Origin of the sequence: Pseudomonas sp. N2-3-1-14 (assembly GCF_041228395.1) — a bacterium.
Classification (GTDB): Bacteria; Pseudomonadota; Gammaproteobacteria; order Pseudomonadales; family Pseudomonadaceae; genus Aquipseudomonas.
Window position 1 is genome coordinate 4278212 of sequence record NZ_CP166199.1, and the last position, 112430, is coordinate 4390641.

At 61.0% G+C, this 112430-nt stretch carries 106 protein-coding genes, 1 tRNA gene and 2 pseudogenes (1 of these 109 cut by a window edge); 41 read left to right on the top strand and 68 right to left on the bottom strand.

The window, feature by feature from the left end; genetic code table 11:
• Positions 1 to 187: 187 nt before the first annotated feature.
• The 8 genes from AB5I78_RS19750 to AB5I78_RS19785 all read right to left on the bottom strand — a co-directional run bounded on the left by AB5I78_RS19750 (position 188) and on the right by AB5I78_RS19785 (position 9396).
• Positions 188 to 814: a glutathione S-transferase family protein gene (locus AB5I78_RS19750; RefSeq protein WP_369301134.1), complete on the bottom strand. Its 627-nt coding sequence runs from the start codon at positions 812 to 814 to the stop codon at positions 188 to 190.
• A gap of 68 nt (positions 815 to 882) precedes the next feature.
• Positions 883 to 2622: an OPT family oligopeptide transporter gene (locus tag AB5I78_RS19755; RefSeq protein WP_369301136.1), complete on the bottom strand. Its 1740-nt coding sequence runs from the start codon at positions 2620 to 2622 to the stop codon at positions 883 to 885.
• 388 nt (positions 2623 to 3010) lie between these two features.
• Positions 3011 to 5128, bottom strand: coding sequence for a methyl-accepting chemotaxis protein (locus tag AB5I78_RS19760; protein ID WP_370003351.1), 2118 nt, complete (start codon positions 5126 to 5128; stop codon positions 3011 to 3013).
• Between the two features lie 290 nt (positions 5129 to 5418).
• A complete protein-coding gene (locus AB5I78_RS19765; RefSeq protein ID WP_119742530.1) occupies positions 5419 to 5709 on the bottom strand; it encodes a DUF3144 domain-containing protein in 291 nt (96 codons plus the stop codon).
• 93 nt (positions 5710 to 5802) lie between these two features.
• The gene (locus AB5I78_RS19770; RefSeq protein WP_145158599.1) at positions 5803 to 6375 is read right to left on the bottom strand and encodes an ATP phosphoribosyltransferase regulatory subunit; all 573 of its coding nucleotides are present in this window, start codon (positions 6373 to 6375) and stop codon (positions 5803 to 5805) included.
• A gap of 265 nt (positions 6376 to 6640) precedes the next feature.
• A complete protein-coding gene (locus tag AB5I78_RS19775; protein WP_369301139.1) occupies positions 6641 to 7864 on the bottom strand; it encodes a DUF1444 family protein in 1224 nt (407 codons plus the stop codon).
• Between the two features lie 101 nt (positions 7865 to 7965).
• Complete coding sequence (locus tag AB5I78_RS19780; RefSeq protein ID WP_145158603.1) at positions 7966 to 8661, bottom strand: tRNA (adenine(22)-N(1))-methyltransferase TrmK; 696 nt, start codon at positions 8659 to 8661, stop codon at positions 7966 to 7968.
• 24 nt (positions 8662 to 8685) lie between these two features.
• Positions 8686 to 9396 (bottom strand): FadR/GntR family transcriptional regulator, encoded by a 711-nt coding sequence (locus tag AB5I78_RS19785; protein WP_145158605.1) that lies wholly within the window; start codon positions 9394 to 9396, stop codon positions 8686 to 8688.
• Positions 9397 to 9744: 348 nt separating this feature from the next.
• On the opposite strand from AB5I78_RS19785, the gene AB5I78_RS19790 reads away from it, so the two are divergent.
• On the top strand, positions 9745 to 11106 hold the full coding sequence (locus tag AB5I78_RS19790) for an MFS transporter (RefSeq protein ID WP_242195309.1): 1362 nt from the start codon (positions 9745 to 9747) through the stop codon (positions 11104 to 11106).
• Between the two features lie 19 nt (positions 11107 to 11125).
• Complete coding sequence (gene gudD, locus AB5I78_RS19795) at positions 11126 to 12451, top strand: glucarate dehydratase (protein ID WP_369301141.1); 1326 nt, start codon at positions 11126 to 11128, stop codon at positions 12449 to 12451.
• A gap of 41 nt (positions 12452 to 12492) precedes the next feature.
• On the opposite strand, the gene AB5I78_RS19800 is transcribed toward gudD, so the two are convergent.
• The 3 genes from AB5I78_RS19800 to AB5I78_RS19810 all read right to left on the bottom strand — a co-directional run bounded on the left by AB5I78_RS19800 (position 12493) and on the right by AB5I78_RS19810 (position 14239).
• Positions 12493 to 12873, bottom strand: a complete 381-nt coding sequence (locus tag AB5I78_RS19800; RefSeq protein ID WP_242195316.1) for an addiction module antidote protein — start codon at positions 12871 to 12873, stop codon at positions 12493 to 12495.
• A 1-nt stretch (position 12874) separates the two neighbouring features.
• Positions 12875 to 13177 carry a type II toxin-antitoxin system RelE/ParE family toxin gene (locus AB5I78_RS19805; protein ID WP_242195319.1) on the bottom strand — a complete coding sequence of 101 codons (303 nt, stop codon included), beginning with the start codon at positions 13175 to 13177 and terminating at the stop codon, positions 12875 to 12877.
• Between the two features lie 138 nt (positions 13178 to 13315).
• Positions 13316 to 14239, bottom strand: a complete 924-nt coding sequence (locus tag AB5I78_RS19810; protein ID WP_262207828.1) for an ABC transporter substrate-binding protein — start codon at positions 14237 to 14239, stop codon at positions 13316 to 13318.
• 273 nt (positions 14240 to 14512) lie between these two features.
• Between AB5I78_RS19810 and AB5I78_RS19815 the strand changes: the two genes are divergently transcribed.
• Entirely contained in the window at positions 14513 to 15751 is a 1239-nt protein-coding gene (locus AB5I78_RS19815; RefSeq protein WP_369301144.1) for an acyl-CoA dehydrogenase family protein, read from the top strand.
• Positions 15752 to 15889: 138 nt separating this feature from the next.
• On the opposite strand, the gene argE is transcribed toward AB5I78_RS19815, so the two are convergent.
• The 7 genes from argE to AB5I78_RS19850 all read right to left on the bottom strand — a co-directional run bounded on the left by argE (position 15890) and on the right by AB5I78_RS19850 (position 23093).
• Positions 15890 to 17041: an acetylornithine deacetylase gene (gene argE, locus AB5I78_RS19820; protein WP_262207831.1), complete on the bottom strand. Its 1152-nt coding sequence runs from the start codon at positions 17039 to 17041 to the stop codon at positions 15890 to 15892.
• Positions 17038 to 17715 (bottom strand): DUF1028 domain-containing protein, encoded by a 678-nt coding sequence (locus AB5I78_RS19825; RefSeq protein WP_369301146.1) that lies wholly within the window; start codon positions 17713 to 17715, stop codon positions 17038 to 17040. Before AB5I78_RS19825 ends, argE begins: the two co-directional genes overlap by 4 nt.
• 9 nt (positions 17716 to 17724) lie before the next feature.
• Positions 17725 to 18456, bottom strand: a complete 732-nt coding sequence (locus AB5I78_RS19830) for a class II aldolase and adducin N-terminal domain-containing protein (RefSeq protein WP_145158619.1) — start codon at positions 18454 to 18456, stop codon at positions 17725 to 17727.
• Positions 18457 to 18506: 50 nt separating this feature from the next.
• Positions 18507 to 19337 carry an ABC transporter substrate-binding protein gene (locus tag AB5I78_RS19835; RefSeq protein WP_242195335.1) on the bottom strand — a complete coding sequence of 277 codons (831 nt, stop codon included), beginning with the start codon at positions 19335 to 19337 and terminating at the stop codon, positions 18507 to 18509.
• A 28-nt stretch (positions 19338 to 19365) separates the two neighbouring features.
• Complete coding sequence (locus AB5I78_RS19840; RefSeq protein WP_369301147.1) at positions 19366 to 20238, bottom strand: phytanoyl-CoA dioxygenase family protein; 873 nt, start codon at positions 20236 to 20238, stop codon at positions 19366 to 19368.
• A 28-nt stretch (positions 20239 to 20266) separates the two neighbouring features.
• Positions 20267 to 21784, bottom strand: coding sequence for an amino acid ABC transporter permease/ATP-binding protein (locus tag AB5I78_RS19845; protein ID WP_145158625.1), 1518 nt, complete (start codon positions 21782 to 21784; stop codon positions 20267 to 20269).
• A 334-nt stretch (positions 21785 to 22118) separates the two neighbouring features.
• Positions 22119 to 23093 (bottom strand): LysR family transcriptional regulator, encoded by a 975-nt coding sequence (locus AB5I78_RS19850; protein WP_145158627.1) that lies wholly within the window; start codon positions 23091 to 23093, stop codon positions 22119 to 22121.
• A gap of 183 nt (positions 23094 to 23276) precedes the next feature.
• Between AB5I78_RS19850 and AB5I78_RS19855 the strand changes: the two genes are divergently transcribed.
• The 5 genes from AB5I78_RS19855 to AB5I78_RS19875 all read left to right on the top strand — a co-directional run bounded on the left by AB5I78_RS19855 (position 23277) and on the right by AB5I78_RS19875 (position 27374).
• A complete protein-coding gene (locus AB5I78_RS19855) occupies positions 23277 to 23699 on the top strand; it encodes a RidA family protein (RefSeq protein WP_253397581.1) in 423 nt (140 codons plus the stop codon).
• A complete protein-coding gene (locus AB5I78_RS19860; protein ID WP_369301148.1) occupies positions 23696 to 24676 on the top strand; it encodes an NAD(P)H-quinone oxidoreductase in 981 nt (326 codons plus the stop codon). The genes AB5I78_RS19855 and AB5I78_RS19860 overlap by 4 nt, the downstream gene beginning before the upstream one ends.
• A 15-nt stretch (positions 24677 to 24691) precedes the next feature.
• The gene (locus AB5I78_RS19865) at positions 24692 to 25135 is read left to right on the top strand and encodes a type II 3-dehydroquinate dehydratase (protein ID WP_369301149.1); all 444 of its coding nucleotides are present in this window, start codon (positions 24692 to 24694) and stop codon (positions 25133 to 25135) included.
• A gap of 336 nt (positions 25136 to 25471) precedes the next feature.
• Positions 25472 to 26722 (top strand): flavin-containing monooxygenase, encoded by a 1251-nt coding sequence (locus AB5I78_RS19870; protein ID WP_369301150.1) that lies wholly within the window; start codon positions 25472 to 25474, stop codon positions 26720 to 26722.
• Positions 26723 to 27044: 322 nt separating this feature from the next.
• A complete protein-coding gene (locus tag AB5I78_RS19875) occupies positions 27045 to 27374 on the top strand; it encodes a DUF6124 family protein (protein ID WP_369301151.1) in 330 nt (109 codons plus the stop codon).
• A 186-nt stretch (positions 27375 to 27560) separates the two neighbouring features.
• Here AB5I78_RS19875 and AB5I78_RS19880 read toward each other — a convergent pair whose 3' ends face one another.
• From AB5I78_RS19880 to msrA, 3 genes are all read right to left on the bottom strand, one after another.
• On the bottom strand, positions 27561 to 28085 hold the full coding sequence (locus AB5I78_RS19880) for an N-acetyltransferase family protein (RefSeq protein ID WP_369301152.1): 525 nt from the start codon (positions 28083 to 28085) through the stop codon (positions 27561 to 27563).
• Between the two features lie 93 nt (positions 28086 to 28178).
• Positions 28179 to 28664: a GNAT family N-acetyltransferase gene (locus tag AB5I78_RS19885; protein ID WP_369301153.1), complete on the bottom strand. Its 486-nt coding sequence runs from the start codon at positions 28662 to 28664 to the stop codon at positions 28179 to 28181.
• 93 nt (positions 28665 to 28757) lie between these two features.
• Positions 28758 to 29264, bottom strand: coding sequence for a peptide-methionine (S)-S-oxide reductase MsrA (gene msrA, locus AB5I78_RS19890; RefSeq protein ID WP_145158649.1), 507 nt, complete (start codon positions 29262 to 29264; stop codon positions 28758 to 28760).
• A 319-nt stretch (positions 29265 to 29583) separates the two neighbouring features.
• On the opposite strand from msrA, the gene selD reads away from it, so the two are divergent.
• From selD to AB5I78_RS19925, 7 genes are all read left to right on the top strand, one after another.
• A complete protein-coding gene (gene selD / locus AB5I78_RS19895; RefSeq protein WP_369301155.1) occupies positions 29584 to 30633 on the top strand; it encodes a selenide, water dikinase SelD in 1050 nt (349 codons plus the stop codon).
• A gap of 10 nt (positions 30634 to 30643) precedes the next feature.
• Positions 30644 to 31405, top strand: coding sequence for a sulfite exporter TauE/SafE family protein (locus tag AB5I78_RS19900; RefSeq protein WP_369301156.1), 762 nt, complete (start codon positions 30644 to 30646; stop codon positions 31403 to 31405).
• 72 nt (positions 31406 to 31477) lie between these two features.
• Positions 31478 to 32674, top strand: coding sequence for a cysteine desulfurase family protein (locus AB5I78_RS19905; protein WP_369301157.1), 1197 nt, complete (start codon positions 31478 to 31480; stop codon positions 32672 to 32674).
• A complete protein-coding gene (locus AB5I78_RS19910) occupies positions 32671 to 33588 on the top strand; it encodes a bifunctional oligoribonuclease/PAP phosphatase NrnA (protein ID WP_369301158.1) in 918 nt (305 codons plus the stop codon). Before AB5I78_RS19905 ends, AB5I78_RS19910 begins: the two co-directional genes overlap by 4 nt.
• 399 nt (positions 33589 to 33987) lie before the next feature.
• On the top strand, positions 33988 to 34422 hold the full coding sequence (locus AB5I78_RS19915; protein ID WP_369301160.1) for a YeeE/YedE family protein: 435 nt from the start codon (positions 33988 to 33990) through the stop codon (positions 34420 to 34422).
• 5 nt (positions 34423 to 34427) lie between these two features.
• A complete protein-coding gene (locus AB5I78_RS19920; RefSeq protein WP_369301162.1) occupies positions 34428 to 34847 on the top strand; it encodes a DUF6691 family protein in 420 nt (139 codons plus the stop codon).
• A gap of 121 nt (positions 34848 to 34968) precedes the next feature.
• A complete protein-coding gene (locus AB5I78_RS19925; RefSeq protein ID WP_369301163.1) occupies positions 34969 to 35535 on the top strand; it encodes a hypothetical protein in 567 nt (188 codons plus the stop codon).
• A 333-nt stretch (positions 35536 to 35868) separates the two neighbouring features.
• Here the strand turns inward: AB5I78_RS19925 and AB5I78_RS19930 are convergent, their stop codons facing one another.
• The gene (locus AB5I78_RS19930) at positions 35869 to 36750 is read right to left on the bottom strand and encodes a LysR substrate-binding domain-containing protein (protein ID WP_145158665.1); all 882 of its coding nucleotides are present in this window, start codon (positions 36748 to 36750) and stop codon (positions 35869 to 35871) included.
• Between the two features lie 123 nt (positions 36751 to 36873).
• Between AB5I78_RS19930 and AB5I78_RS19935 the strand changes: the two genes are divergently transcribed.
• Complete coding sequence (locus AB5I78_RS19935; protein ID WP_145158667.1) at positions 36874 to 37383, top strand: sugar ABC transporter; 510 nt, start codon at positions 36874 to 36876, stop codon at positions 37381 to 37383.
• Positions 37380 to 38234: an MBL fold metallo-hydrolase gene (locus tag AB5I78_RS19940; protein WP_016704671.1), complete on the top strand. Its 855-nt coding sequence runs from the start codon at positions 37380 to 37382 to the stop codon at positions 38232 to 38234. Before AB5I78_RS19935 ends, AB5I78_RS19940 begins: the two co-directional genes overlap by 4 nt.
• A gap of 149 nt (positions 38235 to 38383) precedes the next feature.
• Here AB5I78_RS19940 and AB5I78_RS19945 read toward each other — a convergent pair whose 3' ends face one another.
• Positions 38384 to 38698, bottom strand: coding sequence for a hypothetical protein (locus AB5I78_RS19945; RefSeq protein ID WP_145158671.1), 315 nt, complete (start codon positions 38696 to 38698; stop codon positions 38384 to 38386).
• Between the two features lie 126 nt (positions 38699 to 38824).
• Complete coding sequence (locus AB5I78_RS19950) at positions 38825 to 39220, bottom strand: hypothetical protein (RefSeq protein ID WP_145158673.1); 396 nt, start codon at positions 39218 to 39220, stop codon at positions 38825 to 38827.
• Positions 39221 to 39487: 267 nt separating this feature from the next.
• On the opposite strand from AB5I78_RS19950, the gene AB5I78_RS19955 reads away from it, so the two are divergent.
• The 3 genes from AB5I78_RS19955 to AB5I78_RS19965 all read left to right on the top strand — a co-directional run bounded on the left by AB5I78_RS19955 (position 39488) and on the right by AB5I78_RS19965 (position 41389).
• Positions 39488 to 39895 (top strand): hypothetical protein, encoded by a 408-nt coding sequence (locus AB5I78_RS19955; RefSeq protein WP_262207871.1) that lies wholly within the window; start codon positions 39488 to 39490, stop codon positions 39893 to 39895.
• Between the two features lie 97 nt (positions 39896 to 39992).
• A complete protein-coding gene (locus AB5I78_RS19960) occupies positions 39993 to 41033 on the top strand; it encodes an alpha/beta hydrolase family protein (protein WP_369301165.1) in 1041 nt (346 codons plus the stop codon).
• A 20-nt stretch (positions 41034 to 41053) separates the two neighbouring features.
• Positions 41054 to 41389, top strand: a complete 336-nt coding sequence (locus AB5I78_RS19965; RefSeq protein ID WP_262207875.1) for a low molecular weight protein tyrosine phosphatase family protein — start codon at positions 41054 to 41056, stop codon at positions 41387 to 41389.
• Positions 41390 to 41464: 75 nt separating this feature from the next.
• Here AB5I78_RS19965 and cynS read toward each other — a convergent pair whose 3' ends face one another.
• Positions 41465 to 41935 carry a cyanase gene (gene cynS / locus AB5I78_RS19970; RefSeq protein WP_369301166.1) on the bottom strand — a complete coding sequence of 157 codons (471 nt, stop codon included), beginning with the start codon at positions 41933 to 41935 and terminating at the stop codon, positions 41465 to 41467.
• A 120-nt stretch (positions 41936 to 42055) separates the two neighbouring features.
• Positions 42056 to 42679, bottom strand: a complete 624-nt coding sequence (locus AB5I78_RS19975; protein ID WP_145158683.1) for a carbonic anhydrase — start codon at positions 42677 to 42679, stop codon at positions 42056 to 42058.
• A gap of 111 nt (positions 42680 to 42790) precedes the next feature.
• On the opposite strand from AB5I78_RS19975, the gene cynR reads away from it, so the two are divergent.
• Positions 42791 to 43675: a transcriptional regulator CynR gene (cynR, locus tag AB5I78_RS19980; RefSeq protein WP_369301167.1), complete on the top strand. Its 885-nt coding sequence runs from the start codon at positions 42791 to 42793 to the stop codon at positions 43673 to 43675.
• Positions 43676 to 43689: 14 nt separating this feature from the next.
• Here cynR and AB5I78_RS19985 read toward each other — a convergent pair whose 3' ends face one another.
• Positions 43690 to 43878 (bottom strand): DUF1737 domain-containing protein, encoded by a 189-nt coding sequence (locus AB5I78_RS19985; RefSeq protein ID WP_242195389.1) that lies wholly within the window; start codon positions 43876 to 43878, stop codon positions 43690 to 43692.
• A gap of 279 nt (positions 43879 to 44157) precedes the next feature.
• On the opposite strand from AB5I78_RS19985, the gene AB5I78_RS19990 reads away from it, so the two are divergent.
• On the top strand, positions 44158 to 45546 hold the full coding sequence (locus AB5I78_RS19990) for a PLP-dependent aminotransferase family protein (protein WP_369301169.1): 1389 nt from the start codon (positions 44158 to 44160) through the stop codon (positions 45544 to 45546).
• Here AB5I78_RS19990 and panB read toward each other — a convergent pair.
• Both panB and AB5I78_RS20000 read right to left on the bottom strand, forming a co-directional pair.
• Positions 45534 to 46349, bottom strand: coding sequence for a 3-methyl-2-oxobutanoate hydroxymethyltransferase (gene panB, locus AB5I78_RS19995; RefSeq protein ID WP_369301171.1), 816 nt, complete (start codon positions 46347 to 46349; stop codon positions 45534 to 45536). The two genes, AB5I78_RS19990 and panB, sit on opposite strands and share 13 nt — an antisense overlap.
• A 164-nt stretch (positions 46350 to 46513) precedes the next feature.
• The gene (locus AB5I78_RS20000; RefSeq protein ID WP_369301172.1) at positions 46514 to 47470 is read right to left on the bottom strand and encodes a glycoside hydrolase family 6 protein; all 957 of its coding nucleotides are present in this window, start codon (positions 47468 to 47470) and stop codon (positions 46514 to 46516) included.
• Between the two features lie 81 nt (positions 47471 to 47551).
• Here AB5I78_RS20000 and AB5I78_RS20005 point away from each other — a divergent pair, with 81 nt between their 5' ends.
• Positions 47552 to 47719 carry a DUF2986 domain-containing protein gene (locus AB5I78_RS20005; RefSeq protein ID WP_145158695.1) on the top strand — a complete coding sequence of 56 codons (168 nt, stop codon included), beginning with the start codon at positions 47552 to 47554 and terminating at the stop codon, positions 47717 to 47719.
• Here the strand turns inward: AB5I78_RS20005 and AB5I78_RS20010 are convergent.
• The 8 genes from AB5I78_RS20010 to AB5I78_RS20045 all read right to left on the bottom strand — a co-directional run bounded on the left by AB5I78_RS20010 (position 47690) and on the right by AB5I78_RS20045 (position 55278).
• The gene (locus AB5I78_RS20010; RefSeq protein ID WP_369301173.1) at positions 47690 to 48673 is read right to left on the bottom strand and encodes a GlxA family transcriptional regulator; all 984 of its coding nucleotides are present in this window, start codon (positions 48671 to 48673) and stop codon (positions 47690 to 47692) included. The genes AB5I78_RS20005 and AB5I78_RS20010 overlap by 30 nt on opposite strands.
• 4 nt (positions 48674 to 48677) lie before the next feature.
• The gene (locus AB5I78_RS20015) at positions 48678 to 49220 is read right to left on the bottom strand and encodes a cysteine hydrolase family protein (RefSeq protein ID WP_369301174.1); all 543 of its coding nucleotides are present in this window, start codon (positions 49218 to 49220) and stop codon (positions 48678 to 48680) included.
• Positions 49221 to 49334: 114 nt separating this feature from the next.
• Positions 49335 to 50675, bottom strand: coding sequence for an MFS transporter (locus AB5I78_RS20020; protein WP_369301175.1), 1341 nt, complete (start codon positions 50673 to 50675; stop codon positions 49335 to 49337).
• A gap of 171 nt (positions 50676 to 50846) precedes the next feature.
• Complete coding sequence (locus AB5I78_RS20025; RefSeq protein ID WP_369301176.1) at positions 50847 to 51785, bottom strand: biotin-dependent carboxyltransferase family protein; 939 nt, start codon at positions 51783 to 51785, stop codon at positions 50847 to 50849.
• Positions 51782 to 52546 carry an allophanate hydrolase subunit 1 gene (locus tag AB5I78_RS20030; RefSeq protein WP_369301178.1) on the bottom strand — a complete coding sequence of 255 codons (765 nt, stop codon included), beginning with the start codon at positions 52544 to 52546 and terminating at the stop codon, positions 51782 to 51784. Before AB5I78_RS20030 ends, AB5I78_RS20025 begins: the two co-directional genes overlap by 4 nt.
• An 86-nt stretch (positions 52547 to 52632) precedes the next feature.
• A complete protein-coding gene (locus AB5I78_RS20035; RefSeq protein ID WP_242195406.1) occupies positions 52633 to 53058 on the bottom strand; it encodes a VOC family protein in 426 nt (141 codons plus the stop codon).
• 110 nt (positions 53059 to 53168) lie between these two features.
• The gene (locus AB5I78_RS20040; RefSeq protein WP_369301179.1) at positions 53169 to 54044 is read right to left on the bottom strand and encodes a LysR family transcriptional regulator; all 876 of its coding nucleotides are present in this window, start codon (positions 54042 to 54044) and stop codon (positions 53169 to 53171) included.
• 22 nt (positions 54045 to 54066) lie between these two features.
• Positions 54067 to 55278, bottom strand: a complete 1212-nt coding sequence (locus tag AB5I78_RS20045) for a YeeE/YedE family protein (protein WP_369301180.1) — start codon at positions 55276 to 55278, stop codon at positions 54067 to 54069.
• A gap of 348 nt (positions 55279 to 55626) precedes the next feature.
• Here AB5I78_RS20045 and AB5I78_RS20050 point away from each other — a divergent pair, with 348 nt between their 5' ends.
• The 3 genes from AB5I78_RS20050 to AB5I78_RS20060 are packed head-to-tail and all read left to right on the top strand — an operon-like array spanning position 55627 to position 57902.
• Complete coding sequence (locus AB5I78_RS20050; RefSeq protein WP_369301181.1) at positions 55627 to 56064, top strand: MarR family winged helix-turn-helix transcriptional regulator; 438 nt, start codon at positions 55627 to 55629, stop codon at positions 56062 to 56064.
• Positions 56065 to 56086: 22 nt separating this feature from the next.
• Positions 56087 to 56650, top strand: a complete 564-nt coding sequence (locus AB5I78_RS20055; protein ID WP_369301183.1) for an isochorismatase family protein — start codon at positions 56087 to 56089, stop codon at positions 56648 to 56650.
• 7 nt (positions 56651 to 56657) lie between these two features.
• Positions 56658 to 57902 (top strand): MFS transporter, encoded by a 1245-nt coding sequence (locus AB5I78_RS20060; RefSeq protein WP_369301184.1) that lies wholly within the window; start codon positions 56658 to 56660, stop codon positions 57900 to 57902.
• On the opposite strand, the gene AB5I78_RS20065 is transcribed toward AB5I78_RS20060, so the two are convergent.
• From AB5I78_RS20065 to AB5I78_RS20075, 3 genes and pseudogenes are all read right to left on the bottom strand, one after another.
• Entirely contained in the window at positions 57877 to 58743 is an 867-nt protein-coding gene (locus AB5I78_RS20065) for a DNA/RNA non-specific endonuclease (RefSeq protein ID WP_369301186.1), read from the bottom strand. The two genes, AB5I78_RS20060 and AB5I78_RS20065, sit on opposite strands and share 26 nt — an antisense overlap.
• A 106-nt stretch (positions 58744 to 58849) precedes the next feature.
• Positions 58850 to 59122 (bottom strand): annotated as a pseudogene (locus tag AB5I78_RS20070) (MFS transporter); the annotation flags it as partial.
• A 48-nt stretch (positions 59123 to 59170) separates the two neighbouring features.
• A complete protein-coding gene (locus AB5I78_RS20075; RefSeq protein WP_369301188.1) occupies positions 59171 to 59824 on the bottom strand; it encodes a hypothetical protein in 654 nt (217 codons plus the stop codon).
• A 258-nt stretch (positions 59825 to 60082) separates the two neighbouring features.
• Between AB5I78_RS20075 and AB5I78_RS20080 the strand changes: the two genes are divergently transcribed.
• On the top strand, positions 60083 to 61945 hold the full coding sequence (locus tag AB5I78_RS20080) for a DUF3857 domain-containing transglutaminase family protein (protein ID WP_369301189.1): 1863 nt from the start codon (positions 60083 to 60085) through the stop codon (positions 61943 to 61945).
• Positions 61946 to 62011: 66 nt separating this feature from the next.
• On the opposite strand, the gene AB5I78_RS20085 is transcribed toward AB5I78_RS20080, so the two are convergent.
• The 5 genes from AB5I78_RS20085 to AB5I78_RS20105 all read right to left on the bottom strand — a co-directional run bounded on the left by AB5I78_RS20085 (position 62012) and on the right by AB5I78_RS20105 (position 67592).
• A complete protein-coding gene (locus AB5I78_RS20085) occupies positions 62012 to 64846 on the bottom strand; it encodes a TonB-dependent receptor domain-containing protein (RefSeq protein WP_369301191.1) in 2835 nt (944 codons plus the stop codon).
• Between the two features lie 96 nt (positions 64847 to 64942).
• A complete protein-coding gene (locus AB5I78_RS20090) occupies positions 64943 to 65908 on the bottom strand; it encodes a FecR domain-containing protein (protein WP_369301193.1) in 966 nt (321 codons plus the stop codon).
• Positions 65905 to 66411 carry a sigma-70 family RNA polymerase sigma factor gene (locus AB5I78_RS20095; RefSeq protein ID WP_242195440.1) on the bottom strand — a complete coding sequence of 169 codons (507 nt, stop codon included), beginning with the start codon at positions 66409 to 66411 and terminating at the stop codon, positions 65905 to 65907. Before AB5I78_RS20095 ends, AB5I78_RS20090 begins: the two co-directional genes overlap by 4 nt.
• Before the next feature lie 134 nt (positions 66412 to 66545).
• Positions 66546 to 66621, bottom strand: a tRNA-Asn gene (locus AB5I78_RS20100).
• Between the two features lie 86 nt (positions 66622 to 66707).
• Positions 66708 to 67592, bottom strand: a complete 885-nt coding sequence (locus tag AB5I78_RS20105; RefSeq protein WP_145158721.1) for a LysR family transcriptional regulator — start codon at positions 67590 to 67592, stop codon at positions 66708 to 66710.
• A 101-nt stretch (positions 67593 to 67693) separates the two neighbouring features.
• Here AB5I78_RS20105 and lldD point away from each other — a divergent pair, with 101 nt between their 5' ends.
• On the top strand, positions 67694 to 68836 hold the full coding sequence (gene lldD, locus AB5I78_RS20110; RefSeq protein ID WP_369301194.1) for an FMN-dependent L-lactate dehydrogenase LldD: 1143 nt from the start codon (positions 67694 to 67696) through the stop codon (positions 68834 to 68836).
• 281 nt (positions 68837 to 69117) lie between these two features.
• Positions 69118 to 70047, top strand: coding sequence for a GGDEF domain-containing protein (locus AB5I78_RS20115; protein ID WP_369301195.1), 930 nt, complete (start codon positions 69118 to 69120; stop codon positions 70045 to 70047).
• 22 nt (positions 70048 to 70069) lie between these two features.
• On the opposite strand, the pseudogene AB5I78_RS20120 reads toward AB5I78_RS20115, so the two are convergent.
• From AB5I78_RS20120 to AB5I78_RS20150, 7 genes and pseudogenes are all read right to left on the bottom strand, one after another.
• Positions 70070 to 70842, bottom strand: a pseudogene (locus AB5I78_RS20120) (TenA family transcriptional regulator).
• Between the two features lie 77 nt (positions 70843 to 70919).
• Positions 70920 to 73394 (bottom strand): EAL domain-containing protein, encoded by a 2475-nt coding sequence (locus AB5I78_RS20125; RefSeq protein ID WP_262207917.1) that lies wholly within the window; start codon positions 73392 to 73394, stop codon positions 70920 to 70922.
• Positions 73395 to 73589: 195 nt separating this feature from the next.
• A complete protein-coding gene (locus AB5I78_RS20130) occupies positions 73590 to 75392 on the bottom strand; it encodes an ABC transporter ATP-binding protein (protein ID WP_369301197.1) in 1803 nt (600 codons plus the stop codon).
• A complete protein-coding gene (locus AB5I78_RS20135; RefSeq protein ID WP_177410076.1) occupies positions 75385 to 75987 on the bottom strand; it encodes a DsbA family protein in 603 nt (200 codons plus the stop codon). Before AB5I78_RS20135 ends, AB5I78_RS20130 begins: the two co-directional genes overlap by 8 nt.
• Before the next feature lie 36 nt (positions 75988 to 76023).
• Positions 76024 to 76965, bottom strand: coding sequence for a rhodanese-related sulfurtransferase (locus AB5I78_RS20140; protein WP_369301199.1), 942 nt, complete (start codon positions 76963 to 76965; stop codon positions 76024 to 76026).
• A gap of 188 nt (positions 76966 to 77153) precedes the next feature.
• On the bottom strand, positions 77154 to 77447 hold the full coding sequence (locus AB5I78_RS20145) for a BolA family transcriptional regulator (RefSeq protein ID WP_262207922.1): 294 nt from the start codon (positions 77445 to 77447) through the stop codon (positions 77154 to 77156).
• A 6-nt stretch (positions 77448 to 77453) separates the two neighbouring features.
• Positions 77454 to 77972: a DUF2059 domain-containing protein gene (locus AB5I78_RS20150; protein WP_003175221.1), complete on the bottom strand. Its 519-nt coding sequence runs from the start codon at positions 77970 to 77972 to the stop codon at positions 77454 to 77456.
• Positions 77973 to 78165: 193 nt separating this feature from the next.
• On the opposite strand from AB5I78_RS20150, the gene AB5I78_RS20155 reads away from it, so the two are divergent.
• The gene (locus AB5I78_RS20155) at positions 78166 to 79554 is read left to right on the top strand and encodes a class II fumarate hydratase (protein WP_369301200.1); all 1389 of its coding nucleotides are present in this window, start codon (positions 78166 to 78168) and stop codon (positions 79552 to 79554) included.
• A gap of 386 nt (positions 79555 to 79940) precedes the next feature.
• Here AB5I78_RS20155 and AB5I78_RS20160 read toward each other — a convergent pair whose 3' ends face one another.
• The 3 genes from AB5I78_RS20160 to pap all read right to left on the bottom strand — a co-directional run bounded on the left by AB5I78_RS20160 (position 79941) and on the right by pap (position 84133).
• On the bottom strand, positions 79941 to 80897 hold the full coding sequence (locus AB5I78_RS20160; protein ID WP_242195467.1) for a DMT family transporter: 957 nt from the start codon (positions 80895 to 80897) through the stop codon (positions 79941 to 79943).
• Positions 80898 to 81092: 195 nt separating this feature from the next.
• Positions 81093 to 82277, bottom strand: a complete 1185-nt coding sequence (locus tag AB5I78_RS20165) for an acetyl-CoA C-acyltransferase (protein WP_369301202.1) — start codon at positions 82275 to 82277, stop codon at positions 81093 to 81095.
• A 338-nt stretch (positions 82278 to 82615) separates the two neighbouring features.
• Positions 82616 to 84133 (bottom strand): polyphosphate:AMP phosphotransferase, encoded by a 1518-nt coding sequence (gene pap / locus AB5I78_RS20170; protein ID WP_145158741.1) that lies wholly within the window; start codon positions 84131 to 84133, stop codon positions 82616 to 82618.
• Between the two features lie 155 nt (positions 84134 to 84288).
• Between pap and mnmC the strand changes: the two genes are divergently transcribed.
• Complete coding sequence (gene mnmC, locus AB5I78_RS20175; protein ID WP_369301203.1) at positions 84289 to 86277, top strand: bifunctional tRNA (5-methylaminomethyl-2-thiouridine)(34)-methyltransferase MnmD/FAD-dependent 5-carboxymethylaminomethyl-2-thiouridine(34) oxidoreductase MnmC; 1989 nt, start codon at positions 84289 to 84291, stop codon at positions 86275 to 86277.
• Positions 86278 to 86288: 11 nt separating this feature from the next.
• On the opposite strand, the gene AB5I78_RS20180 is transcribed toward mnmC, so the two are convergent.
• Entirely contained in the window at positions 86289 to 91118 is a 4830-nt protein-coding gene (locus AB5I78_RS20180) for an NEL-type E3 ubiquitin ligase domain-containing protein (RefSeq protein ID WP_369301205.1), read from the bottom strand.
• Between the two features lie 310 nt (positions 91119 to 91428).
• Between AB5I78_RS20180 and AB5I78_RS20185 the strand changes: the two genes are divergently transcribed.
• The 4 genes from AB5I78_RS20185 to AB5I78_RS20200 all read left to right on the top strand — a co-directional run bounded on the left by AB5I78_RS20185 (position 91429) and on the right by AB5I78_RS20200 (position 96698).
• Positions 91429 to 93201, top strand: a complete 1773-nt coding sequence (locus AB5I78_RS20185) for an N-acetylglutaminylglutamine amidotransferase (protein WP_369301207.1) — start codon at positions 91429 to 91431, stop codon at positions 93199 to 93201.
• 3 nt (positions 93202 to 93204) lie between these two features.
• A complete protein-coding gene (gene ngg, locus AB5I78_RS20190) occupies positions 93205 to 94953 on the top strand; it encodes an N-acetylglutaminylglutamine synthetase (protein ID WP_242195481.1) in 1749 nt (582 codons plus the stop codon).
• Positions 94954 to 95212: 259 nt separating this feature from the next.
• Entirely contained in the window at positions 95213 to 96397 is a 1185-nt protein-coding gene (locus AB5I78_RS20195; protein WP_262207931.1) for an osmoprotectant NAGGN system M42 family peptidase, read from the top strand.
• A gap of 73 nt (positions 96398 to 96470) precedes the next feature.
• Positions 96471 to 96698 (top strand): YheU family protein, encoded by a 228-nt coding sequence (locus AB5I78_RS20200; protein WP_064453367.1) that lies wholly within the window; start codon positions 96471 to 96473, stop codon positions 96696 to 96698.
• A 7-nt stretch (positions 96699 to 96705) separates the two neighbouring features.
• Here AB5I78_RS20200 and csrA read toward each other — a convergent pair whose 3' ends face one another.
• Complete coding sequence (gene csrA, locus AB5I78_RS20205) at positions 96706 to 96897, bottom strand: carbon storage regulator CsrA (protein ID WP_369301208.1); 192 nt, start codon at positions 96895 to 96897, stop codon at positions 96706 to 96708.
• Between the two features lie 228 nt (positions 96898 to 97125).
• A complete protein-coding gene (locus tag AB5I78_RS20210) occupies positions 97126 to 97941 on the bottom strand; it encodes an SDR family oxidoreductase (RefSeq protein ID WP_262207934.1) in 816 nt (271 codons plus the stop codon).
• 330 nt (positions 97942 to 98271) lie between these two features.
• Between AB5I78_RS20210 and AB5I78_RS20215 the strand changes: the two genes are divergently transcribed.
• Positions 98272 to 98424, top strand: a complete 153-nt coding sequence (locus AB5I78_RS20215; protein WP_003236711.1) for a DUF3309 family protein — start codon at positions 98272 to 98274, stop codon at positions 98422 to 98424.
• 55 nt (positions 98425 to 98479) lie between these two features.
• On the opposite strand, the gene AB5I78_RS20220 is transcribed toward AB5I78_RS20215, so the two are convergent.
• From AB5I78_RS20220 to AB5I78_RS20240, 5 genes are all read right to left on the bottom strand, one after another.
• Positions 98480 to 100567, bottom strand: a complete 2088-nt coding sequence (locus tag AB5I78_RS20220) for an LTA synthase family protein (RefSeq protein WP_262207937.1) — start codon at positions 100565 to 100567, stop codon at positions 98480 to 98482.
• Positions 100568 to 100984: 417 nt separating this feature from the next.
• A complete protein-coding gene (locus AB5I78_RS20225; protein ID WP_003172956.1) occupies positions 100985 to 101176 on the bottom strand; it encodes a PLDc N-terminal domain-containing protein in 192 nt (63 codons plus the stop codon).
• Between the two features lie 67 nt (positions 101177 to 101243).
• Complete coding sequence (locus AB5I78_RS20230) at positions 101244 to 101774, bottom strand: hypothetical protein (RefSeq protein WP_262207939.1); 531 nt, start codon at positions 101772 to 101774, stop codon at positions 101244 to 101246.
• Positions 101775 to 101815: 41 nt separating this feature from the next.
• Entirely contained in the window at positions 101816 to 102331 is a 516-nt protein-coding gene (locus AB5I78_RS20235) for an ankyrin repeat domain-containing protein (protein WP_124418126.1), read from the bottom strand.
• A 111-nt stretch (positions 102332 to 102442) separates the two neighbouring features.
• Positions 102443 to 104269 (bottom strand): long-chain-acyl-CoA synthetase, encoded by a 1827-nt coding sequence (locus AB5I78_RS20240; RefSeq protein ID WP_369301210.1) that lies wholly within the window; start codon positions 104267 to 104269, stop codon positions 102443 to 102445.
• Positions 104270 to 104662: 393 nt separating this feature from the next.
• On the opposite strand from AB5I78_RS20240, the gene AB5I78_RS20245 reads away from it, so the two are divergent.
• Entirely contained in the window at positions 104663 to 104941 is a 279-nt protein-coding gene (locus AB5I78_RS20245) for a DUF3509 domain-containing protein (protein WP_016970113.1), read from the top strand.
• A gap of 58 nt (positions 104942 to 104999) precedes the next feature.
• Here AB5I78_RS20245 and AB5I78_RS20250 read toward each other — a convergent pair whose 3' ends face one another.
• The 4 genes from AB5I78_RS20250 to aroC all read right to left on the bottom strand — a co-directional run bounded on the left by AB5I78_RS20250 (position 105000) and on the right by aroC (position 108310).
• The gene (locus tag AB5I78_RS20250) at positions 105000 to 105266 is read right to left on the bottom strand and encodes a response regulator transcription factor (RefSeq protein WP_145158761.1); all 267 of its coding nucleotides are present in this window, start codon (positions 105264 to 105266) and stop codon (positions 105000 to 105002) included.
• A gap of 206 nt (positions 105267 to 105472) precedes the next feature.
• The gene (locus tag AB5I78_RS20255; RefSeq protein WP_369301211.1) at positions 105473 to 106003 is read right to left on the bottom strand and encodes an acireductone dioxygenase; all 531 of its coding nucleotides are present in this window, start codon (positions 106001 to 106003) and stop codon (positions 105473 to 105475) included.
• Positions 106000 to 107166: an MFS transporter gene (locus AB5I78_RS20260; protein ID WP_277933567.1), complete on the bottom strand. Its 1167-nt coding sequence runs from the start codon at positions 107164 to 107166 to the stop codon at positions 106000 to 106002. Before AB5I78_RS20260 ends, AB5I78_RS20255 begins: the two co-directional genes overlap by 4 nt.
• A gap of 52 nt (positions 107167 to 107218) precedes the next feature.
• Complete coding sequence (gene aroC, locus AB5I78_RS20265; RefSeq protein ID WP_369301212.1) at positions 107219 to 108310, bottom strand: chorismate synthase; 1092 nt, start codon at positions 108308 to 108310, stop codon at positions 107219 to 107221.
• 143 nt (positions 108311 to 108453) lie between these two features.
• Between aroC and AB5I78_RS20270 the strand changes: the two genes are divergently transcribed.
• Entirely contained in the window at positions 108454 to 109416 is a 963-nt protein-coding gene (locus AB5I78_RS20270; protein WP_242195507.1) for an alpha/beta hydrolase, read from the top strand.
• A gap of 99 nt (positions 109417 to 109515) precedes the next feature.
• Positions 109516 to 110322 carry a hypothetical protein gene (locus AB5I78_RS20275; protein WP_242195510.1) on the top strand — a complete coding sequence of 269 codons (807 nt, stop codon included), beginning with the start codon at positions 109516 to 109518 and terminating at the stop codon, positions 110320 to 110322.
• Positions 110323 to 110462: 140 nt separating this feature from the next.
• On the opposite strand, the gene prmB is transcribed toward AB5I78_RS20275, so the two are convergent.
• Entirely contained in the window at positions 110463 to 111371 is a 909-nt protein-coding gene (prmB, locus tag AB5I78_RS20280) for a 50S ribosomal protein L3 N(5)-glutamine methyltransferase (RefSeq protein ID WP_369301215.1), read from the bottom strand.
• A gap of 239 nt (positions 111372 to 111610) precedes the next feature.
• Between prmB and AB5I78_RS20285 the strand changes: the two genes are divergently transcribed.
• Together AB5I78_RS20285 and AB5I78_RS20290 are read left to right on the top strand one after the other, a co-directional pair.
• Positions 111611 to 112201: a cysteine hydrolase family protein gene (locus AB5I78_RS20285; RefSeq protein ID WP_106576532.1), complete on the top strand. Its 591-nt coding sequence runs from the start codon at positions 111611 to 111613 to the stop codon at positions 112199 to 112201.
• A 141-nt stretch (positions 112202 to 112342) separates the two neighbouring features.
• On the top strand, positions 112343 to 112430 hold the beginning of the coding sequence (locus tag AB5I78_RS20290) for a hypothetical protein (protein WP_053257227.1). The gene runs 233 nt beyond the window's last position; 88 of the gene's 321 nt are visible here — the first part of the coding sequence; the start codon lies at positions 112343 to 112345; the stop codon falls past the right edge of the window.

Genomic DNA, 112430 nt, shown 5'->3' on the forward strand with positions numbered 1-112430 from the left:
GCTGCGCAGCAGCCCCAATGAGGCAAAATGCAATGTGCCAGACGGTACTCCGGCGCCTGGTTTAGGGCTGCTTCGCAGCCCAGCGCGGGGCAAGCCCGCTCGCCACATCAGGCCCGCTCGCCACATCAGGCCCGTTTGCCACACCGAGCCCGCTCGCCACGAGGGTTACGCGCGCCTGCTGAGCCTTTTATTTGGCGAAGGCGTACTCGCCGCCCTGCTCCACTGCCTTGCGGTAGGCCGGGCGCGCCTGGAAGCGTTGCACCCACGCGGCCAGGTTCGGGTAGGCCTGCAACTTGCCTTGGGCCTTGGCGATTTCGCCGATGAAGCTCATCTGGATATCCGCGCCGCTCAGCTCGTCACCCACCAGGAATGGCGTATCCGCCAGCACGTCGTTCAGGTAGCCCAGGTAGTTGGCCAACTCCGATTCGATGCGCGGATGCAACGGTGCGCCCGCTTCACCCAGGCGGCCGACGTAGAGGTTGAGCATCAGCGGCAGCATCGCCGAGCCTTCGGCGAAGTGCAGCCATTGCACGTATTTGTCGTAGGTGGCGGTGGCCGGATCAGGCTGCAGGCGGCCTTGGCCATGACGGCGGATCAGGTAGTCGATGATCGCGGCGGACTCGATCAGCACAAGGTCGCCGTCTTCGATCACCGGGGATTTGCCCAGAGGGTTGATGGCCTTGAGTTCGGGCGGGGCAAGGTTGGTTTTCGGGTCGCGCTGGTAGCGCTTGATCTGGTAAGGCAGGCCGAGTTCTTCGAGCAGCCACAGAATGCGTTGCGAACGCGAGTTGTTGAGGTGGTGGACAGTGATCATAAGGGCTCCGCTGAACGAGAGTGGGTATCCAGGTAAGAGACTACGCTGTCGCGGTGGAGTGCCATGGATTAATTCGCAACCATCGCCCACAACGACGCGCCGACCCCGGTGATGCTCTCCCCGGCGATCAATCCGGCCGCCGCGGTAATCGCAAAACGTTCGGTGAGACTCGGCCAGCGGCAGCTCGCCAACCACGTCAGCACCGCGCCGAGGGCCATCATCAGCGATACCGAAGCCGGCAGCACGAAGGCCAGGCCCAAGGCCGCGGCGCTGGGCAGATACCGGGCGCGTCGGGCGGACAAGGTGCTGTCGAGAATGCCCAGCAACACGCCGACCGCGCCTGCCAGGCCAATCGCCCAACGAATGCTCACCGACAATGAATCCAGGCCATGGGTCAGGGTTTGCGCCACGGCTTTCCAGGTGGCGACCGCGGGTGCCGGCCACTCTTCGGTGAGCAGCATGCTTTGCGGGTCGGGGATCAACGCCAGGTAGGCAAACACACCGACGATGCTGCCGACGAAAATCCCCAGAATCTGCGCGATTACTTGCTTGCGCGGCGTGGCGCCAATCGCCTTGCCAACCTTGAAATCGTTCATCAAGTCCGTGCATTGCCCGGCCGAGCCGCCGGCGGTGTTGGCACTCATCAAGTTGATCGGCACTTGCCCCGGCGCAACGATGCCGAAGCTCAGCTGGGACAATTGCCCGATGGCGCCAATCGGCGGAATGCCGGTGGCGCCGACCACGCGCGCCGCCACGGCGGCCAGGCAAATCGCCAGGGGAATGGTCAGCAAGGCCATCCACAGGTTGATGCCGAACAACAGCGCTTGCAGGCTCACCACCAGCACAATCGCCAGTGCAAAACCGGCGGCAGGCCCAGCCTTGGGGATCGCCCAGGGCGTGCCGCCGCCGGCTTTGGTGGACGTGTGCAAGGCCCACAGGCGGATCGCCAGCGAGGCCAGCGTTGAACACACCATCAGGCTCACGCCGGGCCACAACAACCACTCCACCAGCGCGGCAAATTGCGGGCCGCTGCTGTCTGCCGGCAGGCTGACCAGGCCTTGCGCCAACAGCCACGGCCCCAGCCCGCCCCAGGCGAGCAAGGCGCCAAGCAGCAGGGTCAGGCCCACGCGAATACCGATGATGCCGCCAAAGCCCAGCAACAGCAGCGAAGGGTCGGCGGTAAACGTCAGGCGCTCCAACGCCGCGCTGGGCGACCAGCGCGGCAAGGCCCACATAAACGTATCCACCCACTTGACCAGCCCGGACAGCAACGCGGCGCCGAGCAGCACCTTCAAGCGCGTGGCGGCTTCGCGGCCGTGGTTGTAGATGTGCAGCAGGGTTTCCAGGGTGGCCATGCCTTCGGGGAATTTCAGCGCCTTGTCATTGAGCAGCGAGGGCCGCAGGTACCAGGCGATCCAGATCCCGAGGAAGCTCACCGAGAACACCCAGGCGATCATCGGCAAGGCGTCCAGCGTGTGGCCGGTCAACAAGGTGTAGGCCGGGATCGGCGCCACCAGCCCGCCGGAGATAATCGAGGCGGCGGCCGAGGCAACGGTCTGGTTGATGTTGCTTTCGTGCAGTGTCCACGGCAGTTGCCCGGGGCTGCGCCTGGCCAGGCCCTGCCAGATGGCATAGCCGACCAGCAAGGCGATGATCGACATGTTGAACGACCAGCCAATCTTGAGCCCCGCGTACACATTCGAAGGCGTGAGCAGGATGCCCAGCACGACCCCGGTAATCACCGCGCGCAGGCTGAGTTCGCGTTCCACGGGGGCGGTCAGGTCGGGTGATGGCGGGGTCGAAGGCATGCGGATTCCTTTCGGCAACGAAACAGGGCGACTTGATAAGTGAGCCCTGTTGGCGCTGAAGGTTCATCTAACGCGTGGTGCTTTTACTCAGAGTGCACCGTGTTGGGGGGCGCAGCAGGATCAATTGGAGCGATGGGGGTTTTCTGATAGACCTCGTTGTCTGGTTTTGGGGCCGCTTCGCGGCCCAACGCGGGGCAAGCCCGCTCGCCACAGGGGGGCATCATCAGCACAGGCGAAAGCGCGTGGTGCTTTTACTCAGGGCGCACTGTGTTGGGGGGCGCAGCAGGATCGATTGGAGCGATGGGGGTTTTCTGATAGACCTCGTTGTCTGGTTTTGGGGCCGCTTCGCGGCCCAACGCGGGGCAAGCCCGCTCGCCACAGGGGGGCATCATCGGTCCAGGCGAAAGCGCGCGGTGTTTTCACTGAGGGCGCGGCTGCCTTTGCTTAAGGTGTCGGCCGCCTGGTTGACCGCGCGCGCGCCGTCGAGCAAGCGTCCTGCGGCCTGATCGACTTGCTGGATGTTGCCGCTGACTTCATCCGCCGTCGTCGCCTGTTCTTCCACCGCCGCCGCGATCTGCGCCAGGGTGTCGGTGACGTTTTGCACCGCGCCGGCAATCTCGCCCAGGCGTGTGCCCAGGCCGGTGACGGACTCGGCGTCAGTCAGCGCCTGGTCACACGCGGCGCCCATCAGCGTGACCGCCTGGCTCACCGTCGCGCGCAAGCTGTCCACCGTGCCGGCGATCTGCGCCGTAGAAGCCTGGGTGCGTTGCGACAGGCTGCGCACCTCGTCCGCCACCACGGCAAACCCGCGGCCTTGCTCGCCTGCGCGGGCCGCTTCGATGGCGGCGTTCAGTGCGAGCAGGTTGGTCTGTTCGGCAATGCCGCGAATGGTGTCGACCACTGACTGAATCTGCTGGCCCTGCTGGCTGACTTGTTCCAGCGCATTGGCCGTGTCGGTCAGGCGCTGGTTGAGTTGCTGGATGCTCGCCGTGGTGCGCTGGCTGTCGCGGCTGCTGTCTTCGGCGATACGCCGGGTTTGCTGGGCGCTGCCCGAAGCCTGTTCGCAGCTTTTGGCGACGCCCATCGAGGTGGCCGCCAGTTGCGTGGCAGCGGCGGCGATCTGGCTGATCTGGTGTTGCTGGTCTTCGACGTCGGTCAGGGTGCTGCCCGATTGCGCGTTGAGGGTGAGCACCGCCGAGCCCAGTTGCTGGGTCTCGTGGTTGACGCCCAGCAGGCTGGTGCGCAGTTGCACCACGGCGACGTTGAGCGCGGTGCTGATCGCCGCCAGTTCGTCGCGACCTTCCACCGCCACTTCGACGCATAGGTTGCCGTCACGCAGGGACTCGGCGAGCGTGGTGATGCCACTGGCACTGCGACGAATCGAAGCCTGCAGGCAAATGAACAAGTACAACGCGGCCAAGACCAGCAGGCTGAACGTGGCCACCACCGGAATAAACTCCCTGAGCGAGCGGTCACGGTAATAACTCAAACGCTCATCCAGCGAGTGCAGCGACTGGCTGCGCAGTGCGCCCAACGCGCCGAGGATGCTGTCGACACTGCGATCAAAGCCTGCGGTGTCGACTTTAATGGTGCCGCCAAACACGCCATCGTCCAGGCCTTTGAGTTCGTTATCAAGCAACTGCAGGCTGGTGTCGTATTGCGCCGTCCACGGTTCCATCCCGGCGTATTGCTTGGCTTTGAGCGACGCGGCGGCCTTGACCAACTGGTCACGTGCATCGCCGATTCGGCCGCGCAGGTCGCGCATCTGCAAGCGGCTTTGCAAGGTGAATTGCCCGGAGGCAATCGAGGACTGCCCGACACTAGCGGTGCGGCCAATACGCTCGATCAGGTCCGGCGTGTGCTGGGTGGAAATCTGCATCAGCAAGTAGGTCTCCAGCCAGGGGTCGAGGATCAGGCCGGATTCCAGGGTGATCTGCTCGCGCAAGGTTTGCATCGCGGTCAAAGCGGCGGTGAAGCGGTCATAACCGTCCGGCCACCAGCCCACGGTGCGCAGCGATTGGGTGTCCATGCCCTTGACCGTCGCCTGCAAGGCCTCAAAACGGGCCAAGGTGTCGGCGCTGGCGTTGTGGGTCTTGAGCGCATCGCCCAAGGCTTGCAGGCTTTGCACAATGGCGGGGTTGCCGGCATCGACGTTGTCCATCGCGGCCTGCGCGGCGGGGGTTGGGGTGTGCAGAATATCCAGCGCTTTCCAGCGGGCAGCCAGATTGCGTTGTGCGGTCAACTGGCCATCCAGGGTGTCCAGGGCCAGCAGTTGGCGCACGCCGGACTGCTCGCTGGAAATCACCGCTAATTTGTCGCGATAGTCCTGGCCGATCAGCCACAGGCTGCCGGCCAGGGGCAGCATGAACAGAAAAAACAGAATCTGAAACTTGCGCGCAAAACCGAAACGGCCAAGCAGGCGGATACCCGGTGATAAAAGACTGTGCATGGCCGACCCACTCCCCCAAACAACCTGGATATGACTAGAAGCAAAATGCCATGTCATTGATTGGGAAGGTACTAGCAAGATACGGGCCGTTGGTGGCGGGTCGCGAAATAGGCGGCTTGGCGAGGTGACAGCGCGGTGGCATGCGCGAAAATGGGGCAAAAGCACTCAGTGTGCAGAGTGGAACGGTAACCCGGCTTTCCAGAGAGGCTGGCGTGCCCTGGAATGCCCTCGGCACTGACCTGCCCGACCTAGCGTGCAAGGACATCTGAAGCCGCCATGGACATCCAACGGCTACTGAAGAAAAGACAACTCAACGTACAAGAGCAAGTTGAATCGGTGCCGGCGAGCTATTTGACCAACATGTACTGACTGAAATTATTGATGTGATCATCCAGATTGTCCTCAAGCATCATCCGGTACTGGTCACAAAAATACTTCAGCATCGCTTCCCGCGCCTCGGCCATTTCGGCGCCGGACTTGAAGTTGCGTGCACTGGCCCAGGCGTTGAAGCGCGTGGTGCCGAACATCATCGAGGCGCTGACCTCGCCGAGGTTTTCACAGGTTTTGAGTTGCTCGTTCGACAGTTCGATGTGTGCGTCGGCACGGTCGTAGAAGGCTTGGTCGGTGGTGTCGGCCATGGCGGTGTCCCCGGGTGAGCAAATGATGGCGGCTATTGGAGCATATCCAGCGGCCGGATAGGAGACGCCTCCGGGTGGAGGCGTCCTTGCACGTCACGCCAACGCAAGCACCAGACGCTCAAGCCCGATGCCGAACCCGGCACCTTCGCGGTATGCACCGCCGCCCACCACTTGTTGCTGAGCCCCCAACGCGGGGCAACGCACCTCGAAGCCATTGCCTTGCAGGTAGTAACTCAACCCGCGTTTGACGGCCAGGTTAAGCTCATAGTCAAGGCCCAGCGTGTCGAGAAAACCGGTGCACAGCGCTTGGCTGCGCTGCAACGCCAGCGCGGGCTCAGGGCTGAGAATTTCCAGCCCCAACTGAGTGAACTCCCGGTAGCGCCCAGCTTGCGGCCGCTCATACCGGTAACACCGCGCCACGTAGAAAAACATCGCCTCCTCGCGCGTGCCAAGCAATTGCGTGTTGCGTTCCTGGAACAGCGCGGTGGCTTCCGGGATCAGGCAACACTGACGTCCGGCCTTGTCATCGAAGGCCCACATCTGCCCGATGATTTCACTGCCGCCGGCTTTTTCGATAAACGTGTCCTGGCCCCACAGGGCCGGCACGATGGCTTCTTCAGCGCCCGCGTCGATGAAGATAGCTCCGAAAACGCGCCTCGATCTCACGCATCGTCGCGGCTTCTTTACCAGTCACTATTCGGGTACCACGTAGCATTGTCATCCTTTGAATCTCCCTTTTTACAAGCAATAAAAAAGGCGCCGTGGGCGCCTTGGGTGGTGGTTCATTGAGTGATCAGAGGTTCTGGTCAGTCAGTGAGCGCAAGCAACCGCGGCACCTTGGGCAAGGTCCGTGGGGGTGATGGCGGTTGCTTAGCGAAAATTCAGTCATGGGCGATCCTTGCACAGGTGGGTGAGGCGTGACAAGCCGGCGTTAAACCAGCGGCGTCAGCTGACTCAATTGCGCAGGCGTCGGAAAACCCAGCGTGCGATAGCGCGCCGGGTACAAGCTCGCCGGCGCCAGCAGGTCACCCACCTTGGCCTCAAGCTCAGCCCATTCGACCACCTGGGTCTGGGCGGTGCCATCGGGCTGGATCTGCACCAGCGCCACGCGGTCGGTCTTGGGCAGCAGGGTGTCGACGGTTTCTGTCCAGCTACAGATCGAGAAGGTCTTGCCGTGACTGTCCTTCAACTCGAACAACGTGTAGGTCGCGACAAACACGTCGATCTTCTGCTCATCGTGCAGGGTGTCGAGCTGCTCTTTCTGCGCGTGGTAGTTGCCCTGCAGCAGCATGTGTTCGAGGCTCGCCATGCGCGCCTTGAGCGCTTCATCCTGACTGATGAAAGGCACGATCCGTTGATCGTCATAGGTGTAGACCTGGCTGGACACCGCACGTCCGCTTTCCATGGCCTTGAAGCTGACCTCGACCATGTGCCGAATGCCCTCTTCATCCTTGTCACCGGTCACCATCAGGATGTCGCGGGTCGGGATCATGAACACGGGGCGGCCCTTGATGGCCGCACGCTGCAGGACATCCGGCAGCAGCACGCGGCTGGTGTCATAGCCGTCATTCCAGCGGCCGAGGTAGAGGCCGGGCACAATTTCGTCGAACGCGTCCTGGGTCGCTTCACGCAGATTGCTCACCGCCACCGCCAACGCCTCGTCCAGGCTCACGCCCCACTGTGGATCAGGCCCCTCGGTCAGGGTGGAGGTGGTCTCGGGGTAGTCCACCGCCAGCAGGGTCACGCAGTCGGTGCCCAGCGCTTTGTGAACGGCGGTGTAAGGCGCATCCCAGCCCTTGCTGCGTACGTGATAAAGGCGCACTTCTTCGAGCATCGCCAGGTTACGAATCACCGGCCGCAACAGCGGCCTGACGCCTTCAAAGGTGGGCGGGGCTGGCTTTTTGTAGCCGAGCAATGTCGATACATACCCTTTCAATACGTCAGATTTGTGCGCTTTTTCGGCGTTCTGATAGTCATTGAACGCGTTATGCAGGTTGAAGTAGCTACCGTCGCCATGTTTGAGGCGGAACTCTTTGGGCACGTACTCAAGAGGCTCGCTGAAACCCGCTTCGCGAGCCGCCTTGATGACTTTCTCGGCGAATGCGTCTTGGGTCAGCGGGCGATTGAACAGTTTGTCGAGCAGGGAACCGAACATGCGCAGCGTCCTCCATGGGTGCGAGCCGTCCATCATGGGCGGCGCAAGAGACCGGGTAAAGCGCCGGTCTGGGATGTGTGACCCTGTTCACTGTTGCCAGTTCAAGCCAGCAGTTGGGTGATCCAGCGCGCCTGCTGTTCAATCTCCTGCACCTTGTGCTGGGGCACCGTCTGCCGGGCCTGCTCGAAGCTGGCCAGGGTCTTGTGCTTCTGACGCAACATGCGCTGCCACTTGCCCAGGAACTCCGGGCTGCGCGCTTGCATTTGCAGCGGGCCGAAGTACAGCTGTTGCGCGGTGTAGATCAGCGGCTCAGCGCGTTCGGCGACGATGATTTCGTAGTAAAACCGGTTCTCCTGCAACAGCTCCTCGCGCACGATCTGGTAGCCGTTATCCATCAGCCATTGGCGCAAGGGTTGTTCGCCGCCATTGGGTTGCAGGATCAGGCGCTCCTGGCCGTTCAGGTGCGCCCTGCCGCTGTCGAGGATGTCGCGGATGGTTTCGCCACCCATGCCGCACAGGGTGATCGCGGTGATTGCGTCCGCCGGTTCAATGGCCGCCAAACCATCAGCCAGCCGCACGCTGATGTGCTGCTGCAAAGCGTTGTCGCGTACCGTACGTTCGGCCGCGTGAAAGGGCGTGGCCGCCACTTCCCCCGCCACCGCCGCCGCGATCACGCCGCGACGCATCAAGGCTACCGGCAGGTAGCCATGGTCCGAGCCGATATCGGCCAGGCGCGCACCGGCCGGCACGTTTGCCGCCACGCGCTCCAGGCGCATGGACAATGTGTGTTCGTTCAACGGTTGTTCCTTATCAGCACAACATTACACACCCGAAAACCGATCCCGGCTGTTGGTCAGGTGCAGCACCATGGCCGCGCGCGCGGCGTCCGGGTCCTGGCGCTTGATGGCATTGAAGATCGCTTCGTGCTCCAGGTTCGCCAACTGACCGAGCTTGGCAAAATCGGCGCCGCCGCGCTCGGCGCCCTTGACCTGCGTGCGCGGGATCATCGCATTGCCCAGGTGCAGCATGATTTCAGTGAAGAAGGTATTGCCGGTGGCCTCGGCGATCAGTTGGTGAAAGCGCTTGTCCTCCTCCACGCAACTGTCGTTGTTGGCCAGCGAAGCCTGGTAGTCATCCAGCGCTTCGCGCATGCGCACGAGTTGCTCGTCACTTCTGCGCACAGCGGCCAGCGCCACCGCTTGCACCTCCAGGCCCAGGCGCAGCTCGAGCATATTGCGCACGCTGGCGACGGTGTCCACATGCAGGCGCAAGCCCTGTTGCGCATGCTGCTCCAGTACAAAGGTGCCGATGCCGTGGCGGGTTTCTACCAGGCCTGAGGCCTGCAACTTGGAAATGGCTTCGCGCACCACCGTGCGACTCACCCCATGCTCAAGCACGATGGTGGATTCGGACGGCAGTTTTTCACCGGGCTTGAGCTGGCCGAGCAGGATGCGCTGGGTCAGCGCATCAACCACGCCTTGGGCCAGGTTATTGGAACGTCTTCGGACCAGGGTTCCGTTTTCAATGGGCATCGCTAGGGTCCACGGGGTTGGGCTGGACGGAGCTTAACACCCCGCCTGGCGGCGACGCTGAGTTGATTCAAAAAATGCCGCACTTGTATGACAACCAAACTTGATAGCGCTTAACCCAAAGGGCGTCAGTGTCGCTTAGCGGGTCACGCTTACACCTTCCCGACACACGCGAAACGGTATAAAAACCCAGTAAAGCTGGGCAAATAACCAAAATACCTATTCCAACGCTGCGCTTATAAGAACAAATACACCCCACGCCGCATTGCGAAAAAAAGAAATGCACTTGTATGATGTCTATCAACAAGACACACAAACCCGCATAAAAATAAATCAGGGGAGTTTTGAATTGTGACCAATTCAAACCATGTATCTGCCGCTTCACCCAGCGACTCAGTACTCACGCGCGCCGTGAGCAAAGTGAAGGGCCATGTGCTCCCACTGTTCGTGATCATGTTCATCCTCAACTACATCGACCGGGTCAATATCGGCTTCGTGCGCACGCACATGGAGCATGACCTGGGCATCGGCGCGGCCGCCTATGGCCTGGGCGCCGGGCTGTTCTTTATTGGTTATGCGCTGTTTGAAGTGCCCTCCAACATGCTGCTGCAAAAGGTCGGTGCGCGGATCTGGCTGACGCGCATCATGTTCACCTGGGGCATCGTTGCCACGCTGATGGCGTTCATCCAGAACGAAACACAGTTCTACATCCTGCGCTTTCTGCTGGGCGTGGCCGAAGCCGGGTTTTTCCCTGGGGTGATCTACTACTTCACTCGTTGGTTGCCGGGCGTGGAGCGTGGTAAGGCCATCGCGATCTTCCTCAGCGGTTCGGCGGTCGCCTCGCTGATTTCCGGTCCCTTGTCGGGCGCACTGTTGCAAATCGAAGGCTTCGGCTTTCACGGCTGGCAATGGATGTTCGCCATCGAAGGCCTGGCGTCCGTGGCGCTGGGGTTCTTCGTGTGGTTCTGGCTGGACTCCAAACCCCACGACGCCAAATGGCTGACCCGCGAAGAGCAGGACACGCTGGTCGGCGCCATCGACCAGGAACAACGTGAGCGGGAAGCGCTGACCACGGTCAAACCGACCATTGGCAAACTGCTCAAGGACCGCCAGATTCTGCTGTTCTGCGCCCTGTACTTCTGTATCCAGCTGACGATCTACGCGGCGACCTTCTGGCTGCCGAGCATCATTAAAAAAATGGGTGACCTGAGCGACATACAGGTGGGGTTCTTCAACTCGATCCCGTGGCTGATCTCGATCATCGCCATGTACGCCTTCGCCTCGCTGTCTGGCAAGTTCAAGTTCCAGCAAGCCTGGGTGGCCGCCGCGCTGTTGATTGCCGCTGCGGGCATGTTCATGTCCACCACCGGCGGGCCAATCTTTGCCTTCGTGGCAATCTGCTTCGCGGCGATCGGGTTCAAGTCCGCCTCGTCGCTGTTCTGGCCGATTCCCCAAGGCTATCTGGATGTGCGCATCGCCGCGGCCGTGATCGCGTTGATCAACTCCATCGGCAACCTGGGCGGTTTCGTGGCCCCGACCACGTTTGGTTTTCTGGAACAAACCACCGGCTCGATCCAGGGCGGCCTCTACGGCCTGGCCGGCACCTCAGTGCTTGCCGCGATCCTGGTGTTTTTCGCCAAGACGTCGCCCTCGCCCGTATTGACCTCTGCCAGCGCTGCGCCAACCGGCGCCGCCATCAGCAAACCTCTTTGAGCTTACTTAGGACATTGCCATGAACACTCCCGTAGTCACCCATTTGCAAGTCATCCCGGTGGCAGGCCACGACAGCATGCTGCTCAATCTGAGCGGCGCCCACGGGCCATTCTTTACCCGCAATATCGTGATTCTCAAGGACAGCGCCGGCAACACGGGCGTCGGCGAGGTGCCCGGTGGCGAGCGCATCCGTGAAACCCTTGAAGATGCGCGCAGCCTGGTGGTCGGCCAGCCAATTGGCCAATACCAACGCATCCTTAACCAGATGCGCAGCACCTTTGCCGCTCGCGACGCCGCCGGCCGCGGCCTGCAGACCTTTGACCTGCGCATCACCATTCACGCCGTCACCGCCATGGAAGCGGCGCTGCTCGACCTGTTGGGCCAGTTCCTGGAAGTGCCGGTGGCGGCGCTGCTGGGTGAAGGGCAGCAACGTGATGCGGTAAAAATGCTCGGCTACCTGTTTTATGTCGGCGACCGTACGACCACCTCTCTGGCCTACCGCAACGAGGCGGACGCCGATGATGATTGGTTCCGCCTGCGTCATGAACAAGCCATGACCGCCGAGTCGGTGGTGCGCCTGGCCGAAGCCGCCAAGGCCAAATACGGTTTCAACGACTTCAAGCTCAAAGGCGGCGTCCTGAGTGGCGATGAAGAAATCGAAGCCGTCACCGCCCTGGCCGAACGCTTTCCCGATGCGCGCATCACCCTTGACCCCAACGGCGCGTGGTCACTCAAAGAAGCCATCCGCCTGTGCCGCGACCAACACCACGTGCTCGCCTACGCCGAAGACCCCTGCGGCGCAGAAAACGGCTACTCGGGTCGCGAAGTCATGGCTGAATTCCGCCGTGCCACCGGGCTTAAAACCGCGACCAACATGATCGCCACCGACTGGCGCGAAATGGGCCACGCGATCCAGTTGCAATCGGTCGACATTCCGCTGGCCGACCCGCACTTCTGGACGATGCAGGGCTCGGTGCGTGTAGCGCAGATGTGCAATGAATGGGGCCTGACCTGGGGTTCGCATTCCAACAACCACTTCGATATTTCCCTGGCGATGTTTACCCAAGTGGCCGCCGCCGCACCGGGAGACATCACCGCCATCGACACCCACTGGATCTGGCAGGACGGCCAGCACCTGACCAAGGCGCCACTGAAAATCGAAGGCGGCTACGTCAAAGTGCCCACCCAGCCTGGCTTGGGCGTGGAGATCGACATGGATGCAGTGGCCAAGGCCCACGAGCTGTACAAAGGCATGGGCCTTGGGGCGCGAGATGACAGCGTGGCGATGCAGTTCTTGATTCCGGGCTGGCGCTTCAACAACAAGCAGCCGTGCCTGGTGCGCTGAGCCTCAGCGCAAAGTCGGTCAATGTGGGCGCCGTTAAGCCATCATGGTTTACCGGCGACCACTGGCTTAGCGCTTGTCGCCTGATTGAGCGCAATCGGCTGCACAGTCAGCTCAACGCCTAACGCCAGCATCAGCTTGTGGATCGTTTCATAGCGGGTCTTCGAGCCGCCCTTCAGGGTTTTATACAAACTCTCGCGGTTGACCCCGGCCGCCTCAGCCACCTTGTTCACGCCCTGGGCTTTGGCAACCTCGGCAAGCGCCTTCATAAACACCTGCGGGTCTTGCGACTTCATGCTTTGCGCCAGATAAGCACTGATAACTTGCGGGCTGTCGAGAAAGCGCGACGCCTCATAAACCTGTGTGCCGGAGGTATCAAGATCGAGGATCGGCATGTCCTCGGGTTTGAATTTCGATTCACTCATTTCATTGACCTCTCAGGGCATCGAGTATCTCTTTTGCCCGTTTGATTCCCCGCTTCTGATCGGTTTTATCGCTGCCCCATAACATCAGGTAAGCGGTGATCCCCGTCCGTACAAAATAAATCCTGTAACCAGGCCCGACGAAAACACGCATTTCACTCAGGCCTTCGCCGACTGGCTCGCAGTCGCCAAAATTGTTGTCTTCGGCGCGGTCCAAGCGCGTCAGAACAGCCGTTTTCCCCCAGATATCCTTCATACCGTCGAGCCATGTATCGAACTCCGGCGTCCTGCCGATCAAGTTAGTCACAGATTCACATGTAGCCTACTGGCTACTCCTTGCCGATGCTAGTTAATTTTTTGTTCCGGCGCGATCCGGAACAAAAAACCTAGCTCAGCCCACGCATAATCAGACTGTCGATACTGTTAGCGCTTATGTCCTTTACGTTTAAAGTGCCCGATCGAACAGCGGCGTCACGTCATAGCGCTGCTTCAGCATCTGCGCATCCACCAGGAAATCCGCCGTGGCCTGCGCCTCGCTGACTATCGTCGGCGAAATCGGCAGCACCTTGATTGCGTCACGCTTGAACCACACCTTGGCGATCTGCGGCGCAGACTGGTTGGCTTTCGACCAGGCCTCGGCGTACTCGTCGACATGGCTGTTGCTCCACACACGAGCGCGGGTAAGGCGTGCGACAAAGTCTTTGATGATTGCGCCTTTCTGCGCCAGCGCCGGCTCATACGCGACGATGTAGGTCGGCGCACTCATCAAGCCCTTGGCGTTGCGAATCAGGCTGCTGCCCTCTTTCTCCTGCAGCGACACGTAGGGTTCCCAGGTGCCGAACGCGTCGATGTCGCCTTGGGTCAACGCCAGACTGGCCTCGGCCGGCAGCAGGTATTTGAAGTTCACGCTGTTGCGCGGCACGCCGGCTTCGTCGAGGGCTTTGTAGGCCAGTTGCTGGCTCCACGAACCGTTCCAGATTGCGATGGTTTTTCCTTTCAGATCGGCCACCGACTGGATGCCTTTGCGCGCCACGATGCCGACGCCGTCAAGGCTGGTCTGGGTGCTGGCGACCACTTTCACCGGCGCGCCATTGGCCGCCAGGCTGATCACCGGCGTGTCACCGACAATCCCCACATCCAGCGCGCCGCTGGCAACCGCCGAGGCCACAGGGGAGCCGGTATTGAAGCGCTTGAAGTCGATCTTGTAGGGCAAGTCCTTCAACTCGCCTGACAGCTCCAGAACAATGCGGTTGGAGAAAAACTGATCGCCCACGGTGAGCGTCAGGGGCTCTGCCGCCTCGACAGAAGGACCGTGCAGCGTAAGAACGGCCAGGCCGAGCAGGGCAAGCAAGTGTCGACGATTGATCATGAACGCACTCCACACACGTGAGGGCTGACTCAACCATCTGTGGGCGTGCAGTCTGGTGATGAGAAAAGGGATTGGAAGGTCGCCAAGTACGGCGCCAGTAGAAGCTAACGCAATAAAATCACGGGGTTTAATACTGTTGCGCACTATCGATAGAACCGCCGCACAGCTTGATAGCTATTTTTCGTATTAAAAACTTTGCGAACCGTGGGTTAGGGTGACGGCACCAGACCACTGGACCCCAGCACCTGAGCCACTTTCTGCAAGGTCCATTGCATGTCGATTTCTGCGTTGAATATTTGGGGCGCTGCGCCCTCCTCCCGTTACGAACAACTGGCTGCACCGTTTCGCCCACTTTTTGCGCAGATCCTTGCGCAAGCCGCAGAGGCCGATCAGACACGCGCCAGCCTGGCGATTGTTATCCGCCAACTCAACGAACTGGGGCTGCCCCGCTGGCGCTTGCCCGTGAGCCACGGTGGCCAGGGCGCGACCTTTGCCGAACTGCTTGCGTTGCTCACCGAACTGTCCGCCGCCGACTCCAACATCACCCAGGCCCTGCGCGGGCATTTTGGTTTCTGCGAAGACGTCCTCTGTGCCAAAGACCTCGACTGGCGCGCCAAATGGCTGGACCGGCTCGGCCAGGGCGCGCTGCTCTCTCCCGGCAGCACCGAAGTCGGCAACCAGACCCGAGGCGACTTCGAAACCCGTCTGCACCGCGATGCCGACGGCACCCTGCGCATCAGCGGCAGAAAGTTCTACACCACCGGCGCGCTCTACAGCGACCTGATCAATACCGTCGCCACGGGTGAGGACGGCACGGTGTATTCCGTCGTCGTCGACCTCAAGGCCCCCGGCGTGCACATCGTCGATGACTGGAATGGTTTCGGCCAACGCCTCACCGCCAGCGGCACCTGTATCTTCGACAATGCCCCGGTGGAGGACGACCTGCGCCCTACCCACCAACGCTTCGGCTACGGCCAGTCGTTCTACCAGATCTACCACCTCAGCACCCTCGCCGGCATTGCTCGCCGTGCGGCGCTGAGCGGTGCACAAGAACTCAGCCAGCGCGCCAGGACCTTCACCACTGGCAACGCCGACACCGCAGCGCAAGACGTGCAGTTGCTGCAAGTCATCGGCGAAGTCGCCAGCCAGGCCTACGCCGCGCACGCCATCACCCAGCAAGCGGCGCAGCGCCTGGAGCAGACGGCGCAGTCTGTGATCGCCCACAAGCAAGCGCTGCACGACGATGACCCACACGTGGCATTGGCGGAGCTGGAAGTGTGCCTGGCAGTCAACCCGGTAGTGGACGCGACACTTGCGGCGACCACCGCACTGTTTGACGCGCTGGGCGCCAGCGCCACGGCCAGCAACAAAGCGCTGGACCGGCTGTGGCGCAATGCGCGCACGCTGGCGAACCATAACCCGCGCGTGTACAAGTCGCGGATTGTGGGCAATTACCTGGTGAATGGCTTGCTGCCGCCGGCGCAGTGGCGCGTGGGGGTGGCCAAAGCCTGATCAAACAACACAGAGCAAATGTGGGAGCTGGCTTGTGTGGGAGCTGGCTTGCCTGCGATGGCATCACCTCGGTTTAACGGCAAGACCGGGGCGCCTGCATCGCGGGCAAGCCTGCTCCCCCATTGGATAGGGGTGGGCTTACTGGCTCACAAACGCCACCACCCGCGCCAGCATCCGGTCACACGCCGCCAATTGTTCCAGGCTGATGAACTCGTCGGGCTTGTGGCCCTGCTCCATGCTCCCCGGTCCGCAGACCACGGTGGGAATCCCTGCCTGGTCAAACAGCCCGCCCTCAGTCCCGAAAGCCACAGTGCCGTAGTCGCGCGAGCCGCAGAATTGCGCAACCCACTCAGCCGCCTGGCTCTGCAGCGACGTCGCCAGGCCCGGGTAGCTGGATAACTCGCTGAAGCTGATCGCACACTGCGCGCTCACTGCCTGCATTGCCGGCAGCAGCGTGTGTTCGGCGTAGCCGCGTAACTGGTCAGCAACCTGCCAGGGGTTCTGGGTCGGCAACGAGCGCACTTCAAAGTCAAAACTGCAATCCTGCGGCACGATGTTCAACGCCTTCCCGCCGCTTATCACACCGGTTTGCACGGTGGAAAATGGCGGGTCAAATCGCGCATCAAGGTGCTGCTCAGCCTTGAGCGTTTCACCGAGTCGCACCAGCTCACTGATCAACCGCGCAGCGTATTCGATGGCGTTTACGCCGGACGGCGCATAGGCCGAATGGCACGCCGCGCCATGGATCTGGCAGCGCATGCCCAGCTTGCCCTTGTGGCCCAGCACCGGCTTGAGCTCGGTGGGCTCGCCAATCACGCACAGCAGCGGCTTGACCGGTTGCGCGTGAAACCTTTCGATCAGCGAGCGCACACCCAGGCAGCCGACCTCTTCGTCATAGGACAGCGCGATATGCACCGGCATGCGCAGCGGCGCCTGCACCAGTGCCGGCACGCAGGCCAACACACAGGCGATGTAGCCCTTCATGTCCGCCGTGCCACGCCCGTACAACTTGCCGTCTTTTTCCGTCAGGTCGAACGGCGCCACCGTCCAGCGCTGACCGTCCACCGGCACCACATCGGTGTGCCCGGACAACACAATCCCCGGCACGCCGGCCGGGCCAAGGGTCGCCAGCAGATTGGCCTTGCTCTTTTGCGCGTTGAACACCAACTCGCAGGCCACGCCGTGGCCTTGCAAATACGTGCGCACAAAGTCGATCAAGGCCAGGTTGGATTCACGGCTGGTGGTGTCGAAACGCACCAGTTGCGCCAGCAGGTCGCGGCTGTTGCTCATCGGTCATCTCCCGGTACCGCATAGCCCGGTGCCTGGTGTGGGTTGATGGCGCGGTCAATGTAGTCCTGCAGTTGGCTGCGATAGGCCTGCCACAATTGGTCTAGGGCGCCGATCGGATCGTCATCGGCCCAGTCCACGCGCAAATTGACGATGGGCCACAGCAGGTCATCGACCACCACAAGGGCGGCCGAATGCACCGGGCCGGCTTCACCGCCTTTAGCCTGGCCCGCCTGCATCGCGGCAAGCAATCGGTCGGCCAGGTGCCCGGAGGCGTTTTCGAACGCCCGCACCATGGCCTCGATCACGCCGGGATCGGCGAGCATATTCCCCGCGGCCACGCATTGCTCACCACTCAACGCCGCATGAATGCCAAGGGTCTGCGCGCCGCTGAAATGCGCCGTGCGGCCTTGGTTATCGATCACCATTACCTGGCGATACTGGCTGTGATCCTGGCCGGCCAGCACCGTTTCCAGCGCCTCACTCGGCGCCAGGCCCTGCCCTAGCCTATCCAGGATATGCGGGCCCAAACTCGGCAAGGTGATGTTCTGCGACGCCACCGCGCCCACGCCGGGTCGCAGCCACGGGCAACGGGCGCCAACGGCAATGCTTGAAGAGCTGATCGCAATGCCCAACTGGCCGGTTTCGGCACAGCGAGCGACAACGGAAAACGTCATAAAAAGCCCTCAGTCGAGCACCGAAGGGTCGGCGTCGATCATCAACTGCTTCATTTCTTCAAAGTGCTGCCGCGAAAAGTCCGCGATACCTTCCCAGCCGCGTGCGGTTTTCTCCGCCACGTCATCCGACAACACCCGCAACGGCTGCCCAGTGGACCACGCCGTCACCAGGATCTGGCAGGCACGCTCCAGGGTCCAGATATCGTCAAAGGCCTCACCAATGGACGCGGCCGTGACCATCACCCCATGGTTGCCCATCAGCAGGCGGCTCTTGCCGTCGAGCAGCGCGGCCAGGCGCGCGCCTTCGGCTTCAGTGTCAGCCATGCCGCCGTACAGCTCGTCCACAGCCACGCGGTTGAAATAGCGCGCGGTGTTCTGGTCAATCGCCGGAATGTGCGGTTTGGCCAGGCACGCCACCGCCGTGGTGTAGACCGGGTGCAAGTGCAGCACGGCGCGGGTTTGCGGCAGCAGTCGGTGGATCTGCCCGTGGATCGACCAGGCGGTGGCGTCCACATGCGGGTGGTCGGCGCAGGCCGGGTCGTCGGCGTTCAACAGCAACAGGTCGCTGGCGCGAATGCGCGAAAAATGCTTCCACTTCGGGTTAAGCAAAAACTGTTTGCCGTCGGCCGATACCGCCGCGCTGAAATGGTTGGCCACCGCCTCGTGCATGCCCAGGTGGGCAATGATGCGAAAGGTTGCCGCCAGGTCGATGCGCGCCTGTTCTTCAAGGGATAACGCCATGAATCTGTCTCCGCAAGGCGCGACCGCAAGGCTGCGGCCGCGCAATAGGCTTACTTGGGCATCAACGCTGCGATGTCGGCATCGGTCGGCGCTTCAAAGTTGTACTTCTTGAGCAAGGCCGCGTATTGCGGGGTCGCGCGGTACTTTTGCAGCCCGTCGAGCAGGGCTTTTTTCACCTCGTCGTTGCCCTTTTTCACGCCGAAGCCGTTGAGGACCGGGTAGATCAGCGTGTCGGACGAAATCACCACGCGGCTGCCGAGCTTGTCGACCACACCCCGCGCCACGGCGGCATCGGTGATCTGCGCTTCAACGGCGTGGGCCAGCAAGGCCTGGGTGGTTTGCGGGTCGGTGCTGTATTCACTGATCGCAATCGGTTTCAAGCCCTTGGCCACGCAGTACTCATCCGACAGTTTGTGCATCTGCGCCAGCCAGGACGTGGCGCCCATGGAGCCGATCTTGTGGCCGCAGAACTCTTCCGGTTTCTTGGGTTGGAACGCACTGTCCTTGAGGGTCAGGATCGACTCGCCGCTTTTCAGGTAAGGGATCATGTCGATGACTTTGACCCGCTCCGCCGTGATGTACATCGACGAGTTGGTCACATCGAACCGCCCGGCCTGCAGGCCGGTGATCAGGTTGGGGAAGCGCGTGTCGAGGGTTTCGACCTTGCGCCCCATGACCTTGCCCAGGCCGTCCATGAACTCGATATCAAAGCCTGCCGGCGTGTTGTTATCCATGTACTCATACGGGAAGAAGGTCACGTCGGAACCGGCGATGATCTTGCCTTCCTGCTGGAACGCCGAAGCCGCCAACGAGGTCAGTGCAACCGCGGCGCCCAACAGGCACACGGCAAGAGGGCGAAGACTTTTTTGAGACGCTGTCATGGTCATTACCTGCAAGGGTTTTAGGGGGTTAGGCAGTCGCGCAGTCTTGGCCGGCCTGTTGCACAAAGAACGATGCGCCACGGGGTTTCTGCGGCAAGCGCAGGTGGTTGTCGGTGGAACGCACCAAGCCACTTTCTTCACCGGCCACCAGCAGGCCGGCGTGTGCACTGGGCAGCGGGTTTTCGCCGAATGGCAGCGCGTCTTCAGCGGCGTAGACGCTGATGAACAGGGTGCGCGGCAGTTCGGTCTCGTTAGGGCTGGAAGCATGTAAAAGGCGCGTGTGCATAAAGCACACGGAGCCGGCCGGGCCGTAGCAGGCGACCGGTTGCTGGCAATGTTCTTGAACCACGGCATCGTCCACCGAACCGGTAAAACGCTGGTTCTGCCAGTGCGACCACAGCGGGCCTTTGTGGCTGCCGGGGATCACATTCAGTGGGCCGTTTTGCGGGGTCACTTCGCTGACCATCAGCAAGGCAGTGACGATGTCGTCGTTGCTGTGCGGCGTGAACAGAAAGTCCTGGTGCCACTTCACCTGCGTCGCGGTGTGCGGCAGTTTGGAGTTGATCTTGCTGTGGTGAAAACGCGCGCCGCCAGCGCCCACCAACTGCGCGGAAATCGCCGCCATCCGCGAGTGCAGTGCCACGCGCTCATACGCCGGGGAAATCTCGGTGGGCGAACTCACGCGGCGCAACGACGGGTGATCGGCGCGATGATCGCCTTCCAGGTCGAAGCGCGCGCGGCCATCCACGGTGGCGCCCCAGCCCTGGTCGTGGCTGCGGCTCTCTTCCACCCACTGGTCGAAGTCATGTTGCAACGCGGCCACTTCGTCCAGCGACAACACGCCCTCCACCACCAGGAAGCCGTCGCGCTGGAATTGTTCGATTTGAGCTTGCTCGATCATTTTGTGTGAGTCCTGAACATTAACGAGATCACGCCAGCGAGACGTCCTTGAGGAACGCCTCCACGCGTGGGTTGTGGCCGCTGCGCAGGGCCTGGGGCGTGTCGTCGCAGACCACGCGACCCTTTTCCATGAACACGATGCGGTCGGAGACCTTGAAGGCGAAGTTCATCTCGTGGGTGACGATCACCATGGTGATGCCCTCCCCGGCCAGGGCTTCGATGACCTGCAGCACTTCGTTGACTTTCTCGGGGTCGAGCGCCGAGGTGGGCTCGTCGAACAACATGATCTGCGGGCGCATCATCAAGGCGCGGGCAATGGCCACGCGTTGCTGCTGGCCGCCGGACAGCTGGTGCGGGTACTTCCAGGCGTGGTCGAGCATGCCCACCTTGTGCAGCAGCGCGTAGGCCTGTTGCTTGAGTTCATCGGTGCGCCCCAGGCGATGGTATTTCGGCGCCATCAGCAGGTTGTCGAGCACGCTCAAGTGCGGAAACAGGTTGAAGCTCTGGAACACCATGCCGATGTTCAGGCGGTGCTCGGCGTGCTCAATAAATTGAGGTTTCTGCGCGCCGACTTTGTGCAAGTGAATGAACGGCAGGCCGTTGATATGAATCTCGCCGTTGTCCAGTTGCTCCAGGCCGTTGAGCAGGCGGATCAGCGTGGTTTTACCCGACCCGGACGGCCCGATCACCGACACCACTTCACCCGGCTGCACCTGCAGGTTGACCGAGCCCAGCACTTCAATGTCGTTGTAAGCCTTATGCAACCTTGCGGCTTGCAGCGCGGCGACGCCGGTGTTGGCCGGGCGCTCCGGCGCCGTGCGTTGTTGCGTGGCCAATGCCAGCACCGCCGCATCCGGCACGCGCGACACATTGCGCTGGTTGACGTCGAGAAAGCGCTCCAGGCGTTTGAGCAGGAAGTCGAACACGGTGACGATAAACACGTAGAAAAACGCCACCGCCGCCATGGTTTCGATCACCAGGAAGTTCTGCGAATACAGGCGCTGGCCGACCATCAAAATCTCGGTCAGCGAGATCACCGACACCAGCGAGGTGAGCTTGACGATGGAGATGTACTCGTTGGCCAGCGACGGCAGGGCCACGCGCAACGCCTGGGGAATCACCACGCGCCACTGGGTGCCAAAGAACTTCAAGCCCAACGCCCGCGCCGCTTCGCCCTGCCCTTTGGGAATCGAGAGCAAACCACCACGGTGGATTTCGGCCACGTACGCCGTCTCGCAGATCACCAACGCCAGCAGGCCGGACCAGAACGGGTCGGCCAGCACGGCCGAGGTGCCGGGCAGCGCCTGGGGCAGGTTGTAGATAAAGATCAGCAGCACCAGCAGCGGCAGGCTGCGGAACAACCAGATATAGCCTCGGGCCGGGACGCTGAGCAGCCCATGTTTGGATTGTTTGGCCAGCGCCAGCAGAAAGCCCAGGGCAATACTCAGGACCCAGGTCAGGGTGCTGAGCTTGATTACCGTCCACGTCGCCCGCCAGAACTCGGGATCGGCGAGCAAACCAAACATGTAGTGCCAGTCGAATGTCATCGTCGCGGTGCCTTGCTGAAAAGAAATTGATCTGCATCGATGGGATGAGAGTCGTGGGGACGGGGGTGCAGGGTCAATTCGTAAAACCCGGCCCACTGGGTAGGCAGAACCTATGCAGTGATAACCGGCTAGGAGAAACAATGAAGATCAAATGTGGGAGCGGGCTTGCTCGCGAATGCGGTGTGTCAGTCAACCCATGTGTAGCTGACATACCGCCTTCGCGAGCAAGCCCGCTCCCACATGGGTCCTCTAATGTTTCCGGGATTGTTTGCTCCGGCCAAAAGAGTGCACCGCCGAGCAAGTGGCGCAGCCCGCGCCACCTTTTGGTGCAATCTCAGCTCACACCACTCAAGACCCGCACCGCATGCGGGTCAAAAAAGCTCGGCGGCGCCATACCGGGGATGTACTGGTCGGACACAAACATCCGGCAGCGCTCGGCGAACGCCGACACCACACGCGACAGCTGGGTGTTGCTCGCCGTGGCGTAGCCCAGCCGCATCGGCCGGTGCGAGCCGGCCAGGCGCAGGCGAATCACGCGTTTGCCATCCTGGGACACATTGGATTTGGGCCGCGCATTCGCGAAGGAATAGCCAATGCCATTGCCGACCATCGCGCGCACCGTTTCAAGGTTGGTGGAGCGCATGATGATGTTGGGCGTGGTGCCCGCCTGCATGAACAGGCTGAGGAAATAGTCGCGGCTCCAGGGCGTGTCGAGCAGCACCACCGGATACGCTTCAAGGTCTTGCATGCTCACCGCCGGCAAGCTCGCCAGCGGGTGATACTCGCCGACCATCACGTACGGCGGCAGGTGCGCCAGGGCTTGGAAGTCGATGTCGGGGCTGGTCACCAGGTCGTAGGTCAGGGCGATATCCAGCTCGCCGCTGCGCAGTTTTTCCAGCAATTCCTCGTGGTTGCCTTCGGCCTGGGTCAGCCGCACGCCGGGGAAGGCGCGGCCAAAACCAAACACCAGTTCGGGGGTGATCATCGGCGCCAGCGACTCCAGGCAACCCACCCGCAAAGGCCCGCGCACAGTGTTCAACGACTCCGAGGCGATGGTGTAGAGGTTGGTCATCTGCTCCAGAATCAGCTTGGCTTCCTGCATCACCTGGCGCCCCACCGCCGTGAGCGAAATGCCTTGGGCGTGATGGCGGATAAACAGCTGGATGCCCAGCTCGGCTTCCATATGGGTGATGGCGGCCGAGATCGACGGCGACGACACATGAATGCGCTCAGCCGCAGCACTGATGCTGCCCGCCTCTCCTGACGCCACGAAATACTCCAGTTGACGCTGAGTAATACGACTGAGCATTACGCCTGCCCCTCAACAATGACTGTACGCGGGGTGTTGCAGGGTTCGTGCCGGGTCAGGCGCGAACCGATGACCTGCACGGGCTTCGGTTTTTCCTAAGCACTACCGCGCGCAAATGCTGGTTTCGCGAGTTCGAGGGCGATGTGAAGCTTGTTGTATCCCGCTTCCGATGAGTTGCCCTCCATGCCGACCCACACCCGCATCCGCATGTTCAACACCAAACAGACCTACCCCAACCAGGCGCTGGACAACGACTTGTGCCAGGCCGTTCGCGCCGGCAACACCATCTATGTGCGCGGCCAGATCGGCACCGATTTTGACGGCAACCTGGTCGGCCTTGGCGACCCGCGCGCGCAAGCCGAGCAGGCGATGAAAAACGTCAAGCAACTGCTTGAAGAGGCCGGCTCCGACCTGTCGCACATCGTCAAGACCACCACGTACTTGATCGACCCGCGTTACCGCGAGCCGGTGTATCAAGAGGTGGGCAAGTGGCTCAAAGGCGTGTTCCCGATCTCCACCGGGCTGGTGATTTCCGGCCTGGGCCAGCCGGAATGGCTGATGGAAATCGACGTGATCGCCGTTGTGCCGGATGACTGGGCCGTATGAAGGCGGTGATTGCCCGTGAGCCGGGCGGGCCGGAGGTGCTGCACGGCGTGGAGCGCCCGGTGCCAACGCCCGAAGCCGGCGAGGTGTTGATTCGCGTGGCCGCCGCAGGCGTCAATCGCCCGGACCTGATGCAACGCAGCGGCGCACCGATTCCGCCTGGCGTCACCGACGTGCTCGGCCTGGAAGCGGCGGGCATTGTGGTCGCGACAGGCCCTGGCGTAGACGAGTTTGCCCCTGGCGACCGCGTGATGGCGCTGCTCAACGGCGGCGGCTACGCCGAGTACTGCGTGGCACAGGCGGCGCACTGCTTGCCGGTGCCGGCGGGGTTGTCACTTCAGGATGCCGCTGGCGTGCCGGAAGCGGCGTTCACCGTGTGGCACAACCTGTTTGAACTGGGCCGCCTGCGCAGCGGCGACAGCGTGCTGATCCACGGCGCCGCCAGTGGCGTCGGCAGCTTTGCCGTGCAGTGCGCGCACGCCGCCGGAGCGCGGGTGATTGCCACCGCCGGCGGCGCGCAGAAAGTCGCGATGCTGCAAGCGCTTGGCGTGTGGCGCGCGGTGGATCGCCATGTTGAAGATTTCGTCGAGGTAGTGAACGACTGCACCGAAGGGCGCGGCGTGGACGTGGTGCTGGATAACGTCGGCGGCCCTTATGTCGCGCGCAACCTCGCCGCCATGGCGATGGGCGGGCGGCATGTGAGTCTGTCATTCCTGCAAGGCGCGAAAATCGAGTTGGATTTACAGGCCTTGATGCGCAAAAACCTCAGCCTCACCTCTTCCACTCTGCGCCCTAAAAGCCACGCCGAAAAAGCCCGTTTGGCGGTGTGCATCCGCTCGCGTTTTTTACCCTGGCTCGCCTCCGGCCTGGTGCGCCCGCAGATCCACACGCAGCTGCCACTGCTGCACGCCGCCGAGGCCCATCGCCTGCTGGAGGCCAACGCCAACGTCGGCAAAGTCGTGCTGACCGTCGCGCAATAACCTGGAGCGCAAGCCATGCACCACCGCGTGTTTTTTCTCAATGGCCCTAACGCCAACCTGTACGGGCTGGACAAAAACGGCACCTACGGCAGCGAAAGCTTCGCCAGTATCGAAGCACGCTGCCAACGCCACGCCGCTGAGCTGGGCCTGACCCTGGACTTTCGTCAGAGCAACCATGAAGGCGTGCTGGTGGACTGGATACAGGAAGCGCGACTGAACGCCGACGCCATCGTGATCAACGCCGCCGGGCTCACCTACAGCTCGGTACCGATCCTCGACGCGCTGCTGGCCTTCGACGGCCCGATCATCGAAGCGCACATGAGCAACATCTGGAAGCGCGAGAGTTTTCGGCATCACTCTTACGTGTCCAAGGCGGCTACCGGCGTTATCGCAGGGCTTGGGGCGTTGGGTTATGAGCTGGCGCTTACGGCGGTGGCCACGTTGCTGAAAACCCAATGAACCGCCTCACCGCAGATCAACTGTGGGCGCTGTCGAGCTTTAGCGCGGCGGCGAAGGGGTCACCGCAGTGCATCTGATTACCCGTGCACCTGCATCGCAAACTGGCTGACGCAGCTACCCGTCGAAAAAATCAGGCTGAAAAAGCGTGTATTCAGGGTGCATCAGTGATGCATCGAGAATGACGCTGCTGGTGATTGCCCCATGGGGTTTGGATTTTCCTAACCTCTGCCTTCAAAAAGCATAATTTCGCTCCTTTCACTGCGTGATCACACTGAGGCTGTCGATGCTTGCGCGTCGCCCAAACCGACCGAGGTCGTTCACTTTTAGGAAACGCACATGTCAGTGGAAACAATCAACACCCTGGTAGTGGGCGCAGGCCAGGCCGGCGTCGCCATGAGCGAGCACCTTTCCCTGATGGGTGTGCCGCACCTCGTGCTGGAGCGCAGCCGCATCGCCGAACGCTGGCGCTCGGAGCGCTGGGACTCGCTGGTCGCCAACGGCCCGGCCTGGCACGACCGCTTTCCCGGGCTGAAATTCGAGGGCATTTCCCCCGAAGCCTTCCCGCCGAAAGAGCGCATGGCCGACTACTTCGAAGCCTACGTCGAGAAGTTACAGGCCCCCGTGCGCACCGGCGTGGAAGTCCAGCGCGTGGAACGCCATGTGGGCCGCCCCGGCTTCAAAGTCACCACCTCCGCGGGCATCATCGAAGCCGCCAATGTGGTGGCTGCCACCGGCCCGTTCCAGCGCCCATCGATCCCCACCATCGTCCCGACCACCGCGCCCGTGCACCAACTGCACTCCTCCACCTACAAAAACCCTGCGCAATTGCCCGAAGGCGCCGTGCTGGTGGTCGGCGCCGGCGCCTCCGGCTCACAAATCGCCGAAGAGCTGCAAAAGGCCGGCAAAACCGTGTACCTCTCGGTGGGCGAACACTACCGCCCGCCCCGCGCGTACCGCGGCCGCGACTACTGCTGGTGGCTCGGCGCGCTGGGCCTGTGGGACGAAGTCAAAATTCAGCCGAAGAAAAAGCACGTGGCCTTTGCCGTCAGCGGCTACGAGGGCGGTAAGACCGTGGACTTCCGCCGCCTGGCCCACCAGGGCATCCACCTGGTCGGCGTCACGCGCGAGTGGAACGAGGGCGTCATGACTTTCGAACCGGGCCTGGCCGACAACGTGGCCGAAGGTGACCGCGCCTACTTTGATGTACTGCGCGACGCCGACGCCTACATCGAGGCCAACGGGTTGCCGTTCCCATTGGAGCCCGACGCCTGGAAATTGCTGCCCGACCCGCAGTGCCTGGTTAACCCGATCCTCAGCCTGGACCTGGCCGAGGCCGGCGTGACCACTATCCTTTGGGCAACTGGTTTTAAATTCGATTTCAGCTGGTTGAAGGTCGATGCGTTTGACGAAAAAGGCGAGCCGTTTCACAAGCGCGGGATCTCGGCGCAGAGCGGGATTTACTTCCTCGGCCTGCCGAATCTGGTGAACCGCGCGTCGTCGTTTATCTACGGGGTTTGGCACGACGCGAAGTACGTGGCCGACCATATTGTTTTGCAGAATGAGTACATGTCCTACACCAAGCCCTGAAACAGCAAAGTCCGAGGCGACAGCGCCTTGCTCCGTTGCCTACGCTTGCGTCAGAATCCGCCGGCTTGTGCGCTTGGGTGGGCGTCTCTAAGGTTGCTCGGTCGCTGAACACTCAGTGATCGGGTTTAGTAGCCCGAGCGATAACATAAAGTGCATGAGCCTCATCTGTCAGATGTTCTTGTCTGTGCTTGATGGTGGCTGTGTGCAGGGCGCCCTCGGGCGCGCCGGCTTTGTGTGTTTCCCCGGTCTACTAACCTGCGCACAGCTGCCACCCCATCGTTTAGTAGCGAAGAGGTGTTGGCCCTAATCAGGTACAACACACATGTTCAAAGTCACACCCAACCCTCCGAACGAGCCGGACCTGAAGCTGAACCAGGCGGCGCATCGCGAGATTGATCGCTATCTCAATCCAGAAACTGACTCACCATCGCCGCCAGGCTTGTTCTGCGTTGCCGCCGACGCCAGCAACGAAACCCTGATCACCAACAGCTACGAAACCTTCTCCTCAGTGACCGCCTTGCTGCTTGACCTGTCGGAGGACCTGACCGGGAAACAGCGCGACGTGGCGCTGGCGATTCACCAGTTGAGTGAGTTGGGGGTTTTGTTGATGGACAGGCTGATGGAGCGGGAGGCTGCTGTAGCGGGTAGCTAAGCTTTCAACTGTATGGCCCGAATAAACAACCGGGCTTACTCGCGAACATGTCGGGCTGGCAAACATTGCAGTCGACTGACCCACCGCTTTCGCGGGCAAGCCCGCTCCCACAGGGGGATCGGCGCTTAACTGATGGGTAGTGGGGAACAGGCCACCTTTAAAGGCGTGGCCTGCCGCCTGTTCTGTCTAACGCAACCGAATACACGGCAACCGATACCTCACCTCGACCAGCTGCACACCGCCCCTTTCAAGCGTGCGCTCACTGCCCGCCTCCTCAACACAGCCTGCCCGGCGATAAAACCGGACAGCCCTTTCATTACGGGCCAACACCCACAGCGTTACCTGTTCAAACCCCTGCTCAGCCAAATACTGTAAGCCCGCGTTCCACAACGCCAGCCCGACGCCCGTGTGCCAGTGCTCCGCGACCACGTAGATGGCCATCACTTCACCTACGTTCTGCGCAGCAGCATCCTCATCACGGCTGGCGCCGACGGATACCCAGCCGACTACCTGCTTGTTCACCTGCGCCACCCAGACTTTTGATTCGCCCGACTCAATCGAGGCCATCCAAAATGACTCGCGCCTGGCCAACGTCGAGCTCAACGCACCCAAGTAGTCGGCGGGCATCAGCTCGCGATAGGCGTCCTGCCAACTGCTGATGTGCACCTGGGCAATCGCCCTGGCGTCTGCGGGTGAGGCGTGACGAATCATCGAAGCGTTCCTTGTTCGGATATCAAGGGGTTAGCGTAAGCCGGCCTCGATGACGATTTTGCGATGCACAGCCCCTCGTGCCATCCATACACACTATGGGCCAGTTACGCCGCGCGCCGTAAGGTGCTGACGGACGTAATAATTGTCGAATTCACTGCTTTCGACGAATTGGAAACCATGGCGGGTATAAAACCGGTTCGAGGCGCTTTCTTTGAGAGCACCCACTTTGATCGGCAGTGCAGCCGCGTCCGCTTCTTTGAAAATCAGAGTAAGCACCGCAGCACCTACCCCTGCCCCTTGCGCACTCGGCCTCACGTACAGGTGGTCGAGCACGAGTTGATCGGGGTCGTGCTTGACCACGACAAAGCCGACCCGGTCTCCAGCGACCTCGATGTAACGGGTGTTGTGGGGTTCGAAGCCGCTGACAAAGCGCTCACGCGCCCGCACCGGATCAAACCGCCCGACACGCTCCAGACTGTCGCGCATCGCCTCGATTCGAATGGCAACCAAATCGTCCAGGTCGCTGGGTTGAGCGAGGACTAACTTCACTGGGGCGTTTTGATCGCGTGTGATGGGCATGACGTTGCACTCTATATAGGCGCAGGAGTAAGACCACGTTTATACGGTTTCCCGAAGCGTGGTCTACCTTGTTTTTTTAAGCGCACCTCAGGCTCAGGCGCGCTTGGGCAACTTCCAGTTCGGCCGGATGAAGTGGCAGGTATAGCCATTGGGTATGCGCTCCAGATAATCCTGATGCTCTGGCTCCGCTTCCCAAAACGGCCCTGCGGGTTCTATCTCAGTCACCACACGGCCTGGCCACAACTTGGAGGCATCCACGTCGGCAGCAGTGTCTTCGGCGATGTCGCGTTGCTGTTCGCTCAGGTAATAAATCGCTGAACGATAGCTTGGCCCAAGGTCATTGCCCTGGCGGTTAGGCGTGCTGGGGTCGTGGATCTGGAAAAAGAACTCGAGAATCTGCCGGTACGTGATCACCGCAGGATCAAACACGATCTCAATCGCTTCAGCATGATTGCCGTGGTTGCGATAAGTGGCATTCGGCACATCGCCGCCGGTGTAGCCGACTCGCGTGCTGAGTACGCCGGGGTAGCGCCGCAACAGGTCCTGCATGCCCCAGAAGCAGCCGCCGGCGAGGATCGCGGTTTCGGTTTGGTTGGTCATGGTCTGCCCTTGTGCTGAATGAGTACCGGGATAGTTATGGGGCTGCGCTGGGCAATAGCAAGGGTGAACGTCGGGTCGCGCTCGCCTCACTCATAAAACTCCCGGCCAGCAAAATGGCCGCACAGCGCTGCGCAGCCGTGAGGCAATGGTTCATACGCCACTGCGCGCTGACATCCGCATGACTTCAAATTGCCGCCATGGCGTCATATTTCTGCAATGAAACCATGCGATTTTTGTCGGCGGAAATAGGACATAACAGCCAGTTCTAGCACGCTAAGCCGCTGTTTTAATTATGGAAAATGGATTTTAAGGAAAGCCGATGTCGATGTTTTGTCAGATTATGGATAAATCTGAGAGCGGTGGGTGCGGGTGCAAGATCCCATCCAGCGTGTTAACCAAGATTCTGTCGCAAACTGCAGCAGCCAATACGGTGTCGGATGACAAAGTGGTATTGGGCTTTGAGTCTTCTGACGATTGCGCCGTCTATGACGCAGGTGAAAAATACCTTTTATTCACCACCGATTTTTTCTCCCCGATAGTCAACGATCCTTATGTCTTCGGCCAATTGGCAGCCAGCAATGCTGTGAGCGATATCTTTGCTTCAGGCGGGAGTCCGCTGATTGCCAACTCGATCATGGCGTTCGACCCGGAACTGGTTTCGGCCGAGCAGGTAACGCAGATGATCCTGGGCGCCCAGTCGGTGATGAACAAGTTCAATGTGAGCATCGTCGGTGGCCACACGATCAAGAACAGCCAGCCCTTGTACGGTTTCTCGATCATTGGTGAGGTGGAAAAGCACCGGCTGAAGAAAAATAACACCGCCAGGGCCGGTGATTTGCTGGTCATGACGCGTCCGATTGGTGTCGGCATCCTCGCCAATGCCCTGAAGACCGGCGTGATTGAGCAAGCGGATATTGCCGCGTCGACGCTTGCCCAGATCACCGGCGACAACGCGTTTGGCCGCACGCTGAGCGAAAGCCCTGAAGTCAGCAGTTTGACTGATATCACCGGGTTCGGCCTGATCGGCCATATCAGTGAGATGGTCGGGCTGGGGCAACTGGATGTTGACCTCGATACAAGCGGTCTGGTTTTTTATGACGGAACAGAGTCATTGGCAGTGGCGGTGACGTCGGCTGACAGCGGTATTTTTTCTAACCTAAAAAAGTACGCGCAGAACGTGGAGTACCTGGCTGATCTTCCCTTGGCTAGAAAGTTTCTGTTGCATGACCCGCAAACGAATGGCGGTTTGCTGTTCACGGTGAGTGCCGAAGGGTTTGAAACGAACCGTCGAGCGTGGCAGGCGCTTTGCCCTGATCTGATTGTTATCGGTCGGATGAAGGAAGGGACCGGCAAGATCAAGGTCTGCTGAGATGGTAGCCATGACAATCTACCCGGTGATGGTCGGTGTGGGCGTGATGGCGGGTTTCATGTCAGGTCTGTTCGGTATCGGCGGGGGCATCATCGTGACGCCCCTGTTGGTGCTGATTTACCCGATGTTGTCCGGTCAGAAACTGCCGATTGAAGTCGTGACGGGGCTGTCTTCCGCACAGGGCTTCTTTTCGTCCCTCGTGTCGTTCGCGCTGCACCGCATCAAGTTTCAGCCCGATTGGCGAGTGATCAGAAGCTTTGCCGTACCGATGGCTGTCGCCAACTTTTTTGCCTCGCTGAATGCTGATGCCTTCAGCGAAAACTTCATCCTGTTCGTCTTCGGCCTGCTGGGGTTGATGTCGTTGTTGGTCACGTACCTGTTCCGTAAACCGGTGGCCCTGTTGTGCAACCATCAATCGCTGTCGTTGCCACTGATAGGGCTGGTGCTGGGCGTATTGTGCGGGCTGGTTGGACAGGGTGGCGGGTTCATCTACTTGCCTGTGCTGATCAGCTTGTTTGGTCTGCAGATAAAGCAGGCCATTTCGACCTCGGCGCTGATCGGTATCATCGGCGCAAGTGGGGCGTTATTCGGCAGAGTGGGTTCAACCATGGATTTTCTCGGCTACACCGGTGAGTTGGTACTGGGGATATTGGTGGGTGGTTTGCTCGGAGCCATGCTTTCTCATCGGCTGGACTCGCGGCACCTGAAACAGGCGCTGAATGCTTTCGTTTTGCTGTGCTCGCTCCAGCTCATGCTGCGCGTGCTTATTTGACCTGTGAGTCTCTGTTCGCACCTGCGAGCAGCATCCTGAATGACATAAAAAAGAAACCTGGAAGTGTTTGATATGGATATTGCTGTGGATGCAGTTTATGCCGACGTCTGTGGGTCGGCTCCAGTTTCAATGGGTGTGAGCAACATGCTTCAGGCGCTGTTTTCGACCCGCCAATGCGCCAACCCCAATGCCAATCATGCCCTGGGCGTTGCGTTGCTCGAACGCGTCGAACGGGCGCGTGGCAGCATCGCCAGCCTTTTGAACGTGGACGCCGACTGCCTGATTTTCAACAGCGGCTCCAGTGAGGGCTGTGCCCAGGTGTTTCATGGTTTTTTCGAACGCTACAAGCATGAGCAACCCTTGGTGTTGTACTCAGCGATCGAACACGCCTGCACCCTGCAGAACATAAACCGCTACGGCCTGGAAGGCCTGCAAGCCATAGCGATCGGGCATCAAATGAACGGACTGCTCGACACCGACCAATTGGAGCAGCTGCTGCGTGCCCATGCAGGTCGTCCGACCCTGGTTTGCGTTATGGCCGTGCATAACGAAACCGGCGTGATTCAATCGATCGAAGACATCGCCCGACAAGTGAAGGCTGGAGGTGGTTGGCTGTTTTCGGACATGACCCAGGCCATCGGCAAAATCCCTGTGGATCTGCACGCATCCGGCGTTGATTTCGCCATTGCGTCAGGACACAAGTTCGGGGCGTTGCCCGGCGCCGGTTTTCTGTACGCCAGAAGCCGCTACGGGTTGTCGCCATTGATTGTTGGCGGCGGCCAGGAAGGTGGGTTGCGCGGCGGTACTCAGAACTATCCGGGCATTCTTTCGATTGAAACCGCGTTGCAGGAGAAACAGCACACCTACGGCACCGGCAAAGTCGCGGTACAACAGAGCCGGGAGACATTTGAACGTACGCTGCAAGCGATGCTGGGCGAAGTGGTCGTGATCGGTCAGCAAGCACCGCGTGTGCCTTGTGTGAGTTTTGTAGCATTGCCAGGAGTCAATACAAAAAAACTGCAGTGGGCCTTGAACACGCAGTCGATCTACATCACCGGTGGGTCGGCATGCTCGGACAAGAAACTGAGCCTGTCCAACACGGTTACACAACTGGGATATCCCGACCGGATCGCCGGGGCCACGGTGCGCATTTCCATCGACGAAGCACAGTGTCAATTCGCCTATGAGCGGATTCTGGAGGGTATCGCCCAAGCGCTGAAGCTGTCTTCGACTGTCCCGGCAGCTCACACTGTGACCCACGTGTCATGAGGGTGGTGACCTCAGGCTCGGCGTACCTGGACATCGACGCGTATGCCTGTTGCATTGCGTACGCCGAGCTGTTGAATCACCAGGGCGTTGATGCTCGGGCCGTCAGTAGCGCCCCGCTCAATGTCAGCATCTGCAGGACCGTGCTCGGATGGCAATCATCTCTGGACGATTATCGGCCGGGAGCGGGTGATGAGTACGTGTTGGTGGATGTCTCCGACTACCACCATTTCGACCCGCTGGTGGTGCTTGAACAGGTGGTGGAAGTCATTGACCATCACCCAGGCTTTGAAAACTATTGGGCGCAGAAGCTCGGACCTGCGGCAGACATCCTGCCGATCGGCGCAGCAGCAACGCTGATTTTTCAGCGTTGGGAAGCGGCAGAGCTGTTGCCGCTGATCAGCGAAAAAAGTGCTGCGCTGCTGGCCACGGCCATTTTGGACAATACCCTGAATTTCACCGGGCAGTTGACCACCCAAGCGGATATCCGGGCGTATGAAGTCCTCGCAGGGCGGGCGAAACTGGAGGCCGACTGGCCCGAGCGGTATTTCTCCGAGTGCCAAGCCACTGTCGAGTCAGACCTGATTGGCGCGTTGGCGGTTGATGTGAAGCGGCTGAAAGCCGAGAGCAACCTGCCGCAGGTTTTCGCGCAGCTGGCGGTATGGGATGCCAGTGCGCTCATCCGAACGCATCGTGCAGCGATCGGTGACTGGCTGGCGGCGCAGGGTGAAGACTGGCTGTTGAACGTCATCAGCATCCGCGAGTGCAAAAGCTACTTTCTGGCTGAGCCCTTGGTCAGCCAACAAAAGTTGAGCCATTTGCTGCCAATCGAATGGCAGGCCGCAATGGCGGTGCTTGAGCCCGCGCTGCTACGCAAGGAACTGTTGAAGCTGGGGTTGGCCGCCTCTGCGTTGTGAGTAAACCGCGGCTGGTTTTGTAGTCGCGTCGAAGGGCTACTTATGGGCGACAGTAGCCGCTATGACACACCACTTCCGGCCAAGCCAGTGAGCCACTTCAACCCTATCTGTGAGCAAAACCAAATACCCCGCACTTCAACCGAAGGCGGGGCGTTCTCTCCAGCATCGGCGTGGCCGCGGTCGATACTTAGGGTTCTACGGCGTGGGCAGTGCGTCCATGCCGGTGGCGGCGCACAGGGCAATGCCCATTATGTTCACGGAGGGACTGGGAGCAGCGCTTCACCCATTTCATGGGGGCGGCAGCAAAACCTGATTTGCGCAGACCCAGACCCGCACGGATGGTTATGATGCTTCGCTGATCAACAGCCCTCACTCACCCTCCTGTGCAGGAAATGCAAAATGAGCATTGATTGGATCAACTTCACGCCTTGGACTTCATTAGGCGCAGGCGCCTTGATCGGGCTGTCCGTCAGCGTGTTTGTTCTCGCCAATGGCCGAGTCGCAGGTATCAGCGGCTTGCTGGGAAGCGTGATGCGGTTTGGCAGTGAGGGCTGGAGCGAGAAAGCGTTGTTTCTTCTTGGCCTGGTGATTGCGCCATTGCTGTGGGGGCTGTTTAGCGTGTTGCCACAGATCGAGATCACGGCACAGTGGCCGGCCTTGGTGATGGCGGGCCTGCTCGTCGGCTTGGGAACCCGGTACGGCTCCGGCTGTACCAGTGGTCACGGCGTGTGTGGGATCTCTCGATTGTCACCCCGCTCCCTGGTGGCGACTGTGTGCTTTATGGCCGCCGGCTTTGCAACGGTGTACCTCATCCGCCATGTGCTGGGAGTTTGAAGCTGATGCTCAAGTTGACCGCATTTCTCGCCGGGCTGATCTTTGGCCTGGGCCTGCTCTTGGGCGGCATGGCCAACCCCGCCAAGGTGTTGGCGTTTCTCGATGTGGCCGGGGCCTGGGACCCGTCACTCGCCTTGGTGATGGTCGGGGCCATCGCCGTGGCGGTTATCCCTATGAGTTGGGCACGCAAGAACAAGCTGTCCTTACTCGCGGCGCCCATGCAGTTACCTGTTAACCGGGAGTTGGACGTGCGCTTGATAGGGGGCAGCGTGGTGTTCGGTATTGGCTGGGGAATGGCGGGTATCTGCCCTGGGCCAGCGGTCGCCATTCTGTTTACCGGGCACTGGCAAATTCTCATCTTCGTAGTGGCGATGCTGGTGGGTATGTATGTGTTTTCCAGCCTGGAAGGCCGGCGCACGTCTTGATAGGGGTTGACCCCGATTTTTATAGACTGGTAGATATCAGCCCTGACCCTATTCGCCGTCATCGAACCGCTGGGGTAAGCTTCGCGCCAGAGGCTTCCCCCAGCAAGGAGAATAAACGGCGATGGGCTTGTTCAGTCGATTGTTCGGCGATCGCTTCATACAACCCCCACCCGATGAACCACGGTTGAGCGATGCCGCGATTATGCGTGAGCTTTATCCATTCGGTGCGCAACTGAAAACGTTCACCCAGGCCCTGTTGGCGCAGCTGCCTGACAAGGAACGTGCGCGTCTCGTGAGAAGGGTGTCGCGCTATTACAACCTGGGTGAAGACCCGGCCACCGCGTTGGTCAGTGGTCTTTTGGACGCTGAGAAAGGCCAGTTACTCAATAATCTGGTTCTCATGGCCGTGGACGTACACGGCTTCGATGATTTTAAGTACCTGGCACCGAAACTGGTTGAAGCCAGCGGTATTGACCAGGTTTATGCCTACAAGCTGGAAGAGACGCCATCACTGATGCAAGTGCTGATCGATTTCGATCAATGGCTGACCGGGTTCGGGAAGCGCTTTCTGCATGTGGATACAGGCGGCGCCGATTATGTGGGTTGCATCATTGAGCAAGACTGCGTCGAAAACCTGATCGCGCTGGCCAAGCAGGCTGGCATCGACGCACGGCTCGATCCCTTTTGAGACACGTTGGCTGACCGCTAATGAACCAGGCTGTGTGAAAACACCCGCCGAGCAGCTCAAAACCTGCGGTTTAAAACAGAGTAAAAACGGGGTCAGACCACGTTTTATAATAGTGGTCTGACCCTATTGTTCTCTTCATCGGGTAGAGCATGTGCCTTCCATCTGAATCGACCAAAACAACAGAGTATTTCTTGTAAAAACGGGGTCAGACCACCTTTTATAATAGTGGTCTGACCCTATTCTTCTCCTATTCTTCTCTGAGTCGTTTTCAGCCGTTCGCGATAGACAGCAATCGGCCAGAAGCCGTCACTCAATCTACAAAATCAGGGCGGTTCACTGCGCCTCCTCCAACAGCCAATGCGCAAATGCCTGGATGGGCGGGCGACTCAGCTCAAGGGGTTCAGGTAACACGAGGCAAAACGTCTTGGCGACATTCTCCTTCTGCGGCCATGGGGCAACCAGCCGGCCCTGCGCCAACTCCGCCTCCACGTACATCCGCGGTACGAGTGCCACACCCAGGCCAGCCAGTGCTGCCTCAATCAACATCGCATGCAAGTCGTAGCGTGCGCCCATCGCTGGGTTACTTAGGACAATTCCGGTTTCCTGGGCATAGCGCTGCCACGCATCCGGGTTCTGTCGTCGGTGTAATCGCGGCAGTGAATCCAGCGCCGTTGCCTGCTTTCCCTGCTTCAGTAGGACAGGATGACAAACCGGAATTAACACTTCGTTCAACAAGCGATGCGTATGCATGCCTGTCCAGGCCGGGTGCTCAAAATGGATGGCTGCATCAACACCACTACCAGCAAGTACGAACGGCTCCATGCGTTCCGAGAGGTGTACGCAGATATTCGGGTGTTGCTGGCTAAAGCCAGATAAACGAGGGATGAGCCAGCGCAAGGCAAAGGTCGGGCTGACGGCGATATCCAGACTTGCACCGTTCTCGGGCTGGCCCATCAAATACTGGCTGTCCCTGTCTAGACGATCGAGCAGTTCGCGAACTTGCACCGCGTATCGCTCACCGTTAGGCAAGAGTCGCACGCGGTTGCCCACGCGCTCGAAAAGGGTGACTCCCAGAAAGACTTCCAAGCGACCTATTTGCCGACTGATTGCGCCCTCGGTTAACGCCAACTCATTGGCGGCGCGGGCAAAGCTGCCATGACGGGCTGCTGTCTCAAAGGCAATCAGCGCAGCGTTACTGGGTAGCTTTCGACGCATGGTCCTTTCCTTGAGTCAAGATAACCAACTTGATGTTAAGTCACTGATGGGTGCCGAAAATTCGTTTTATCAGGTATTACCACACCACTAGCATGATGAAACATCAATCTATGTGGTGACTTTATGATTTACACAGTCGAATGCAACTACGCTGAACCTGACAGCGAAGCCGAGTGGAATGAGTTTTACACCCTGGAAAAACTGCCCGCGCTGATTTCGGTGAGCGGTTTCAGCTCTTCACAGCGTTTCAAAGCCTTGAGCGGCAATTGCCCGGCCTACTTGGCCTTGCATTCCGTTGAGACGCTCGCTGTATTGCAGAGCGACGAATACCGCGTAAAGGGAGGTGGCAATTTTTCTCGCTGGCATTCTCACATCACTGATTGGAAACGCAACCTCTATGCCGCAGAAGGCCGTGCAGTTGCCGTGGGCGCGGACGAGTTCCTGTTGATCAGTGAACAAGGCCCTCACGTACTGATTGAACTAGGCCTTACACCTGTAGCACTGCACGCCTTTGCGTTGGACAAGTCTCCTGCACACCGTTGGCTGGCCAAACTGGATTGCACTCAGGCCAAAGCCAACGATCTGCAGGGGCTTAATGTCTATCGCGCCATGACGGAGCAGCTACAGTCATGAATAAGGCAGAAATACCTAACTGGAGGCTCCCCAGCCAGCAAGTCGGTGAGTTTTCGATCACAGCCATCAGCGACGGCTACTTGGGAGCGAACCTGGATTTTCTCGCCAACATCGCTCCCTCGGAGGCGGCCCGACTGCAGTTAGCCGCCGGAATCAGGGAGCCTGCGTCGATCCATATCAATTGCTATCTGGTACGTGGGCGTGGCCGAACGATTCTGATCGACGCCGGCGCCGGTGGATTCAATCACTGGGGCGGCGAGTTGCTGACGCATCTTGCACTGGCCGGAGTGCAGCCTGCCGACATAGATACGGTTCTGTTGACTCACGCGCACCCCGACCACGTAGGTGGCTTGTTAAACGCAGAGGGAGACATGGCCTTTGGTAATGCTGAGTTGGTTGTGCATCAGCGAGAGCTAGCGTTCTGGGAGGACGATGGTCACCTTGGCAAGGCCAGTGAACGTGCGCGTGGAAACTTTCTGTTTGCACGAAGGGTGTTCGAACGGTACCGGAAAAATCTGCGCCCGTTCGCCACCGATGATGTCTTGCCGGGCATCAGCGCGATGCCATTGCCTGGGCATACCGTCGGGCATTGCGGCTACCGATTTGAGTCCGGTGCACGCAGCTTGCTGATATGGGGCGATATTGTTCATTTTCCTCAGATTCAGATTGCGCGCCCCGATGTCACGATTGCCTTCGACCAAGATCCCCTGCTATCGGCGGCCACGCGAACGAGACTGCTGGATTTGGCCAGTTCAGATAACTTGATGGTCGCTGGCATGCACTTAGGAGCGCTCGGCTTTGCTCATATCAAGCGCTCAGGGAGCACCTACGCCATTGCTTACGAAACGTAAGTCAAGTACGGGCAGCAAACTGTCTTTCGATAGTTTTTCTTCGCGGCTGAAAACTTGCCAGGAACGATAAAGGGAGCACATTTGTTTGCACGACTCTGACGTCCGCTTTTGGCCGATTGCGGCCAGACATAGGATTCAGCCCCATGATTTTACCGGCCAACAAGCCTGCGTGCTCTCTGACGGTGAGACTGAGACAGCGTTTTGTCCTCGGCGCAGTGAGCCAGGAGCGCGGTCATCGCAATGTCTACAGGAAAGCCATCCTCCAGCCATTTAAGCGCCAGTCCCGACCAATATTCGGAATGTGACGTCAAGGCTGTGATCACCAGCGGCTGCAACGCAATGTCAGTAGGTAGCGTATATTTTTTGCTAAGAGCGCTTACCGCATCTGGCAAATCGAGTACCGCCATTTCGAAAGGTTTCTCAAGCAGCGGTAATAGCCAGACATAGCTAAATTCTTCGTTCATCTTTTCCCCCGATTGCTAATGGTCGCTTTTTGCCGTAGCACAAGAGGAGGAATCAACCCAGCGCAGAACAGTGGTCGCCAATGGCGGCAATATCCGGGTGCGCCGAAAACAGACTTTATAGAAGGCTCAAGGTTGATTACCTTCGTGTTGTGAGTTCAGGCGTCCAAGACCGTAGTAGTTCATGAATTCGCGCATAGTCGGTGAAAGCGTCTCTTGTGAAGCAATCTGCCAGAATTTTCTTTCCCCAAGAACCGGCTCAAACCGCTTGATGAGTTCCTGCGCTGTATTGTGATGGCCAACACGCAGCCAGTGCCTGAACATGTATTCGTTTTCCTGCCGCGATAGCTGTGCTGCTTGGATTAGTCTGAGTGAGTACCGAAAGTTCAGTGGCCATAATTGCTTTAGAAAATCGAGTCTCTGAGCGTTTGGAAGGCCCACTAACCACTGCTTCACATCCTTATCCACCTGAGCATTACTAGAACGCGACGCCACCTGCCCCGGTGTGAAACGAGAGTCGTCCATGGTGTGCAAGGCCTAAGCGTATAAGGGAAGGTCACATTCTGTCCTATGCATAGGAATAACGGGCAGCTTATTTTTACGCTATTGACCGATTGCTGCCCCTCCGTAAAGGGCAGCTTTGGGTCGAGAGCAGCCTATCTCGCAGCGCATACCACCATAAGCCAACAGCCCCCGTGAAGCCAAAACACCTCGACCAGATAGCAAACGCTTCACACCTATAACTCTGGTAAAAGCACTCCAACCAAACCCCATCTTTCTCGGAACCTCGCCATGCCGCGCCTTCTCCCCCTTCTGCTCTCGCTTTTACCCAGCCTGGCCTACGCCCTCCCCGCCCTGAAAGACACCACGCTCTACACCACCACCGTCCACGACTGCGAGGACGTTAATCTGGCCACCTGGCAGCATCCCACCCGCGCGTTGCTGGAGAAGAACAACTTCCAGCTCGAACGCATCCAGCTGTGCAACGGCGGCCATTACCCGATTTTCCAGGTGCAAGCGCCCTACGACCCGCGCGGTCAGACCAAGGATTTTTTCCTGCCGTTGTATGAGCACATGCGCAAGGCCAACGGTAAATGGCCTTACGCATTGGTCGACAGCAGCGACGCGGTGGTGGTGTACGTCAGCTACCCGAAAGACGATGAGATCTCCCTGGATTACGAGGGTTTCGAAGCGCCGTAGAAGCGCGTTTCAATCATTGCAGGCGGCCCGGTAAGGGATGCATTGCGAGGGCATTTCAGGTAATGATGCGCCACCCAAATCAAGGACGATAAAAACAATGAAAACCGCGCTGCGCGCCCTGTTGCTGCTGTGCCTGTCCACGCCCGCCTTCGCGGCCGAAAGCCCGGTGGGTTTCAAGACCGCCACGCTGCCCGATACCACACACCAGCGCCCGCTGGAACTGGTGGTCTGGTACCCCGCCACCACCACAGCCCAACCCGAGCTGATCGCCGACAACGCGGTGTTCATCGGCGCCCTCGCCGTGCCCGACGCGCCACCGGCTGCCGGCGAGCATCCGTTGGTGGTGCTGTCCCACGGCTACGGCGGCAATTGGGGTAAACAGGTGTGGCTGGCCAGTGCCTTGGCGCACGAGGGTTATATCGTGGCCGCGGTCAATCACCCCGGCACCACCACCAAAGACCGCAGCCCGCGAGCCGCCGCGCAACTGTGGCTGCGCCCGGCCGACCTGAGCCGCGCTATCGACGCGGTTTTGGCTCAGCCGCAGCAATTTGGCGCCGTCGCACATAACCGGATTGCTGCGGTGGGCCACTCCCTCGGCGGCTGGACCGTGATGGAAATCGCCGGGGCACGCTTCGACCCCGACCTGTTCAACCGCGACTGCGCCGACCACCCGAAGTTGGGCGGCTGCATCGGCTACCAGCAGATGAACCCCGCCGCCACGCCCGCCGGCAAGGCCCAGTTGGCCGCTGACTTGAGCGACAAACGCATCACCGCCGTTGTGTCACTGGACCTTGGCCTGTCGCGAGGCTTCACCCGCGCCAGCCTGGCCGCACTGCCGGTGCCGGCGCTGGTGATTGCCGGGGGCGTGCCAACCGAGGACATGTCGCCTGAATTGGAATCCGCCGACATGGTCAAGCGCATGCCAACACCCTCCACGCAGTACGTGGAGATCAGCGACGCCACGCACTTCAGCTTTATGTCGATCTGCAAGCCGGGTGGCATGGCATTGATTGAAGAGAGCTCGCCGGGCGATGGCATGATTTGCCGGGACGGCGAAGGGGCGCGGCCACGGGCGGTGATCCAGCAGCAAGTGGTGGCGCTGATTACTGGGTTTCTGGCACGGCCCATTCACCCTTAACCAAGACGTTTGGACAGGCAATGAATAGCCCAATCAATCTGCTCTTCGTGTGCAGCCGCAACCAGTGGCGTAGCCCTAGCGCAGAGGCCATCTGGCGCCGTCGCCCCGGCTTCAATGCGCGCTCGGCGGGCACCAGCCCGAATGCGCGCAAAACCATCGGCGCCGCGGATATTCGATGGGCAGATGTGATCTTCGTCATGGAGCGTAAACACCTGCATCGCCTGCAGGCAGACTACGCGCGGTTGCTTGAACACAAGCCGCTTTACTGCCTGGATATTCCGGATGACTTTCGCTACATGGACCCTGAACTGATGGAGCTGCTTGAAGACACCGTCGCGCCTTATCTCAACACCTAGGCGTGGTGCACTGGCCCAACCTATGCAACAGCCGTGGCCCGGTCACCTCGCAGCGCCGGGCCATGTGAAGCGTGATCAGAACGGTTTAGTCGGCAAGTACTTACCATCCAGGATGATCACCGCGCGCGAGCCGCCGTCCGGGTCTTCGACTTTTTTGACGTCCAGCTTGAAGTTGATCGCGCTGATGATGCCGTCGCCAAACTTCTCGTGAACCAGTGCCTTGAGCGTGGTGCCGTAGACCTGAATCATTTCGTAGAAGCGGTAGATGGTCGGGTCGGTCGGGACGCCGTTGCCGATGCTGCCGCGCACGGGGATGGTTTGCAGCAGCAGCACGGCGTCCGCGTCGAGGCCCAGGGTGTTGGCAACGGTTTGGGCTGCGTCGGCCGGCAGTGGATGTTGGCCGAGCAAGGCGGCGGTGACAAAGGCTTCGTGCAGGCCGGTGCCTTCGGCGATCTGGGCGAACGACAGGTCTTTGCGGGCCTTGGCCAGCAGGATGACGTCGGTCAGGGCAAGGCGAGTGTTCTGGCTGATTTGTGACTGGATCAAGGGGTTATCTCCGTGGTTAAAACTGTGGGTAAAACGGCTGATGGGGAAAGCGCCAACGCTCAACTGTGCGAGCTGGTATGTCGGATCGCCGCACCGCTGCGATGCAGACACCTCGGTGTCTCAGGCGGGGTAATCGGCCAGCGGCACAAAGGTGCCGGTGCGGCTATCGAAGGCCTGGATACAGCCGCTTTCGATGTCGTAGACCCAGCCATGCAGGGTCACGCGCTTCTCTTCGAGTGCCAGGCGTACCGAGGGGTGCGTCTGGATATTGGCCAATTGCGCGATCACATTTTCGCGGACCATGGAGGCGACTTTGGCGGGCTGGTCGACATGCTGGCGAGCCTCGTTGACCACCCGGCCGGAGTCGGCGTAGCGCAGCCAGCTGGCCACGGCGGGCATGTGGTCCAGGCATTTGCAGGTGGCGATGGCGGTCATGGCGCCGCAATCGGAATGCCCGCAGATCACGATGTCGCGGACCTGCAAGGCCGCAACGGCGTACTCCACTGACGCCGACACACCGCCCGGCTCCGGGCCGTAAGACGGCACGATATTGCCGGCATTGCGGATGACAAACAGCTCGCCCGGTTCACGCTGCGTGACCAGCTCGGGCACCAGGCGGCTGTCGGAGCAGGAGATGAACAGCGCCCGTGGGCTCTGCTGGTTGGCCAGGTCTTTGAACAAGCCGGCGCGCTCAGGGAAGGCACTGCGCTGGAATTTCAGGAAACCGTCGATGATGTCTTGCATGGGTAACTCCTTTGAATCGCGATGCGATGGAGCAAAGGTTACGGAGCCCGTGCAATAAGGTAAAAGTCTCATATATGATCCAGAACATTAGATAATCTTATGAGTACAAACATGCTGGCACGCCATATCCAGTACTTCTTGGCCGTTGCAGAACACCAAGGCTTTACCAAAGCGGCGGCGGCCCTGCATGTCTCGCAGCCGGCGCTGTCGCAGCAAGTGCGGCAGTTGGAGGAGAGCCTCGGTGCGCAGTTGTTTGATCGATCCGGCCGCCAGACGCGCCTGACCGACGCCGGTGAGGTGTACCTGCGCTATGCGCTGCGGGCGGCGCAGGAACTGCAGCAAGGCAAGCGCGCGATCCATGACGTGGGCGATCTGAGCCGCGGGACGCTGCGAATTGCCGTCACGCCGACGTTCACCACCTACCTGGTGGGGCCGCTGGTGGAGGCCTTTCACGGCCGCTATCCGAACATCACGCTGAACGTGCGTGAGGTCGCCCAGGAACACATGGAAAACCTCCTGCTGGCGGACGAACTGGATGTGGGGATTGCGTTTGATGAGGTCCACGCGCCCGACATCGACGCCACGCCCCTGCTGGTCGAAACCCTTGCGCTGGTCGTCGGCAAGCAGCACCCGCGGGCTGAGGAGCGGGTAATTGGGCTGGAGGCGTTGAATGGCGAATCACTGATTTTGCTGGGCAAGGAATTCGCCACCCGCGAGCAGATTGACCGCTATTGCAGCACGCACAGCATTCGCCCACGCGTGGTGATGGAAGCCAATGTGATTGGCGCGCTGATTGAGGTGGTACGCCGGACCACGCTGTCGACACTGTTGCCGGCGGCGATTGCACGGGCGCATCCGCAGTTGGTGGCGATTGAGCTGGGGCCGCAGCGGTTGCAGCGCACCGCTGTGTTGATGCAGCGCAAAGGGGATTATCAGCCGGCGGCGGCGCGAGCGTTTTTGGCGTTGGCCAAGGACGTCGCCGAGGGGCTGACCTGACAGGGCAAACGTGCCTACTTGCCAGGCCCCCAAACAATGGCCTGAGCCACCACGACGTACTCGCCGTTGAAGGTGGCCGCTGGCGAGCCATATAACTGATAACCCAGCGCAAGGGCTTCAGAGACGCGGTGACAAAACGCGGCGTCATCCTTGCCCGTCAGTAGCCGGTAAACAGGTAATCCATCGGGCGGCGTGGTTTGCATGGTGTGGTTTTCCTGGTCGACATGAAAGTATCAGGCCCGAACGCATCGTACAGCCCGTGAACGAACCGACAGCAGCATCCATGATTTCCTGCTTCGGCTCAATTCTGCCAATCCGATAAGCACAGCGGAGAGCGCGCGCTCGTCAGGAATGTTAAGGGTGTACGGCTTGATCATGGGGGCTGCCGTTGAGTTCCGTATCACATCGCCTTGAGTAATACTGGACCGGCACCAGCCCCCGATGTATTCCCCGTGTAACCTGGTCGAGTAGCGCGAATAGTCATGCATAGAACTAAACACAGCGCTTTCGCCTATCAGGCGGTGTACCGCTACCTGGTCGAGTTGATCGACGCCGGCCCGCCAGACGGCGAACGCAAACTGCCGTCTCTGCGCCAACTGGCCGAGCGCCTGGGTGTGTCGGTGTCGACCACCAAGTACGCCTACGCGCTGCTTGAAGATCAAGGGCGGATCTACGCCAAAGCCAAATTCGGCTACTTCACCCGATCGCTACCTGCGCCGTTATTGACTGAAGGCACATCAAGCCTGCTCGACCAGGTGTTTGCCACGGCCCGCCAGCCCGGGATGCTGGCGCTGAGCAGCGATGCCCCGGCGATGCTGCTGTCGCTGGAAAACCCGCTGCTGATGCTCGAGCGTGAACTCACCCGCCAACTCCCGCGCTCGCTGGCGCCGCTGTACCTGCCGTTCGGCGAGCCCGAATTGCGTGCCGCACTGGCCGAGCGCTACACCCAGTCCACCGACCGTTACTGGCAGGCCGACCATGTGTTTATCGGCTCGGACTTGCACGCAGTGTTGGACGCAGCGCTCAACGCGCTGGACCTCGCCGGCACGGTGGCGTTGGTGGAGTCGCCGTGTTCGTGGGCGATCCTGCGTCAGCTGCAGGCGGCGAATATCCGGGTAATCGAGTTGCACCTGGATGCGCACGGGCGGTTTGACCTGGCCGCGCTGGAAGGGTTATTGCAGCGCGCGCCGATTCGATTGGCGGTGCTGTCGTCGACGGTGAATATTCCCCAGGGGGGCGTGGTGCCTGCGCGGGACAAACAGCAAATTTGCCGCTGGTTGGCAGAGCGAGATATCTGGCTGTTCGAAAACGACACCTACGGCGAGTTGTATTTCGAGCCGCAAGCGGCGCGCTATCGCGACTTCGCCGACCCGCAGAAGCTGTTGGTGTTTTCGACCTTCGACAAAGTCATCGGCTCGGAAGCGCCCTATGGGTACGTACTGAGTCGCGGGCAAGGCTCGCAGTTGCAGCGAGAGTTTCTCAAGCGCGGGTTCCGCCTGTCGCCTATCCGTCAGAAGGCGATCGCCAAACTGTTCACGTCCAAGCGCATCGACCCACATTTGAAAGCGCTGCGGGCGCTGCTGCTCAAGCGCATGACCCAACTTGGCGCGCTGCTGAGCGAACACGATCAGTGGCAGGTTCACCGCCCCCACGGCGGCGCGAGTTTCTGGCTTGAGGCCTCGCCCGCCGTCGACATGCGCAAGGTATTCGAACGTCTGCAGGCCGAGCGCATCGTCATTGCGCCCGGCGAGCTGTTCAGTCAGCAAGGCGCCTGGCGGCATCACCTACGCCTGAGCTACACCCTCGACTGGGGCAAGGATATCGCCCAGGCCGTAAATCTGTTGGCCCAGGCGATGCGTCAAAGCCCGTAGCAATGCCGCGCCTCGGGGAATCGCCCGTGGCGTACGTCATCGGCAAAGCGCTCGCAGGCATCGCGAATCACCGCGCCGACATCCGCGTACTGTTTGACGAAACGTGGCAGGTGCTCACCGCTCAGGCCCAGCACGTCTTCGGTGACCAACACCTGGCCGTCGCAGGCGGGCGAGGCGCCGATGCCGATCGTCGGCATTTTCGCGTCCTGGGTGATCTGCCGGGCCACACCTTCAGCCACGCCTTCCAGCAGCAGGCTGAAAGCGCCCGCCTCCAGGTTGGCACGCGCATCTTCAGCGATCACCGCAGCGGTTTGAATCGTGAGGCCCTGCGCCTTGAAGCCGCCCATCACATTCACAAACTGCGGCATCAGCCCCACATGGGCCATCACCGGAATGCCGCGCGCCACCAGAAACTCAACCGTGCTGGCCAGGGCCTGGTTGGCTTCCAGCTTGACCGCATCGCAGCCGGTGCGCGCCAACACCTGGGCGCAGTTGCGAAACGCCTGCGCGTGGGATTCCTGGTAGCTGCCAAACGGCATGTCGGCGATGACACAGGCCAGGCGCGTGCTATCGACCACTGCGCGAGTGTGGCCGATGATTTCTTCGAGCTGCATGCTCAAGGTTGAAGGCCGGCCATAGCCGACCATGGCCGTGGAATCACCGACCAGAATGAAGTCGACCAACGGGTCGATCAGCTTGGCGATGGTGCTGGAGTATGCCGTCAGGGAGACGATTTTCTGCTGGCCTTTCATCGCGACCAGTTGCGGGACGGTGGTGCGTTGGGTGCGGGTATGCGTGCTCATCAAATGGCTTCCGTTTGCGCTGAATACCCGGCCTGATTATTGGCAAAACACCCGGTGATTCAATGCACAGATCGGCGCTGAAAAGCGACCCAGATGCCAAGACGTTCCGTTGTGGCGAGGGCCGTTGCGCGTTCGCCAACAGCACCGGGTCCACGCAGAGGGGTTTATTGGCCCTCGATCAACCGCAGCGCCAACGGCGCGCTGAACGTGCCGGCCGCCGGCCCACCATGGCAGTCGGCGATGGGCGAAGAGGCGCCGTCCGAGTTGCCCGGCAGCTTGATCCACAGCGCCAGCAGGTTGGGCGTGACGGCGTGCGGCAGCATGCCCAGCTTGCGCGCGGGCGGGTTGCACCAGTCGCCACGGACGGCGCCGTTGCCGTTGCGGCTGGTGTCGACGACCACGGCCTTTGTGTAGGCGTGATTGGCAAAGAGCCTGGCGTTGATCCGGTCGGCGTAGTCACGGGATTGATCGAGCGTGTAGAAATTGGAGACGTTCAGCGCAAAACCGCGCGCGTTTTTTATTCCGGCCGCATGCAGGGTATCGGCCATCTGCGAGGCGGGCTTCCAGTGCGCGTTACCGGCGTCCAGGTACACATCCGCCTGGGGCGCGCGTTGCTTGAAACCTGAGACTGCGTAGTTGAACAGCGCCAGGCGCTCGTCTCGCTGAGACTGGCTGAGGCACTGCATGTCCGGCAGGGCGTCGGGCTCCAGGATGATGATCGCCGGTTTGCGGCCAACGCCGTTGATCAGGTGGTCGATCCAGGCGCGATACGCTGCCGCATCGGCCGCGCCGCCTGCAGAGGCGCCGCCGCTGCAGTCACGGTGCGGCAGGTTGTAGGCGACCAGAATCGGTGTGGCGCGGGCCGTGGCGGCGGCGGATACGTAGCGGTGCACACGCGGCTCAAGTTGATCGCTGCCCTGGCTGCTGCCGGTCAGCCACAGGGCACTCGGCACCTGGGCAATGGCCACACGGATGGTTGCCGCGTCGGGCGCCTGCGGGTTGTGTTTTACCCACTGGGCAGCGTTCGATTCGGGATTGATGTAGAAGGCGTCGCCGGCGTGGGCGGCCGGTAGCACCGATAACAACACCAGACTGGCAACGCCAACGATGAACCTGAGCATATGTTGACTCCACAAGGCCGGGGCCTGACGTACTGCCTCAAACTGATATCATGCGATCAATTACCCGCTGAGTAGCACACCATGAACCGCCAGAAAAAACTGCAGCAGCTCTTCAAGGCCAAAGCGAAAAAGGCCAGCGCCAAATTGGCCCCCAAGAGCAAAGATAAATACATCAGCAAAGCCGACCGCGCCAAACTCGAAGCGCAGGCCGATCAAGCGTCAACCACCGCCACCGACACGCCCAGCTGAAGGCGTCCCCGCTTCATATTTGCCCCAGATACGCCGCAGGTGCCGCGCCGAACCAAAGCCCGCGCGCTCGGCGACGGTTTCGATGTCCAGGGTCGACTCAACCAGTAATTCACGCGCCACGGTTAAACGCAGGGTGTGCAGATAATCCAGCGGACTGATGCCGACGTGTTCGTGAAACAGTCGCGCCAGGTGCCGGCTGCTGGTGCAAGCCAGGCTGGCCATACGCGTGACGGTCCACGGCTCACACGGGGCTGCGGCGACGGCGTCCTGCACCCGATGCACGGCGGGATGCAGGTGATTGCGCCCGGCGATCCAGGCCGACAGCTGTGGATCGGCACCGCTGCGGCGCATGTACACCACCATGTCCCGCGCAACCGCGCAGGCCAGTCGCGGCCCGGCCAGCTCGGCAACCCAATGCAGCATCAGGTCGATGCCGGCAGTGACGCCAGCGCTGCAACTGATGTTGCCATCGGTGACGTACAAGCGGTTTTCCAGTACTCGAGCCTTGGGCGCCATGGACTGCAAAGCGGCGCACAGCGCGTGGTGCGTGGTGCATTGGCGTCCGTCCAGCAGCCCGGCGCGGGCGGCGCTCAACGCGCCCGCACAGACGCAGACCAGTTTCTCGCCGGACGGCGCGAACACCGCTTGCAGCCACTGGGTCAGCACGCTGCTGGCCGAGTCAAATGCCTGCAGACCCGCCTTGCTGACCTTCGACGTGGAGCCCACCAATACCACCAGCGTGCCCGGCGCCAGGGTTGGCGGAAGCGGCGCCAACCCGGTCAGCGGCAAGCCGATGGACGTTTGCAGCGTTTCAACCGGGCTGACGTACTGCAAGTCGAACTCAACGGCCGTCGAGTCCTCGACCTGAGCGGCCAGGCGCAGCACTTCGGCGGGACCGGCCAGGTCCAGCATCAGCACGTTGGGCAGCAGCACAAACAGCACCGGCACGCTCACGGGGTCAATCCTCCAATGCCTGGGCGACCGTGACGATGCGCGCAAAGCGGCCTTCCAGCACCAGCTCCGTACGCTCGCGTAGTTCGGCTGCGGTATAGACCCGGCCGCTGCGCGCGTGGGTCATCGGGAAGGTCAACGTCGCTTCGCTGACAAAATCCACACCCAGGCCACTGTCCGACGCCTGCCGCGTGGTGGTTTCACAGCACTGTTCGGTGCGAATGCCGCTGATGATCACTGTGGTCACTCCCATTTCCGTGAGCCACGCCGCCAAGGGCGTGCCGGCGAACGCGCTGTGAAAGCGCTTGTGAATGACCCGGTCAGGGTTGATCGACAATTCGCTCAATGCCCGAACATTGCCCGAGGCCAGCGAAAAATGCCCCTGGTCTTCCACATGGAAGACTTGTATCACCGGGATGCCCTGTTGAACACACCCATCAATGAGGGCCTGCTGCTTTTCCAGGTAACCCGGCAGGTCATTTTCGGACCAGTAGCTTGAATGGCGGAACGAATGCTGGGCATCAATAACAATAAGGGCTTTGCGGTTCATGAGGTGTCCTGTTGGCGTGCAGTTCAGTGAATGATGCAAGCCATACTAGGCAGTGCGGCAGGTGAGCAACAGGCACGTGCCGGACCACTTGAGGACGTATTCGGACATCCACTGTCAGCGGCGCAAAGCACCTTGCGAGGTTTCACGCAGGGTGGTCAGGGCAATCAACGCACAGACCGCCGCGCCGGCCATGAAAAACCCCGGGATCAGCAAATTGCCGGTCGAGCCGATCAGTGCTGTGACGATGTAAGGCGTGATCCCGCCGCCCAGGATGGCGCCCAGATTGATGCTGATGGCCATGCCGGTGTAACGAACCCGAGTGGGAAACTGCTCGGCATAGGTCGGGTAGCCCACCGACTGGATCACCGGCATCGGCAGCGTCGCCACAAAAAACGCCAGGACCGCGATGAACAGGCTGCTGTTGTTCATCAACACCATCATCGGAATGACCAGCACCGCATAACCGACAAAGCCGATGGCCAGGGCTTTCTTGCGCCCAATGCGATCCGACAGCCCGCCCCAGAACGGCATCAGCGCGGCCATGCACAGGCTGACGCCGGCGATGACCCAATAGATCTTGGACTTCTCGAAATGCAGGTAGGTGGTCAGGTAGATGTTCATGAACACCAGGCCGATGTAGTAGCCGGCGTTCTGTGCAAAGGCGAACACCACCACGCGCAGCACCGCCGGCAGGTTCTGCGTGAGCACCTCCTTGACCGGCGCGGTGGGCGGCTTTTCCACGGCGAGAAAGGCTTTGAACTCAGGCGTTTCCTCGACGTTGTGGCGCATGATGCACGAGAAGATCACCAACGGAATCGCCAGGAAAAACGGGATACGCCAGGCCCAGGCCTGCAGCTGCTGTGCATCGACCAGGCCGGTGGTGATGCCGCAGATGATCGCTGCCATCGACCCGCCCATCGCAACACCCACCGGCGTGAAGGCACCGTAGAAGCCACGGCGGCCCTTGGGTGAAGACTCGGCCAGAAAGGCCGCAGCGCCGATCACCTCACCGCCGGCGAAAAAGCCCTGCGCCAGCCGGATCAGTACCAGCAGGATCGGCGCAGCAATCCCCACGTGGGCCGCCGTCGGCAACAGCCCGATCATCGCGGTCGCGGTGCCCATTCCGATGACGGTGCTCAGCAATACTTTGCGCCGACCGATGCGGTCCGCCAGCCGCCCGAGCAGAATGCCGCCCAACGGCCGGATCAAGAACGCACTGCCAAACACCGCCAACGTGGCCAGCAGCGCGGCGGCGGCGTTATCACTGGGAAAAAACAACGGCGCGATAATCGTCGCCATAAAGCCGTACACACCGAACTCGTAATACTCCACCGCAGTGCCCGTCGCGGCAGCGATGGCTGCCCGCTTGGCGATCCTGGTGGCGCTGCTGTCAGCGGTCTTGTCGAACTCGCCCAAACGCGGCGATGGGATGGGAGTAGCGATCACGCGAGACATAAACACCTTCCACTCTGACCATGGGTCATTTGAGTTATTGAGGTGGACAGTTCCACCCAGAAGTAAACCCGTCAGGTTACGAGGGGTTTTAATGCTCGACAGTAAGAAGTGTGAACGTGGGCTTAATCATCTAGCGCTCCTGTTTTTATTATCGGTAGCGACGGTTTTTGCTCAGTGGGTGGCCTCCAGTCGTTCCAGCGCGTGTGCACGCGCCACGAACAACGCTTGAGCCGTGGGTAAATCAATCAGCGAGAATCGAATGTCATCGCCGGGCATCAGTTGCGCCAGCTTGGGTAAATCCACACTGGCCACCTGGGCGATACGCGGGTAGCCACCGGTGGTTTGCCGGTCTGCCATCAGCACAATCGGCTGGCCGCCGGCGGGCACTTGCACGGTGCCGAATGCCACGCTTTCGGACAGCAGCTGACGGGGCTGCGTCAGGTCCAGCGCAGCGCCCTCCAATCGATACCCCATGCGATCCGAGGCAGCGGTCAGCTGATAGGGCTCATGCAGGAAGTCATGGCGAGCCGTTTCGGTGAAGTCAGCCCATTCGCGCCCCGGCAGCACCCGAATGCAAGCTGGACGTGTCGGCGCGCCAAGCCGCCAGCCCGCAGGAATATTCAACCGCACGGGGTTTGCGAACGATGAGCAAATGGGGATCACATCGCCGGCTTGCAGTGCGCGCCCCGACAGCCCGCCAAACCCTCCCCGGCTATACGTGCTGGCGCTGTTCATCACCGGCGTGAGCAGATAACCGCCGGCCACGGCCAGATAGGCCCGCGCGCCGTACTCACGCTTCTCGAAGCCAAGCATCGCGCCCGGTTTGACGCGCACGGCGTGCCCGGGTTGCAGCGCAACACCGTCCAGGCGCGCGCCCAGGTCAGCCCCGGCCAGGGCGATCAGCGCCTGTGCCTGAAAGCACAAGACCGGGCCTTGAAGGGTGATTTCCAGGGTTGCAGCAGTGGTCGGGTTGCCCACCAACAGGTTGGCCAGCGCATGCGCGTCCTGGTCCATGGCGCCGTTGACCGGCACGCCCCAATGCTGAAAGCCCACGCGGCCGGTGTCTTGAAAGGTGGAAAACAGACCGGGCCTGATCACTTTGATGGTCATCGCTGCGCTCCGGCCAGTTGTTCAAATTCACGGGCGGTGATGGGCACGAAGCGCACCTGATCGCCACCGCTCAACAGGCAAGGCGGCTGATTGGCCGGCGAAAACATCGGCAACGGTGTGCGGCCCACAATGTTCCAGCCACCCGGCAAATCAGCGGGGTAAATCACGCTCTGACAATTGGCCAGGCCGACGCTGCCGCGCGTGACCTGCGTGCGCGGTACGGCGCGGCGCGCCAGTTTCAGCGCAGGCTCGTGCATGCCGATATAGGGATGGCCCGGTGCGAAACCGACCATCAATACATCGACCCACTGCCCGCTGTGTGCGGCGATGACTTCGCTGGGTGTGATGGCGCAGGCGTTGGCGATGTCCAGCAGATCCGGCGCGTAGTCGCCCTCGTAGCACACCGGGATTTCCAGGCGTTTTGGCGTGATGCGCGTCAGGTTGTGCTGTTGTGTCAGGGCGTTTTCCAACACCTGGGCAATTGCGTCGTAGGGCACTGATCCGGGGTACAGCCTGGCGATGATAGGCGGGGCATAATGCACGCCCACGGACACCATCGCCGGGATCACATCGGTCACGCCGCCAAGCAGCCCACGCGCCAACAGGTCATGCAGCGTGGCACTGAACGCCACGGCACGGCGGTTGGCCTGCGCGCTGAACAGCGTTGCAAACACCACCACGATGCAGCTGTCGCCACACGGCTCGAACTGCCAGCGCTGTTCGGCACGCACAGGCCGAAAATCACAGTCAACGTCAGACATCACGTCACTTCTCTCATGCGGCAGGCATGCAGCTTCACGTCTTATTGACGCCGTCGCTCGGGTGGCGACGGTCGCGCGGATGGCAACTACTTGGCGAACAACTGGCTCATGTCCTTGAACGCCTTGAACTCCAGCGCGTTGCCGCACGGGTCAAACAGGAACATGGTGGCTTGCTCGCCGACCTGGCCCTGAAAGCGTATGTAGGGTTCGATCACAAACCGGGTTTCACGCGCTCTGAGCCGATCGGCCAGGGCTTCCCATTGGTCCCAGTGCAAGATGATGCCGAAATGCGGGACCGGTACGTCGTGACCATCGACAGGGTTGGAGTGCACCGACTCCTGGGATTGAGTCTTGGGGTGTTCGTGGATGACCAACTGGTGACCGTAAAAGTCGAAATCGACCCACTGCGCGCTGGAGCGACCTTCGCGAAGGCCAAACACGTCGCCGTAGAAGTGGCGGGCGGCGGCGAGGTCGTAGACGGGAATAGCTAAATGAAAGGGCGAAAGGCTCACGGTGGCTACCTGCGGGTTCTGTTATTCAGAACCCGATTCTTCACCAGAAAGACCGTGCGATAAAGCGCATATCTTTCGTCCTGAGCCTCAATTTTTTCGAGGCTCGCGCCCTACTTCGGCGCACCGAGCACTTCCATGATGCACGCCCTGAATAACGCGAAGAGTGGCAGTTGGCGCCGGGTGTACTTGGTGAGCAAGACGATTTCGCGATGGAAAGTCAGCTCGTCCAATCGCAAAACCCGCACGTCGCTGCCGTGTTCCAGCCACAAGCCGGCCAGTGGCACCAGGGACACGCCGAGGCCGCTGCGGACCATCTTGACGATGGCGTCCAACTCATCAAGCTCCAGCGCCTGCTGCGTCTGGATCTTTTGTTCCTTGAGAAACTGCGTGACCTGGCGGCCACCGAACGAGCCCCGGTCGTATCGCACAAACGGCTGCTCGCGCAGGATCTGCAACGGGTCATCGCCCGGTACGTCCTTGGCGGTGATCAGCACAAAAGGCTCGCGGGCGATGACCTCGACATTCAGCTCCTTTGGCAGGTTGAACGGCGGGCGAATCATGATCGCCAAGTCCAGTTCACCGGCATCGACCTGGCTGAGCAGGTTCAGCGAAACCCCCGGCACCAGGTTGACTTCAATGAACGGCGCACGCTGTTTGAGGGCCACCAGCGCCTTGGGCAGGATGCCGGTCTGCACACTGCCGATGGCGCCGATGCGCAACGAACCGTGGAAGTTGTTGGCCCTGTCGGGCGTGCCCATGCGCGAGAAAATATCGAGGATTTCCTCCGCCAGCGGCACCGCACGCTGCCCTGCCGAGTTGAGGGTGGCGGAGCGGCCGGTGCGGTCGAACAGCTTCACCCCCAGCGCGTCTTCAAGGTGCTTGATCTGCGCGCTCACGGCCGATTGCGTCAGCCCCACCTGCTGGCCGGCAGCGGCAAAAGTGCCGCGCCGCGCGGCGCTGACGAAGGTCCTCAGTTCTCGAATCATGCCGCATACCTCACTGGTTCGCTCAGCAGCCGCTCAACGCCACCTGCGGCCGCTCGCCCGCAAAGAAGAAGGGACGCAACCGCACGCCCACGCCGTTACCGATAAACGCCGCCACCAACCATACCCAGCCATGCAGGCTGCCCGAGGCGATGCCGCTGAAGTACGCGCCGATATTGCAACCGTACGCCAGGCGCGAACCGTAACCCAGCAACAAGCCACCGATCACCGCCGCCACCAGCGAGCGCGCGGGGATTTTCAGGCTTGGCGCAAAACGCCCGGCCAGGCCGGCCGCCAGCAGCGCACCAAGGACGATGCCGATGTCCATCACGCTGGTGATGTCTTCCCACACCGGTGCGGCCAGGGCCTTGGCATTGCCCGGCACCTGCCAGAACACCCAGTTGGCCACGTCCACACCCAAACCGCTGGCGACCTTGGCGCCCCACAGCGCGAACGCCGAGGTAATGCCCCACGGCCGCCCGGCCAGCGCCAGGGTGGCGTAGTTGAGCAGCGCCAGGCCAATCGCGCCCCATACCAAGGGCCACGGCCCGCGCAGGAAACGGCGCAGGCCGGTGTGCTCGCTGGTCACGCCCTCTTCCAGTTGGCCATGACGGCCCTTCTCCAGGCGCACGGTGACGGCTGCAATGATCGCGAACACCGCCAGGCTCAAGAGCAGCGCCGGTACGACGCCGAAGCTTTTGACGATGGACACCGCCGGAAACGCCGGCAGTGCAAACCACCAATCAACATGGTGGGTGGCGATCAACGACCCGCAAATGAAGAAGAACAACGTCACCAACATACGCGCATTGCCGCCGCCCACGGTGAACAACGTGCCCGAGGCACAACCGCCGCCCAGCTGCATGCCGATGCCGAAGATAAACGCGCCAAACACCACCGACACGCCGGCCGGCGCCACCAGCCCGACCACCGGCTGACCAAACAGCGTGCCTGCCCCCAGCGCCGGGAAAAACAGCACGACCGCCACCGCCAGCATCATCATCTGCGCTCGCAAGCCGGCGCCACGCCGATCATTGATGAACACGCGCCAGGCCGAGGTAAAGCCAAAGGCGGCGTGATACAGGGTCAAACCCAGTGCCGCGCCGACCACCAGCAACAGCACCTGGCGTGAGCCGACACTGCTTTGCAGGAACACGGCGCCCGCCACCAGGATGATAAACGCCACCAGCGGCGCGATGGGTTTGCGCGCGGGGGCAAGGGAGAGAGAGGTACTCATCGGGGATCTCGGGTTGTTTGAGTTTGAAGGTTTGCAATGGGGGGCGAGTATAAACCGAGGGCCGTGGTGTGGTGCGCTCGCTTATTTTGGCCAGCAGGCTTCCTGTGGCGAGCGGGCTTGCCCCGCGCTGGGGCGCGAAGCGGCCCTAAAACCTGCCAGCGAGGTCTTACTGGAAAATCGCGTTAACCGAACTGGGGCTGCTTCGCAGCCCAACGCGGGGCAAGCCCACTCGCCACAACAAGCCCGCTCGCCACAGGAAGCCCACTCGCCACAACAAGTAGCCTTTATGAAGAAAAATTTATACAGCCAAACTGTAGAGTTTTCCTGCACGGGTGCTACGGTTAAGGCATGACCGACTCTTCTCCTGGCACCGCCACCCTGGCCGCCGAACTGCGCATCTCACTGGGCAAGCTGATCCGCCGCCTGCGCGAACAGACTCACCCCGATGATTTCACCACCGCGCAAAAGTCGGTGTTGCTGCGCCTGGACCGCGATGGCCCGAAGACCGTGTCCGCCCTCGCCCGCGCTGAAAGTGTGCGGCCGCAGTCGATGCGCATCACCGTGGCCGGGCTTGAGGCAATGCAAGCCGTCAGCGGCAAGCCGGACCCATCCGATGGCCGGCAGACGCTGATCGAACTGACGCCCACCTTGCGCAAACACCTGACCCAAAGCCGCGCCGCCAAAGACGATTGGCTGCTGCACGCGCTGCAGGAACAGCTGTCACCCCAGGAACAACACGAACTCGCCGCTGCGGTGAAACTGCTGGAGCGCCTCGCCGACTTTTGAATCACCCGATTGAGGAAATAGCATGGCTGTCACCTCGCTGGATGCAACAACCGCCCTGATCATCGTGGACCTGCAACACGGCATCGTGGGTTACCCTTTTATTCATCCCATTGGCGAGGTGATAGAGCGGTCGCGTGCACTGCTCGACGCCTTTCGCGAACGCGGGCTGCCGGTGGTGCTGGTGAATGTCAGCGGCTTTGCGCCGGGACGCACCGAGCGGCCGCGTCGCAGCGTTGGCCTGCCACCCGATTGGGCTGATCTGATTGCGCAACTCGGCCAGCAGCCCAGCGACATTCTGGTGACCAAACGCAGCTGGGGCGCCTTCGCCAACACGGACCTTGAAGCGCAGTTGAAGGCGCTCAATGTCACGCAAGTGGTGATCACGGGCGTTGTCACTGGCACCGGCGTCGAAGCCACCGCGCGGCAGGCGTATGAATTTGGCTTCAACGTGACCCTGGCCATCGATGCCATGACTGACGTCAGCCCCGAGGCCCACGCCTACAGCCTGCAGCACGTGTTCCCCAAGCTGGGCGAATCGGGCACGGCGCAAGCCATCATCGAGTTGCTCGACAACCGGGGGAACTGAAGCCGTCATGCGTTTCCTCAGCACGTTCCGCTCCCTGCGCAGCCCCAACTACCGCATCTGGGCCGCCGGCGCGCTGGTGTCCAACGTCGGCACCTGGATGCAACGCACCGCCCAGGACTGGCTGGTGCTGACTCAACTCACGCCGCACAATGCCGCCGCGGTGGGTATCGTGATGGCGCTGCAGTTCGGGCCGCAACTGTTGTTGCTGCCGTGGACAGGGTTTGCCGCCGATCACTACAACCAGCGCAAACTGTTGATCTTCACTCAGGCGGTGATGGGCCTGCTGGCGCTGACGCTGGGCGTGTTCACCATCACCGGCTTCGTGCAGCTGTGGCATGTGTACGTGTTTGCGTTTTTATCCGGCTGCGCCTCGGCATTCGATGCGCCGGTGCGGCAGATTTTCGTCGCGGAACTGGTGGGCGAGAAGGACTTGTCCAACGCCATCGCACTCAACTCCACCTCGTTCAACATGGCGCGCATGATCGGCCCGGCCGTGGCCGGCGTGACCATCGCGTCAGTGGGCACTGGCTGGGCGTTCCTGCTCAATGGCTCGAGCTTTTTTGCGGTGCTTGTATCGCTGTTTTTCCTGCGCGTCTCAACTCAACACACAAAGGTGCGCGCGCTGCGTACCAAAGGTAGCCTCACCGAAGGCATGCGTTACGTGTGGGCACGGCCGGACCTGAAGGCGATCCTGCTGATGCTGTTTCTGATCGGCACCTTCGGCATGAACTTCCCGATTTTCATCTCGACCATGGCCGTCACCGTGTTCCATGCCGACGCGCGCGGCTACGGGCTGCTGACCTCGACCCTAGCCATCGGCACCATCGCCGGTGCGCTGATTGCCGCGGGCAGCGAGCGACCCCGGTTCAAGTCTCTGCTGACCGGTGCGGCAGTGTTTGGATTTGGCTGCATGCTGGCAGCCCTGGCGCCCAATTACTGGACGTTCGCGATTGCGCTGGTGGTCATCGGCGTGGGCGCCATGACCTTCAGCAACACCACCAACAGCCTGATGCAACTGACCACCGAGCCCGCGATGCGTGGCCGGGTAATCGCCCTGCGCGTCGCCGTCGCCTTGGGCGGCACGCCAATTGGCGCGCCCATCGTCGGTTGGGTCGCCGACCACTTGGGCCCGCGCTGGGCGCTGGTGGTCGGCGCGGTGTCAGGCATCCTGGCGGTGGGCGTGGCGCTCTACACAATCAAGCGCCAGCTGGATCGGCCGCAGGTGATCACGTCCGACCCACCGACCCCGTGACCGGCAGATTGCCCAGCAGCTTGAGGCCGGTGCTCTTCACAAACGTCTCGTAGTCCATCGGCTTCTGGATGCGCGTTTCAGCGTTAGGCAGCACATAGGCCCAGGCGCGTTTCGACGAGGCGTCGTACACCAGCTTGAACAGGCGCGTCGGCACCCAGACCTTGTTGTCGCCGATGGTGCTGTAGCCCGCGTCGAACAACAGGCCAGTGAACACAAACACATCGCCGCCGGCACGCACGGCAAACTTGCGCACATCCGCCTCGACCTTGCTCCAGATTTTGCGGTTGTTGGTAGGGTCTTGCGGCACCATGTTCGACAGCGCGAAGGATTGCGCCATGGCGTTCGCGCTCGGCGCGTCGGCCGCCGGAGACTGATGACCACGGTCCACGGCCGGGTGCTGGCTGCGGTAGTCGCTCAACTCGGCGCGAGCGCCTTTGGGGATGCGCGGGTCTGCGTAGAACTGGTTGGTGCGTTCCTCGCCTTTGGCGTTCTTGAGCTGCGCGGCGTTCAAGCGCTCGACCACCACCAGCGGCGTCTTGCTCGTTTGCGAGTAGAGCACCGCAAAATTATCGGAACACAACGCCATGGGTTTCATGGTGCTGGGCACGGTGGCGGTGTTGATCGGTGTGGCACCGGGGAACAGATCGGCGCAGCTGGCGAACGTGGGTTGCTGTTGCTTGCTGGAATAGAGGTCGAGGGCCGCGCGCTGGCTGGTCGAGCCTGCGCGTGAAGTGTATGCCTGGGCGGGTGGCTTGATAAGGTCGAACAAACCACGGGCATCTGCCCCGGTGGAAAGCAAAACAAGGGCTGACAGCCCGACTGCAATTTTGCGCAGGTGCATGCATGACTTCTTTGAAAGGGAGTAAGCGGCAGGCTCCGCTGGCGGAGCCAAGTGGATGATCTTGCGAGGTTTATTGACCCTCGCAAGGCATTTTAGTGCGGCCGCTTCACGCGTTTTTCAGCAACCCTGTCAATGCCCCGCCACGGCGGGCTTGCCCGCCCCGCGCGCGCCAGGCAATCGCAAACGACAGCGCGACCAACAGCGCCATTGCCCAGGGAAATGAGGCAACGCCCCAGGTATCGAGCAGTACGCCGCCCACCACACCACTGCCGGCAATCGCGCTGTTCCATGCCACCACGTTCAGCGACAGCGCCACGTCTGCGCCGTCACCCGCCGCGTCCGCGAGAGCTGTTTGCAGCAAGGTCGCCGCGCCGCCAAAATAGTCGACGCCATACTTACCAGTCTCTCGGCCTTAAATGCAAGAATCTCATGCCCCCTTGGGCACTGTGATAAATGCGTCGGCTCCGGTTGAATACTCAATGATCGACGGTGTACTCATTTTGAGTTTGTGCCGTTCGATATGGTCGCTTTTCATCCGCGAAAGAAAGCGCACCAGGTACAAACCTGGCTCATCGAGTTTAACGACGTACTTGAGTTCATAGGACTCAGACGGGCCGATATCCAGGTAAGGAAAGACCCACAACGTCGAGCTCAGACCATCGTACCGGGCCGTTGCTACGTCCCAGGCGGGCCCATAAACCGGCAGGCCTGCCTCGAAACGCTGGACTTTGATGATCGATAAAACCCGCCGATCAAGGTTCAGCCTGGCAATGTCGTTGCCACTGTTGGACAGCGTGACGCCTACTTCCAACAAGCTGGAACCCCCTTCGGTAGGCTTCAGGTTAGTCGCCAAGGTTGCCCCTACATGCGCGCTCAATTCGGTTTTCAACTGCAATTCCTTGATCAGGAGCGCGCTCAGTTGTGAGTCCTGCTTAACGTAGTAAGTCACCCAGACCGTCCAGCCGCCCACGCACAACAGGCCGACAAGGGAGAGCAGGCTGGCAACCACCCCCACCTTGATTTGCAGCAGCTCCCAATGGCTGCGTCGCTGAGAGGTTTTTTTAGACGGCGTGCGAGTCATACAGAGGTTGCTCCTGAACAAAGCGAGCAAACTTACGGCAACCCTCTGCGATCAAGCAATAAACGCCACCGGGCGCTCTGCCGGCCGTATCGGTGAGGCTTTACAGAGCGATACCCAGAACGCTCCTACACCTCTTTAAGCTACAAAAATCTGCAGGCTCATCGCCACCTCTTTATAGTAACGCTTCGCATTTGGCGGTTTACCAAGGAACGTGCACCCTCCTCCAGACGGTGCGCGTCATCGTTTAGAAGGATCTCTATGCAAAGCGCAACTCTCTTGCCGACGCGCCTGTTCGGTGCACTGGCGGTGGTCATCTGCGGGCTGTTCAGCGCGCAGGCAAGTGCCGATTACACCGACCGCTCGCTGACTGTCGAAAAAAATAACCAGTCTTACGTAGTGAATGCCGACGGCAGTTTTGTGCTCGACGTCGAGCTGGTCCGGCGCATCAATGAAGAGCGCGCGATCAAGCCCAACGCCGAGCGCTCGGTGAGTTTCAACCGCACGCTGGAAACCGTGGACATCATGGATGCCTACACGCTCAAAGCTGATGGCCGCAAAGTGCCGGTCGCCGCCGACCAGATCAAGGAGCAGCAGGAACAGGCTTCAGCCGAAGCGCCGATGTTCCAGGACTCGCGGGTCAAAGTGGTGATCTTCCCGGACGTTGCCGTGGGTGACCGTATGGTGTTGCACTACCAACGCCAGCGCACCACGCCGATGTTCCCCGGCCAGTTCGAAGACCTGTATGCACCGGACTTCTACGAGAGCCAGCAAATCCACCTCACTTACGACATGCCGGCAGACATGCCGTTGTTCGCTGACGTGAAGGGTTTCAAAGCCATCGCGCCCACCCTAGCCAACGGGCGCAAGATCTACCGCTGGAACCTGGAGCCCACCGAGAAAAACCGCGTTGAAGTCGGCTCTGTTGCCTACACCGATTACGGCCAACGTCTGGCGGTTTCGACGTTCACCGACTACAAACAGTTTGCCCAGGCGTACGCCGCCAGGGCGCAGGTCGAAGTAACAACGGCCATTACCCAACTGGCCAAGAAACTCACCGCCAACCTGGATTCACCGCGCAGCAAAGCGCTGGTGTTGAGTGACTGGGTGCGCAAGAACATTCGCTACGTCGCGGTTTACGTCGGCAATGGCGGCGTGGTGCCGCATTCGGCGCAGGCGGTGCTGGATAACCGTTATGGCGACTGCAAGGACCATGTGGCCTTGCTTGAAGCGCTACTCAAGGCCGTGGCCATTGAAAGCTCCCCCGCACTGATCAACCTCGGCGACGCCTATGTGCTACCAAAGGTGCCGACCTTGGGTGTGCTTAACCATGCGATCACTTACATTCCGGCCCTCGATCTTTATCTGGACTCCACCGCCACCCCCATCGCCGCCGGCTACTTGCTGCTTCCCGAATTGGGCAAACCTGTGTTGCTGACCCAGCGCGGCGAACTGGCGCGTACACCCGTAAACCAACTGGGCAAAGTGGACGGCACGCTGCATTTCAAAATCGACCCGAGCGGCGCGGCGGACTTCACCAATGGCACCACGGTGGAAGGCTGGGCGACGGAACTCAACCGTTTCCTGTTCAAATCGATGATGCCTGCCGACCTTGACCAACTGACCCAGAAAGTCCTCAGCCTGTACGGGCAAACCGGCAGCGGCAAGATCGAAACCGACCCACTGGACAGCAACGCTGCCACCTTCACCTCCACGGTCAAGGGGCGTACCGACAACCTGGTCAACCTGCCCGGCCCTACCGGCGTGCCCACGCTTAGCAGCCTGGCGGGCGGTATCGGCCAGAACGTGTTCAGCTTCCTGTCGGAACAGGAGCGTACTCAGAACTTCACCTGTACCTCCGGCACGATCGAAGAAAAGGCACGCTTCGATTTTCCCAAAGAAGTGAACATCCTGGCGGTGCCCAAGGCCGTCGCCCTGAACACCGGCGGATTCAACTATCAGACCACTTACGTCAAGGAAGGCAACAGCGTACTGATCACCCGCAGCTACGCGTTTAACCGCCCCGACGTGGTGTGCAGCCCACAGGATTTCGTCGCCATGAAGCCGGCGATTGAAAGTATGGTCAACGACCTGAAAAGCCAGATTATTGTGCAGACGCTGTAACCCCACCTTGCCGATTCTCGCGTGACGGGCTGATGCACCGCCGCGCGAGGATCTCCACCCTCCCCTTTAGAACTTCGCCTGCACTCCCACTCGCAGTGTGCGCCCCGGTGCCGGCATGAAACTCTGCGCCAGCGGGTCCAGGTAGTAGCGATCGGTCAGGTTCTGCAGTGACACGTTCAGGCCAGCGTGTTCTTGCAACTTGTAGTTAAGGAACAGATCGACCAAGGCCACTTCGCGGTAATTCAATTGCGGCGTGGTGGCGCCAGTCTGCCAGGGTTTGTCGGCGGTGACGGTGGGGCCTGAGGTGTAGGTGATGCGCGTACCGAGCGTAAGGCTCTGATCGAAGAAACGCAGGCCTGTGGTGAGGTTGCCGGCGAAGCGTGGTGGGTTCTGGGTGTTGGTGTAAGAACCCATGAAGCTGCCCGGCGTGCAGTTCGGCGTATTACCGGTTTGCTGATAAAGGTCACTGGTGGCGCGCAGTGTGGCGGCGAAGGCCGAATCGCAGGTTTCGGTCTTCAGGTAGTAGGTGGACGACAGGTCGGCAAATACGCGTCCGGTATCGTAGCGGGTTTGGAACTCCAGGCCGCTGGTTTTGTAGCTGTCGGTATTGCTGAAGCGCATCAAGCCCCACAGGCCAGGGCTGGGATCGTAGTAGCGGGTGATGTAGTTTTTGATGGTGTTGTTGAAGTAAGCCAGCTTGATCGCCGCCGAGTCGTCATCGAACAACAGCCCCTTTTGCAGCGTGCTGGCGCCGATCTCCCAATTGCTCGAACGCTCGGGCTTCAGGCCCTTGCCGGGCATGGTCTGCAACACGCCCTGGCTGGTTTCGAACAGCGAAGGCATACGAAAGCCTTGGGTGTAAGAGGCATACACAAAGGTGTCCGGCAGCACCTCGATATTGATGCCCACCGCGGGGGCAAAGGCGCCGCCGCTGCTGCTCGCCTTGGCAGAATAGTCATAACCAGTAACCACCTCCCCGACCTGGGACGGATAGACCGTGGAATCAACCACGCCAAAGTTGTTGTACCGAACGCCCTCGAAAGGAAAGTTAGTGTTCTGGAAGACAATGCCATTGTTCAGGCGTGGATCGGTGGCGTCGGTGTAATCGCCGTTCTGATCAGGGAACCACATCATGTTGCCGGAATTGCCGCCGTTGTAGACGCGCAGGTAGCGCAGGTCTCGCTCCTCACGCCGTGCCGTGGCATTGGCGATGTGGTCTTTGCTGCGATAGTGGGTGTAACGTCCGCCGCCCCATAACGTGAGCCTGTCCACAGGCTTGTATTCCAGCTTGCCATTGAAGCTGAACTCCTGCCGCGACCCTTCGCGCAACATACGGTTGGCGTTGATATCGTCCTGGTTGGTGACCACGCCTTTTTGCGGGCGCAGTGCTTCGAGCTGGAACGAGCCGCCCAAGTCCAGCTTCAAGTCGCCGTAGTCGGTGGCCCAGCGCGAGGTATTGGCCAGGCCGCCGCCAATGCGTTGGTTAGCCTGACGGCTCCAGGCGCGGTCCGAGCGATAGGCCTGGGACGCCGGCGCCTTGACCGAGGTGAGCTGGCTGGTTTGCGCGTCGGTCAGCCACAGGTCGGCAGTCAGGTCCATCAACGGGTTACCCGAAGGCAAGTAGTTGTAACGCGCTGTGTAGGTGTCGATCTTGGTGTGACCCAGCGGGTACTGATAGATGCCGCCGGTGCCGAAGCGGAAGATATCCGAAGGCATGATTTCGCCGATGCGTCCGTCATAACGGCGATAGCCCAGGTCGAAGGTATGCCCGTCCGCCGGGCGCAGGGTGGTCTTGAGCAGGAACGATTCGGTGCTCGACGAGGAATTCAGCACTTCTTCGCCGGCGTTGTAGGCGGTGGCCACACTGCTCTGCTCATCGCCCCAGCGGTCGTAAGTACGGTAGCGATCCTGCCCCTTCTTGCCGGCAAAATAGTTGCCTTGATCGCGCTTGGCATAGGCCGCCACGACGTCGAAAAACTCATGGGTATAGGCAAACGCCGCACTGCCAGCCTGCGCCTCTGAGCCAAACAACCCACCGCGACTCTGGTGCGGTTCTGAGTACAGCTCCTGGGTTTTGGAATGCGGGTCTCGGGAGGCTGGGGCGACGCCGTTGTTCCACAGGTCGCCCTTGAGGCGCAGGCCGATGTTCTGGCCGTCTTTGAGGATGTCGTCGACAGTGAGGGTACGCATCTTCACCGTGCCGCCGATGGCGCTGGAGGTCAGGCTTGGGCCCTTGTCGATCGTGATGTCGCTGATCAGGTCCGGGTCGATGTAACTGCGCTGCTGGGTACCGGCGTAACCGCGATAAACATCCAGTGCCTGCTGCGACCCATCCACCGTGACCGCCACCCGGCTCTGGCCCTGGATGCCGCGGATATTCACATCCAGCCCGCCACCATTGCGGCTGTCGCCGACCTGCACGCCCGGCTGGCCCTTGAGCACGTCGCCCACAGAGACCACGCCAAAGCGCTGCATGTCTTCGCCGGAGATGTACACCGATGAGCGCGGCGCGCGGTAGACGTCTTCCTCGTCGAGATTTTCGCCCGTGACCTTTTGCGTCGGCAGCAGGACTGCACCTTGATGCGCACGCAAGACATAGCCGCCGTCGGCCTGGCGCTGATAGCCCAGGCCAGTGCCTGAGAGCAGTTGGGTCAGGCCCGACTCAATGTTGTACTCCCCCTGCAGCCCGTGGCTGGTCTTGTCGGCCGTAAGCAGCGCACTGCCCGCCATGCTGATGCCCGCCTCGGCACCAAAGCGCGACAGCACTTGATCCAGCGGGCCGGCGCTAATTCGGTAAGGGCGTTCGCCGGCGGCAAAAACCAGCTCACCGTAGAGCGGCTGTAAACTCAAAAACAGCAAGCTGAATGTATGGGTACGCAAGACACGAGCGGGGGAAATCATGCAAGGCTCCTAGGGGTTGAAACCCACCTGTGCCGGTGGGTAATACCTAAAGGCCAAGCCAGATCGAAAAAACTATCGCGCCGCGAAAAAAAAACTTCACGCAGGCACCACCGTCACCCAGTAACGCGTTCTTCGCTCGATACGCACCGGCAACGTGTTGGCGACCAGCGCGAGCGCAGCATCGGTATCGTCCAGCTGGAAACTGCCGGTTATACGCAGGCCCGCCACTGCTTCGCTGCAACGCAAGAAGCCTTGGCGATAGCGCGAGAGTTCAGCCAGCAATTGATCCAGGCGCATGCGCTCGGCGGGCAGGATGCCGCGCATCCAGGCCTGGGCCAGCAACACGTCGATAGCGGTCGGGGGCCCCGCTCCGTGCTCATCAACCTGTAGTTGCCAGCCAGCCTGCAACGGTACAGGTGCTGGCTGATGCCGCGTGCTCACTTGCGCCAGACCGCGCAAGACCGTCACTTGCGTGCCATGGCCATCATGGCGCACCAGCAGGTGGGCGCCATGGCTGTAGAGCACCGCGTTTGGGGTCAGCAGCTCCAACGACGCGGAACTTGCCGGAGTATCCAGGGCCAATTCGCCCTCGACCAACTGCACGCTGCGCCGCCCCGCGCTCATGTCCAGGTTCACCGCACTGGCGGTGTTCAGCCACAGCGAATAGCCATCCGCCAGGGCCCAGTGGCGCCGCTCGCCAACGCGCGTGCGATAGCTCGCCAATGCCGAACGCACCAAGGTGGAATCCGCCGTTTGCCAGGAGATCCCACCCAGCAGCCCCAACGCCAGCAAACACTTGAGCACCTGGCGACGACGCTGCGGATCAGCCCCGGCCGCCTGCAACGCCCGGCGCGCCGTGGCATCGGCTAATAGATTGGCGCCCGGCTGAAGCAGCAGGGGCAAGCTGCTTACCCGCTGCCACGCATGCTCATGCTCGGCACTGGCCTGGCGCCATAACTGCAAGGCCTGATGCTCGCCAGCACTCATCAACCCGGATTGCATCCGCACCAGCCAATCGATGGCAACGTCCCGCACGCGAGGATCAACCGCGGCGCCACTCATTCGAACCGGCTCGCGTAGCAAACACTGAACGCCTTGCCCATGGCGCGCTGCACCTGGGCCACGGTCAGGCTCAACTGCGCGGCGATCTGTGGATAGGTCAGCCCATCGAGCTGGGACAAAAAGAAAATCTGCCGAACCCGCGCCGACAACCCGACCAGCAGCGAATCGAGCTGCAACAACGTCTCGATCATCAAGTGGCGCTCCTCCGGCGACGGCTCCTCGGCCACCGGCCGCGCCGCCAGCGCTTCCAGGTACGCCCGCTCGATCGCTTGGCGACGCCAGCGATTGATCAGCAAACCATTGGCGATCGTGGCAAGAAACGCCATGGGCTGGCGCAGCTCGCGCACATCTTCCTTGGAGCGCAGCACGCGGATAAAGGTGTCGTGTGCCAGGTCTTCGGCATCGGCACTGTGCCCCAAACGCCGATGCAGCCAGCTTCGAAGCCAGCCATGGTGATTCGCATACAGCTTGGCGACCGGCGAGGCGATGCTGTCGTCGTGCATGTCAGGTCCGCATTAAATGATAATGCTTCTCATCTTATGGCTTTGGTGTGGGCGTTGTATAGGGGTTGGAGTGGCTGCCATTAGTCAAATCCAAGGCAAAAAAAAGCCTGCATCTCTGCAGGCTTTTCTCTATCTGGCTCCACGACCTGGACTCGAACCAGGGACCCAATGATTAACAGTCATTTGCTCTACCAACTGAGCTATCGCGGAATGCGCCGTATGTTACTGATTAAAAAGAAGAAGTCAAGCACTGAGGCATATTTTCCAGAATTCCCTCGGATAACCACTGCAAACGTCTATACCGGGCTGGCCATTTCTTTGGCCAGGTCCAGCCAAGCGCGGGCGGCTGGCGGCAGGTGTGCACTGGCGCGCCACGCCAAGGCGATGTGCCAATCGGTGTGCGCCTCGTCCAGCGCAATCAGCGCGATGCCGGGTTGCTGATGCTTGTGCGCAAGCATGCGCGGCAGGAAAGCGACGCCTAGCCCCGCCGCCACCAAGTCGACGATAAAGTCGATCTGGCCGCTGCGTGCCGTTACCCTCGGCGTCACGCCCTTGCGTTCACAGGCCGCAAGGATCTTGGCATTCAGGGCGAAACCCGCTTCGAACAGGATAAACGGCGAATCCGCCAGGTCGTTGAAATCAATGCGCGTACATTGGGCGAGTGGATGGCTCATGGGCAGCACGGCCATCAGGGGTTCGTTGCGCACCGACTGGTAGTCGAAATCTTCATCCATGGGCAACAGCAGCGCCGCCAGATCGACCTCGCCGGCTTCCAGGCATTCACGCAATTTCTTGCTGCCATACTCGGTCAGCTCGATATCGATGTCCGGATACCGCCTGCGGTAAGCGGCGAACATCGCGGCAAACAGCACGCCGCAGCCCACGGGCGGCAAGCCAATGCGCAATACACCACGCTTGAGCCCGCGCAGGTCGTTGATCTCGGCCACCAAGTCGTTGCGTTCAGCGAGCAACACCAGCGCGCGGCGGTAGGCAATTTCGCCAGCGGCGGTCAGTTCGTTCCTGTGGCCGAGGCGATTGAGCAGCGGCGTACCCAACTCATCTTCCAGCGTCTTGACCGCCTTGCTCACGGTGGACTGAGTCAGGGACACCACCTGGGCCGCCTGGGAGAAACCGCCCTGGCGCACCACTTCGACAAAGGCGCGCAATGTTCTGAGGTTCATCGGTATTCCTTTGGCGACTGGCTGCTAGCGATAAAAGTTGTTTTTATCATGCCAGATCTTTCCTTATGCTGAACCCACCTTGCCTTGTGGAGACCCTGTTGATGATCATCTCGTCCGCTTCCGATTACCGCGCAGCCGCAAAGCGCAAACTGCCGCGGTTTCTGTTCGACTACATCGACGGCGGCGCCTATGCCGAACACACGATGCGCGCCAACAGTTCGGATTTGGCCGAGATCAGCCTGCGCCAGCGCGTCCTGCGCAATGTCGACAACCTGAGCCTCAAGACCCACCTGTTCGGCCAGGAACTGGCCATGCCCGTGATCCTGAGCCCGGTGGGGCTTACCGGCATGTACGCGCGGCGCGGTGAGGTGCAAGCGGCAAAGGCAGCGGCGAACCAGGGCATTCCGTTTTGTTTGTCGACGGTGTCGGTGTGTTCGATTGAAGAAGTGGCGTCGCAGAGCCCGCAGTCGATCTGGTTCCAGCTCTACGTGCTCAAGGACCGTGGGTTCATGCGCAATGCGCTGGAGCGTGCGCAGGCTGCCGGGGTCACCACACTGGTATTCACCGTGGACATGCCGACGCCTGGCGCGCGTTACCGCGATGCGCACTCCGGCATGTCCGGGCCGTTCGCGGCATCGCGACGCATGCTGCAAGCGCTCACCAAACCGCAATGGGCCTTCGACGTAGGCCTGATGGGCCGCCCGCACGACCTGGGCAATATCTCAAAATACCTCGGCAAGCCTACTCATCTGGAAGATTACATCGGTTGGCTGGCCAACAACTTCGACCCCTCCATCAGTTGGAAAGACCTGGAGTGGATCCGTGAATTCTGGAAAGGCCCGATGATCATCAAAGGCATTCTCGACCCGCAGGATGCCAAGGATGCGCTGAGTTTCGGCGCCGACGGTATCGTGGTCTCCAACCACGGCGGCCGTCAGCTCGATGGCGTGCTCTCCACCGCCAGAGCCTTGCCGCCGATTGCTGATGTGGTTGGCGATGACCTGACGGTACTGGTCGACTCGGGCATCCGTTCCGGGCTGGATGTGGTGCGCATGCTCGCACTGGGTGCCAAGGCCTGCCTGCTGGGACGCGCGACGGCCTACGCGCTGGCCGCCGATGGCCAGCACGGCGTTGAAAACCTGCTGGACATCTTCGCCAAGGAGATGCGCGTGGCCATGACGCTGACCGGCGTGACGTCGATTGACCAGATTGACAGCACTACGCTGGTTCAATCAGCCAAATAACTGACGTCATTACCCAACGACTGTTTTTACTCTGTAAAACGGTCGTTGATTTATAAGAAGTTTTAATAAGTTAAACGAAATGGCATGAATCTCGCTCTAATCCCTTTCAAGCAGGTTAGGCGATGACAAGACGTGCGGCGGTATCCAGGGGTTATAACCCATGGTAAAGCGGTTTAAACTGTTACCAATGTTTTACGGAACTGAAGGAACAGTAAGACGCTTGGCACTCGCCACTCTCACGCAGCCTGTAAGACAGTTAAGTGCTTAGAGGCAGATAGCTTATGAAAACACCGACCCAGACTCACGCAATTGACTTCGACAGTGCCAAATTGCAACGCCTGGGTTTTGGTCAGCCATCTCTCCTGCCACCCCGTCGACCGACGTCGTTTGCCCAGCTTCGTCAGCAATTGAGCCAACAATTGCAAGTCAGTCTGGAGCCCCAGCGCATCCTTGGCCTGTTCTTTCGCGAGATTCAGCGCCTGGTGCCTCTGGACGCATTGCAGTATCGCCACGAAGCCAGCGACCTGCGCCTGGAATTTGGTCATCGCGGCCACCACTCGGTGAGCTATGCCTTGAGCCATGAAGGTGAGCACTTGGGCGAGCTGGTATTTCGACGCAATCAACGCTTGCTGGAAGACGAACTGGTCCAGCTTGAAGCGCTGCTGGCAACCTTGCTTTACCCGATGCGCAATGCCCTGCTCTACCGCGCCGCCACTCGCAGCGCTCTGCGCGACCCGTTGACCGAAACCGGTAATCGCGTGGCCATGGACCAGACCCTGCAACGCGAAATCGACATGGCCCGGCGGCACATGAACCCGTTGTCCCTGCTGATGCTGGACATCGATCACTTCAAGAACATCAACGACACTCACGGCCATGCAACCGGCGACACCGTCCTGCGCGCGGTGGCCGGGGCGATCAAGAGCCAGTTGCGCAATGTCGACATGGTGTTTCGATTTGGCGGGGAAGAGTTTCTGATCCTGCTCTCCAACACCGGCCGGGACGCGGCAGGGATGGTCGGCGAGCGCCTGCGCAAGGCGGCACAAGCTCAGGACTATTGGGCGGAGACCACACGGGTCGAGCTGACGGTGAGCCTGGGATGTTCGACGCTGTTGGCCGCCGAGTCTGCCGAAAGCCTGTTGCGCCGTGCCGACAACGCCTTGTACGTGGCCAAGCGCGAAGGTCGCAACCGCTTGGCAATGGCGGGGTAAACACCCCGCCATCACGCTTACATCACGCCTCGCTGGCGACGCGAACCTGACGTTCGCGAGTGGCCGCAGGCGCCTTTGCTTTTTCGTTCTCCAACCGCATGCAGCTTTCCAAGAACAGGTACATGTAGTCGTAGCTCTTGCACACCGCCTGACGCAGCTCTACCTGCAGGGCTTTGCTGGGATTCGTCCCGGCCAGGGTGCAGATGATTTCCAGCGCTTCCCATGGGTGGGCGTCGTCATACTGCGCGTGCATCTTCAACCACTTCATGGCGCGCTTGCGGTCTTCCTCAGGGAAGGCTGCCGCGTAAACACCGGTCGAGCACACCACCGCCGACCACTCACCGGTTGCACCTTCGATCGCGTAGTTGGTGGCGGCAATCGCGACGATCAACGAATCGGCCGAGCTGGTATGCCAGCACCAATGGCTCAGTGCGTGCAGCTCAGGCGGTACGTTCTGCGCTTGCAGTTCTTCCAGGCTGACGCCGTGGGCACGGGCCCAATGCACCCAATAGTCGGCGTGGTTGAGCTCCACGCGAATATTGCGCATCAACCACCGGCGCGCCATATCCTCCCCAGGATGACGGGCAAACTTGGTCTTGGTGAGGTTTTGTGCCATGTACAAGGCAAACTGTTCAACCACTGGCCAGCCACCGATCAGGTAGTGACGCAGGGTCTTGGCGCTGAGCGTGTTGTCACGCATGCGCTGATACAGTTCGTGCTCGACAACTCGGCGCTTGCTCTCGCTACAGTCCTGGATCAATTGCTGCGCCCAGGCGGGTAACTCGAGGCTTCCATAAGCGGGCCGGTTCTGTTGAATGTGTCGATCACTGTAAGGCTCCTTTTTAAGTGTGATTGTACAGACCAGCAAAGTTTCAGCGGAATGTGCCGGGCGCCTTGAATAACAGAGGCTGCGGCCGCACAGGTCGACACTGCAAGCTGTCAAAGGTAAACAATTGCGGGCGTTCAATCAGGTAGCCCTGAGCGTAATCCACACCTATCTCCAGTAACGCCTGTTCGATTTGCGGTGTTTCAACAAACTCGGCAATTGTGCGCTTACCCATGACATGGCCGATGTGGTTGATCACTTCGACCATAGCGCGGTTAATCGGGTCGTCCAGCATATCCTTTACGAAACTTCCATCGATCTTCAGGAAGTCTACAGGTAAATGTTTCAGATAGGCGAATGAGGACATTCCGGCGCAAAAATCGTCGAGCGAAAAATGGCAACCTAAGGCTTTGAGTTCATTAATAAACCGAATTGCACTGCCCAAATTCGCTATAGCGCTGGTTTCGGTTATTTCAAAACAAATCATTTCAGGCGGAATGCTGTAAGCCTCGAATTTCTCACGTAAAAACCCAAGAAAATCGTCATCTCCAATAGTTATCCCTGACAGATTTATCGCACACATGGCCATAGGTCGGCCCGCACGCTCGTGCATGCAACGGGCGATGATCTTGAATACGTTCTCCACCACCCAGCGGTCCAGCGAAGTCATTAAACCGTAACGTTCGGCGGCCGGGATAAAACTGTCGGGAAGGATGATCCGGCCCGCCTCGTCGTGCAGGCGCAGCAGGATTTCAATATGGCCATTGCCGCCATCGGTTTGGCCCAGCGGGGAGATTTCCTGGGCGTAGAGGCAAAAGCGATTCTCCTCCAATGCCATGTGCAGGCGCTGCACCCAAGCCATCTCGCCAAAACGCACGGATAACTCCGAGTCATCTGCGTGGTAGACCTGCACACGGTTGCGGCCCTTTTCCTTGGCCATGTAGCACGCCATGTCGGCGGCTCGTAACGAGGCTTCCAGCGTGGTCGGGGTTTGCGAAATGTGCACCAGGCCAATACTGACGGTGGTCATGAAGGGCCGCCCCTTCCACACAAAATGCAGGCTTTGCACGGTATGGCGCAGGCTCTCGGCGATCTTTTCCGCCACAGGTACCGGACAGTTCTCCAGCAGAATGCCGAACTCGTCCCCGCCCAGCCGCGCCAGCGTGTCGCCCTCACGCAGGTCCGATTGCAGCAGTGCGCAGATGTGGCGCAGCAATTCGTCCCCCGCTGCATGACCGCAGGTGTCGTTGACCAGTTTGAACTGGTCAAGGTCGAGGAACATCAGCGCATGTCGCCCGCTCTGCTGGCGCCCCGCAGGGTGCAGCACTTGCTCAAGGCGATACTCGAATTCGCGGCGGTTGGCCAGGCCGGTCAACGCATCGTGGGTCGCTTGCCAGGAGAGGTTGGCAATGTATTGACGCTCCTGAGTCATGTCGTGCAGCACCAGCACCGCGCCGCTGACCTTGCCTGCACTGCGAATCGGCGCGCCCACCAGCGTCACTGACACGGTGCTGCCGTCCAGGCGCTGGATCAGCTTCGAATGTTCGCTGCCGCCACTGAGCTGGCCCTTGATAATGTGCTCCAGCAGCGTAAAACCGTCCGGCTCGGCGTTCTCGTCCAGCAGCTTGAACAGCGCCGCCAGGGGCAGCCCTTGGGCCTGCGCCGAGCGCCAGTGAGTCAGTGCCTCCGCCGCAGGGTTCATGTAGGCAATGGCGCCGTCGACGTCGGTGGTGATCACGCCGTCGCCGATCGACTCAAGGGTGATCTGCGCCCGCTCCTTCTCCACCTGCAGCGCGTCGGCGAAGGCATGGCGCTGGGTCAGCAACTTGTGGGTGCGCAGCAGGGCCAGCACGATCAGGCCCAGTGCGGTGGCCAGGTTAGTGATCAACAGCAGACGCAGGATGACCCGCGAGCCCTCGCCCAGGGCATCACTGAAGGCCTTGGCAGCCGGCGTAACGCCGTCGTTGATGGCGGTGATGCGCGTTTTCCAGGCGTGCACGTCGGTGCTGCTGGCCTGGTCAGCGCTGATCGCCCGATGCATGGCGCGCGCCAGGTCATCCAATTGCACCAGGTAACCGTCGCCCACGGTCCACAGCTCGATGGCCTTTTCCAGATAACTGAAATGGCGGAAGTTGAGGTACAGCCAGATCAGGCTGGAAACGTCATCAGGATGGTTGCCGCCCTTGAGGATACCCAGGCGCGCGGCCGTCAGGTCGGGGGTGGGCCGGTCGAGGGCAATGCGCAACTCATGCCCGCCTTGGGGCACTGAGATGGCTTGCTGGTATTTGAGGTAAGTGGCCGGATCGCGGTTGTCGGCGTAAAGGGTCAGGTAGTAGATCGCATCTTTCTGGCCCTTGGACCACAGGCTTTCACCGGCCACATACCCGCGTACCGCCGAGAGCATGTAAAGGCTGACGCAACCCAGCAATGCCTGGAACAGTACCACCGCGATAAACGGCCAGACGATGCCCAACAACCGAGGCGTACTTAACGTCGTTCCGAGAGTGCGCTTTTGCTTCATGAGGTCCCTTGCACAAGCACTACCAAAAACAGGCGAGTGATTAACGCTCCTGACAGCACAATCTTGGCTAAATTCGCTCGATCCGCTCAAGGGCGCCGGCTCGATTCAGCGCCTGAACCTTGAACGGCGCAGGAAAGCCGCTATTTCCTGGGGAGACTCTTGTGCCTGCCAGAGTCAATCATTGCAAACCCAACATCACCTAACTTGCTGCAAATGTCCGTAGAGCTTGGCGTACAGGCCACCGTCAGCGATCAACTGCTGATGATCGCCATCCTCGGCGATGTGCCCACCATCAAACACCAGTACCCGGTCAGCCTGTTTCACCGCTGAAAGCCGGTGCGCGATGATCAGTGTAGTACGCCCACTGAGAAACCGCGCCAGCGCCTGGTGCAGGTTGTACTCGGTGGCGGCGTCCAGGGCGGACGTGGCCTCATCCAGAATCACTACTTTGGGCTCGGCCAACACCATTCGCGCAATGGCCAGGCGTTGACGCTGACCGCCGGAAAAGCGTACGCCGGAGCGCCCCACTACGCTGTCCAGCCCCAGCGGCAGTGCCTTGACGGTAGCATCCAACTGGGCGATTTCCAGTGCCTGCCAACAGGCCTGGTCGCTGCGGGTGCGCCCCATGGTCAGGTTGGCGCGCACGGTATCGTTGAACAACGCCGGGTGTTGCAGCACCACGGCGACGTTTTCGCGGATGGTCGCAAGCCCGATTTCCTGCTGGGTGGCCCCGCCGAAGCGAATGCTGCCGGCTTGCGGCGTATACAGCCCCAGCAGCAGTTGCACCAGGGTACTTTTGCCGCCGCCACTGGCGCCGACAATCGCGACCTTCTCACCCGGCGCAATGGCCAGGTTCAACTGGTCGAGCACCAGCTCGTCGCCGTAGCCGAAATCCAGACCGCGCACCTCGATGCCGACGGTCTCACGCCCGGCAAACGGGTCTGCGCCGCCGGCATACTGCGGCTCGTCGGCGCGCGCCAGCAGCTCGTTGATCCGCGTCAACGCCCCGCCCGCCGCGTAGTAAGCGTATTGCAGGTTCAACAGTTGCTCCACCGGCCCGATCATGAACCACAGGTAGCTGAACACCGCGAGCATCTGGCCGATGGACAAGTCGGAAAACAGCACGGTGAGCATCGCCGCAGCGCGGAAGATGTCGATGCCAAACTGAAACAACAAGCCACTGGCACGGCTGGAGGCGTCGGTTTTCCATTGGGAGTGGATCGCGTAGTCGCGCACTTCCTGGGCGCGCTGGCCAAGGCGCCCGAGGAAAAAGCCCTGGCGGTTGCCCGCCCGCACTTCCTGAATCGCGTCGAGGGTTTCGGTCAACGCCTGGGTAAAGCGCGACGTGCTGTCGTTTTCAAGCTTCTTCAAGTGTTTGACGCGTTTGCCCAGCTGTACCGTGGCGTAGATCACCAGCGGATTGAACAGCAGGATCAGCAGCGCCAGCTGCCAGTGCATCCACACCAGAATCGCCGAAGTACCGACCAGCGTGAGCATGGCCACCAGGAAGCGACTGAGGGTTTCGCCGACAAATTTGTCCAGCGTATCCAGGTCGGTGACCAGGTGCGTGGTGACCGTGCCACTGCCCAGGCTTTCGTATTCGCCAAGGGAAATGCGCTTGAGCCGCTCGATCAGGCGCACGCGAATGCGATAGACAATGTCCTTCGCCAGCCGCGCAAACAGCCGCGCCTGCACCACGTTGAACACCAGTGCGCCGCAACGCAGGCACAGCGTCACCAACAGCATCAGGCCGATATAACCGGCAGCCTTCTGCCAGCCCAGGGGCAACGCGTTGTTCATCACCTTGAGCGCGGCATCGCCACGGCCCAGCAACACTTCGTCGACCAGCAGAGGCAACAGCAAGGGAATCGGCACGCTGCACAACGTCGCCAGCACAGCGACGCCATTGGCAATCCACAGCGATTTTTTGTGGCGCAGGGCCAGACGGCGAATTTCCGCCCAGGTCAGTCGGTCGGTACGGTCGGGCTGGTCATGCACAGGTGGCTCGCTCCAACCAGCGGGCGAGCAATGGCGACAGCTCGGACAGCGGCTGGTAGCCGTTGGTCAACAAGGCCAACTGACCGTTACGCTCCGCCAGCAAGGTCGGAAAACCAGCAATGCCCAAATCCTGCACCCAGGTGAAATCAGCGGCCGTCGCGGCGTGCTGCTCGGCGCGGTCGAACGCGCCGGCAAACTCGATACGCGGGATGCCCGCCTCCTCGGCCAGTTCGACCAGCACGCTGGCCAGGGTCACATCGCGGCCCTCGACGTAAAACGCGCGCTGGATCAGCCCCAGCAGCTTCCACGCGCAATCCGGCGCCAGGCTGCGCGCCGTGACGATGGCGCGGCACGCGGGCTCGGTGTCATAGACAAAACCATCGGGCAACGCGCCTTCACGTGTGAACGGCTGACCGGTGGCCTCGGTGACCGCCTGCCAGTGCTCAAGGATGTAGCGCCGGGTGGTCGGCTCCAATGCCGCGCCACTGCCGGTGCGCAAACCACCCACCACCAGGTGCAGCTCAACGCCCGCAGCCTGGGCCTGCTCGACCAACGCTTCGGCCACCGGGGCAAAGCCCCAGCACCAGGAACACATCGGGTCCATCACATAGAGCAGGCGCGCGGGCATGGGTCAGGCCTCGGAAGGGGTTTGCTTATAGTTGAAGCCAATCGGGTGAGGCATATTGCGGGACTTGGCCAGCTCGATCTGCTTTTGCCGGTCAATCGCGCTGCGACGGGTCTTCTCCGGCAGCTTATCCCAGCAATGCGGGCAGCTGATGCCAGCCACATAGTGCTCGGACGCGCGGTCTTCGACGCTCACCGGTGTACGGCAGGCATGACATTGATCGTAGTCGCCTTCGCTCAAGTCGTGGCGCACGGTCACGCGGTTGTCGAACACAAAGCAGTCGCCCTGCCATTTGGTCTCTGCCTGCGGCACCTCTTCGAGGTACTTCAGAATGCCGCCCTTGAGGTGGTACACCTCGTCAAAGCCTTCGCTGAGCATGTAGCTCGAAGCCTTTTCACAGCGAATGCCGCCGGTGCAGAACATGGCGACTTTCTTGTGCTTGGCCGGGTCGAAGTTGGCTTTGATGTAGTCGGGAAATTCGCGAAAACTGGTAGTTTTCGGGTCAATCGCGCCTTCAAAGGTGCCAATGGACACTTCGTAATCGTTACGGGTGTCGATCAACAGCACTTCCGGGTCGCTGATCAGCGCGTTCCAGTCCTGCGGGTCAACATAGGTGCCGACTTTTTTGTTCGGGTCGACGCCTTCGACGCCCAGGGTCACGATCTCTTTCTTGAGCTTGACCTTGGTGCGATAGAACGGCTGCTCATCGCAGTACGACTCTTTGTGGTCGATGTCGTCCATGCGTGGGTCGTTCTTCAGCCAGGCCATCAGGCCATCGATGCCTTCGCGGCTGCCGGAAACGGTGCCGTTGATGCCTTCTTCGGCGATCAGCAACGTGCCTTTGATGCCGTTGTCGACCATCGCCTGCAGCAGTGGCTCGCGCAGGGCGACGTAATCTTCGAGGGTGACGAACTTATACAGTGCCGCCACGACAATCGGTTGAGTCACGGGTGTTCTCTCCAGGTGGCTACCCTCGTAAGGGGTGAACCGGATAACGGCAGCTGGGTTTTTTAGCCGCAAGCTGCAAGTAAAAGCAAAAAAAACGCGCCGACTAGGCGGCGCGTTGGGGATTGTAGCAAGAAGGCAGCTGCGAGGGCTCTAATCTTGTCGCGTGCAGCTGACAACTTGTGGCTGCTTCAATGCCCTCCGGCGCAGGTCGGCGAGGCCGGGGCTGCGTCGATTTTCGCCCATTCTTCAGGCGTGTAGGTATGCAGCGCCAACGCATGAAACTCGCTCATCAGGTCACCCAGCGTGGCGTAGACCGTCTGATGGCGCTTGACGCGGTTAAGCCCCTCGAACTGCTGGCTGACCAGCACGGCCTTGAAGTGGGTCTGCAACCCACGGCTGTGCATATGGCTTTCGTCCAGCACGCTCACGTGTTGCGGGCTCAGGGCGGCGAGCGCCGTTTCGATACGCTGTTGCATGGTCATTCCTGCTTACTTCTTCTTGGCCGGTGCGGCGGCTTTTGGCGCCAGCTCGTTGGTCATGTCTTCCAACAGCTTGTTGACTACCGGCACAGCGCTTTCCAGCTTGGCCTGGGTCATCTGGGCCGATTGCTGGGTCAGCTGCGGCATTTTTTCCAGGACTTTTTTACCCAGTGGCGACTGGTAGAAGGCAACCAGGTCCTTGAGCTCGGACTCGCTGAAGTTGGTGGTGTAGAGCTTGACCATGTCCGGTTTCAGCTTCGGCCAGCCGATGGCTTGGTCCAGCGCGGCGTTGGCCTTGGCCTGGTAGCTGTCCAGTACGGACTGCTTGGCGGCAGGCGCCTTGGTCTGTTCGAAACGCTGGGCGAACATTTGCTGCACTTGCATGTACACCGGGGTACCCAGCTTGTCAGCGTGGGCCAGGGTAAGGAAGGCTTCGGCACTGGCGTTATGGCTGGCGGTATCGGCAAAAACTTGGCCGCTGGCGCAAACCAGAGCAACCGCGGTACAGATGGCACGAAGACGAGTCATCGAGTTTCCTTTTCTAGCAGGCGAGGTAAGACCCCAAGGGCGACCATTCTGCGCCTAAAAAACCTCGCGGCTCAACCCCAGGCCTTGTTCGGCCTGGATTTGCAGGACTTGCCTGCGATGAAAAGTCTTTTATGGAACCCCCAAGGCCCATCACGGCCTAAACTGCGCAAACGAACCTGAAGGAGTGTGCCCGATGAGCCGTATCGAAACCGACAGCCTGGGAGAAGTCCATGTCCCGGATGACGCTTACTGGGGCGCGCAGACCCAACGCTCGCTGGTGAATTTCGCCATCGGCGAGCAACGCATGCCTTTGGCCGTGCTGCATGCCCTGGCCCTGATCAAGAAGGCAGCGGCGCGGGTCAACGACCGCAACGGCGACTTGCCTGCCGATATCGCCCGCCTGATCGAACAGGCCGCCGATGAAGTGCTCGACGGTCAGCATGACGATCAGTTCCCACTGGTGGTCTGGCAGACCGGCAGCGGCACCCAGAGCAACATGAACGCCAACGAAGTGATCGCCGGCCGCGCCAACGAACTGTCGGGCCAGACCCGCGGCGGCAAAAGCCCGGTGCACCCGAACGATCATGTCAACCGCTCCCAAAGCTCCAACGACTGCTTCCCCACCGCCATGAGCATCGCGACGGTGCAGGCGATCAACACGCAACTGCTGCCGGCGATCACCAACCTCTCGGGTGGGCTGGCGGAACTGTCGGCGCGGCACATGAAGCTGGTCAAGACCGGCCGCACCCACATGATGGACGCCACCCCGATCACTTTTGGCCAGGAAGTTTCTGCGTTTATCGCCCAGCTCGACTACGCCGAACGCGCGATCCGCAGCGCCCTGCCCCCGGTGTGCGAACTGGCCCAGGGCGGCACCGCCGTCGGCACCGGGCTCAACTCACCCCACGGCTTTGGCGAGGCGATTGCCGCCGAGTTGGCCGCCTTGTCGGGGCAGCCCTTTGTGACCGCCCCGAACAAATTCGCCGCCCTCTCCGGCCACGAGCCGCTGGTAACCCTGCACGGCGCGCTGAAAACCCTGGCCGTGGCGCTGATGAAAATCGCCAACGACCTGCGCCTGCTCGGCTCCGGCCCGCGCGCCGGGTTGGCCGAGGTCAAGCTGCCAGCCAACGAGCCGGGCAGTTCGATCATGCCGGGCAAGGTCAACCCGACCCAATGCGAAGCGCTGTCGATGCTGGCCTGCCAGGTGCTGGGCAATGACGTGACCATCGGCATTGCCGCCAGCCAGGGGCACTTGCAGTTGAACGTGTACAAGCCGGTGATCATCCACAATCTGCTGGAGTCGATCCGCCTGCTGGCCGACGGTTGCAACAACTTCCAGGAACACTGCATTGCCGGCCTTGAGCCGGATGCAGAACAAATGGCCGAACACCTGGAACGCGGCCTGATGCTGGTGACCGCACTCAACCCGCACATTGGCTACGACAAGTCGGCGCAGATCGCCAAGAAGGCGTATGCCGAGGGCCTGACACTGCGTGAAGCCGCGCTGGCGCTGGGCTTCTTGACTGATGAAGAGTTCGACCAGTGGGTACGCCCGGAAAACATGCTCGAAGCCGGCCACTGACCTCAGGTTTTTGATTCGCTTTTGATCTAAGGCGCCCCGTTAACCACGCTGGCCGCACGCTGAGCCTATGCGAGGTGCCGAGTGGTGGGGCGAGGACCTTTTGCTTACTTTTGGCTGGGCCGGCATTCCGGTCCTTCCAAAAGTGAGCCGCTGTAAGAGCGGAACCCTAGGTAGCCGTTACTGCAGCAAAGGGTATATACGCCGACTAATATCCCAGCCAACTGACATGCCGCCTTCGCGAGCAAGCCCGCTCCCACAGTTAACAGTGTTGCGGCAGCGAGATACGGGGCGCGCCAGAGGCCGCCATCGCAGGCAAGCCAGCTCCCACATTTACACCGGTTTACCACCCTAAAGCCGCGGCGGCGACCCGGCCGCCACGCCAGGCATCAAGACGCCAGCCGCACCCGCCGAGCCCTGAGCCCCGCCAGCAACGACGGCGCCAGCGCCACCGTCGCCGACCCCAGCACCACCACCAGCGCCCCGACATAGCCCAAGGCGTTGATCTCTTCGGCCTGCACGAACGCCGGCCATAACCACGCTGCCAACGCCACTGCCACAAACGTCACCAACGGCGTCAGCGCCAACGTCGCACTGACCCGCGAGGCCTCCCAATGCGCCAACGCCTCGGCAAACGCGCCGTAAGCCACCAGCGTATTCATGCAGCACGCCAGCAACAGCCAGCCTTGCAGCGGGCTCAACTGCAGCGCCTCCAGCGGATGCGCCCACGGCGTGAGCAGCGCGGCGCACGACAGGTAGATCACCATCATCACCTGCAGCGAATTCCATACCGTCAGCAACTGCTTCTGGCCCAAGGCGTAAAACACCCAGGTGGTAGTGGCGAGCAGAATCGTCAGCACCCCGGCGGTGTAGGTGCCCAGGGACGTGAGCATTTCCACCAGGCGTTGGTTGAAGAACAGCCCGAAGCCGATGATCAACACCACCAGGCCCACACCCTGCCCCAGGCTGAAACGCTCCTTGAACACAAACACGCTGGCGACCATCAGAAAGATCGGCCCCATCTGCACCACCAACTGGGCCGTGCCGGGGCTGAGCATTTTCAGGCCTACCAGGTACAACACGTAATTGCCCACCAGCCCGCACACCGCCATGGCTACCAGCCAACCGCCCTTGGGGCCGAGCACTTTGCGACTGGGCAGGCGCTGGGTGAGGGCCAAGTAGATAAACAAGCAGCTACCGGCGACAACCAGGCGAAACCAGGTGACGGTGACCGGGTCCATCACCCGCAGCACTTGTTTGAGTTTGATCGGCAGGATGCCCCACAGGAACGCGGTCAGCAGGGTCAAGCCAAAGCCATAGACCCAGCGGCCGGAAGAGATGTGCATGAGTGCCCCGAATGCCTGAGGAAGTGGAGGCAGCATTCTAGGGGCAAGCGCACGAATTGGGATACGGCACAATTCAAATGTGGGAGCGGGCTTGCTCGCGAACACGGTGGGTCAGCCTTGCCTGTGTTGACTGATACACCGCTTTCGCGGGCAAGCCCGCTCCCACATTTTTAAGCCGGGTTTCTTCAGTGAGATCTAGCGTACGGCTTCGAAGAGCCCGGTGGCGCCCATGCCGCCGCCCACGCACATGGTGACGATGCCGTAACGCAGGTTGCGCCGTTGCAGCTCGCGCACCAAATGCCCGACTTGTCGCGAACCGGTCATGCCGAACGGATGCCCGATGGAAATCGAGCCGCCATTGACGTTGTATTTGGCGTTGTCGATCTCCAGGCGGTCACGCGCATACAGGCACTGCGAGGCAAACGCCTCGTTGAGTTCCCACAGGTCGATATCCGCCACCTGCAAGCCCTTGGCCTTGAGCAACTTGGGCACCGAGAACACCGGGCCAATGCCCATCTCGTCCGGCTCGCAACCGGCCACGGTAAACCCGCGGAAAAACGCCTTGGGCTTGAGCCCCAGTGCCAGGGCTTTTTCCAGGCTCATCACCAGTGTCATCGACGCGCCATCGGAAAGCTGCGAGGAGTTGCCAGCCGTCACCGAACCGTCTTCGGCAAACACGGGCTTGAGCCCTTGCAGGCTGGCCAGCGTGGTGTCCGGGCGGTTGCAGTCATCGCGATCCACCACGCCTTCAAGGATCTGCACCGCGCCGGTGTGCTTGTCCTCAACCTTGTAGGTGACTGGCATCGGCACGATTTCATCGTCGAACAAACCGTCAGCCTGAGCCTGCGCGGTGCGCTGCTGGCTCTGCAAGGCGTAACGGTCCTGCGCTTCGCGGCTGACGTTATAGCGACGCGCGACGATTTCGGCGGTCTGGCCCATCGGGAAGTAGATGCCCGGCACTTGCTCTTTCAGCAGCGGGTTGATCAGGTTGTCGGTGTTGACGCTTTTGAGGGTCAGGCTGATCGATTCGACGCCACCGGCGACGATGATGTCGCTGCAACCCGAAGCGACCTGGTTGGCCGCGATCGCGATCGCCTGCAAGCCCGAGGAGCAGAAGCGGTTGAGGGTCATGCCGGCCGTGCCGGTGCCCAATTGCGAGAGCACTGCCACATTGCGCCCGATGTTGTAGCCCTGCGCGCCTTCATTGGAACCGGCACCGACGATGCAATCCTCGACCGTCGCCGGGTCGATGCCATTGCGGCTCAGCAGTGCATCCACGCAATGGGCCGCCATGTCGTCCGGACGGGTCTGGTTGAACTTGCCACGAAAGGATTTGGCCAGGCCGGTTCGCACACTGTCGACGATCACTACTTCACGCATGGGCTACCTCGATCTTGTCGTTGTTGGGAGATCAACCGAGGATAAATCCAGGCCCTCCCCACCGCGATGATCATTCACCCCGCCTATACAAAAGCATGGCAATGAGCAGGCTGGTTCTGCCAAGTGGGATGTTGTGCCGGACACGCTGGCTGTGGCGAGCAGGCTTGCCCTGCGTTGGGGCGCGAAGCGGCCCTGATCCAGACGCCGCGCTCTTTCATTTAGAACGCATTGACCGACGATGGGGCCGCTTCGCAGCCCAACGCAGGGCAAGCCTGCTCACCACAAAGAGCCTGCTCACCACAAAAAGCCTGCCTGCCACAGGTCAGCGCCCGCCAACGCTATTTTTTCTTTTTCTTCTTGTCGTGCTTGTCGGTTTTGTCGAACGCCTCTTCCAGCGCGCGGTTGATGGTGCGCAACACCTTGACCCGCGCCCAGCGCTTGTCGTTGGCTTCCACCAGCGTCCAGGGCGAGACTTCAGTGCTGGTACGGTCGACCATATCGCCCACGGCGGCACGGTAGGCGTCCCACTTGTCGCGGTTGCGCCAGTCGTCTTCGGTGATCTTGAAGCGCTTGAACGGGATGTTCTCGCGGGCCTGGAAGCGCTCCAGCTGGGTGTCCTTGTCAATCGCCAGCCAGAACTTGACCACGATCACACCGGCGTCGCGCAGCTGCTCTTCAAAGTCATTGATCTCTCCATAGGCACGCATCCAGTCCGCCGGGGTGCAGAAACCTTCGATGCGCTCCACCAGCACGCGTCCGTACCACGAGCGGTCGAACACCGTGAACATGCCGCGCGCCGGAATCTTCTGCCAGAACCGCCACAGGTACGGTTGGGCACGCTCGTCTTCACTCGGCGCGGCAATCGGCACGATGTGGTACTGACGCGGGTCCAGCGCCGCCGCCACACGCCGGATCGCCCCGCCCTTGCCCGCCGCATCGTTGCCTTCGAACACGGTAACCAGCGCGTGCTTGCGCATGCGCTTGTCACGCATCAGGCCGGAGAAACGCGCCTGCTCGGTGATCAGCTGTTCTTCGTAATCGTCCTTGTCCAGGCTCAAAGTCATGTCGAGGCTGTCGAGCAGGCTCTTCTGATCCACCGAGGCCAACAACGGCGCCGGGTTCATGCCGCTGGCCTTGCCCTTGGGCAACTTCAGCGCATTTTGCAGGCTTTCGAGCAGGATCTTGCCAACGGTGAGGCTGCGGTAGTGCGCGTCGACGCCTTCGATCACATGCCACGGCGCATAGTCGCGGCTGGTGCGGCGCAGGATGCGCTCACCAAAATGCACAAATTTGTCGTAGGTCTGGGACTGCTGCCAGTCCAGCGGGCTGATGCGCCAGCTGTGCAGCGGGTCATCGGCCAACGCCTTGAGCCGCGCTTTCATCTGTTTCTTGGACAGGTGGAACCAGAACTTGAAGATCAGCGCACCTTCGTCGCAGAGCATCTTTTCCAGGCGCTCGGCACCGGCGATGGCCTGGTCCAGGCGTGCGTCCTTGATCTCGCCGTGCACGCGGCTTTGCAGCATCTGGCTGTACCAATTGCCGAAAAAAATGCCCATGCGGCCTTTGGCTGGCAATTGCCGCCAGTAGCGCCAGGCCGGTGGGCGCGCCAGCTCTTCGTCGGTCTGCTGGTCAAAGGTGCGCACTTCGATCAGGCGCGGGTCCATCCATTCGTTGAGCAGCTTGACGGTCTCGCCCTTGCCGGCGCCCTCAATGCCGTTGATCAAGATAATCACCGGGAAGCGCTTCTGCTGCTGCAGCTCGTACTGCACTTCCAGCAACGCTTCGCGCAGGGCCGGCACTTCGGCCTCATAGGTGTCTTTGTCGATGGCGTGACCGATTTCGGCGGATTCGAACATGGGCAGCTCCGTTTCAAGATGGATCAAGACTAGCGGATTGGGCAACAACGCGCGGGAGGAAATTCCACGCCAACGTGCCGTGGGTCAATTCAAAGCCCATTGATCAGCTAGAATGGCCGCCTTGCTGTTGCCCGCTGTTATTTTATGAGCCGCCCATGACCCCCATCACCCACGCCCAGCTCGACTGGGACGACCAAGGTCGCCCGCACTCGCGGGTCTTCGACGATGTGTATTTTTCCGACCAGTCGGGCCTTGAAGAAACCCGCTACGTGTTCCTCGAACAGAACCGTCTGCAGGCGCGCTTTGCCGCCCTGCCGGTGAACGGGCGACTGGTGATCGGCGAAACGGGGTTTGGCACCGGCTTGAATTTTCTGTGCGCCTGGCAGCTGTTCGAACAGCACGCGGTGGCGGGCGCGCGTCTGCATTTTGTCAGCGTGGAAAAGTACCCGCTGAGCCACGCCGACCTGCAACGCGCCCTCGCCCTCTGGCCAGAGCTTGCGCCCTTCGCCGAGCAACTGCTGGCGCACTACATTGCCATCCACCCAGGCTTCCAGCGGCTGGTGCTGGATAACGGCCGCGTGACGCTGACCCTGTTGATCGGCGATGCCCTGGAGCAGTTGCCGCAACTGGATGCCCAGGTCGATGCGTGGTTTCTCGACGGCTTCGCCCCGGCAAAAAATCCCGACATGTGGACCGCCGAACTGTTTGCCGAACTGGCCCGCCTGGCGGCACCCGGCTCGACCATCAGCACCTTTACCAGCACCGGCTGGGTACGCCGGCTGATCAACGCCGCCGGGTTCAAGATGAAACGCACACCAGGCATCGGGCATAAGTGGGAGATCCTGCGCGGTGAATTCCTCGGTTGGCCGGCCGAAACGCCGCCACCGGCCCACAGCAAACCGTGGTTCGCCCGCCCGGCGCCGGTGCCTGGTGAGCGCAGCGCCCTGGTGATCGGCGGCGGCCTGGCCGGGTGCGCCACCGCGGCCAGCCTGGCGGCACGTGGCTGGCGCGTGAGCCTGCTGGAGCGCCACGGCGCCCTGGCCCAGGAAGCGTCGGGCAACCCGCAAGGCGTGCTTTACCTCAAGCTCTCGGCTCATGGCACGGCGCTTTCGCAACTGATCCTCAGCGGTTTCGGCCACACGCGACGCTTGCTTGAGCACCTGCACCGCGGCGTCGATTGGGACGGTTGCGGCGTGCTGCAACTGGCCTTCAACGCCAAGGAAGCCGAGCGCCAGGCCCAACTGGCCGCCGCATTTGCGCCGGGCCTGCTGCACCTGCTTGACCAGGCTCAAGCGCAGGCGCGCGCCGGCGTGGCGCTCGAACACGGCGGGCTGTTTTACCCCGAGGGCGGCTGGGTACACCCGCCGGCATTATGCCAATGGCAAGCGCAGCACCCGTTGATCGACGTGCTGCCGCATCACGAAGCCCTCGAGTTGCAGCGCGTTGACGGTCAATGGCAAGCCCTGGCCGGCGACACCCTGCTGGCGAGCGCGAGCGTGGTGGTGCTGGCAGGTGCTGCCGAGATCAAGCGGTTTGCGTTCAGTGCCGACCTGCCGCTCAAACGCATTCGCGGGCAGATCACACGGCTGGCAGAAACGACGGCGAGCCAGGCGCTGGCCACCGTGGTGTGCGCCGAAGGCTATGTCGCCCCTGCGCGCCTGGGTGAACACACCTTGGGCGCCAGCTTCGACTTCAAGAGCGACGACCTGACGCCCACTGCCGCCGAGCACGCCGGTAATCTGGAGATGCTGCGGGAAATCTCCCTCGACCTGGCCGACCGTCTGGGCGCCGATGCCTGCTCTGCCGAGCAGCTTGAAGGCCGCGCCGCCTTCCGCTGCACCAGCCCCGACTACCTGCCGATTGTCGGGCCGCTGGCCGAACGCGAGGCGTTCGACCAGGCCTACGCGGTCCTGCGCAAGGACGCTCGCCATGTGCCGCCCACACCCTGCCCATGGCTGGACGGCGTTTACATCAACAGCGGCCATGGCTCACGTGGCCTGGTCACCGCGCCGCTGTGTGCCGAACTGCTGTCAGCCTGGCTGGACGCCGAACCCTTGCCCTTGCCCAGCAGCGTGGCCGAAGCTTGCCACCCCAACCGTTTTGCCTTGCGCGCGCTGATCCGCAGCAACGCCGGCAAGCCTTAGACCTGGCCGAATCACGGGATCACACAGGGCGACAGGTCGCCGAGTTTCAGCGCCTCCTTGGTCAGGCGCTCAGCTTCGCCCTTATGCGCCGCCTGCTGTTCGCGCAGGATCTGGTTCATCTGGTCAAGGTAGTCGGCGTCGTTGAGCGCGGTGCTTTTTTCAAAGACCGCCTGCAGGCGTTGGTCAAAGGGTTCGTTCAACGCCTCGAACGATCGGCTGAAGGCGACTTTCAAGTGACTGTCCCATAACGGCAACTCCACCAGGTAGTTCAAGAGCTTGGGTGAGCGCTCCGCCGCCCGGAGTTGTTCTTCGGCGCTGTTCAGCGCTTCGACCGTGACGCCGCCCAGGCGGGCAAAGCGCATGTGCAGCGGCTGACCCGGCAAATGAAACTTGCTCGCCAGCCCTGTCCGGTAGGCCAGGCTGACTTCCAGCGGGTCGGCCTCCGGGTGCGCCTGACTGTGCGTGCGTGCGTAGCTGTCCAACTGATCCAGACGAAACAGGCCCTTGGCCAACTTCAGCAGCGGCTTGGCGGTCAGCTTGCCACCTTCGACCCCTTTGGCAGCTTCGTGGATCTCCACCAGCACCTCAAGGTTGCTGAAGTTCAGCGCCGCACTGTCATCGCAATTGAGTGGCGTGGCGGCCCGGTCAAAAATTTCATCGCGTAGCTGCGTGTCAGTTCCGGCCGCCTCCAGCACCCGCCAGACGCGTCGTTCCAGGTCCTCACGCACCAGTTGAGCATCGCCGGTGCCGCCCAGTTCGGCCAATAACCGGAACAGGCTCTCGGACTCTGGCTCTTGCTGAAGTCCCGTCCAAACCGCCTCTTTTTGTGTGTACCGCGCAACCGCGCTGTCGGCCAGCCATAATTCCCGGGCTTTCTGCTCGTTGAGGCGAGCGATGTCATCTTCCAGGAAGCCCATGCCGACGCCGGTTCGGCTCCGATAGTCGGCCAGTGTCTTTCGGCTGGCTTCATCCAGCGGGTTGTGGCGCAGGTTGATGGCTTCAGCCACAGGGCGTGGCGCGGTGAACAACCAGCCAGGCACGGCCGGGATCTCGTTGTCGCGCAGGTCGAGGTAATGCAGGTAAGGCAGGCGCGGTACCCCACCAGGAAACGCGCGCAGACGACAATGACGCAGCATCAGCTCACGCAACTCGAACATGTGGCCGATGGCAGGCGGGTCGATCAACGGGTTGTTGCTCAGGTTCAAGACCTGCAGGCCGCGCAGGTCAGCCAGCTTGGCGCGGGTGTGTTCGGTGAGTTGCAGGTGGTTGTCGTTGAGGTACAGGTGTTTGAGCGCGGGCATCTGTGACAGTACTTCCGGCAGGCGTGTCACCTCGTTGCTGCGCAGCTCCAACGCCTCGAGCTGCTTGAAGTGCTTGAGAAAATACGCCACGTCATCGTCGAGCCCCATTCTGTTCAACGACAACTGCCGGACGTGGGCAAAGCTGACCTGCGCCGGCAAGGTGGGCAGTCGGCCCACGACCAGGCCATCGAGTACCAGGCTTGGCACCTTTACCCCGCTGGCATCGGGCAACAGGAGCGTCTGTCGCCAGCCCTCCTCGATGGCCTGCATCGCCTGATGACGGCCCAAGCGGTAATCCGCCTGGGGATGGGGTAAACCGGCGAGGGACGTCTCGTCATTGCGCCACGCCTTGAGTGCCCGATGCAGGGCCTCGAATTGTCGTTCCAGCGCCTCCACGGACTGGGCGCGCGCCAAGTGATCGGGGCCTTGCCCGTCCAGGAACGTCGCCACCTGCCGCTCGTCAAAACCGGGATACAGCCTGTTGACCTTGCGCACCAGCGCCGCCGGGTGCCGCGTCGAGCGCACCATGGCTTGAACGCACGGCACCGGCGCCGGTTCAGGGAGTGCACGCTCGGGCCATAGATGGCGTGAAAGCACGTGGCGTTCGTCCTCGGCGCACGCCTGGATCGCGTCGCGCAATCGACTGGCACGCTCTGCCCCCGACAGGTTCAGCGCCGCCAATTGCGCAGGCGACAAGGTGGCAAGCAGAGCCTGGTAAAACCCGTCCGGGCCTGAGACCTTTTCGCCCAGCGGCGCACCTTTGTCGTCAAACGCCTGGACCCCATCGCCAGTCTCGACCAGTGTCCGCTGCCACCGTGCATGCTGGCTGCCAGAGGTGCCTAGCAGGTCGCCGATCAAACTGTCCCGGCGTACCTGCACGTGCAAATCCTGCGGCCACCCCGCGACCTTCGCCAGCAGGTGAACGGCCAGCTGTCGCGAGGGGGCAGTCGCCAGCTCCGGCAGATACAGGCCGATCAGCGCCTGGTCTTCTTCCTGCACCGCCAACGCTTCGCGTACCCGTTGTGCGAGCGACAGCGGCACGCGCCGGGTGCTGCGCAATTGCCAGCGATGCACGGTTGGCGTTTTGGATAACAATTCCCAGGCGATGCGATTGGGCAAGAGCGGGAAATGCGCCTTGAGCAACCCGTGATCTGAATGGGTAATGCCATCCGCTTCCTGATACAGCTGCTGGAAAACCTCTCGGTGGGTGCGCTTGAGCGAGGCCAGCAACTGGCGCGCAAGCACCGCGCCCTGCTCGTCTGGCGGTACCGAGCCGCCCAGCAAGGTGTCGATCTCGTCCGGCGGCAGCACGTCGAGCAGAGTCGCCATCACTGCGCCGTCTTTGAGCGCCTGCTCAGTGATGTGGATGCTCAAGTGTCCATGCTCGAAGGTTGCGCTGCCGGGAAAACGTTCGAGCCGCGCCCCTTGGCGGTCCAGCACCTCGAAAAACCGTCCCTGCGGCCAACCTGGCATCAGCGGCAACGCCAGCAACTGAACGCGCGCGGTGCTTGCATCCGGGCGTGGCTGATGTTCCAGCTGCCAGATCAGATCGCGGACTTGCTGGTTCAAGGCGAAACGCGCCACGCAGTCGTTGAAGCGCTCCGGCAGCGGGCTATTTTGCAGGGCCAGGGCGTGCAGGCGGGAGGGGCCCATGTCGACAATGCTCGCCACGTATTTCAATTGCTCGGGGGGCAGCGCGGCCAGGCGCGGGTTGAGCCGAGTGAGGATGTAGGACGGGGGCACCCACTCCTGAGTGTGTTCGAACGCAAACCGCCAACCGCCCTGGCGGTTGTGCAGCAGGCGCGGACGATAGGCCGTGGTCCGCGTCGGGTGAAGCGCATGCCAGTAACCCGACCGCGCATCGTAGGCCACCGAATACACCACGCCCTTGATCCTGACATATGAATGACCGCCGGCCTGGTAGATCCCGCGGCTATTGGCCACCGTCAGGGCGTCGACATCCAGCGTCCGCCCGTAAGGCTTGAGCCGCCGACGCCACAAGCGAGGACCGGCATCAGGCAGTTGCACGGCTTCGACCGCTTCAAAGAACTCCGCGGGATTGGACTTGAACGCCCTGAACACCTTGCCCGCCACCTTCACACCATTCGCAAACAGGGCCATGGCCGCGAGGTTTTCGGCCACATTGACCAAGTGTTCCAAGCCTTCGGCCTGGTCGCTATGCGTCCAATCATCCACGCCCTCGAACACCTCGGCGAGCATCTCGCCGACGGCGACGCCCAACATCAATTGCCCGAGCACCGGCACCATCAGGCCGGCGATGTTCAGCATATTCAGGCCCGCCTCCTGATAGCCTTGAAGGCGTTTCTGGCGCGCCTGCTCATCCACTTGCGCCGTCGGCACGGCCAATGCAACGGCGTCCAGCTGGATCTTGCGGGTCAAGGCGCCGAAAAAGAACGGCTCCAGGCCAGTGTCCACCTCCACGGGCTCCACGCGTTCGAGTGTCCTGCGTTTGTCAAAGCGCTGGAAAAAACCGAACCGCTCAGCCTCATCCAGGTAGCGAATGAAGAAGCTGCGATAGGCCGGCACCTGAAGCTTGAGCGTCAGGTAGACGGTCAGATCACCCAGCGTGGGGTATTCGTACCACGGGCGCCCGGGCTCGCCTGGCATGTACACCAGCAAGGGCCCCTCGGCAAAGCCGCGCGTGGAAGCATGGCCGAACACCAGCACGCTCCACAGGCATGCCCCATGCACATTGATCCCTTGCCAGACCAGCGGCCTTTCATGGAACAACACATGCTGCAGGTTCCGCGCGGGCAAGCGTGTATTGAGCAGGGCTTGCAACGCGGTATAGCCGGACTCACTGATATCGCCCTTGGCATGGGCAATCTGCAAGTCGATTTGCATGTCCTTGATCTTGCACTGGCCGACCTCGCCGACCACCGGGTTATAGGCCCGTTCAGCGCCGTCCTCGTCGTCGCTCCCCGCGAGGTTGAACACCTCACGCAGGTGCCGCTGGTAGGCCGCGCCCAGGTCCAGTTCGCGGCAGTACCGCGCAAAGGCTCCAACGCTCAGCGTTGACACGTGTTGGCCCGCCGCTCCCGTTCGAATCACCGCGCCTACGGGCAGCCCCTTCGCCTCGGCCTGGTCCTGGGTAAAATTCTGCATGGCCGCCTGCAGCAGGTTGTGCTTGTCCAGGGACATCGTCTGCAGCCGTACGCCACGGCCGAAGGTCAACGCGGCGAAGTGCCGGTTGGGCAACTCCAGCCAGTCACGTTCGACATTCAGCCCTGCATGCCCTTTTGTTACCAGGAGCGCTTTGAGTCGCTCGGCACAAAATGACCTGAGCGGCATTACACGGCGCAGCAGGCTCGCGGCCCGCTCGCGGGGTTGCTGACTGCTGGCATGCGCCGCTTCGAGCGCCTGACGCGTTGGGGCGGCGGCACTTACCAGCCACGGAGGCAGCGTACGCTGCAGCACGTTGGCCTTGTCCAGGTCGCCAGTGATTTCCAGCAGCGCAGCGGTTATTTTCTCCTGAGAGACAAGCGCAGCGGCCTGGCTTACAGCCGGTTGTTGGGTCATCGGCAACAGTCCTTATTGCGTTGGATAATGACCCGGACAATAGCCCTCGCACCGGCGCTGAAGGGTTCAAATAGTCGCTCGATAACGCGGCGCATCCCCCCACTTTTTGCATCCGTGATTGACCTATCTACCGACCATTGAAGGGCGCCCCGCTGGCGCGCGACGTGGCTTGCGGCCACTCAAGGCTCTTTGCCTTATAACGTATTGTTCTAAAACTCCGTGAATCTGCTCGGGTCAGTCTCTGGGTACCCACCCTTTTGGTGCGGTGCCTTTTTTGTCTGTCCCCAACGGAAAAACCGGTAAGGAATATATGTGCGGATTAGCTGGCGAGTTACGTTTTGATCACCAACCTGCCGACCTGGCAGCGGTGGAGCGGATCACCCATCATTTAGCACCACGCGGTCCTGACGCGTGGGGCTTCCATGCCCAAGGGCCGATTGCCCTGGGCCATCGACGCCTGAAAATCATGGACCTGTCGGACGGCTCGGCCCAACCGATGGTCGACGCCCAACTGGGGCTGTCCCTGGCCTTCAATGGCGCGATCTACAACTTCCCGGAATTGCGTCAAGAGCTGGAAGCCCTGGGCTACGCCTTCTATTCCGGTGGTGACACCGAAGTGCTGCTCAAGGGCTACCACGCCTGGGGCGAAGCACTGCTGCCCAAGCTCAATGGCATGTTTGCGTTTGCCATCTGGGAGCGCGACGCGCAGCGCCTGTTCATCGCCCGCGACCGCCTGGGTGTAAAACCTTTGTACCTGTCGCGCACCGGCCAGCGCCTGCGCTTTGCCTCGGCACTGCCGGCGTTGCTCAAGGGCGGTGATATCAACCCGATGCTTGATCCGGTCGCGCTTAATCACTACCTGAACTTCCACGCCGTGGTACCGGCACCGCGCACGTTGCTGGCAGGTGTTGAAAAACTGCCGCCAGCCAGCTGGATGCGCATCGACGCCAACGGCAAGACCGAACAGAAAACCTGGTGGACCCTGCCCTACGGCCCCCATGACGATGAAAAAAACCTGACCCTGGAAGACTGGACCGACCGCGTGCTCGACAGCACCCGCGAAGCCGTGGCCATTCGCCAACGCGCCGCCGTGGATGTCGGCGTGCTGCTCTCCGGCGGTGTCGATTCGAGCATGCTCGTCGGCCTGCTGCGTGAAGTCGGCGTGCAGGACCTGTCGACCTTTTCCATCGGTTTTGAAGACGCCGGCGGCGAGCGCGGCGACGAATTCCAGTATTCGGATCTGATCGCCAAGCACTACGGCACCCGCCACCATCAACTGCGCATCGCCGAAAGCGAGATCATCGAGCAACTGCCCGCCGCATTCCGTGCCATGAGCGAGCCGATGGTCAGCCACGACTGCATCGCCTTCTACCTGCTGTCGCGGGAAGTGGCCAAGCATTGCAAAGTGGTGCAAAGCGGCCAGGGCGCGGATGAACTCTTCGCCGGTTACCACTGGTACCCGCAAGTGGATGGCGCCAGCGATCCCTTTGCCGCCTACCGCGATGCCTTTTTCGACCGCAGCTACGACGACTACGCGGCCACCGTCGCCCCCAAGTGGCTGACCGCCAACGATGCTGCCGGTGACTTTGTGCGTGAGCACTTCGCCATGCCCGGCGCCGACGCCGCCGTGGACAAGGCGCTGCGCCTGGACAGTACGGTGATGCTGGTGGACGACCCGGTCAAACGCGTCGACAACATGACCATGGCCTGGGGCCTGGAAGCACGTACGCCGTTTCTGGACTACCGCCTCGTCGAATTGTCAGCCCGTGTGCCCGGCAAATTCAAATTGCCCGACGGTGGCAAGCAAGTCTTGAAAGAAGCCGCGCGCCGCGTGATCCCGAGTGAGGTCATCGACCGCAAAAAAGGCTACTTCCCGGTGCCGGGCCTCAAGCACTTGCAGGGCGACACCCTGAACTGGGTGCGTGAACTGCTGCTGGACCCGAGCCAGGATCGCGGCCTGTTCAACCCGGCCATGCTCGATCGCCTGCTGACAGACCCGCAAGGCCAACTGACGCCGCTGCGCGGTTCAAAGCTGTGGCAACTGGCGGCGCTGAACCTGTGGCTAAGCGAACAAGGAATCTGATTGATGAAACCTCTTGCAGCGGCTTACAGCCAACGCTTGCTGAAGGGCCAGGCGCCGACCTACGAGCGCCTGCAAGCCCGCCTGGCTGAAGATGGCAGCCCGTTGGGCGCCGAACCGATTGCCGTGCATTGTGGTTGGGGCCGATTGTTGATCGGCCATACGTTCCCGGACCCGGCGAGCCTGGCCCAGGAACTGCTCAAGGAACAGCCTGGCGAGCGCGACATCGCCCTGTATGTGGCAGCGCCCCAGCAGATTCTGGGGATCGATCCGCAGCAGTTGTTCCTTGACCCGTCCGACACGCTGCGCCTGTGGTTCAGCGACTATCGCCCCGCTACCCGTGTGTTTCGCGGTTTTCGTATTCGCCGGGTCCAAACCGAAGCCGATTGGGCAGCGGTCAACGTGCTCTACCAGGGGCGCGGCATGTTGCCGGTCGACGCTGAACGCCTGACCCCACGCCATCAGGGCGGCCCGGTGTATTGGCTGGCCGAAGACGAAGACAGCGGCGCGGTGATCGGCAGCGTGATGGGCCTGAACCATCAGAAAGCCTTTCACGACCCGGAAAACGGCTGCAGCCTGTGGTGCCTGGCAGTTGACCCGCAGTGCACCCGCCCCGGCGTGGGTGAAGTGCTGGTGCGCCACTTGGTGGAGCACTTCATGAGCCGCGGCTTGAGCTACCTCGACCTGTCGGTGCTGCACGATAACCGTCAGGCCAAGAGCCTCTATGCCAAGCTGGGTTTTCGCGCGCTGACCACCTTTGCGATCAAACGCAAAAACGGCATCAACCAGCCGCTGTTTCTGGGCCCGGGCCCGCAGGCCGGGTTCAATCCCTATGCGCGCATCATTGTCGAAGAGGCCCACCGACGTGGCATCGATGTGCACGTGGATGACGCCGATGCCGGCCTGTTCACCCTCAGCCATGGCGGGCGCCGCGTGCGTTGCCGTGAATCATTGAGCGACCTGACCAGCGCCATCAGCATGACCTTGTGCCAGGACAAGAGCCTGACCCACAAAGTGCTCAAAGCCGCCGGCTTGAACCTGCCGTCGCAGCAATTGGCGGGCAGTGCCGACGACAACCTGGAGTTCCTCGACGAACACCAGCGCATCGTGGTCAAGCCACTGGATGGCGAGCAAGGCCAGGGCGTGGCGGTGGATTTGCAGACCATCGAGGACGTGCAGAAAGCCATCGAAACAGCGCGCCAGTTCGACAGCCGCGTGTTGCTCGAGAGCTTCCATGAAGGCCTCGACCTGCGCATTCTGGTGATCGGTTTTGAAGTGGTTGCCGCCGCGATTCGGCGCCCGGCCGAGGTGACCGGCGACGGCCAGCATTCCATCGGCGCCCTGATCGAAGCCCAAAGCCGTCGTCGCCAAGCGGCCACTGACGGTGAAAGCAAGATCCCGCTGGACGACGAAACCCAACGCACCCTGCACGCCGCCGGTTTTGACTACAGCAGCATCCTGCCGCGTGGCCAGACCCTGGCCGTGCGCCGCACCGCCAACCTGCACACCGGCGGCTGCCTGGAGGACGTCACGGCGATTTTGCACCCCACATTGGTGGACGCTGCCGTGCGCGCGGCGCGTGCGCTGGACATTCCCATGGTCGGCCTGGACCTGCTGGTGCCTGCCGCCGATCAACCTGAGTATGTGTTTATCGAAGCCAACGAACGGGCCGGGCTGGCCAACCATGAACCGCAACCGACGGCGGAGAAGTTTGTGGATTTGCTGTTTCCGCACAGTCAGCCGACCGCCCAATAACCTGTGGCGAGGGCCCGTCGTGGCTAGCGGGCTTGTTGTGGCGAGCGGGCTTGCCCCGCGTTGGGGCGCGAAGCGGCCCTGACCCTGGCACCGCAGTCTTTCAGCCAGAATGCGTTGGCAGGTTTTGGGGCTGCTTCGCAGCCCAACGCGGGGCAAGCCCGCTCGCCACAGCAAGCCCGCTCACCACAACAGGGCCACTTGCCACAACAGGCCCGTTCGCCACACAAAATCCGCTCGCCCCCATTCATCAGGAGTCTTTATGAGCCGAACCATCCCCGAACCGGATCTCAACTACCTGCAGAAGGTACTGCTGGAAATGCTCGCCATTCCCAGCCCTACCGGCTTCACCGACACCATCGTGCGCTACGTCGCCGAGCGCCTGGAAGAGCTGGGGATTCCCTTTGAGATGACCCGGCGCGGCACGATTCGCGCCACCCTCAAGGGCCAGAAAAACAGCCCTGACCGTGCCGTCTCGGCCCACTTGGACACCATCGGCGCCGCCGTGCGGGCGATCAAGGATAACGGCCGCCTGACCCTGGCGCCCGTCGGTTGCTGGTCCAGCCGTTTTGCCGAAGGCAGCCGCGTCAGCCTGTTCACCGACAACGGCGTGATCCGTGGCAGCGTGCTGCCGCTGATGGCCTCCGGGCATGCCTTCAACACCGCCGTGGATGAAATGCCGGTGAGTTGGGACCATGTCGAACTGCGCCTGGACGCTTACTGCGCCACCCGCGCCGACTGCGATTCGCTGGGCATCAGTATTGGTGACTACGTGGCGTTTGACCCACTGCCCGAGTTCACCGACAGTGGCCACATCAGCGCGCGCCATCTGGACGATAAAGCCGGCGTGGCTGCACTGCTCGCCGCGCTCAAGGCGATCATCGACAGCGGCGAACCGTTGCTGATCGACTGTCACCCGCTGTTTACCATCACCGAGGAAACCGGCAGCGGCGCCGCCGCGGCATTGCCTTGGGATGTGAGTGAATTTGTCGGCATCGACATCGCACCGGTCGCGCCCGGCCAGCATTCGAGCGAACACGCCGTGAGTGTGGCGATGCAGGATTCCGGTGGGCCGTACGACTATCACCTGTCCCGGCATTTGTTGCGCCTGGCCTCGGAAAACGACCTGCCCGTGCGTCGCGACCTGTTCCGCTACTACTTCAGCGATGCGCATTCGGCGGTCACCGCCGGGCACGACATTCGCACTGCGCTGCTGGCGTTCGGTTGCGATGCAACCCACGGCTACGAGCGCACACACATCGACAGCCTGGCGGCGTTGAGTCGCCTGCTGAGCGCGTACATCCTCAGCCCGCCGGTATTTGCCAGCGATGCGCAGCCGGCCCAGGGTTCGCTCGACCGCTTCAGTCATCAGATCGAACACGAGACGCAGATGGAGAGCGATACGCGAGTGCCATCGGTGGACAGTCTGGTAGGACAGAAGTCCTGAGGCTGGCAACCTGATACTGGCAAGACGGGTCCCGGCGCAGTAGCATCGCCGGGATTCTACCTCTGAGGCTTTTATGCTGATTCCCTACGACGCACTTGAAGTCGACACCCTGACCCGGCTCATCGAAGACTTCGTCACCCGCGACGGCACTGACAATGGCGATGAAACGCCCTTGGAGACCCGCGTGCTGCGCGTGCGCCAGGCGCTGACCAAAGGGCAGGCGCTGATTGTGTTCGACCCTGAAAGCGAGCAATGCCAGTTGATGCTCAAGCACGACGTGCCCAAGCATCTGTTCGATTGAGGAGGTGCTAGGGGTTGGTTTCAGTTTGCGCGACTTGGCGTTCGAGGATTTTCTGATACACCTCGGCGCGGTGCACGTTGACCCCTACCGGTGCCTGGATGCCGAATTTCACCTGGGTTCCGTTCAGCTCGAGGATATGCAAGGCGATGTCATCGCCGATGGAAATGATTTCGCCTACGGCGCGGCTTAAGACCAGCATGGCGGTTGTCCTTTTGGAGTGACAGGACCTTGACCATGCGCGCTCGGAGGGGGTGCGACAATGGCTTGCCACTAAATCAGGCGAGACCTACGCGAGCTGGTAATTTGCCTGACAGACATCAGCCTCATTGGGCCGGTCGGGTACCTATCCGTTACCGGGGTGTCGCCGGGTAAGGCGCAATCCAGCTGCGCCGTTACCGGAATAACGCATAGGTACACGCCCAACACCTCAGGCCTTGACCGCCTGAGCCTTGGCCCGCATCTTGTCTGCCATGCTGGTCATCTCGTCATACAGCAGCTGCGGATTTTTCTGCTTCAACGCCCAGGCCATGCGCCCTTGCTCGTGCGGCAAAATCATGAATTCGCCCTGTGCCACGCGCTGGTAGATATAGTCGGCAATGTCAGCCGCCGAAATGGGCGAACTCTCCAGCAACTTGCCCACCTGCGCCTTCATCGCCGGCGTCGGCCCACGAAACGAATCCAGCAAGTTGGTCTGGAAAAACGACGGGCACACCACATGCACGCCAATTTCCTGATGCTTGAGCTCGACCAGCAAACTCTCCGACAACGCCACCACGCCCGCCTTGGCCACGTTGTAATTACTCATGGCCGGCCCCTGCATCAAGGCCGCCATCGACGCAATATTGATGATCCGGCCCCTGCTCTTCTCCAACAACGGCAGGAACGCCTTGCAGCCCTTGACCACACCCATCAGGTTAATCGCGATCTGCCAGTCCCAATCCTCCAGCGACAACTCGGCAAAGAAGCCCCCCGACGCCACACCGGCATTGTTGACGATCACATCGATACCGCCCAATTTCACCTCGCACGCCTGTGCAAAGGCGGTGAGCTGGCTGTAATCACGCACATCGCAGCGCTGCACAAACCCATCACCACCCGCCTCGCGCACCAGCTTGAGCGTTTCCTGCAGGCCCGGCTCGCTGACATCCGACAAGGCCAGCTGCCAACCCTCACGGGCCCAGCGCAGCGCGATTTCGCGGCCCAGGCCGGACCCGGCGCCGGTGATCATCATGCGATTTTGCATAGGAAATAAGCCTTGTGGTTCACGTAGGAAGTGACCGGCAGTGTAGCGAAGGTTTTTGCGACACCCACGCACCATCCAATTGATGAATGCCTCGGGCAAACCTGAGGCCAGGTGCGAGGATGGTTTATAGCGTAAGTTCAATAAATTTCAACTAAGCGCACCTGATTGCGAACGCATTAAAAGAAATAAGCAACTTTGCAAAATGCTTTAAAAAAGCAGGGAATTTTCTTTGAAGTGACAGAGTCGGAGTTATTAAGGCGTCCGTAAATAAACCCACGGGCCTGTCGTTAATAACCGGTCTTTTCAGAAGGCCCTATAAGGAAAAAAACCATGAGCCTCATTCTGATCATTATCTTGATCCTGCTGTTGGTCGGCGGCCTGCCGGTGTTCCCGCACTCGCGTAACTGGGGCTATGGCCCGTCGGGTATTCTGGGCGTTGTCCTGGTAGTGCTGGTGGTACTGTTGCTGCTCGGTCGGATATAAATTCCGCACAAAAAAAAGAGGCCTCAATGAGGCCTCTTTTTTTATGCCCGGTTAATTAATCCGGCTTGCCGTCAATCACGCCGGCAGTGTTATCCAACAGGCTCTTGGTGGCCGTTTGCAGGAACGACTCGAGTTTCTGCTTCAGCGCCGCTTCGTCCGGTGACTCGGGAATCACTTTACCGGTCGGGTTCGCGCCCAATTCATACTCCCACAGCTTGGGCGGCATCTCCTTGGGCAGTACCAGAATGCGGTCTGCGGTAACCAGCGCCACCGTCTGATCGCTGCCCGACGGCTTGATCACGCCGAAGCCCTTATCGCCTTCCGGCAGGTTCAGCAGGTCACGGCCCCAGCACTGGTGCAGGGTGTCGCCACCGAGGCGGCCCATGATGGTCGGCACGATGTCGATCTGAGTGCCCACGGTGTGGTCACGCTCGCCGAACTTCTCCTGCATGCCCGGTGCAATCATCAGCATCGGCACGTTGAAGCGGCCCAGGTCCATTTCGGTGATCTGCTGTTCGTTGCCAAAGCCATGGTCGCCCACGATCACGAACAGGGTTTCCTTGAAATACGGCTCTTTGCGGGCCTTTTCAAAGAACTGGCCCAGGGCCCAGTCGGAGTAACGCATGGCCGTCAAATGCTCGTTGAGGCTGCCACGGTCGGTGACTTTCTCGACCGGCAATGGCGTCGGCAACGCGTACGGCGTGTGGTTGGACAGGGTTTGCAGCAGTGCGTAGAACGGCTTGCCGCCTTCGCGGGCTTTCAACTCTTCCAGGCCACGGTTGAACATGTCCTGGTCGGACACGCCCCACGTCGGGTCGGAGAACACCGGGTTGACGAAGTCATTACGCCCGATGAAGTTGGTCATGCCCTGGTTGCTGAAGAAGCCCGACTGGTTGTCCCAGGCGAAATCGCCGTTGTAGACATACACGTCGTCAAATTTGCGCGCGCTGAGCAACTGCGGCAGACCCGACAGCTTGTGGCTGCCTTCCGGGGTCTGCATCAGGTATTCGAAACCCGGCAAGTTCGGGAAGCAGGCCATGGTGGCGAACATGCCCTGGTGGGTGTGCGTGCCATTGGAGAAGAAGCGATCGAACAGCAGGCCTTCCTTGGACAACTTGTCGAAGTACGGCGTGATGTTGCCCGGGCGACCCAGGGCGCCCACCGAGTGACCGGCGAAGCTTTCCATCAGGATGACCACGACGTTCTTGATCGGCAGAGTCTTCTCGGCCGGTGGCGTGTAGTCACGACGCACGGCGGCGGTGTCGGTATCCACCAGTTTCTCTTGCGGCAGCACCAGCATGTCGCGCACGGTCTGGGTGGCCAGCGGCTGGTCCAGGGTGGCCTTCCAGATGTTGGAACGTTCCTCGGAGAAGCGCGCCTTGGCCGCAGCGATCAGCGACAGCGTGCCGTTGAGGCCCAACTGGTTGGCGAAGTTCGAGTCGGTGGTGTAGACATCACCCCAACGCAGCGGCGGGCCTTGACGCAAGGTGCCGCGGATGGCGACTACGGCGATCAACAGGCAGACCACAAACACGGCGATGCGGCTGTACCACGGCGCCACTTGGCGGGTACCGATGCTGCCGCCGCTGAACGGGCCGCGAGGGCGCGTTGCACGGTCGGCACCTTTGAAGGCCATGCTCAGGATCAGCGTGCCCACGGCCCAGGCCAGCAGGTAACGCACCACCGGGAAACCGTACCAGAGCATGCTCATCACGGTTTTCGGGTCTTCCTTTACATACTGGAAGACCAGGCCGTTGAGGCGCTGGTGGAATTCGCGGTAGAAGTCCATTTCCATCAGCCCCAGGAACAGGGCAATGCTGGACGCGACGGTCAGCCACAAACGGAAGAACCCGCGTGCCGCCATCGCCCGTACGCTGAACAAGGCCAGCAGCAGCGGGACCAGCACGTACATCACCAGGCGTATGTCAAAACGCAGCCCGTTGGCGAACGCTTCCAGGAAGGTCGAGGCCGGCGTGTCGAGGATCATCTCGCGGTTGTAGACCAGCAGCGCCAGGCGCAGCAGGGAGAACATCACCATCATGACCAATGCGCAGAGCAGCGTGTACGCCAGATGGGATTTGACGGTCGGTTGCAGCAGGCGATTTGAAGCTCGCTGCTGACTCAGGGCGTCCGGGTTTGCCATGTCGTTTCAGGACCCATTGGAAGTTTAAGTTGCGAAAAAATGCAGTGGCGTCCGTCCCTCGCCCAGGCTGGCTGGGGCAGGCGGTTAACGCGGTGGCGCAAATGGTGCCCGATCAATGGCATCAACGCTATTAATTACTGAACGTGCGCCGCGCTTGTGCCTTTAAAGGCACTCGAGATAGAGCCTTGGCAGCGTCATAAAGCCGGCGAATTGTCTTGGAAAAGATGTGAAAATTTCGTGCAGCGAATACTTTCGACACACAAAACTCTGAATACGCTGGAAACGAATGTGGGAGCGGGCTTGCCCGCGATAGCGATGTGTCAGCCCGCACAACTGTGGCTGATAAACCGTTATCGCGGGCAAGCCCGCTCCCACATTTACCGTGCCCACTCAGGATCAGAGCGGGCCCAGGTGTCGTCAGATCCGCACGTTACCGCGTGGCCCGGCGATTGCCCAGATGATCAGGCCCAAGACAGGCAGCAACAGGATCAGCAAAATCCACAGCACCTTGGCACCGGTGCTGGCGCCGCTTTTGAACACGTTGATGATCGCCCAGATATCCAGCGCCAGGATGATCAGGCCAATCAAGCCATTAAAAGTGGAACCCATGGTGTCGCTCCTAAGTGAGGGCATGCACTTGTAGGATAGTCAGCCCTGGCAGGGGTTCCGTTTTATTTCAGACGTGGACGGCAACGCGCAGGGCTTCCAGGGACGGCTCAGCCTTGATGCCGACTTCAGCGCACAGTTCCAGCACGCGCGGCAGGTCGTTGCCGTAGACCAGCACCGCCTGAATCTCGTCATCCAGCAACTGACTGAAGTTGAGCAGCACATAGCCACCGTCCTCCGGGCTCAGGGCGCTCATCTGGATCTGGATGCGGTTCAGCGCCGTCAGGTCTTCGGTCTTGGCCAACTGCTTGGGCTTGAGATTGAACGCCACGCCCGGGCCGAACGACGCGACGATCTGTGCAAACAAGTCGCCATAGGTGTCGGCTTGAAACAGCACCGTGTCCGGCAAGCTACCGACCACGACCCACTCACCCAGCGGAATCGGGAAAGTGTCGTCGTAGTTGATATCCGGGTTGGCCGCCAGAAAAGCGGCAGGGTCCGCGTAGGCCTGGGCCGCTTCCTCGGCAATGCGTGCCACTTCGTCCTCGCCCATGACGCCGGCGCTGATTTTGCTGATGAGTTCGACGAGGGCGGTTTGCATGGGAAGGTCCTGTGGCGAGCTGGTTTTTGAGGGCGCGTAGCCTACACCAGTTTTTGCAACTGCGCCGCCGTATCCGCCGCGCCCATGGTGTGCGCCGCCGCCAGTGCCGTCGCACCCTGAGCATCGGTGGCCTTGGGGTTGGCACCCTGGCCGAGCAGGTAGTCGAGCATTTCGACACGGTTGAACATCGCGGCCATCATCAACGCCGTGCGGCCGTCCGAGGAGGCGCCGTCCACCGGCGCGCCGCCGTCGATCAGCGCCTTGACCACGGGCAGGTTGCCCTTGAACGCCGCACCGGCCATCGGCAGTTGGTTCTTGTCGTTGGCGATCAGCGGGTCGGCCTTGAACTCCAGCAGCACTTTCACCGCGTCGGCGTGACCGTGATAGGCCGCGAGCATGAGCAAGGTGTCGCCATTGTGATTGCGCAGGTTAGGCGGCAAGCCTTTGGCCAGCAGTGCGGCGAGCATGGCGGCATCGCCTTTGCGGGCCACGTCGAAGACCTGCTCGGCAAATTCAGCGGCTTCGTCTTCGGTCATTTGTTTAGGCTGGTCTGACATGTGGGGCTCCTTGTCTGGTTGCTTTATAGGCGCCCAGTGTCGCGATGGAGTTCCCCACTGTCATGGCTTTTTTGCCAAAAGCGCTCATAGGCAGAATCAATAGCGCTGCTTTCAATAACGGAAATGCCCGCCCTGAATCTGCGCCAACAAGTCGCCGGTGACCGGCACATAGCAATCCGAGCCCGGCAGCCACGCATACACCGGGTCATTGCCGGCCTTGCCCGGGTCGAAGGCCTCCTCTCTGAGACGCACCTTCTGATACTTGAAGGTGCCGGTGGTTTCCATCTTCACCTTGATCCGCAGGAACAACGGCACCGCGTAATGCGGCAACTGGCCGTGGGCGAATTGCAGCAATTCACGCATGTCCAGCGAGGCCAGGGATTCACTTGGCGTGATGGCGACCATGCCGGCGCGGCCATTGGTGTTTTCGATCTCGACGCCGTAAGCGACCACTTCGGCGATCTGCGGATGTTGCAGCAGCACGTTCTCCACTTCGGTGGTCGAGACGTTTTCGCCCTTCCAGCGATAGGTATCGCCCAGGCGATCGACAAATTGCGCATGGCCGAAGCCGATGCTGCGCAACAAGTCGCCGGTATTGAAATAGCGGTCGCCCTTCTCGAACACGTCGGTCAACACCACCTTGCGGTTCTTTTCCGGGTCGGTGTAGCCGTCGAACGGTGACTTTTCATCGATCCTGGCCAGTAACAACCCCTGCCCGCCCGTTTGCACCTTGCGCATGAAGCCGTCGCCGCCACGCACCGGTTCACCGCTGTCGTTGCTGTAGTCCACCAGTGCCCAGTGCTGCAGGCAAAAGCCGATGGTGTTGTCGAAATTCAGCACGTTGGTGAATCCGATGTTGCCGTCACTGGCGGCATACAGTTCGCAAACATGCTCAACGCCATAACGTTGCTTGAACTGCGCCCACACGCCGGGACGCAGGCCATTGCCGACCATCTTGGTCACGCGGTTATCGAGATCCTGAGCGCTGGCGGGCTGATCGAGCAGGTAGCGGCACAACTCACCGACATAGCCCAGGGTGGTTGCGTTGAATTTGCGCGCATCGTCCCAGAACTGGCTGGCGCTGAATTTACGCCGGATGGCAAAGCCCGAGGCCCCGACAATCGCCGAGCCCCAGCACACGCACAGGCCGGTGGCGTGGTACAGCGGCAATGTGCAATAGAGGACGTCATCCGGGCCCATGTCCAGCGCGATACTGCCGAAGCTGACCGCGGTTTTGGTCCAGCGCCCGTGCTTCATGATGCCGGCCTTGGGCAAGCCCGTGGTGCCGGAGGTGTAGATATAGAAGCAGGGGTCGTTGAAGAACACTTGTCCGGTACTGGCGGGGTTTTCCACCGAGCCGTCGGCACTGGCGGTCATCAGGTCGGTATAGCCTTCAGGAGGCGTGCTTGAGTGCTGATCGGCGACAAACCAGGTCCTGTGCGCGGCGATTGCCACGTGCTCACGCACGGTCGTGTAGGCCGCCACCAATTCCGCGCCCACCACGATTGCCACCGGGCTCACCAGATTCAGGCTGTGCGCCAGCGTTGCCTGGGTTTGCGACGTATTGAGCATTGCGCAAATGCCACCCAGCTTGGCCACGGCCAACACGCTCAACAGCAGTTCAGGGCGGTTTTCGATGAACAACGCGACCACATCCCCCTTGCCGATGCCCTGCTCTTGCAGGTGATGGGCAATACGGTTGGCACGCTGGTTGGCTTGGGCGTAGCTGAGCACACTGTCGCCATATAACAGCGCCGCGCCATCTGGGTTACGAGAGGTGGCCTGTTCGAATTGCCATCCCAGGCCGCAGGGCTGGCTGGGATCGGTGACGTTCGCGGCGCGCATGCCGCGTACCACGCGTGGCAGGGCCCGAACTATCGCCGGCACCTTACGCAGTAGCTTGCCCCAGGTGATCATGTCGTCGTGCGGGTGGTTCATGGCGGAACGTCCTTTTTCTTATTCTTCGTATGATCCAGACACAGCCTCGGCCCTGTAGGAAGAGGTCAAATACCTTGCAGGAAAATACGCCTGCCATTCTTCGGCTGTACATGTGGGATTTGAAAAGTTTTGTATCCCGTACCGCCCAGAATGAAATAGGGAATTGCGCGGCGCCGATGCGGTCATTAACTGTAACGGGGAGCGAAATGCCCGGCCCCGATAACGCAAAATGCAGGATGCACGATGGCCTTTCATGCAAATTGCACGAAAGTGAAAAACCTATAAAATTTTAACCTACTGATTTATAACGATTTTTTAGACAGTCCAATACTGGCACAATCACTGCACCTATCACTCCATGCTTGCCAACTTGAGCCAACGGAGCTGATAGACATGAGCCTGATCCAAGATAAATTCGCTTCTGTATTCTCCCAATACGACGTCACCACTCAGCCACGCCCAGACGGCGGGATCCTGTTGACCCTGCGCAACAGCGAAGGCAAACAGGTCAAGCGTTCGATTTCGTATCAACAACTGCACACCGCTGACCAACTGACCTGGGTCATCAGCGCCATTCGCCGCGACCTGGCCGAACAAGCCAGCGAGCTGCCACAGATCTCGATGCTGCAAAGCCAGAATCGCTTTGCCCTGCCGACCTACCATTCGGCCTGAGTAATCCGGGCAAAAAAGGCCGCGACGCCGTTGAGCGTCGCGGCCTTTTTTTGTGCCTTCAGCAAAGCCCCTGGCGGGCCGCTGCGTTCATCGCCTGCACGCGGTTGGTGACTTGCAGCTTGAGGTAGATGTTACGCAGATGGAATTTAACCGTGGCTTGGGAGGTGGCGCGAATCTGGCTGATTTCCCAGACGGTCTTGCCTTCCGAGGCCCAGCGCAGGATCTCCAGCTCTGTCGGCGTCAGGGGTTTGCCGCCCAGGCTCAGGCGTTTTCCAACGGCGCTCGGCACGGCAAGCGCACGACACGGCTGCTCTGGGCCACTCATCACTCTCTCTCCTGTATCAGTGGATGCCATACCACCTTTCGGACTCCTGCGATTGACAGGCGGTATAAACATTGAGTCGGGAGAGTTACATAACGAATAGATTGAAAGCATAAGGCGCCGCATAAACAGCTACGTCTTACATTTATATAAGTTCTTTCCCACAACAACTTCCAACCTGCCGGGGTTGAACATTCAACTATTCGCGCTTAATCGTCCAAGCCTGGAAAACCAGCGGCACTGTGCTCGCCGGTGAACTGAGGCACACACCCTTCGGTTGTATGGAATAAACGTAGCGCCACACAGTGCGGATTTTCACCCACGTCGAGCCAATGCGGCATTCCGGCCGGAACCACCAGCACGTCATTCTTCTCACAACGCACGGCGTAGACGTACTCGCCCACGAGCAGGCAGAACAAGCCTTGACCCGCGATAAAAAAAAGCACGTTGTCTGCACTGTAGCGACGCGCCTTGAGGCCTTCAGCGCGCAATTCGGCGCGTTGCGGATGGTCGCCCGTTACGCTCAATACCTGAGCAGAGCCGTAGCCGAGGGCATCGATCTGCGACTGGTACGCCGCGATCATTTCAGCGTCACTGGCGCCCTTTTCGAGGGGGCTGGGCTGCCAGCGGTCAAAACCCACGCCGTGCTCAACCAGGGTCGAGACGATATCGTCGAAGTGGGTCAACACCTTGTTCGGGGTATCGGGTGTGGCGAGCGGGTAAACAGCGACATAACTCATTGCACGGTTCCTTTATTCGGCTCTTGCAATCGAAAGCCAATGATTAGGGCGGCGGCCAGGGCCGCGACACTGGCGATGCTGAAGGTCAGGGTCGGCCCCAACAGGTTCCAGCTATAACCGGCATACAGCGCGCCCAATGCGCCGCCAGTGCCGGCCAGTGCGGCATACAGCGCCTGGCCCTGGCCTTGCTGGCGAGCGCCGAAGCTGCGTTGCACAAAGGCAATCGCCGCCGCGTGAAAACTGCCAAAGGTGGCCGCGTGCATCACTTGCGCCAGCAGCAGCACCCAGAAAAATTCGGCGAATGAGCCCAGCAACAACCAGCGCACGGCCGCCAACAGGAAACTTGCCAGCAGCACCCGTCGCACCGAAAAGCGCGTGAGGATGCGGCTCATGGCCAGAAACATCAGCACTTCTGCGACCACGCCCAAGGCCCAGAGCATGCCGATCACGCCACGGCTGTAGCCCAGATGTTCGAGGTGCAGGGTGAGAAAGGTGTAATACGGGCCGTGGCTCATTTGCATCAGCGCCACGCAGGCATAAAACGCCAGCACCCCAGGGCTGCGCAATTGCTTGAGAAAACCGTCACCGGCCAGGCGATTGTCGTGGATCGCGGGTTGCGCATTCGGTACCCACAGGCTGGCACCGATGATGCCGGCCATGATCACCACGACCACCACCGGGTAAATGTCCAGGCTCAGCCAGTCGAACAGGCGGCCCATGATCACCACGGTGAGGATGAAACCAATCGAGCCCCACAGGCGGATCTGGCTGTAGCGCGAGGTCTGCTTTTGCAGGTGGGCCAGGGTGATCACTTCAAACTGCGGCAACACGGCGTGCCAGAAGAACGCATGCAGGGCCATCACCAGCGCGAGCCAGGCGTAGGTCTTGCTGAAGAAAATCAATGAAAAGCTGGCCAGCGTACACACCGCGCCAAACCGGACGATGGCCAGGCGCCGCCCGGTGTAATCGCCGAGCCAGCCCCACAGATTGGGCGCCACGCAGCGCATCAGCATGGGGATAGCCACCAACTCACCAATGCGTGCGCTGGAGAACCCAAGATGATCGAAGTACAGGGCCAGGAACGGCGCGGTCGCCCCGAGCAGGGCGAAGTAGAACAGATAGAAGCTGGACAGGCGCCAGTACGGGAGGGTCGGGCTCACCATGCACGGGGCCGCTTCGCGGCCCTGCCTGAGCAAGCCCGCCCGCCACCGGCTGTCACAGCTGGCCCAGCACCGGCGTATTCACGTGCACATCGGCATTTTGCCCGCGGTTGCGCAGCAGGTGGTCCATCAACACGATGGCCATCATGGCTTCGGCAATCGGCGTGGCACGGATGCCGACGCACGGGTCATGGCGGCCCTTGGTGATCACATCCGCCGGGTTGCCGTGCACATCAATCGAGCGGCCTGGCGTGGTGATGCTCGACGTGGCCTTGAGGGCCAGGTGCGCAACGATCGGTTGGCCCGAGGAAATACCGCCGAGGATGCCGCCCGCGTTGTTGCTGAGGAAACCCTGCGGGGTCAGCTCATCGCGGTGCTCGGTGCCGCGCTGGGACACACAGGCGAAACCGGCGCCGATTTCCACGCCCTTCACCGCGTTGATGCTCATCAGCGCATGGGCCAGCTCGGCGTCGAGGCGGTCGAAGATCGGCTCGCCCAAGCCAGGTTTGACGCCTTCGGCAACCACGGTGATCTTCGCGCCGACGGAGTCCTGGTCGCGGCGCAACTGGTCCATGTAGGCTTCCAGTTCCGGCACTTTGTCCGGGTCGGGGCTGAAGAAAGCGTTGTCGTCGACGCTGTCCCAGGTCTTGAACGGGATCTCGATCGGACCCAGCTGACTCATGTAGCCGCGGATCACGATGCCCTGAGTGGCCAGGTATTTCTTGGCGATGGCACCGGCAGCCACGCGCATCGCGGTTTCGCGCGCCGAGCTGCGGCCACCGCCACGGTAGTCGCGTTCGCCGTATTTGTGATGGTAGGTGTAGTCGGCGTGGGCCGGGCGGAACAGGTCCTTGATCGCCGAATAGTCCTTGGACTTCTGGTCGGTGTTGCGAATCAGCAGGCCGATGGCGCAACCGGTGGTGCGGCCTTCGAACACGCCGGAGAGGATTTCGACTTCGTCGGGCTCCTGGCGCTGGGTGGTGTGGCGGCTGGTGCCGGGCTTGCGGCGGTCGAGCTCGCGCTGCAGGTCGTCCAGAGACAGCTCGAGGCCTGGCGGGCAGCCATCGACAATGGCGACCAACGCCGGGCCATGGCTTTCGCCCGCGGTGGTGACAGTGAACAGCTTGCCGAAGGTATTGCCGGACATGCAGGGCGCTCCGTGAAATCAGTTGAATCAAGTCAACCGTAATAACTTAAGGCGGCCAGTATACGCAGGCTAACCGACTAGTTCATCCTCGAAACCTTACCGGTAGACGTTGGTCCAACCGGCACCTTCCTGATGATGGCGCGATGATGCTGCGAGTTCTGCTTTTAACCCTCACCCTGTTTTCCAGCCTGGGCTTCGCCGCCTCCCCTGTCGTGCTGCAACGGCCGATCAGCCTGGACACCGGCAACGGCGAGCTGTTTGGCTCGCTTTTACTGCCCCAATCCGACAAGCCGGTGCCGGTGGTGTTGATCATTGCCGGCTCCGGGCCTACCGACCGTAACGGCAACAGTGCCGACGGCGCACGCAACGACAGCCTCAAGCGCCTGGCCTGGGTGCTTGCCCGACACAACATTGCCAGCGTGCGCTACGACAAGCGCGGGGTGGCCGCCAGCCTGGCGGCCACCCCGGATGAACGCAACCTGACCCTGGATGCCTACGTATCCGATGCCGTGGCCTGGGGCAAGCTGCTCAAGGCCGACAGTCGCATGGGCCCGCTGATCGTCCTGGGCCACAGCGAAGGCGCGCTGGTTGCCGCGCTCGCCGCACCGCAACTGAATCCGGCCGGCGTTATTTCTCTGTCTGGCAGTGCGCGGCCGGTGGATCAGGTGATCCGCCAGCAGTTGGCCGATCACCTGCCCCCTGCCCTGTTGCTGCGCAGCAACGAGATACTCGACCACCTCAAGGCCGGCCAAGTGGATGCCGATGTGCCCGGCCCGCTGGAAGGTATTTTCCGACCCAGCGTGCAGCCTTATCTGATCAGCCTGTTTCGCGCCGACCCGTCAGCCGCGTTCGCCAAACTGACCATGCCGGCCTTGATCATCCAGGGCACCAACGATATTCAGGTGGGCGTCGCAGATGCCCGGCAACTGAAAAACGCCAAGCCCGACGCGCACTTGACGGTGATCGAAGGCATGAACCATGTCATGCGCATTGTGCCCAAGGACGTGAAAGAGCAACTGGCCTCCTACAACGACCCGAAACTGCCGCTTGCCGCCGAGCTGGGTGAGCGCATCGTGCGCTTTATCGACGGACTTCAACCCCGTTAAGCGACTATTTACCTCCAGTCCTGAGAAAAACGGCCGATAAGCCCAGGGTCGACAGTAAAAAGACTGTCGACCTGCAGGGCTTGGACAGGATCGCGCCGCATGACAACCACAGAAGCTACACCAGAACCTATTGCCGACACCGCGGCTGAAAAAACCGAGGCCGTCGAGGCAGCGGCCCTGCCGTGGGCGGACGTGCAGGCCGAACATTTCAAGATGCTGCGCCTGGCGCCCCTGGCCACCGACCGTGCCACCGGCGCGCGGCCGTTGCGGTTCGTGCAGTTCGGTTATGCCGAACGCAATGACAAACACCACAGCCTGTTGCGCATGGTCATCCAGTTGCCGGGCCAGCGAGTGCGCCGCGAGCAGAACCACTTGGATATCTGGGTCGATCACGATAAGCACCGCGTGCACTTCGGCCCGGGCAACAGCCTGGAAATCGAACCGGCCAACCGTGGGATCGGCCGCTTCCTCGTCGCTCAAGGCGCGGCGTGGGCGAAAAAGAAGTGGTCACACTACCGCGTCGACGGCGTGGACCTGGCCAATAAAGACGCGCTGAACGAAGCCACGCGCCTGCGTCGCGATCACTTCCTGCGCATCCAGGGCTTTGATGTGGCCTACGCCGATGTGCAACACCTCAAAGGCAACGTGCAGCCGGGCAAAGTCAGCGACGTGCTGGACAGCTGGAACACCGAGAAGGTGCAGTTCGTGGAAATCCTCGAAGCCGCGCAGATGCTGCAACAGGCCGAGCAGAACCTGGCTGAGCAGGAAGTGAAACTGCGCAAGGAAGAGGAAAAGGTCACCAAGTTCAAGCGTGAGGACAGCGGGCTGCGCTTTACCATCACCTGTTTAGTGGCGTTTACGGTATTTCAGGCGGGGTTGCTGATCTGGATTGCCACGCACCGCTAGCACGTTGGAACGCAATTGAAATGTGGGAGCGGGCTTGCTCGCGAAAGCGGTGTATCAGTCACTGATAAGTTGACTGTCATAACGCCTTCGCGGGCAAGCCCGCTCCCACATTCTGGGTCGGTTTCTACAGTTGGGTGGGTTTAAACCCGAGCAGCAAATACCGCTTGATGCGCGCGGCACTGCTCGGCCGTCAGCATGAACACACCATGCCCGCCGCGCTGGAACTCCAGCCAGGCAAAGTCGACTTCCGGGTATAGCGCCTCAACGTGCACCTGGCTGTTGCCAACCTCGACAATCAACAAGCCTTTCTCGGTGAGGTGGTGTGCGGCCTCAGCCAACATCCGGCGCACCAGGTTCAAGCCATCATCGCCGCAGGCCAGGCCCAACTCCGGCTCGTGCTGGTATTCGTCGGGCATGTCGGCGAAGTCTTCGGCATCCACGTACGGCGGGTTGGACACGATCAGATCAAACCGCTGACCCGGCAAACCGTCGAAGCCGTCACCCTGCACGGTGTAGACGCGCTCGTCGACGCCATGGCGCTCGATGTTCTGGTTGGCCACCTCCAGCGCTTCGAAGGACAGGTCGCCCAGTACCACTTCGGCGTCCTGGAACTCGTAGGCGCACGCGATACCAATGCAACCGGAGCCGGTGCACAGGTCGAGGATGCGCGCAGGTGGCTGGGCCAGCCAGGGTTCGAAGCGGTTTTCGATCAGTTCGCCAATCGGTGAACGCGGGATCAGCACACGCTCGTCGACGATAAACGACATGCCGCAGAACCAGGCTTCCTTCAACAGGTAAGCGGTGGGTACACGCTCATGGATACGGCGGTGCAGCAAGCGCTGAACGTGGGAAATTTCCTCTTCTTCCAGGTTGCAGTCCAGGTAGCTGTCGGCAATTTCCCAAGGCAGGTGCAAGGCACCGAGCACCAATTGCCGGGCTTCGTCCCAGGCATTGTCGGTACCATGGCCGAAAAACAGGTCTTCCCCATGGAAACGGCTGACAGCCCAACGGATATGGTCGCGCAGTGTGCGCAGGCGGGATGTGATCACGGGGACAAGCTCCTGGAAAAAACGACTGGCGATTCTAACAGCCTTCGCCCGTACCGACGATGTACGAAACCCCTTCGCCATCCGTCGGATTTCATCCAATTTGCCATCGCAGGCTTAAACAAGCCGCCCCCTTGACATGGCTGCACGTCAACAACGGCGTACCTTACGATGGTAGCGATTCACAGAACCGCTCAGCCAGTGGACAATGTCGCAAAAGCCCCCCTCACAGGAGCCCCAGAATGTCCGTTCCAAAGACGATGTTTCAACTCAGCGGTCGCGGTTACGCAGCAGCCAACCTGAACCATGCGACCCTCGTGATCATCGACGCCCAAAAGGAATACCTCAGCGGTCCACTCGCCCTCTCGGGCATGGACGCGGCGGTCGAAAACATCAAGCAATTGGTTGCCGCCGCGCGCAATGCCGGGCGTCCGATCGTGCATGTACGTCACCTTGGCACCGTCGGTGGCCTGTTCGACCCGCAGGGCGAGCGCGGCGAATTCATTCCCGGCCTGGAACCACTCGGTGACGAAACCATCATCGGCAAACTGCTGCCGAGCGCGTTTCACGGCACCGGGCTGGAAAAACACCTGCAAGACCTCGGCTCCCTGGACCTTATCGTCTGCGGCTTCATGAGCCACTCCAGCGTCAGCACAACCGTGCGCGCCGCCAAGAACCTGGGCTTTCGCTGCACCCTGGTGGAAGACGCCTGCGCCACGCGCGACCTGCCTTACAAAGGCGGCATCCTGAGCGCTGAACATGTGCAACAGACCGAAATGGCCATCATGGCCGACAACTTCGCGACCCTCGCATTGACCAAAGATCTGATCTGATTGACCTTCTGATGAGCGGCGCGGCGTGTTTATTGCCCCGCTCATCCGCAAAACCTTTTCATTTTCTGCAATTGCCTCTGGTACAGGAACAACCTGTGTATCTTCCGGTCGAAGGGCCGATACCCTGGAGGAAAGGTCGGAATGAAGATATCCGATGGTTTTGACGCTCGTCGCTTGCGCCCCAAGGGCCCGAGCAACTGGCGTCTGCGCCTGGTGGCCGGCTTTGCCG

Excerpts from the sequence above, each read along its gene's own strand:
- AB5I78_RS19750 (WP_369301134.1), bottom strand. The coding sequence starts at position 814 with ATGATCACTGTCCACCACCTCAACAACTCGCGTTCGCAACGCATTCTG.
- AB5I78_RS19755 (WP_369301136.1), bottom strand. The coding sequence starts at position 2,622 with ATGCCTTCGACCCCGCCATCACCCGACCTGACCGCCCCCGTGGAACGC.
- AB5I78_RS19760 (WP_370003351.1), bottom strand. The coding sequence starts at position 5,128 with ATGACATGGCATTTTGCTTCTAGTCATATCCAGGTTGTTTGGGGGAGT.
- AB5I78_RS19765 (WP_119742530.1), bottom strand. The coding sequence starts at position 5,709 with ATGGCCGACACCACCGACCAAGCCTTCTACGACCGTGCCGACGCACAC.
- AB5I78_RS19775 (WP_369301139.1), bottom strand. The coding sequence starts at position 7,864 with ATGTTCGGTTCCCTGCTCGACAAACTGTTCAATCGCCCGCTGACCCAA.
- AB5I78_RS19785 (WP_145158605.1), bottom strand. The coding sequence starts at position 9,396 with ATGCCCATTGAAAACGGAACCCTGGTCCGAAGACGTTCCAATAACCTG.
- gudD (WP_369301141.1), top strand. The coding sequence starts at position 11,126 with ATGAACACTCCCGTAGTCACCCATTTGCAAGTCATCCCGGTGGCAGGC.
- AB5I78_RS19800 (WP_242195316.1), bottom strand. The coding sequence starts at position 12,873 with ATGAGTGAATCGAAATTCAAACCCGAGGACATGCCGATCCTCGATCTT.
- AB5I78_RS19810 (WP_262207828.1), bottom strand. The coding sequence starts at position 14,239 with ATGATCAATCGTCGACACTTGCTTGCCCTGCTCGGCCTGGCCGTTCTT.
- AB5I78_RS19815 (WP_369301144.1), top strand. The coding sequence starts at position 14,513 with ATGTCGATTTCTGCGTTGAATATTTGGGGCGCTGCGCCCTCCTCCCGT.
- argE (WP_262207831.1), bottom strand. The coding sequence starts at position 17,041 with ATGAGCAACAGCCGCGACCTGCTGGCGCAACTGGTGCGTTTCGACACC.
- AB5I78_RS19825 (WP_369301146.1), bottom strand. The coding sequence starts at position 17,715 with ATGACGTTTTCCGTTGTCGCTCGCTGTGCCGAAACCGGCCAGTTGGGC.
- AB5I78_RS19830 (WP_145158619.1), bottom strand. The coding sequence starts at position 18,456 with ATGGCGTTATCCCTTGAAGAACAGGCGCGCATCGACCTGGCGGCAACC.
- AB5I78_RS19835 (WP_242195335.1), bottom strand. The coding sequence starts at position 19,337 with ATGACAGCGTCTCAAAAAAGTCTTCGCCCTCTTGCCGTGTGCCTGTTG.
- AB5I78_RS19840 (WP_369301147.1), bottom strand. The coding sequence starts at position 20,238 with ATGATCGAGCAAGCTCAAATCGAACAATTCCAGCGCGACGGCTTCCTG.
- AB5I78_RS19845 (WP_145158625.1), bottom strand. The coding sequence starts at position 21,784 with ATGACATTCGACTGGCACTACATGTTTGGTTTGCTCGCCGATCCCGAG.
- AB5I78_RS19850 (WP_145158627.1), bottom strand. The coding sequence starts at position 23,093 with ATGCTCAGTCGTATTACTCAGCGTCAACTGGAGTATTTCGTGGCGTCA.
- AB5I78_RS19855 (WP_253397581.1), top strand. The coding sequence starts at position 23,277 with ATGCCGACCCACACCCGCATCCGCATGTTCAACACCAAACAGACCTAC.
- AB5I78_RS19860 (WP_369301148.1), top strand. The coding sequence starts at position 23,696 with ATGAAGGCGGTGATTGCCCGTGAGCCGGGCGGGCCGGAGGTGCTGCAC.
- AB5I78_RS19865 (WP_369301149.1), top strand. The coding sequence starts at position 24,692 with ATGCACCACCGCGTGTTTTTTCTCAATGGCCCTAACGCCAACCTGTAC.
- AB5I78_RS19870 (WP_369301150.1), top strand. The coding sequence starts at position 25,472 with ATGTCAGTGGAAACAATCAACACCCTGGTAGTGGGCGCAGGCCAGGCC.
- AB5I78_RS19875 (WP_369301151.1), top strand. The coding sequence starts at position 27,045 with ATGTTCAAAGTCACACCCAACCCTCCGAACGAGCCGGACCTGAAGCTG.
- AB5I78_RS19880 (WP_369301152.1), bottom strand. The coding sequence starts at position 28,085 with ATGATTCGTCACGCCTCACCCGCAGACGCCAGGGCGATTGCCCAGGTG.
- AB5I78_RS19885 (WP_369301153.1), bottom strand. The coding sequence starts at position 28,664 with ATGCCCATCACACGCGATCAAAACGCCCCAGTGAAGTTAGTCCTCGCT.
- msrA (WP_145158649.1), bottom strand. The coding sequence starts at position 29,264 with ATGACCAACCAAACCGAAACCGCGATCCTCGCCGGCGGCTGCTTCTGG.
- selD (WP_369301155.1), top strand. The coding sequence starts at position 29,584 with ATGTCGATGTTTTGTCAGATTATGGATAAATCTGAGAGCGGTGGGTGC.
- AB5I78_RS19900 (WP_369301156.1), top strand. The coding sequence starts at position 30,644 with ATGACAATCTACCCGGTGATGGTCGGTGTGGGCGTGATGGCGGGTTTC.
- AB5I78_RS19905 (WP_369301157.1), top strand. The coding sequence starts at position 31,478 with ATGGATATTGCTGTGGATGCAGTTTATGCCGACGTCTGTGGGTCGGCT.
- AB5I78_RS19910 (WP_369301158.1), top strand. The coding sequence starts at position 32,671 with ATGAGGGTGGTGACCTCAGGCTCGGCGTACCTGGACATCGACGCGTAT.
- AB5I78_RS19915 (WP_369301160.1), top strand. The coding sequence starts at position 33,988 with ATGAGCATTGATTGGATCAACTTCACGCCTTGGACTTCATTAGGCGCA.
- AB5I78_RS19920 (WP_369301162.1), top strand. The coding sequence starts at position 34,428 with ATGCTCAAGTTGACCGCATTTCTCGCCGGGCTGATCTTTGGCCTGGGC.
- AB5I78_RS19925 (WP_369301163.1), top strand. The coding sequence starts at position 34,969 with ATGGGCTTGTTCAGTCGATTGTTCGGCGATCGCTTCATACAACCCCCA.
- AB5I78_RS19930 (WP_145158665.1), bottom strand. The coding sequence starts at position 36,750 with ATGCGTCGAAAGCTACCCAGTAACGCTGCGCTGATTGCCTTTGAGACA.
- AB5I78_RS19935 (WP_145158667.1), top strand. The coding sequence starts at position 36,874 with ATGATTTACACAGTCGAATGCAACTACGCTGAACCTGACAGCGAAGCC.
- AB5I78_RS19940 (WP_016704671.1), top strand. The coding sequence starts at position 37,380 with ATGAATAAGGCAGAAATACCTAACTGGAGGCTCCCCAGCCAGCAAGTC.
- AB5I78_RS19945 (WP_145158671.1), bottom strand. The coding sequence starts at position 38,698 with ATGAACGAAGAATTTAGCTATGTCTGGCTATTACCGCTGCTTGAGAAA.
- AB5I78_RS19950 (WP_145158673.1), bottom strand. The coding sequence starts at position 39,220 with ATGGACGACTCTCGTTTCACACCGGGGCAGGTGGCGTCGCGTTCTAGT.
- AB5I78_RS19955 (WP_262207871.1), top strand. The coding sequence starts at position 39,488 with ATGCCGCGCCTTCTCCCCCTTCTGCTCTCGCTTTTACCCAGCCTGGCC.
- AB5I78_RS19960 (WP_369301165.1), top strand. The coding sequence starts at position 39,993 with ATGAAAACCGCGCTGCGCGCCCTGTTGCTGCTGTGCCTGTCCACGCCC.
- AB5I78_RS19965 (WP_262207875.1), top strand. The coding sequence starts at position 41,054 with ATGAATAGCCCAATCAATCTGCTCTTCGTGTGCAGCCGCAACCAGTGG.
- AB5I78_RS19975 (WP_145158683.1), bottom strand. The coding sequence starts at position 42,679 with ATGCAAGACATCATCGACGGTTTCCTGAAATTCCAGCGCAGTGCCTTC.
- cynR (WP_369301167.1), top strand. The coding sequence starts at position 42,791 with ATGCTGGCACGCCATATCCAGTACTTCTTGGCCGTTGCAGAACACCAA.
- AB5I78_RS19985 (WP_242195389.1), bottom strand. The coding sequence starts at position 43,878 with ATGCAAACCACGCCGCCCGATGGATTACCTGTTTACCGGCTACTGACG.
- AB5I78_RS19990 (WP_369301169.1), top strand. The coding sequence starts at position 44,158 with ATGCATAGAACTAAACACAGCGCTTTCGCCTATCAGGCGGTGTACCGC.
- panB (WP_369301171.1), bottom strand. The coding sequence starts at position 46,349 with ATGAGCACGCATACCCGCACCCAACGCACCACCGTCCCGCAACTGGTC.
- AB5I78_RS20000 (WP_369301172.1), bottom strand. The coding sequence starts at position 47,470 with ATGCTCAGGTTCATCGTTGGCGTTGCCAGTCTGGTGTTGTTATCGGTG.
- AB5I78_RS20005 (WP_145158695.1), top strand. The coding sequence starts at position 47,552 with ATGAACCGCCAGAAAAAACTGCAGCAGCTCTTCAAGGCCAAAGCGAAA.
- AB5I78_RS20015 (WP_369301174.1), bottom strand. The coding sequence starts at position 49,220 with ATGAACCGCAAAGCCCTTATTGTTATTGATGCCCAGCATTCGTTCCGC.
- AB5I78_RS20020 (WP_369301175.1), bottom strand. The coding sequence starts at position 50,675 with ATGTCTCGCGTGATCGCTACTCCCATCCCATCGCCGCGTTTGGGCGAG.
- AB5I78_RS20025 (WP_369301176.1), bottom strand. The coding sequence starts at position 51,785 with ATGACCATCAAAGTGATCAGGCCCGGTCTGTTTTCCACCTTTCAAGAC.
- AB5I78_RS20030 (WP_369301178.1), bottom strand. The coding sequence starts at position 52,546 with ATGTCTGACGTTGACTGTGATTTTCGGCCTGTGCGTGCCGAACAGCGC.
- AB5I78_RS20040 (WP_369301179.1), bottom strand. The coding sequence starts at position 54,044 with ATGATTCGAGAACTGAGGACCTTCGTCAGCGCCGCGCGGCGCGGCACT.
- AB5I78_RS20045 (WP_369301180.1), bottom strand. The coding sequence starts at position 55,278 with ATGAGTACCTCTCTCTCCCTTGCCCCCGCGCGCAAACCCATCGCGCCG.
- AB5I78_RS20050 (WP_369301181.1), top strand. The coding sequence starts at position 55,627 with ATGACCGACTCTTCTCCTGGCACCGCCACCCTGGCCGCCGAACTGCGC.
- AB5I78_RS20055 (WP_369301183.1), top strand. The coding sequence starts at position 56,087 with ATGGCTGTCACCTCGCTGGATGCAACAACCGCCCTGATCATCGTGGAC.
- AB5I78_RS20060 (WP_369301184.1), top strand. The coding sequence starts at position 56,658 with ATGCGTTTCCTCAGCACGTTCCGCTCCCTGCGCAGCCCCAACTACCGC.
- AB5I78_RS20065 (WP_369301186.1), bottom strand. The coding sequence starts at position 58,743 with ATGCACCTGCGCAAAATTGCAGTCGGGCTGTCAGCCCTTGTTTTGCTT.
- AB5I78_RS20075 (WP_369301188.1), bottom strand. The coding sequence starts at position 59,824 with ATGACTCGCACGCCGTCTAAAAAAACCTCTCAGCGACGCAGCCATTGG.
- AB5I78_RS20080 (WP_369301189.1), top strand. The coding sequence starts at position 60,083 with ATGCAAAGCGCAACTCTCTTGCCGACGCGCCTGTTCGGTGCACTGGCG.
- AB5I78_RS20085 (WP_369301191.1), bottom strand. The coding sequence starts at position 64,846 with ATGATTTCCCCCGCTCGTGTCTTGCGTACCCATACATTCAGCTTGCTG.
- AB5I78_RS20090 (WP_369301193.1), bottom strand. The coding sequence starts at position 65,908 with ATGAGTGGCGCCGCGGTTGATCCTCGCGTGCGGGACGTTGCCATCGAT.
- AB5I78_RS20095 (WP_242195440.1), bottom strand. The coding sequence starts at position 66,411 with ATGCACGACGACAGCATCGCCTCGCCGGTCGCCAAGCTGTATGCGAAT.
- AB5I78_RS20105 (WP_145158721.1), bottom strand. The coding sequence starts at position 67,592 with ATGAACCTCAGAACATTGCGCGCCTTTGTCGAAGTGGTGCGCCAGGGC.
- lldD (WP_369301194.1), top strand. The coding sequence starts at position 67,694 with ATGATCATCTCGTCCGCTTCCGATTACCGCGCAGCCGCAAAGCGCAAA.
- AB5I78_RS20115 (WP_369301195.1), top strand. The coding sequence starts at position 69,118 with ATGAAAACACCGACCCAGACTCACGCAATTGACTTCGACAGTGCCAAA.
- AB5I78_RS20125 (WP_262207917.1), bottom strand. The coding sequence starts at position 73,394 with ATGAAGCAAAAGCGCACTCTCGGAACGACGTTAAGTACGCCTCGGTTG.
- AB5I78_RS20135 (WP_177410076.1), bottom strand. The coding sequence starts at position 75,987 with ATGTGTTCCTGGTGCTGGGGCTTTGCCCCGGTGGCCGAAGCGTTGGTC.
- AB5I78_RS20145 (WP_262207922.1), bottom strand. The coding sequence starts at position 77,447 with ATGACCATGCAACAGCGTATCGAAACGGCGCTCGCCGCCCTGAGCCCG.
- AB5I78_RS20150 (WP_003175221.1), bottom strand. The coding sequence starts at position 77,972 with ATGACTCGTCTTCGTGCCATCTGTACCGCGGTTGCTCTGGTTTGCGCC.
- AB5I78_RS20155 (WP_369301200.1), top strand. The coding sequence starts at position 78,166 with ATGAGCCGTATCGAAACCGACAGCCTGGGAGAAGTCCATGTCCCGGAT.
- AB5I78_RS20160 (WP_242195467.1), bottom strand. The coding sequence starts at position 80,897 with ATGCACATCTCTTCCGGCCGCTGGGTCTATGGCTTTGGCTTGACCCTG.
- AB5I78_RS20165 (WP_369301202.1), bottom strand. The coding sequence starts at position 82,277 with ATGCGTGAAGTAGTGATCGTCGACAGTGTGCGAACCGGCCTGGCCAAA.
- pap (WP_145158741.1), bottom strand. The coding sequence starts at position 84,133 with ATGTTCGAATCCGCCGAAATCGGTCACGCCATCGACAAAGACACCTAT.
- mnmC (WP_369301203.1), top strand. The coding sequence starts at position 84,289 with ATGACCCCCATCACCCACGCCCAGCTCGACTGGGACGACCAAGGTCGC.
- AB5I78_RS20180 (WP_369301205.1), bottom strand. The coding sequence starts at position 91,118 with ATGACCCAACAACCGGCTGTAAGCCAGGCCGCTGCGCTTGTCTCTCAG.
- AB5I78_RS20185 (WP_369301207.1), top strand. The coding sequence starts at position 91,429 with ATGTGCGGATTAGCTGGCGAGTTACGTTTTGATCACCAACCTGCCGAC.
- ngg (WP_242195481.1), top strand. The coding sequence starts at position 93,205 with ATGAAACCTCTTGCAGCGGCTTACAGCCAACGCTTGCTGAAGGGCCAG.
- AB5I78_RS20195 (WP_262207931.1), top strand. The coding sequence starts at position 95,213 with ATGAGCCGAACCATCCCCGAACCGGATCTCAACTACCTGCAGAAGGTA.
- AB5I78_RS20200 (WP_064453367.1), top strand. The coding sequence starts at position 96,471 with ATGCTGATTCCCTACGACGCACTTGAAGTCGACACCCTGACCCGGCTC.
- csrA (WP_369301208.1), bottom strand. The coding sequence starts at position 96,897 with ATGCTGGTCTTAAGCCGCGCCGTAGGCGAAATCATTTCCATCGGCGAT.
- AB5I78_RS20210 (WP_262207934.1), bottom strand. The coding sequence starts at position 97,941 with ATGCAAAATCGCATGATGATCACCGGCGCCGGGTCCGGCCTGGGCCGC.
- AB5I78_RS20215 (WP_003236711.1), top strand. The coding sequence starts at position 98,272 with ATGAGCCTCATTCTGATCATTATCTTGATCCTGCTGTTGGTCGGCGGC.
- AB5I78_RS20220 (WP_262207937.1), bottom strand. The coding sequence starts at position 100,567 with ATGGCAAACCCGGACGCCCTGAGTCAGCAGCGAGCTTCAAATCGCCTG.
- AB5I78_RS20225 (WP_003172956.1), bottom strand. The coding sequence starts at position 101,176 with ATGGGTTCCACTTTTAATGGCTTGATTGGCCTGATCATCCTGGCGCTG.
- AB5I78_RS20230 (WP_262207939.1), bottom strand. The coding sequence starts at position 101,774 with ATGCAAACCGCCCTCGTCGAACTCATCAGCAAAATCAGCGCCGGCGTC.
- AB5I78_RS20235 (WP_124418126.1), bottom strand. The coding sequence starts at position 102,331 with ATGTCAGACCAGCCTAAACAAATGACCGAAGACGAAGCCGCTGAATTT.
- AB5I78_RS20240 (WP_369301210.1), bottom strand. The coding sequence starts at position 104,269 with ATGAACCACCCGCACGACGACATGATCACCTGGGGCAAGCTACTGCGT.
- AB5I78_RS20245 (WP_016970113.1), top strand. The coding sequence starts at position 104,663 with ATGAGCCTGATCCAAGATAAATTCGCTTCTGTATTCTCCCAATACGAC.
- AB5I78_RS20250 (WP_145158761.1), bottom strand. The coding sequence starts at position 105,266 with ATGAGTGGCCCAGAGCAGCCGTGTCGTGCGCTTGCCGTGCCGAGCGCC.
- AB5I78_RS20255 (WP_369301211.1), bottom strand. The coding sequence starts at position 106,003 with ATGAGTTATGTCGCTGTTTACCCGCTCGCCACACCCGATACCCCGAAC.
- AB5I78_RS20260 (WP_277933567.1), bottom strand. The coding sequence starts at position 107,166 with ATGGTGAGCCCGACCCTCCCGTACTGGCGCCTGTCCAGCTTCTATCTG.
- aroC (WP_369301212.1), bottom strand. The coding sequence starts at position 108,310 with ATGTCCGGCAATACCTTCGGCAAGCTGTTCACTGTCACCACCGCGGGC.
- AB5I78_RS20270 (WP_242195507.1), top strand. The coding sequence starts at position 108,454 with ATGATGCTGCGAGTTCTGCTTTTAACCCTCACCCTGTTTTCCAGCCTG.
- AB5I78_RS20275 (WP_242195510.1), top strand. The coding sequence starts at position 109,516 with ATGACAACCACAGAAGCTACACCAGAACCTATTGCCGACACCGCGGCT.
- AB5I78_RS20285 (WP_106576532.1), top strand. The coding sequence starts at position 111,611 with ATGTCCGTTCCAAAGACGATGTTTCAACTCAGCGGTCGCGGTTACGCA.